At 42.8% G+C, this 93,224-nt stretch carries 114 protein-coding genes, 1 tRNA gene, 1 other RNA gene, 1 pseudogene and 1 riboswitch (1 of these 118 only partly in view); of the genes and pseudogenes, 53 read left to right on the forward strand and 64 right to left on the reverse strand.

The annotated features are described in order from the left end of the window. Positions 1-1,666, forward strand: the 3' end of a protein-coding gene (locus H6G05_RS07110) for a WD40 repeat domain-containing protein (RefSeq protein WP_190577506.1). It extends 2,075 nt beyond the left edge of the window; the window shows 1,666 of its 3,741 coding nt (coding positions 2,076-3,741); its start codon lies off the left edge, out of view; its stop codon occupies positions 1,664-1,666. Between the two features lie 26 nt (positions 1,667-1,692). Here H6G05_RS07110 and H6G05_RS07115 read toward each other — a convergent pair whose 3' ends face one another. After that, positions 1,693-2,829, reverse strand: coding sequence for a glycosyltransferase family 4 protein (locus tag H6G05_RS07115; RefSeq protein WP_190577507.1), 1,137 nt, complete (start codon positions 2,827-2,829; stop codon positions 1,693-1,695). A 465-nt stretch (positions 2,830-3,294) separates the two neighbouring features. On the opposite strand from H6G05_RS07115, the gene H6G05_RS07120 reads away from it, so the two are divergent. From H6G05_RS07120 to galE, 5 genes are all read left to right on the forward strand, one after another. Beyond that, on the forward strand, positions 3,295-3,513 hold the full coding sequence (locus H6G05_RS07120) for an indolepyruvate ferredoxin oxidoreductase subunit alpha (protein WP_094532749.1): 219 nt from the start codon (positions 3,295-3,297) through the stop codon (positions 3,511-3,513). Between the two features lie 416 nt (positions 3,514-3,929). Beyond that, entirely contained in the window at positions 3,930-4,391 is a 462-nt protein-coding gene (rimP, locus tag H6G05_RS07125; RefSeq protein ID WP_190577508.1) for a ribosome maturation factor RimP, read from the forward strand. A gap of 172 nt (positions 4,392-4,563) precedes the next feature. Continuing rightward, a complete protein-coding gene (gene nusA / locus H6G05_RS07130) occupies positions 4,564-5,805 on the forward strand; it encodes a transcription termination factor NusA (protein WP_190577509.1) in 1,242 nt (413 codons plus the stop codon). A gap of 220 nt (positions 5,806-6,025) precedes the next feature. Further along, positions 6,026-6,316 (forward strand): YlxR family protein, encoded by a 291-nt coding sequence (locus H6G05_RS07135; RefSeq protein WP_199310374.1) that lies wholly within the window; start codon positions 6,026-6,028, stop codon positions 6,314-6,316. 101 nt (positions 6,317-6,417) lie between these two features. After that, positions 6,418-7,407, forward strand: coding sequence for a UDP-glucose 4-epimerase GalE (gene galE / locus H6G05_RS07140; RefSeq protein WP_190577510.1), 990 nt, complete (start codon positions 6,418-6,420; stop codon positions 7,405-7,407). Positions 7,408-7,530: 123 nt separating this feature from the next. Here galE and H6G05_RS07145 read toward each other — a convergent pair whose 3' ends face one another. Continuing rightward, entirely contained in the window at positions 7,531-7,815 is a 285-nt protein-coding gene (locus tag H6G05_RS07145) for a 4a-hydroxytetrahydrobiopterin dehydratase (protein ID WP_190577511.1), read from the reverse strand. Positions 7,816-7,895: 80 nt separating this feature from the next. Then, complete coding sequence (locus H6G05_RS07150) at positions 7,896-8,705, reverse strand: SpoIID/LytB domain-containing protein (RefSeq protein WP_190577512.1); 810 nt, start codon at positions 8,703-8,705, stop codon at positions 7,896-7,898. A gap of 274 nt (positions 8,706-8,979) precedes the next feature. Here H6G05_RS07150 and rnpB point away from each other — a divergent pair. The 4 genes and pseudogenes from rnpB to H6G05_RS07170 form a co-directional block, all read left to right on the forward strand. After that, positions 8,980-9,448: RNase P RNA component class A (gene rnpB / locus H6G05_RS07155), an RNA gene on the forward strand. Positions 9,449-9,841: 393 nt separating this feature from the next. Then, on the forward strand, positions 9,842-12,247 hold the full coding sequence (locus H6G05_RS07160; protein WP_190577513.1) for an HD family phosphohydrolase: 2,406 nt from the start codon (positions 9,842-9,844) through the stop codon (positions 12,245-12,247). A 726-nt stretch (positions 12,248-12,973) separates the two neighbouring features. Beyond that, positions 12,974-13,255, forward strand: coding sequence for a hypothetical protein (locus H6G05_RS07165; RefSeq protein ID WP_190577514.1), 282 nt, complete (start codon positions 12,974-12,976; stop codon positions 13,253-13,255). Positions 13,256-13,422: 167 nt separating this feature from the next. Next, a pseudogene (locus H6G05_RS07170) lies at positions 13,423-14,454 on the forward strand (YifB family Mg chelatase-like AAA ATPase); the annotation flags it as partial. A 199-nt stretch (positions 14,455-14,653) separates the two neighbouring features. Here H6G05_RS07170 and H6G05_RS07175 read toward each other — a convergent pair. Then, positions 14,654-15,067, reverse strand: coding sequence for a hypothetical protein (locus H6G05_RS07175; protein ID WP_190577515.1), 414 nt, complete (start codon positions 15,065-15,067; stop codon positions 14,654-14,656). Between the two features lie 136 nt (positions 15,068-15,203). Here H6G05_RS07175 and H6G05_RS07180 point away from each other — a divergent pair, with 136 nt between their 5' ends. The 11 genes from H6G05_RS07180 (at position 15,204) to H6G05_RS07230 (ending at position 21,010) form a co-directional block, all read left to right on the forward strand. Further along, on the forward strand, positions 15,204-15,380 hold the full coding sequence (locus H6G05_RS07180; RefSeq protein ID WP_190577516.1) for a hypothetical protein: 177 nt from the start codon (positions 15,204-15,206) through the stop codon (positions 15,378-15,380). A 104-nt stretch (positions 15,381-15,484) separates the two neighbouring features. Next, positions 15,485-15,631 carry a hypothetical protein gene (locus tag H6G05_RS07185; RefSeq protein WP_190577517.1) on the forward strand — a complete coding sequence of 49 codons (147 nt, stop codon included), beginning with the start codon at positions 15,485-15,487 and terminating at the stop codon, positions 15,629-15,631. A gap of 357 nt (positions 15,632-15,988) precedes the next feature. Then, positions 15,989-16,930, forward strand: a complete 942-nt coding sequence (locus H6G05_RS07190) for a hypothetical protein (RefSeq protein WP_206756212.1) — start codon at positions 15,989-15,991, stop codon at positions 16,928-16,930. Then, on the forward strand, positions 16,884-17,543 hold the full coding sequence (locus H6G05_RS07195) for a hypothetical protein (RefSeq protein ID WP_190577519.1): 660 nt from the start codon (positions 16,884-16,886) through the stop codon (positions 17,541-17,543). The genes H6G05_RS07190 and H6G05_RS07195 overlap by 47 nt, the downstream gene beginning before the upstream one ends. After that, positions 17,525-17,842 carry a hypothetical protein gene (locus H6G05_RS07200; RefSeq protein WP_190577520.1) on the forward strand — a complete coding sequence of 106 codons (318 nt, stop codon included), beginning with the start codon at positions 17,525-17,527 and terminating at the stop codon, positions 17,840-17,842. The genes H6G05_RS07195 and H6G05_RS07200 overlap by 19 nt, the downstream gene beginning before the upstream one ends. Before the next feature lie 3 nt (positions 17,843-17,845). Next, the gene (locus tag H6G05_RS07205) at positions 17,846-17,992 is read left to right on the forward strand and encodes a hypothetical protein (RefSeq protein ID WP_190577521.1); all 147 of its coding nucleotides are present in this window, start codon (positions 17,846-17,848) and stop codon (positions 17,990-17,992) included. After that, a complete protein-coding gene (locus tag H6G05_RS07210) occupies positions 17,989-18,414 on the forward strand; it encodes a hypothetical protein (RefSeq protein ID WP_190577522.1) in 426 nt (141 codons plus the stop codon). Before H6G05_RS07205 ends, H6G05_RS07210 begins: the two co-directional genes overlap by 4 nt. Further along, complete coding sequence (locus tag H6G05_RS07215) at positions 18,411-18,581, forward strand: hypothetical protein (RefSeq protein WP_190577523.1); 171 nt, start codon at positions 18,411-18,413, stop codon at positions 18,579-18,581. The genes H6G05_RS07210 and H6G05_RS07215 overlap by 4 nt, the downstream gene beginning before the upstream one ends. Further along, a complete protein-coding gene (locus H6G05_RS07220) occupies positions 18,562-19,110 on the forward strand; it encodes a DNA N-6-adenine-methyltransferase (protein WP_190577524.1) in 549 nt (182 codons plus the stop codon). Before H6G05_RS07215 ends, H6G05_RS07220 begins: the two co-directional genes overlap by 20 nt. A gap of 118 nt (positions 19,111-19,228) precedes the next feature. Beyond that, positions 19,229-19,636, forward strand: coding sequence for a hypothetical protein (locus H6G05_RS07225; RefSeq protein ID WP_190577525.1), 408 nt, complete (start codon positions 19,229-19,231; stop codon positions 19,634-19,636). 333 nt (positions 19,637-19,969) lie between these two features. Next, on the forward strand, positions 19,970-21,010 hold the full coding sequence (locus H6G05_RS07230; protein WP_190577526.1) for a DNA cytosine methyltransferase: 1,041 nt from the start codon (positions 19,970-19,972) through the stop codon (positions 21,008-21,010). On the opposite strand, the gene H6G05_RS07235 is transcribed toward H6G05_RS07230, so the two are convergent. From H6G05_RS07235 to H6G05_RS07280, 10 genes are read right to left on the reverse strand one after another with little or no spacing between them, the layout of a single operon-like run. Continuing rightward, positions 21,004-21,711 carry an EAL domain-containing protein gene (locus tag H6G05_RS07235; RefSeq protein WP_190577527.1) on the reverse strand — a complete coding sequence of 236 codons (708 nt, stop codon included), beginning with the start codon at positions 21,709-21,711 and terminating at the stop codon, positions 21,004-21,006. The two genes, H6G05_RS07230 and H6G05_RS07235, sit on opposite strands and share 7 nt — an antisense overlap. Beyond that, a complete protein-coding gene (locus H6G05_RS07240) occupies positions 21,704-22,372 on the reverse strand; it encodes a hypothetical protein (protein ID WP_190577528.1) in 669 nt (222 codons plus the stop codon). The genes H6G05_RS07235 and H6G05_RS07240 overlap by 8 nt, the downstream gene beginning before the upstream one ends. 10 nt (positions 22,373-22,382) lie before the next feature. Continuing rightward, positions 22,383-23,108: a LamG-like jellyroll fold domain-containing protein gene (locus H6G05_RS07245; RefSeq protein ID WP_190577529.1), complete on the reverse strand. Its 726-nt coding sequence runs from the start codon at positions 23,106-23,108 to the stop codon at positions 22,383-22,385. Continuing rightward, a complete protein-coding gene (locus H6G05_RS07250; protein WP_190577530.1) occupies positions 23,108-23,602 on the reverse strand; it encodes a hypothetical protein in 495 nt (164 codons plus the stop codon). Before H6G05_RS07250 ends, H6G05_RS07245 begins: the two co-directional genes overlap by 1 nt. 4 nt (positions 23,603-23,606) lie before the next feature. Next, entirely contained in the window at positions 23,607-23,978 is a 372-nt protein-coding gene (locus tag H6G05_RS07255; protein ID WP_190577531.1) for a hypothetical protein, read from the reverse strand. A gap of 5 nt (positions 23,979-23,983) precedes the next feature. Further along, positions 23,984-25,336 carry a hypothetical protein gene (locus tag H6G05_RS07260; RefSeq protein WP_190577532.1) on the reverse strand — a complete coding sequence of 451 codons (1,353 nt, stop codon included), beginning with the start codon at positions 25,334-25,336 and terminating at the stop codon, positions 23,984-23,986. A gap of 5 nt (positions 25,337-25,341) precedes the next feature. Further along, entirely contained in the window at positions 25,342-26,181 is an 840-nt protein-coding gene (locus tag H6G05_RS07265) for a hypothetical protein (RefSeq protein ID WP_190577533.1), read from the reverse strand. Between the two features lie 4 nt (positions 26,182-26,185). After that, complete coding sequence (locus H6G05_RS07270; RefSeq protein ID WP_190577534.1) at positions 26,186-26,551, reverse strand: hypothetical protein; 366 nt, start codon at positions 26,549-26,551, stop codon at positions 26,186-26,188. Then, on the reverse strand, positions 26,548-26,865 hold the full coding sequence (locus H6G05_RS07275) for a hypothetical protein (RefSeq protein ID WP_190577535.1): 318 nt from the start codon (positions 26,863-26,865) through the stop codon (positions 26,548-26,550). The genes H6G05_RS07270 and H6G05_RS07275 overlap by 4 nt, the downstream gene beginning before the upstream one ends. Beyond that, complete coding sequence (locus tag H6G05_RS07280) at positions 26,862-28,139, reverse strand: phage portal protein family protein (protein WP_190577536.1); 1,278 nt, start codon at positions 28,137-28,139, stop codon at positions 26,862-26,864. Before H6G05_RS07280 ends, H6G05_RS07275 begins: the two co-directional genes overlap by 4 nt. 197 nt (positions 28,140-28,336) lie before the next feature. Here H6G05_RS07280 and H6G05_RS07285 point away from each other — a divergent pair, with 197 nt between their 5' ends. After that, a complete protein-coding gene (locus tag H6G05_RS07285) occupies positions 28,337-28,699 on the forward strand; it encodes a hypothetical protein (protein WP_190577537.1) in 363 nt (120 codons plus the stop codon). Positions 28,700-28,812: 113 nt separating this feature from the next. Further along, the gene (locus H6G05_RS07290; protein WP_190577538.1) at positions 28,813-29,379 is read left to right on the forward strand and encodes a hypothetical protein; all 567 of its coding nucleotides are present in this window, start codon (positions 28,813-28,815) and stop codon (positions 29,377-29,379) included. Here H6G05_RS07290 and H6G05_RS07295 read toward each other — a convergent pair. From H6G05_RS07295 to H6G05_RS07325, 7 genes are read right to left on the reverse strand one after another with little or no spacing between them, the layout of a single operon-like run. Beyond that, a complete protein-coding gene (locus tag H6G05_RS07295; RefSeq protein WP_190577539.1) occupies positions 29,376-32,825 on the reverse strand; it encodes a phage tail tape measure protein in 3,450 nt (1,149 codons plus the stop codon). The two genes, H6G05_RS07290 and H6G05_RS07295, sit on opposite strands and share 4 nt — an antisense overlap. A gap of 39 nt (positions 32,826-32,864) precedes the next feature. Continuing rightward, a complete protein-coding gene (locus H6G05_RS07300; RefSeq protein ID WP_190577540.1) occupies positions 32,865-33,245 on the reverse strand; it encodes a hypothetical protein in 381 nt (126 codons plus the stop codon). Next, complete coding sequence (locus H6G05_RS07305) at positions 33,232-33,390, reverse strand: hypothetical protein (protein ID WP_190577541.1); 159 nt, start codon at positions 33,388-33,390, stop codon at positions 33,232-33,234. The genes H6G05_RS07300 and H6G05_RS07305 overlap by 14 nt, the downstream gene beginning before the upstream one ends. Beyond that, positions 33,387-33,638, reverse strand: a complete 252-nt coding sequence (locus H6G05_RS07310) for a hypothetical protein (RefSeq protein ID WP_190577542.1) — start codon at positions 33,636-33,638, stop codon at positions 33,387-33,389. The genes H6G05_RS07305 and H6G05_RS07310 overlap by 4 nt, the downstream gene beginning before the upstream one ends. After that, positions 33,638-34,081, reverse strand: coding sequence for a dUTP diphosphatase (gene dut, locus H6G05_RS07315; protein WP_322096334.1), 444 nt, complete (start codon positions 34,079-34,081; stop codon positions 33,638-33,640). The genes H6G05_RS07310 and dut overlap by 1 nt, the downstream gene beginning before the upstream one ends. Further along, positions 34,074-34,583: a hypothetical protein gene (locus H6G05_RS07320; protein ID WP_190577543.1), complete on the reverse strand. Its 510-nt coding sequence runs from the start codon at positions 34,581-34,583 to the stop codon at positions 34,074-34,076. The genes dut and H6G05_RS07320 overlap by 8 nt, the downstream gene beginning before the upstream one ends. Further along, positions 34,583-34,960 carry a barstar family protein gene (locus H6G05_RS07325; protein ID WP_190577544.1) on the reverse strand — a complete coding sequence of 126 codons (378 nt, stop codon included), beginning with the start codon at positions 34,958-34,960 and terminating at the stop codon, positions 34,583-34,585. The genes H6G05_RS07320 and H6G05_RS07325 overlap by 1 nt, the downstream gene beginning before the upstream one ends. 361 nt (positions 34,961-35,321) lie before the next feature. Here H6G05_RS07325 and H6G05_RS07330 point away from each other — a divergent pair, with 361 nt between their 5' ends. Genes H6G05_RS07330 through crn3 form a run of 3 tightly spaced genes read left to right on the forward strand, consistent with a single transcriptional unit; the run spans position 35,322 to position 36,174 of the window. Beyond that, positions 35,322-35,525 (forward strand): hypothetical protein, encoded by a 204-nt coding sequence (locus H6G05_RS07330; protein WP_190577545.1) that lies wholly within the window; start codon positions 35,322-35,324, stop codon positions 35,523-35,525. Positions 35,526-35,534: 9 nt separating this feature from the next. Continuing rightward, a complete protein-coding gene (locus H6G05_RS07335) occupies positions 35,535-35,876 on the forward strand; it encodes a hypothetical protein (RefSeq protein ID WP_190577546.1) in 342 nt (113 codons plus the stop codon). 1 nt (position 35,877) lies between these two features. Continuing rightward, on the forward strand, positions 35,878-36,174 hold the full coding sequence (crn3, locus tag H6G05_RS07340; protein ID WP_190577547.1) for a CRISPR-associated ring nuclease Crn3/Csx3: 297 nt from the start codon (positions 35,878-35,880) through the stop codon (positions 36,172-36,174). Positions 36,175-36,371: 197 nt separating this feature from the next. On the opposite strand, the gene H6G05_RS07345 is transcribed toward crn3, so the two are convergent. The 5 genes from H6G05_RS07345 to H6G05_RS07370 all read right to left on the reverse strand — a co-directional run bounded on the left by H6G05_RS07345 (position 36,372) and on the right by H6G05_RS07370 (position 39,230). Next, the gene (locus H6G05_RS07345) at positions 36,372-36,968 is read right to left on the reverse strand and encodes a hypothetical protein (protein WP_190577548.1); all 597 of its coding nucleotides are present in this window, start codon (positions 36,966-36,968) and stop codon (positions 36,372-36,374) included. A 138-nt stretch (positions 36,969-37,106) separates the two neighbouring features. After that, on the reverse strand, positions 37,107-37,901 hold the full coding sequence (locus H6G05_RS07350) for a hypothetical protein (RefSeq protein WP_190577549.1): 795 nt from the start codon (positions 37,899-37,901) through the stop codon (positions 37,107-37,109). 30 nt (positions 37,902-37,931) lie between these two features. After that, positions 37,932-38,309: a hypothetical protein gene (locus tag H6G05_RS07355; protein ID WP_190577550.1), complete on the reverse strand. Its 378-nt coding sequence runs from the start codon at positions 38,307-38,309 to the stop codon at positions 37,932-37,934. Between the two features lie 125 nt (positions 38,310-38,434). After that, positions 38,435-38,779 (reverse strand): type II toxin-antitoxin system HicB family antitoxin, encoded by a 345-nt coding sequence (locus H6G05_RS25300; RefSeq protein ID WP_242025319.1) that lies wholly within the window; start codon positions 38,777-38,779, stop codon positions 38,435-38,437. 4 nt (positions 38,780-38,783) lie between these two features. After that, positions 38,784-39,230, reverse strand: a complete 447-nt coding sequence (locus tag H6G05_RS07370) for a hypothetical protein (protein WP_190577551.1) — start codon at positions 39,228-39,230, stop codon at positions 38,784-38,786. An 88-nt stretch (positions 39,231-39,318) separates the two neighbouring features. Here H6G05_RS07370 and H6G05_RS07375 point away from each other — a divergent pair. Next, positions 39,319-39,391: transfer RNA gene (locus H6G05_RS07375), tRNA-Ile, on the forward strand. Here H6G05_RS07375 and H6G05_RS07380 read toward each other — a convergent pair. Beyond that, positions 39,392-39,880 carry a phage virion morphogenesis protein gene (locus H6G05_RS07380; RefSeq protein ID WP_190577552.1) on the reverse strand — a complete coding sequence of 163 codons (489 nt, stop codon included), beginning with the start codon at positions 39,878-39,880 and terminating at the stop codon, positions 39,392-39,394. Position 39,881: 1 nt separating this feature from the next. On the opposite strand from H6G05_RS07380, the gene H6G05_RS07385 reads away from it, so the two are divergent. Continuing rightward, entirely contained in the window at positions 39,882-40,085 is a 204-nt protein-coding gene (locus tag H6G05_RS07385) for a hypothetical protein (RefSeq protein WP_190577553.1), read from the forward strand. Here H6G05_RS07385 and H6G05_RS07390 read toward each other — a convergent pair. From H6G05_RS07390 to H6G05_RS07435, 10 genes are all read right to left on the reverse strand, one after another. After that, positions 40,075-40,269 (reverse strand): hypothetical protein, encoded by a 195-nt coding sequence (locus H6G05_RS07390; protein WP_190577554.1) that lies wholly within the window; start codon positions 40,267-40,269, stop codon positions 40,075-40,077. The two genes, H6G05_RS07385 and H6G05_RS07390, sit on opposite strands and share 11 nt — an antisense overlap. Before the next feature lie 41 nt (positions 40,270-40,310). After that, on the reverse strand, positions 40,311-40,523 hold the full coding sequence (locus tag H6G05_RS07395; RefSeq protein WP_190577555.1) for a hypothetical protein: 213 nt from the start codon (positions 40,521-40,523) through the stop codon (positions 40,311-40,313). A 40-nt stretch (positions 40,524-40,563) separates the two neighbouring features. Then, on the reverse strand, positions 40,564-41,451 hold the full coding sequence (locus H6G05_RS07400; protein ID WP_190577556.1) for a hypothetical protein: 888 nt from the start codon (positions 41,449-41,451) through the stop codon (positions 40,564-40,566). 133 nt (positions 41,452-41,584) lie between these two features. After that, a complete protein-coding gene (locus H6G05_RS07405; protein ID WP_190577557.1) occupies positions 41,585-42,499 on the reverse strand; it encodes a minor capsid protein in 915 nt (304 codons plus the stop codon). A gap of 53 nt (positions 42,500-42,552) precedes the next feature. Further along, positions 42,553-43,008: a hypothetical protein gene (locus H6G05_RS07410; protein WP_190577558.1), complete on the reverse strand. Its 456-nt coding sequence runs from the start codon at positions 43,006-43,008 to the stop codon at positions 42,553-42,555. 115 nt (positions 43,009-43,123) lie between these two features. Beyond that, positions 43,124-44,236 (reverse strand): hypothetical protein, encoded by a 1,113-nt coding sequence (locus tag H6G05_RS07415; RefSeq protein WP_190577559.1) that lies wholly within the window; start codon positions 44,234-44,236, stop codon positions 43,124-43,126. Between the two features lie 3 nt (positions 44,237-44,239). After that, complete coding sequence (locus H6G05_RS07420; protein WP_190577560.1) at positions 44,240-45,142, reverse strand: hypothetical protein; 903 nt, start codon at positions 45,140-45,142, stop codon at positions 44,240-44,242. Positions 45,143-45,157: 15 nt separating this feature from the next. Further along, positions 45,158-46,639: a hypothetical protein gene (locus tag H6G05_RS07425; RefSeq protein ID WP_190577561.1), complete on the reverse strand. Its 1,482-nt coding sequence runs from the start codon at positions 46,637-46,639 to the stop codon at positions 45,158-45,160. 5 nt (positions 46,640-46,644) lie between these two features. Then, a complete protein-coding gene (locus tag H6G05_RS07430) occupies positions 46,645-46,803 on the reverse strand; it encodes a hypothetical protein (protein ID WP_190577562.1) in 159 nt (52 codons plus the stop codon). Next, on the reverse strand, positions 46,800-47,456 hold the full coding sequence (locus H6G05_RS07435) for a hypothetical protein (protein WP_190577563.1): 657 nt from the start codon (positions 47,454-47,456) through the stop codon (positions 46,800-46,802). The genes H6G05_RS07430 and H6G05_RS07435 overlap by 4 nt, the downstream gene beginning before the upstream one ends. A 150-nt stretch (positions 47,457-47,606) precedes the next feature. Between H6G05_RS07435 and H6G05_RS07440 the strand changes: the two genes are divergently transcribed. The 4 genes from H6G05_RS07440 (at position 47,607) to H6G05_RS07450 (ending at position 48,603) form a co-directional block, all read left to right on the forward strand. Next, entirely contained in the window at positions 47,607-47,879 is a 273-nt protein-coding gene (locus tag H6G05_RS07440; protein WP_190577564.1) for a hypothetical protein, read from the forward strand. 63 nt (positions 47,880-47,942) lie between these two features. Beyond that, entirely contained in the window at positions 47,943-48,128 is a 186-nt protein-coding gene (locus tag H6G05_RS07445) for a hypothetical protein (RefSeq protein ID WP_190577565.1), read from the forward strand. Between the two features lie 27 nt (positions 48,129-48,155). After that, complete coding sequence (locus H6G05_RS25585) at positions 48,156-48,287, forward strand: hypothetical protein (RefSeq protein ID WP_277874744.1); 132 nt, start codon at positions 48,156-48,158, stop codon at positions 48,285-48,287. Continuing rightward, a complete protein-coding gene (locus H6G05_RS07450; RefSeq protein ID WP_190577566.1) occupies positions 48,274-48,603 on the forward strand; it encodes a hypothetical protein in 330 nt (109 codons plus the stop codon). Before H6G05_RS25585 ends, H6G05_RS07450 begins: the two co-directional genes overlap by 14 nt. A gap of 152 nt (positions 48,604-48,755) precedes the next feature. Here H6G05_RS07450 and H6G05_RS07455 read toward each other — a convergent pair whose 3' ends face one another. The 4 genes from H6G05_RS07455 to H6G05_RS07470 form a co-directional block, all read right to left on the reverse strand. Next, on the reverse strand, positions 48,756-50,462 hold the full coding sequence (locus tag H6G05_RS07455; protein ID WP_190577567.1) for a terminase family protein: 1,707 nt from the start codon (positions 50,460-50,462) through the stop codon (positions 48,756-48,758). Continuing rightward, the gene (locus H6G05_RS07460; protein ID WP_190577568.1) at positions 50,380-50,886 is read right to left on the reverse strand and encodes a hypothetical protein; all 507 of its coding nucleotides are present in this window, start codon (positions 50,884-50,886) and stop codon (positions 50,380-50,382) included. The genes H6G05_RS07455 and H6G05_RS07460 overlap by 83 nt, the downstream gene beginning before the upstream one ends. A 3-nt stretch (positions 50,887-50,889) precedes the next feature. Further along, complete coding sequence (locus H6G05_RS07465) at positions 50,890-51,168, reverse strand: STAS-like domain-containing protein (protein ID WP_190577569.1); 279 nt, start codon at positions 51,166-51,168, stop codon at positions 50,890-50,892. A 259-nt stretch (positions 51,169-51,427) separates the two neighbouring features. After that, positions 51,428-51,736 carry a hypothetical protein gene (locus tag H6G05_RS07470; RefSeq protein WP_190577570.1) on the reverse strand — a complete coding sequence of 103 codons (309 nt, stop codon included), beginning with the start codon at positions 51,734-51,736 and terminating at the stop codon, positions 51,428-51,430. 42 nt (positions 51,737-51,778) lie between these two features. Here H6G05_RS07470 and H6G05_RS07475 point away from each other — a divergent pair, with 42 nt between their 5' ends. From H6G05_RS07475 to H6G05_RS07500, 6 genes are read left to right on the forward strand one after another with little or no spacing between them, the layout of a single operon-like run. Next, positions 51,779-52,528, forward strand: coding sequence for a hypothetical protein (locus H6G05_RS07475; protein ID WP_190577571.1), 750 nt, complete (start codon positions 51,779-51,781; stop codon positions 52,526-52,528). Then, positions 52,525-53,325: a DNA-methyltransferase gene (locus H6G05_RS07480; protein WP_190577572.1), complete on the forward strand. Its 801-nt coding sequence runs from the start codon at positions 52,525-52,527 to the stop codon at positions 53,323-53,325. The genes H6G05_RS07475 and H6G05_RS07480 overlap by 4 nt, the downstream gene beginning before the upstream one ends. Continuing rightward, a complete protein-coding gene (locus tag H6G05_RS07485; protein ID WP_190577573.1) occupies positions 53,322-55,355 on the forward strand; it encodes a hypothetical protein in 2,034 nt (677 codons plus the stop codon). Before H6G05_RS07480 ends, H6G05_RS07485 begins: the two co-directional genes overlap by 4 nt. Before the next feature lie 9 nt (positions 55,356-55,364). Next, complete coding sequence (locus H6G05_RS07490) at positions 55,365-55,751, forward strand: hypothetical protein (RefSeq protein ID WP_190577574.1); 387 nt, start codon at positions 55,365-55,367, stop codon at positions 55,749-55,751. Next, entirely contained in the window at positions 55,751-56,500 is a 750-nt protein-coding gene (locus H6G05_RS07495) for a hypothetical protein (RefSeq protein WP_190577575.1), read from the forward strand. The genes H6G05_RS07490 and H6G05_RS07495 overlap by 1 nt, the downstream gene beginning before the upstream one ends. Further along, entirely contained in the window at positions 56,500-56,763 is a 264-nt protein-coding gene (locus H6G05_RS07500; RefSeq protein ID WP_190577576.1) for a hypothetical protein, read from the forward strand. Before H6G05_RS07495 ends, H6G05_RS07500 begins: the two co-directional genes overlap by 1 nt. 73 nt (positions 56,764-56,836) lie before the next feature. On the opposite strand, the gene H6G05_RS07505 is transcribed toward H6G05_RS07500, so the two are convergent. The 11 genes from H6G05_RS07505 to H6G05_RS07555 are packed head-to-tail and all read right to left on the reverse strand — an operon-like array spanning position 56,837 to position 61,443. Beyond that, positions 56,837-57,256, reverse strand: a complete 420-nt coding sequence (locus H6G05_RS07505; protein ID WP_190577577.1) for a hypothetical protein — start codon at positions 57,254-57,256, stop codon at positions 56,837-56,839. Next, positions 57,249-57,440 (reverse strand): hypothetical protein, encoded by a 192-nt coding sequence (locus H6G05_RS07510; RefSeq protein ID WP_190577578.1) that lies wholly within the window; start codon positions 57,438-57,440, stop codon positions 57,249-57,251. The genes H6G05_RS07505 and H6G05_RS07510 overlap by 8 nt, the downstream gene beginning before the upstream one ends. Positions 57,441-57,444: 4 nt before the next feature. Continuing rightward, positions 57,445-57,627: a hypothetical protein gene (locus tag H6G05_RS07515; protein WP_190577579.1), complete on the reverse strand. Its 183-nt coding sequence runs from the start codon at positions 57,625-57,627 to the stop codon at positions 57,445-57,447. Continuing rightward, the gene (locus H6G05_RS07520) at positions 57,611-57,796 is read right to left on the reverse strand and encodes a hypothetical protein (RefSeq protein WP_190577580.1); all 186 of its coding nucleotides are present in this window, start codon (positions 57,794-57,796) and stop codon (positions 57,611-57,613) included. The genes H6G05_RS07515 and H6G05_RS07520 overlap by 17 nt, the downstream gene beginning before the upstream one ends. Before the next feature lie 16 nt (positions 57,797-57,812). Next, complete coding sequence (locus H6G05_RS07525) at positions 57,813-57,956, reverse strand: hypothetical protein (protein ID WP_190577581.1); 144 nt, start codon at positions 57,954-57,956, stop codon at positions 57,813-57,815. Between the two features lie 5 nt (positions 57,957-57,961). Beyond that, complete coding sequence (locus H6G05_RS07530) at positions 57,962-59,545, reverse strand: ATP-binding protein (protein ID WP_190577582.1); 1,584 nt, start codon at positions 59,543-59,545, stop codon at positions 57,962-57,964. Continuing rightward, complete coding sequence (locus H6G05_RS07535; protein ID WP_190577583.1) at positions 59,545-59,880, reverse strand: hypothetical protein; 336 nt, start codon at positions 59,878-59,880, stop codon at positions 59,545-59,547. The genes H6G05_RS07530 and H6G05_RS07535 overlap by 1 nt, the downstream gene beginning before the upstream one ends. Next, positions 59,880-60,476: a hypothetical protein gene (locus tag H6G05_RS07540; protein WP_190577584.1), complete on the reverse strand. Its 597-nt coding sequence runs from the start codon at positions 60,474-60,476 to the stop codon at positions 59,880-59,882. The genes H6G05_RS07535 and H6G05_RS07540 overlap by 1 nt, the downstream gene beginning before the upstream one ends. After that, entirely contained in the window at positions 60,473-60,754 is a 282-nt protein-coding gene (locus H6G05_RS07545) for a hypothetical protein (RefSeq protein WP_190577585.1), read from the reverse strand. Before H6G05_RS07545 ends, H6G05_RS07540 begins: the two co-directional genes overlap by 4 nt. After that, entirely contained in the window at positions 60,723-61,121 is a 399-nt protein-coding gene (locus H6G05_RS07550) for a hypothetical protein (RefSeq protein WP_190577586.1), read from the reverse strand. The genes H6G05_RS07545 and H6G05_RS07550 overlap by 32 nt, the downstream gene beginning before the upstream one ends. After that, positions 61,102-61,443, reverse strand: coding sequence for a hypothetical protein (locus H6G05_RS07555; RefSeq protein ID WP_190577587.1), 342 nt, complete (start codon positions 61,441-61,443; stop codon positions 61,102-61,104). Before H6G05_RS07555 ends, H6G05_RS07550 begins: the two co-directional genes overlap by 20 nt. Before the next feature lie 160 nt (positions 61,444-61,603). Here H6G05_RS07555 and H6G05_RS07560 point away from each other — a divergent pair, with 160 nt between their 5' ends. After that, positions 61,604-61,807, forward strand: coding sequence for a hypothetical protein (locus tag H6G05_RS07560; protein WP_190577588.1), 204 nt, complete (start codon positions 61,604-61,606; stop codon positions 61,805-61,807). A gap of 272 nt (positions 61,808-62,079) precedes the next feature. Here the strand turns inward: H6G05_RS07560 and H6G05_RS07565 are convergent, their stop codons facing one another. Further along, positions 62,080-62,916 (reverse strand): phage antirepressor KilAC domain-containing protein, encoded by an 837-nt coding sequence (locus H6G05_RS07565; RefSeq protein WP_190577589.1) that lies wholly within the window; start codon positions 62,914-62,916, stop codon positions 62,080-62,082. Positions 62,917-63,001: 85 nt separating this feature from the next. Further along, positions 63,002-63,172, reverse strand: coding sequence for a ribbon-helix-helix domain-containing protein (locus H6G05_RS07570; RefSeq protein WP_190577590.1), 171 nt, complete (start codon positions 63,170-63,172; stop codon positions 63,002-63,004). A gap of 160 nt (positions 63,173-63,332) precedes the next feature. On the opposite strand from H6G05_RS07570, the gene H6G05_RS07575 reads away from it, so the two are divergent. From H6G05_RS07575 to H6G05_RS07600, 6 genes are all read left to right on the forward strand, one after another. Continuing rightward, positions 63,333-63,596 carry a hypothetical protein gene (locus H6G05_RS07575; protein WP_190577591.1) on the forward strand — a complete coding sequence of 88 codons (264 nt, stop codon included), beginning with the start codon at positions 63,333-63,335 and terminating at the stop codon, positions 63,594-63,596. Positions 63,597-63,677: 81 nt separating this feature from the next. Further along, positions 63,678-64,100, forward strand: a complete 423-nt coding sequence (locus H6G05_RS07580) for a hypothetical protein (RefSeq protein WP_190577592.1) — start codon at positions 63,678-63,680, stop codon at positions 64,098-64,100. Continuing rightward, entirely contained in the window at positions 64,100-64,486 is a 387-nt protein-coding gene (locus tag H6G05_RS07585; RefSeq protein ID WP_190577593.1) for a hypothetical protein, read from the forward strand. Before H6G05_RS07580 ends, H6G05_RS07585 begins: the two co-directional genes overlap by 1 nt. Before the next feature lie 73 nt (positions 64,487-64,559). After that, entirely contained in the window at positions 64,560-65,426 is an 867-nt protein-coding gene (locus H6G05_RS07590) for a hypothetical protein (RefSeq protein WP_190577594.1), read from the forward strand. Positions 65,427-65,462: 36 nt separating this feature from the next. Then, positions 65,463-66,125, forward strand: a complete 663-nt coding sequence (locus H6G05_RS07595; RefSeq protein ID WP_190577595.1) for a hypothetical protein — start codon at positions 65,463-65,465, stop codon at positions 66,123-66,125. Positions 66,126-66,250: 125 nt separating this feature from the next. Next, positions 66,251-66,712 carry a hypothetical protein gene (locus H6G05_RS07600; RefSeq protein ID WP_190577596.1) on the forward strand — a complete coding sequence of 154 codons (462 nt, stop codon included), beginning with the start codon at positions 66,251-66,253 and terminating at the stop codon, positions 66,710-66,712. A gap of 321 nt (positions 66,713-67,033) precedes the next feature. Here the strand turns inward: H6G05_RS07600 and H6G05_RS07605 are convergent, their stop codons facing one another. Next, positions 67,034-68,434 (reverse strand): recombinase family protein, encoded by a 1,401-nt coding sequence (locus H6G05_RS07605; RefSeq protein WP_190577597.1) that lies wholly within the window; start codon positions 68,432-68,434, stop codon positions 67,034-67,036. On the opposite strand from H6G05_RS07605, the gene H6G05_RS07610 reads away from it, so the two are divergent. The 8 genes from H6G05_RS07610 (at position 68,418) to acs (ending at position 83,881) form a co-directional block, all read left to right on the forward strand. Beyond that, positions 68,418-68,972 carry a magnesium chelatase subunit ChlI family protein gene (locus H6G05_RS07610; protein WP_456356021.1) on the forward strand — a complete coding sequence of 185 codons (555 nt, stop codon included), beginning with the start codon at positions 68,418-68,420 and terminating at the stop codon, positions 68,970-68,972. The two genes, H6G05_RS07605 and H6G05_RS07610, sit on opposite strands and share 17 nt — an antisense overlap. Before the next feature lie 553 nt (positions 68,973-69,525). Beyond that, a complete protein-coding gene (locus tag H6G05_RS07615) occupies positions 69,526-69,894 on the forward strand; it encodes a response regulator transcription factor (RefSeq protein ID WP_190577598.1) in 369 nt (122 codons plus the stop codon). A 174-nt stretch (positions 69,895-70,068) separates the two neighbouring features. Beyond that, positions 70,069-70,596: a chemotaxis protein CheW gene (locus tag H6G05_RS07620; RefSeq protein ID WP_190577599.1), complete on the forward strand. Its 528-nt coding sequence runs from the start codon at positions 70,069-70,071 to the stop codon at positions 70,594-70,596. Between the two features lie 65 nt (positions 70,597-70,661). Beyond that, entirely contained in the window at positions 70,662-73,013 is a 2,352-nt protein-coding gene (locus H6G05_RS07625; protein ID WP_190577600.1) for a methyl-accepting chemotaxis protein, read from the forward strand. Positions 73,014-73,068: 55 nt separating this feature from the next. Continuing rightward, positions 73,069-79,521: a hybrid sensor histidine kinase/response regulator gene (locus tag H6G05_RS07630; protein WP_190577601.1), complete on the forward strand. Its 6,453-nt coding sequence runs from the start codon at positions 73,069-73,071 to the stop codon at positions 79,519-79,521. Positions 79,522-79,568: 47 nt separating this feature from the next. Beyond that, a complete protein-coding gene (recN, locus tag H6G05_RS07635; RefSeq protein WP_190577602.1) occupies positions 79,569-81,380 on the forward strand; it encodes a DNA repair protein RecN in 1,812 nt (603 codons plus the stop codon). Between the two features lie 166 nt (positions 81,381-81,546). Beyond that, positions 81,547-81,684 carry a hypothetical protein gene (locus tag H6G05_RS07640; protein WP_190577603.1) on the forward strand — a complete coding sequence of 46 codons (138 nt, stop codon included), beginning with the start codon at positions 81,547-81,549 and terminating at the stop codon, positions 81,682-81,684. Between the two features lie 226 nt (positions 81,685-81,910). Beyond that, on the forward strand, positions 81,911-83,881 hold the full coding sequence (gene acs / locus H6G05_RS07645) for an acetate--CoA ligase (RefSeq protein ID WP_190577604.1): 1,971 nt from the start codon (positions 81,911-81,913) through the stop codon (positions 83,879-83,881). Positions 83,882-83,918: 37 nt separating this feature from the next. On the opposite strand, the gene H6G05_RS07650 is transcribed toward acs, so the two are convergent. The 9 genes from H6G05_RS07650 to H6G05_RS07690 all read right to left on the reverse strand — a co-directional run bounded on the left by H6G05_RS07650 (position 83,919) and on the right by H6G05_RS07690 (position 93,202). Then, a complete protein-coding gene (locus H6G05_RS07650; RefSeq protein WP_190577605.1) occupies positions 83,919-85,016 on the reverse strand; it encodes a tetratricopeptide repeat protein in 1,098 nt (365 codons plus the stop codon). Positions 85,017-85,080: 64 nt separating this feature from the next. Beyond that, positions 85,081-85,800 carry a pentapeptide repeat-containing protein gene (locus H6G05_RS07655; RefSeq protein ID WP_190577606.1) on the reverse strand — a complete coding sequence of 240 codons (720 nt, stop codon included), beginning with the start codon at positions 85,798-85,800 and terminating at the stop codon, positions 85,081-85,083. Between the two features lie 17 nt (positions 85,801-85,817). Further along, the gene (gene hemB / locus H6G05_RS07660) at positions 85,818-86,810 is read right to left on the reverse strand and encodes a porphobilinogen synthase (protein WP_190577607.1); all 993 of its coding nucleotides are present in this window, start codon (positions 86,808-86,810) and stop codon (positions 85,818-85,820) included. A 197-nt stretch (positions 86,811-87,007) separates the two neighbouring features. Further along, complete coding sequence (gene purB, locus H6G05_RS07665; protein WP_126388594.1) at positions 87,008-88,303, reverse strand: adenylosuccinate lyase; 1,296 nt, start codon at positions 88,301-88,303, stop codon at positions 87,008-87,010. Between the two features lie 101 nt (positions 88,304-88,404). Then, entirely contained in the window at positions 88,405-88,689 is a 285-nt protein-coding gene (locus H6G05_RS07670; RefSeq protein WP_190577608.1) for a YggT family protein, read from the reverse strand. A gap of 195 nt (positions 88,690-88,884) precedes the next feature. Then, positions 88,885-89,706 (reverse strand): ABC transporter ATP-binding protein, encoded by an 822-nt coding sequence (locus H6G05_RS07675; RefSeq protein WP_190577609.1) that lies wholly within the window; start codon positions 89,704-89,706, stop codon positions 88,885-88,887. 27 nt (positions 89,707-89,733) lie between these two features. After that, positions 89,734-91,128 carry a CmpA/NrtA family ABC transporter substrate-binding protein gene (locus H6G05_RS07680; RefSeq protein WP_190577610.1) on the reverse strand — a complete coding sequence of 465 codons (1,395 nt, stop codon included), beginning with the start codon at positions 91,126-91,128 and terminating at the stop codon, positions 89,734-89,736. Positions 91,129-91,143: 15 nt separating this feature from the next. Then, positions 91,144-91,977, reverse strand: coding sequence for a nitrate ABC transporter permease (ntrB, locus tag H6G05_RS07685; protein ID WP_190577611.1), 834 nt, complete (start codon positions 91,975-91,977; stop codon positions 91,144-91,146). A gap of 118 nt (positions 91,978-92,095) precedes the next feature. Further along, positions 92,096-92,240: riboswitch (cyclic di-AMP (ydaO/yuaA leader) on the reverse strand. A 149-nt stretch (positions 92,241-92,389) separates the two neighbouring features. Beyond that, entirely contained in the window at positions 92,390-93,202 is an 813-nt protein-coding gene (locus tag H6G05_RS07690; RefSeq protein WP_322096335.1) for a M15 family metallopeptidase, read from the reverse strand. Between the last annotated feature and the right edge of the window lie 22 nt (positions 93,203-93,224).

The raw sequence follows: 93,224 nt of genomic DNA on the forward strand, positions 1-93,224 counted from the left end.
CACGGTGAGGCTCTGGAAATCGGGACAATGCCTCAAAATTTTGCATGGTCATGAAGATATTGTTGAAGCTGTAGCCTTTAGCTCAAAGGGTAACTTACTCGCAAGTAGCAGCGACGATTGCACTGTGAGGCTATGGGATATCGATACTGGTGAATGTTCGCAAATATTTGAAGGGCATGAAGATATCATTTGGTCGATCGCCTTTAGTCATAATGGCAATGTTTTAGCCAGTGGCAGTGAAGATAAAACCATCAGACTATGGAATACGGACAAAGGTACTTGCATCAAAACCTTGTTAGGGCATACCCATACTGTCTTTGCCGTTAGCTTTAGCCATGATGGTTCAACCCTTGCGACAGGAAGCGGCGATCGCACAATTCGTCTTTGGGATCTCAAGACAGCTCAATGCTCTAAAACCTTAACTGGGCATAACCATTGGGTACGCTCCATTGCTTTTCATCCTGATCGCTTAGTGCTAGCAAGCAGTAGTGGCGATGAAATGGTGAAACTTTGGGAAATCGATACAGGTTTCTGTATGCGAACTTTTCAAGGGCATACGGGGCGATCGTGGACAGCCAAAAATGATAATCAGAGTGATAGCCAAATATCAGGCAATATCTCCAATGAACATCTCCTTAATCTCTGGGAAGTCACATCAGGTCAACAGTTTCGGATTTTGCAAGGCTATACCAATGCCGTGCGATCAGTTGTTTTTAACCTAGAGCAGAGCCTCATAGCTAGCGGTGGTGATGACTCGATTATTCGTCTCTGGGATGTTCAATCAGGTGAATGTATTCGAGCTTTGCATGGTCACGCAGGGCATGTTTGGCAAGTCGCCTTTAGTCCGCTTGGAACCCTACTAGCTAGTTGTGCTGAGGACTGCACAATTAAACTATGGGATGTCAGCAGTGGCAATTGTTTAACTACCATCACCGAACACCCTGATTTAGCTCGAACTCTTGTGTTTAGCCATGATGGTAAATTGCTGGCGACTGGTGAAACTAGTCGAGTGATTAAGCTCAGAGATATTGTTACTGGTGAGTGTTTGCGGATTCTCCAAGGACATGCGTCAGCAATCTTAGCGATCGCCTTTAGTGCCGATGATCGGTATATCATTAGCAGCAGTCGAGATAAAACTGTAAAAATTTGGGACACCAAAACAGGAGATTGTCTACAAACGCTAGATACACTTACCTCGATTACTTCTAACATCAAATTTATGCCAATGCACCCCGATATAGCTTTTGGCTGCGGGGATCAATTGATCTATCGATGGAATATCAAAAGCGGTGAATTTATCTCGGAACACCAATGTAACGATGGCAATGTTCTGACAATTGCGGCTGATCCCAAAGGAATCTTAATGGCAAGTGCTGGTGAAAATGCTCAAATTAATATTTGGAATTGGCAAACTGGTGAAGTGATCAGATCTTTAGTTGGACATATTGGCACGATATATTCAGTGTCATTTTCTGCGGATGGCACTCTGATCGCTAGTAGTAGTCGTGATGAAACCGTCAAACTATGGGATGTACTGACAGGTGAATGCATCAAAACCTACCGCGAACCTCGTCCCTATGAAGGACTGAATATTCATGGAGCGACAGGTTTAACATCTGCTCAAAAAGCGAAGCTCATCGCCCTTGGCGCGATCGATGGCTCATAGATAGCCTCGCAAAGCAAGGCTATCTATTATTTGATAACTTGCTCATAAACAGATTTCATTTGATTAGCAATTACCTGCCAGTCGTAATTTTGCTTGACATAGGTTTGACAAGCTCTAGCACTGGGAATGTGTCTTTGCCCAGATAAAGCTTCGATCATGCCTTGTGCTAGTTGCTCGGTTGTATTACCTTGCAAGACAAGCTCAGGAGAAAAAGGTAGTAAAATTTCAGGAATACCGCCAATTGGTGTCCCCAATACAGGTGTACCTGCGGCTAAAGACTCAATCACAATCAATCCAAATCCTTCCAGTGAGACTGTCGGCACAATTGATAGCTCTGCTGCTCGATAGGCGATCGCCAAGTCTTGATCTGGCACAAACCCCAATAACTGCACATGATTTTCCAGTTGTAATTCTTGAATTTGCGATCGCAAGGCTCCCGCGATCGCTCCTTTACCAGCAATCAGTAGCAATACATCAGGATGTTGTTTCCTAACCAAGGCGATCGAGGCAATCAAATTCTCTAAACCCATACGCTGAACTAGTCGCCGCACACAGAGAATAATGCGCCGATCCTTTTGCCATCCTAGTTTTTCTCTTGCTTTGGCAACCGTTAAGTCCAAATCAAATTCTGTTGTATCAATGCCCCCACCGACGATAAAAATCTTTTCTAACGGCACATTATAGGTTTTATGCAAAGTTTGTCGAAAAGCCTCAGACAAAACAATAAAGCCATTAGCTCTGCGATAAACCAATTTCTCGACCACCCATTTCCCCCAAGTCGATAAGCGTCCTGCTCCCTCTGCTTGACTCTCCAACGCCCAAGGTCCATGAAAATGCATCACTAACGGGACTTTCCCCAAGCGATCAAGTATAGGCAATGTATACAAGGCAAAATGTGAGGCTACCAAATCAAATTCTGAGTTCGCGATCGCCTGATTGAATGCTTTTCTCATGCCTAGCGATCGCTGCCATGTCGAACTATTTGCTGGAGCAAATGTTGTTACTTGTCCGCCAGAACTTTGAAAAACGCGATCGGAGCCAGCCACTAAACCACTTACTTCAACACCAACTTTGGGTAAATAATTGACACAACCGTAATAAACACGAGCCAATCCACCTGCTTCTTCTAAAAACCAGCTCGTACCTAGCTGTAATGTTTTCATAAAACTTTATTAAATATTGACATCTCTACATAGAAGCCGAAGATAGCATAATGCTAGCCTTGACTTCATAGCTATAGCCACTTGTATTAAAAAAGCAGCGCGAAGCACTGCTTTTGTCCCTACACTTAAGTGCAATTCTCAAAGCTCAAAACTATTGAAATGGTCTGCTTAGAGATGTTTTGTAGTCTACTTCAGTGGACTTAAGCTTTTAGCCAAGAACTTGAGTTCTTGGTTTATTTGCGTACAGCAATGCTCATTATGAAACCGATTTTGTTGTTTCCAACGCCTTCGGCGTTGGAAACAACAAAATCGGTTTTTTGAAAGCCCGCCAACGGCGGGCTTTCAAAAAACTGATTTTTTCTAATGAGCATTGCTGATTTGCATAAGTTCTAATATATAAAAAACAATTTAGTTTCATAATTAAAAATTGTCATCATCATTGCTCCAATTTGGATATCACCCTACATGGCTTATACGATCGCCTCAAATATCTGTGAAGGCATAGCAGACTGTGTACCCGCTTGCCCTGTCGCCTGTATCGAACAGGGGGAGGGGGCAAATATTAAAGGGACGATTTGGTTTAAGATCGATGCTTCAATTTGTATTGACTGCGGTGTTTGCTTACAGGTATGCCCTGTGCAGGGGGCTATTTTGCCAGAAGAGAGACCAGAATTAGTAATTTAAAAACCAATTTTGATGATTGCAGTGGCTTCGCCACTGCAATCATCAAAATTGGTTTTTAGATGAAAGTCAGATTGATCTGTAATTGGCGTGATAGTATAAACTTCAGTACCAGCAGGCAAGTAGTCAAGAGTAAACACACTAAGATAGCTATGTTTTCCCTGTAGTACACAAGCTCCGAAGAAATGTATCTGACTATTACTTGTTGTATGTTTTGCAAGTAGCAGCTAGATCTACAGCAGCAAAAGGATCGCATCTGTGATGTTTTTTGCTGTGATCGGTTAAAGATAAAAGCACTCAAAGAGTGGGCGATCGTCCCACTTTTTTGTTTTTAAAGTAGCTTTTTATAGCTTGAATCAAAAACTCTTACGTCAAAAAACAAAGAAAAGCTCACACTGTAAGCTCAAATCGTAAATTCTATGAGTCATCCTCTAATTCCGCAAATTTTTCAAATTGCTGAAGAAGTTGCCTCGCCCCTTGGGTTAGAGGTTGTCGATGTGGTGTTGCATACCAATAAAAACCCTGTGGTATTGCGGGTTGATATTCGCAACCCTGATCAAAATACAGGTTTGGATGATTGTGAACGCATGAGTCGAGCGCTAGAGCCAACTCTGGATGCGATCGATTTGATTCCCCATGCCTATGTGTTAGAAATTTCTAGCCCAGGAGCTGAACGTCAGTTACAAGGCGATCGCGAGTTTGTGGCTTTTCGAGGCTTTATGGTCAATGTCAGTACAACCACACCTCATGATGGCAAACAAATTTGGAGTGGACACCTCATATCACGCAACGAGACGCAAGTGACAATTAGCATCAAGGGGCGAATTGTCAATATTCCCCGTGAACTGATTGAGCGCGTCGAGTTAACCAAAATGGAATAAACAGAACTTACGAATAGCTAACCCTAATAACAAAACATAAAATGGCGTAGCCATTTTATGTTTTTAAAACCTTTACTGGGTTTGGCTTTCAATTCACAAAAGTGTCGCCACACTTTTGTGAATTGGTTTAAAGAATTACAGTTATTGATTTTTATAGAAGCGAGAAAACCTTATGTCATTATTGAATTTACCTGGATTAGGACAAATGGTGGAGGTGATTAGCAAAGAGCGTAATCTCCCCAAACATGCTGTCCAGAACGCTTTACGTGAAGCTCTACTCAAGGGATATGAGCGCTTTCGCAAAACCTATCGCTCCGATGGCATTAACTTTGAAGAAGAACATTTTAATAATTTTGATGTAGAACTAGATCTCGAAGGCGAAGGATTTCGGGTTCTCGCGACAAAAACAATTGTTGATGAAGTGGGTGACGCTGATCATGAAATTGGCTTGTTTGAAGTGCGTGAAGTTGCTCCTGAAGCTCAAGCTGGCGGAACAGTAGTGGTTGATGTGACTCCAGAGCAGGGTGATTTTGGACGTATGGCTGCAATCCAGACCAAACAAGTACTAGCTCAAAAGCTAAGAGATCAACAGCGCAAAATCATTCAAGAAGAGTTCCAAGACATTGAAGGGACGGTTCTGCAAGGTCGAGTACTACGTTTTGAAACAACCTCAGTAATCGTGGCAGTTAGTAGTGGATTTGGACAACCTGAAGTTGAAGCCGAACTTCCCAAACGCGAACAACTAGCAGGTGAAAGACCCTATCGCCCTAATATGACCCTGAAGGTATACCTCAAGAAGGTCTTTGAAGGCTCACGCCGTGGTCCTCAGTTATTAGTTTCGCGAGCAGATGCAGGTTTAGTTGTGTATTTGTTTGCCAATGAAGTACCTGAAATTGAGGAAGAAATTGTCCGCATCGTGGCTGTGGCAAGAGAAGCAAATCCCCCTTCCCCTGCGGTTGGTCCTCGCACTAAGATTGCTGTAGACACCCTTGAGCGGGATGTTGATCCTGTAGGTGCTTGTATTGGTGCTAGAGGGGCACGGATTCAGGCGGTAGTTGCTGAGCTACGCGGCGAAAAGATTGATGTGATTCGTTGGTCGCCCGATCCTTCGACCTATATTGCCAACTCCTTAAGCCCAGCAAGAATTCATGAAGTGCGTTTGATTAATGCTAATGAAAGAATTGCCCATGTGATTGTCCCTGAAGATCAGCTCAGTCTAGCGATTGGTAAGGAAGGACAAAATGTGCGTTTGGCGGCGAGGTTGACTGGTTGGAAAATTGATATCAAAAATTTGTCAAAGTACGACTATGAAGAAGAAGAGCGAAAAGCTCAAGAAAGCATTGCAAGGTCAGCAGCAATACTTGAAGAATCTCATGAAGATGATGATAATGACTATGACAACAGTGAAGATTAAAAATCTCCAGTTTAATTAATTTAATTAAGGGCTTCGCCGTAAAATAAGGAACTAATTTTTGATAGTACGGTAAAACCGCACTATCAAAAATTAGTTCCTTATTGAATTGCTGCACCCTAAGTAGATGAACACAATTAATTACAAATCTAAAGTTGCAAAGTTGCGCTCCGTAGGGGTGCAACTTTGCAACTTTAGACTAGGTACTGAGGAGTAAAGTAGTTTGGCTCTGAAGCTACATCGTCGTTGTGTTAGTTGCCAATGTATCGCCATGCGCGATACTTTCTGGAGGGTGGTACGTGTGCCGATCACCGATCAGCATCCCAAAGAAGATAAGCCCAACCATAATCAAGTTCAACATCAAATTCAACTTGATCAAGGCATGGGGCGATCAGCCTATATTTGCCAGAAGCTAGATTGTATACAAATAGCTCAAAAGAAAAATCGTTTAGGGCGATCGCTCCGCACCCATATACCACCTGAAATTTTTGACATTCTCAAATCACGTCTTTAGAACCCATAAATCGCGAGATTGCAAAACGAACTCACGATTTATGGGTTCTAAAGTAGAGTACAAAAAGCGTTATAAATTAGTGCAAAAAATGATGAAACGTTATGAATAAACAAACAATTTTGGTTACGGGCGGCGCAGGCTATATTGGCTCTCATGCAGTCAAAGCATTGCAAAAGGTTGGTTATAAAGTGGTGCTTTTAGACAATCTCGTCTATGGTCATCAAGATATCGCAGAAACCCTAGGCGCAGAATTGATTATAGGTGACACAAATGATCGAGCCTTGCTCGATCGCCTATTTAGCGATCGGCAAATTAGTGCTGTCATGCATTTTGCCGCCTATGCCTATGTGGGCGAGTCGGTGACACATCCTGACAAATACTATCGCAACAATGTGGTTGGGACTTTGACATTGCTAGAGGCGATGGTTGCTGCAAACATTAAATCCTTTGTTTTTTCTTCCACCTGTGCCAGTTATGGCGTACCGCAGCAAATCCCGATCACCGAAGATCATCCGCAAGCGCCGATCAATCCCTATGGGGCGACTAAGCTAATGGTTGAACGGATTTTGCAAGATTTTGATGTCGCCTATGGACTGAAATCAGTAATTTTTCGATATTTTAATGCCGCAGGGGCTGATCCTGATGGGGAGATCGGCGAAGATCATGATCCTGAGACACATTTGATTCCGTTAGTTTTGCAGACGGCTATGGGTATCCGCGAAGCAATTACAGTTTATGGGTCTGATTATCCAACCGCAGACGGAACTTGTATCCGTGACTATATCCATGTAACCGATCTAGCTGAAGCGCATGTATTGGGGTTGGAATATTTACTCAAAGGCAACAAGAGTGAAATTTTTAATCTTGGTAATGGTAATGGGTTTTCGGTCAAAGAGGTAATTGATGCTGCCAAGCAAATTACGTGTAAACCGATTAATGTTGTGATGGGCGATCGCCGTGCAGGAGATCCACCAGCTTTAGTAGGTAGCAGTGAGAAAGCCAGAACTATCTTGAACTGGCAGCCTAAATATGCTGATTTAAACTTGATCTTGCAACATGCATGGCAATGGCATCAAAAACGACATGCTTAATAAAAAAGGGACGCTTCGCGTCCCTTTTTGTTAATTCCAAAGGCTAAATGCTATGAACTACAGGTTTGTTTCCCTGCCGAAGGCGGGGAAACAAACCTTTGTACTTCGCTTGCTTTAAAAGTGCTATAGCAGCTTGTCAATTTTTTGAGCTAGCTCAAAGTCAAGGGCGCTGATACCATCAGCATCATGGGTTGTGAGGTCGATCTTGACTTTGTTATAGACATTAAAAAGTTCAGGATGATGCCCCATTTTGTCAGCAACGATCGCCACTTTACTGATAAAACCAAAAGCTTCGACAAAATCCCGAAACTTAAAGTTTTTTTGCAACTTATGATCAACAACCGCCCAACCAGCTAACTGTGCGATCGCCGATGAAATTTCTACTTCAGATAATTTTTTAATAGCCATAACTTTCACAAAATATAGGATTAACCCTATATTCACACAAAACTAAAAAAAGAAGGCTGCACAGGTGCAACCTTCTTTTTTTAGTTTTTAATGGGTTGATCTCGATACCACCAAGATAGGATTTGTACCCAGTTCCAGCCATTTTGAGCCATTTGTTGGGTCATTTCTTGATCGAGGTGTTGACCATCAGAAACGGGCATATATCCGCCACCCCAGCTAATCCAGTTGCGAGGCAAACGGGCGCGATAATAACCTTTAAAACCAGGTCTGAGCATATAGCCTGCGGTTGAGGCAACCGCCTGATCGCTACGACTATGGATTAGGGCGATCGCTTGACCAGTTTTGGGGTCAAAGCGATAGAAGCCTTTATATACCTGATCGCGAGTATCACTCACTAGATCATAGGGAGCTTCACCCCATTTACGTTGACGTTGAGTATTGACCGCATAGCTACGAGCCGCTACTGCTTGCGCCATTAATGCATCCATATGCCAACTAGCAGGCATTTCGCTAGGTACAACGCTACGAAGATATTCTTCAAGGGATAACACGTTAACCGCGATCGCCTTGTTATTCCAAGCTCGCAATTCGATCTCGCCTGGATAAAGATTGCTGCCGACCTGCACCAATCCATTATTGCTAGGGGTAATTCGATATGCAGAAGTAAGGGGTAATGTGTACCACTTACCAGGATCGAGACGGCGACTTGCCTGTCCTGAAGCTTGGAGAGTTGATGGTTGAGTCACAGCTACAGACATTTTGGAGCCATTTTCTTCTCTTACCAAAACCCTCAATAGATTAGCAGCAGCAGCCTGAGAAACTCCCGCTACTATTACCAGCATTAAGGACAAAATTAGCGTGTACATCCCTTTGGAGAAGTGTTTCATCATTTAGTTAGTCACTCACACCTGTAAGCAAAGAATGTAATAAATTTTTTAGTAAGATTTGAGGCATTTTAGTTTTGCCTCAGATAACCAGATAGTTTAGCAAAACAATCTAATTTTGATAAACATTATTTCTGCATACTTATAGCAGCTTTTGCCTGAATTTTACCGAGGTAATTTAATAAAACCAAAAAACGTTTCGGCGAGCGAAACCTGCCGAAACGTTTTTTGGTTTTATATTTAATTGAGCCTAGCCACTTAGTACATAATGGTAATAAGGGAGAGTAAGCGTGCGGTTGCGAAATTTGTCTCAAAATTAACGAAAGGAGATCGCGAGAACAAGTTTTGAGGAAAGTCCGGGCTTCCATGAAGATCAGGCTGCTGGATAACTCCCAGTGCGAGCGATCGTGAGGATAGTGCCACAGAAAAATACCGCCTATAGAGAGATAGCGCTTCGCGCTATCTCTCTATAGGTAAGGGTGCAAAGGTGCGTTAAGAGCGCACCAGCAGAGTCGTGAGGCTCTGGCTCGGTAAACCCCAGTTGGAAGCAAGGCGAGAGGATACAAGTGTTGCGATCTTCAATTGATCTTGTGTCCGTTGCTTAATGGGGTTGCTTAGTGAAAGCTAGGCGATCGCAGCTAAGTGTGTGCCGCATGAGGTATTTGGTAACAAATATCCCAGATAGATAACCGCTAGGGTAGTTGCTACAACTCCTAAAACAGAACCCGGCTTATGTCTTACTCTTCCTATAGCAATCCTAAAAAGGTTGTGAGAGTGCGCCACTTTGGGGCGCACTCTCACAACCATCAAAATCTTACAAATCATTTAGGATCGCTATATTAAAAATTCGATAGTTGTGCAAAGTAACTTTTTTAGTAGTTGTATTACGCGCATAAAAAGCCCACAATACAACTAAATTGCAGGATTGACAGAGTGAAGTTGCATAATTCCTAGCTTTTAGACTGAGATTATTTTTCAGTTTTGTGTCACTGGTTTTCAAAAAACACAAGGCAGATTTTAAGTTTTTTGATTGATATTCACCTTAGATATCTGGTACATCTAGAATCTACATGAGATCTCTTGGATTGCAATCTTAAACTGCGTTTGTTTTTACGAAACATTTTAACTAGAGTAATTAAACTATGGGAATTGCTCCCAACCATTCATCTTTGCTCCCAGCAACAACCCACCACATATCTCGCAAGTGGTCTGGTAGAGCAGTCATAGGAATTACCTTTGTTTGCCTGATCTCAACCCTTAGCATTAGATTTTATTCTGAGCCACGCTTAGGAATCGGTACATTTGTTGATCAAGACTTGAGATCGCCTAGAACGATAGAGGCTACTGATATTGAGGCAACTAAACAGGCTAAAGAACTAGCTAAACAACAAGTAATACCCATCTATCGTAGTAATCCTGATGTTGATGCTAATGCGATCAAGCATTTAGAAGCACTCCTGCAAGTGGGTGATAACCTGCGGATATCGTCTGGGAACTTACCTTATGTCGATCGCCAAATTTTGAGTGATGACGTGCAGCGATATTTGAGGCGAATCTCAGATTTTGAGTGGACGCAGTTACAAGACAGGGCTAATCGAGTAGCCGCTAATGTCAATAGTCAGACAGCTATATCAGGTTTTATTAACAGAGATAAAGAGTCTCCATCTGTAGCATTGGCTGAGCTAACTCTATACAAAGTTAATGCTCTTCCCCAAGATTATCAAAAGCTGATCGATACTGTAACTGAGATTCGCAAAGCCTATGCCATGACTCAGGAGAAAGCAACAAAAGGTCCTGATATGTTTCGCGATCGCCTTTTGGAGATGACCAATGAAGAATGGGAAACCAGCAAAAAATTGACGCGGCAAGCATTGAACGATGTCCAGTCCACTGGGATTGTGGCTGGACTGCCCGATGATATGCTGCAAAAACGGTTAACAAGCCTGAGCAATTTGCCAACCAATGAAGAACATCGATCTATGGCGATCGCTTTGCTCGGAGCCACAGTCAAGCCAAATATGACCATTGACTATTTAGGTACAACCGAAAGAGCGATCAAAGCATCTGAATCGGTTCAGACTCAAATGCTGTCCTTGAAAGCAGGTGATTTAATCGTAAAAGGTGGGGAGAAAATTACTGAGCGGCAATTTGTTATTTTAGATGAACTTAAAATGACTCAAAGACAGGTCAATCTCAAGGGATTGGGCTTGATGGTTGTCACCACAGCGCTCTGCTTTGCCGTATTCGGCTATGCCAACCGACGATGGCAATATTTACTTAAAGTCAAATTACATATCAAAGATCTTTTAGTGCTTGGCATTATCTGCACAGGTAGTGCTTTAGCAACTGTGATGATGGCTCCGAAAATGCTTGTATTTTTGCCCCTAGCAAGTATGAGTTTAATCATTGGTAGTTTTTACAGTTCTCGCCTTGCAATTCTCGTCACCTGTCTCACCTCAATCTTACTGGCGATCGCAATTAGCTCTGACTTACTAGCACTTGCCCCAATCATCATTGGCTCAATTGTGGCTGCGGTGATTACTAACCGCCCCCTCACGCGATCGCATCTAGCGGCTACAGGATTATTAGTTGGTTTTCTGCAAGCGGCTGTATATATTGCGATCGCCATTATTGCTGGCTCCACACCGCCAGTAATAATCGCCATCACAGCCCTTCAGTATGCATCGGGAGGACTAATTTCCGCGATCGTAGCCCTTGGCGCGATTCCTTATCTAGAGCATATTTCCTATGCGTTAACCCCATTTCGTCTAGCGGAGCTAGCTAATCTTGATCGCCCTTTACTGCGCCGCCTAGTTACAGAAACCCCTGGAACTTTTCAGCACACTTTGTTTGTGGCAAATCTCGCCGAAGCCGCTGCTCGTGAACTAGGAGCCGATACAGCCTTAGTAAGAACAGGAACTCTCTATCACGATATTGGCAAAACGCTCCGCCCTGAATATTTCATCGAAAATCAAATGGGGCAGCCTAATCCTCACGATATTCTTAATGATCCTTGGGAAAGCGCTCAAATTGTCAAAGAACATGTTTCAGGCGGGCTTAAACTAGCTCAGAAATATCATCTGCCTGAAATGCTGCAAGCATTTATTCCAGAGCATCAAGGCACGATTACAATTACCTATTTTTATTGCCAAGCCCAAAAGCGATCGCAGCATATTGTTGAGTCAGATTTTCGCTATGTTGGACCAATTCCTCAATCTCGTGAAACAGGGATTGTGATGCTAGCAGATGCCTGTGAAGCCGCCCTGCGATCGCTTGGCACAGATACAACCCTTGAAGCTGCTAAGACCTTACTCATGAGAATTTTCCAAGCTCGATGGGATGATGGGCAATTAAAAGATTGCTCATTGACTTGGGAAGATTTAGATCGAATTGCCCCTGTATTTATCAAAATCTGGAAAGAGCGTAACCACGGCAGGATTAAATATCCAAATTTAGCCGACAAACTTGATCCATCAGGCTCTGCGCTCCCCGATCACCTTTGCAAACCCAAAGATGCAATAACACCTAAAAAGATTGCCTTAAAATAAGCAAATCAAACCCAAAAAGATGAGTGGCGGCGCTTCGCGCCGCCACTCATCTTTTTGGGTTTATGTCCTGAGCAAAACTTACATTGCTATATAGCAAAAAAAGAGTTAGCCAGTACAAACCAAAACCCCAGAATCGAGTGGCGGCGCTTCGCGCCGCCACTCGATTCTGGGGTTTTATGTCCTAAGCAAAACTTGCTTTGCTATAGCTATAAATGTAGACATTCATAATTAACCTCAGTTCGGGTTAATTGCAAACTGCCTCCTAGAGAGGGTTTGCGGCGCGAATCCTCTCTAGGAGACAAAACAGTAAAAGCCTCGCGAAGCGAGGCTTTTACTGTTTTGTCTTTTAAAATTTTGTAGCTTATCCCGAACTCACGTTAATTAGTAATGCGGCGCTTCGCGCCACACTACTAATTATTAGGTGGGAAGCAAGTAAGTAAGTTCGTTCTAAGTATAAACACTTATATTAAATACAAATAAAAAACATCTATATATTTTCTTAACTATTGCAACCGCCTATTTTTATCTTAGGAATACCCCAAAAGATTGTCATCAAAGCATTACAGGAATCAGTTAAGACATTGTTAAATTTATGCTTTGTTCGGGATCGCTGAATCTAACTCTAAGTAAAGGTTAGAGCCTGATTTATCTACAATTCTCACCCTACATAATTATATTAATTAATAAAATTTTTTAGTAAATTTGGCAAAGCCAAATTTAAGATATATGAACTCTTCAGGTAACTCAGTTACAGCTTGCCGATTGTGTCAGCACTACAATCCTGAAGGAAGAAGGGGTGGTTTTTGTGGAAAGTTAGATGTTCCTGTCAGTCCTGCATGGAACGCATGTAGTCTAGCAGCCCACCCTTTTGAGACATCTTGGCAACCTACAGATGATTTCAATTCCTTCTTATATGAATCCTTTCATGACTCAATCCCCTTAGTGCATGAGAACACCACAGAGCTACAAGAGGTTAATATGCGATCGCTTAGTTTCTCTGAATACTAATCTGAATAATAAATTGTTAATTGAATTTCAATATTTGGCTTTTAGTAAAGTCAGTGATTGACGAATCTAGGCTTAGAAATCATAACAATAGCCAAGCCATCGTAAATTTACATATGATAGTCTTGATTAATTGAGGTTTTGTTAAGTCTTACTGTGATAGGTAACAAGTGCTAGCAAGGGTTTGGAGTGCAGCAATTTTAGGCATCGATGCCATCCAAGTGGGGGTAGAAGTCGATGTGTCGGGAGGATTACCAGGAATTACCTTAGTGGGATTACCTGACACAGCAGTGCAAGAAAGTCGAGAACGGGTTAAAGCTGCGATCAAAAACGCGGGCTATGCTTTCCCCATGCGAAAGATCGTGATTAATCTTACTCCTGCCGATCTGCGTAAAGAAGGACCTATCTTTGATTTACCAATTAGCATAGGCATTTTGGCTGCCTCTGAACAGGTTGATCCACAATTATTAGGTGATCACTTATTCTTGGGTGAAGTTTCTCTTGATGGTTCGCTGCGCCCTGTTTCAGGCGTATTACCGATCGCAGCGGCGGCTCAACGGCTAGGCATGATCGGGATTATTGTCCCCAAGGAAAATGCTCAAGAAGCAGCTCTAGTCAAAGGCTTAGCGGTGTATGGCTTACAAAGTATTACCGAGGTAGGAGACTTCCTAGCGCACCCCGAAAAATATCCACCAGTAGTTGCCAATCCTGATCTGAAATGGCATGAAAGCGAATTTAAGCTAGATCTTAAAGATGTAAAGGGACAGCAACATGCTCGTCGCGCTCTGGAAATCGCCGCCGCAGGTGGACATAATTTGATTTTTGTTGGTCCTCCTGGTTCAGGAAAAACCCTATTAGCAAGGCGGCTACCCAGCATTTTGCCCAATATGAATTTTGACGAAGCCCTAGAAGTGACTAGGATTCATTCTGTGGCGGGCTTATTAAAGGGGAAAGGACTGGTAAGCGATCGCCCATTTCGTAGTCCCCATCATTCCGCTTCTGGTCCCTCACTAGTTGGTGGCGGCAGCTTTCCCCGCCCTGGAGAGATCACCTTGGCGACAAATGGGATCTTATTTCTAGACGAATTAACAGAGTTTAAGCGGGACGTATTAGAGTTTTTGCGCCAACCCTTAGAAGATGGCTTTGTAAGTATTTCACGCACTCGCCAATCGGTAACTTTCCCTGCCCAATTTACACTTGTGAACTGTCATGCGACATACTGAAGATTTTATGACGGTTGTTTTTAGGTAAAAAAATAGAGGCGATCGCCTCACAAGTTCTTAAAAATATTTTTCTGACTCAAGAAATATATATGTATTGAATGTTTGGGGTATCCCCTCCCCTTCTTTTTAACCAGCTTGGCAGCAACAGAGCTACATAGATTAATCGTCACTACTAAGATCACGCACACGAGGAAGTGAGATAACAATTTTTTTTTAGGCGATCGGCAATAAAGGAAACAGCATCAAGCATCTCTTCATCGCTTAAGTTCTCCACGAATGTTTCCACACTCATCTTATCAACTGGCTTAGATCGCCTAGTCAACTTAGCAGAGAACGTTTTGAATGAATCAGTAGAGTCTAAATAGTTTTGAAGTTCTTGGAGCGACCACTTAGGATCGTATGTCTTTTGCAAATACTTAACAATCAAATCATCAGTAGCTTTTGCGGGAGTTCTGGAATCATCTTTAGGGTTTAAGTAACCAGACAAAGCCGACTGATGAATCCCAATTACTTTAGAAAATGCACTTTGAGATTGATCGCCCATAAGCGATCGCAGTAGATCGGCTAACCTTCGCTTTTTTTCAATATTCATATACACCTTAATGGCATAGACAACAAACGGATAATTAATTACAACATAACATATAAATAATGCAATCAATTAATCTTTAGGATATTATTAATTCAAGTTATAATCTATTCCGTCATACATGAATATTATTTTAATCATGGCAAAAATACTTAGGCTTAAAGGCAACATCAAACGCAAATCCCTGAATGTAAATGCGAGTCTGCATAAGGAGTTAGCCAAGCTAGCTCTAGAATGCGATCGCAGTTTAGAAGACTTGGCTAACGAGGCGATCGCGCAATTCCTAATCTCTGAAGATGTAAGCCTTACTAAATAAGCACTTTAAATAAAAATCTATTATTAACGTAATAGATTTTTATTTTTGTATTGACATAATGCATATACTTTTATATACTTCTATATAGTCGAGTTTAAAAAACGATGAAAACAATTCCAACCTACGTTGAGCTACCCGAAGATTTAAGGGAAAGCCTAGACAACCTCCGTAAAAAAGAAGAAGGGCTAAAACTAAGGCAGGTAATTATCCGAGTACTTAGAAAAGGCTTGAAGGAAGAATTAGCCGCCTAATTTTTTTGCAGTAAATTATCTATTTTGTAATTTATTATTTTTGCCCCCATGAATATCAAAGAATCGATCAAAGCAAAGGCGATCGCCTTTGCAATCAACAAGCGAGAAGCACGGAGGTTACATGAGTTGGCTCCGGTTCCAAATGTCTCAAACACTAAAATCTCAGCAGCTTGAGATATGTAGTTCCATGGCTAAATACGTTTTAGACCAAATGGGGATATTAACCCCACTGACAAGGAACAAGGTCGCCCATCTTGAAGAAGTTGAGATAAAAAACAACTGTCTGCGATTCACTGAGAATTATCGAGATGTGCCAGTGGTATCGCTCCTTAAGATTATTGGGAGGCGATCATGAGCATGACTTGGTTCAAACTGCACCACGAGATTGTTGATGATATCAAAATCAGGCGATTCTCTTCACAAGAAAAATGGGCATGGATTGTACTGCTATGTCTTGCCAGCAAGTCTAGCGATCGCGGCACAGTCACCGCAGACAATGACGACCTTGCAGACTACTGCGAGTTTAACTCTACTCAAGATTGGCTTTACTACCGAGACAAGCTAATTACCAAAGGGATGCTTGAGATTAGCGTCACAGGCTGCCTGAAAATTGTCCACTGGGACGATCGCCAATCCAAAAAACCTAGCGACGATCCAGCCCGAATTAAAGAGCGAGTTGCGAAGTCAAGAGCAAAAAAGAAAAGCGAGTCTGCAAGCCGATCTCAGGATGATGTAACGCGATACATAGCGTTACAAAGCGAAAGTAACGCAGATGTATCGCCACAGATAAGACTAGATCAGATCAGATCAGAAGAGATCAGAAGAGATCAGATCAAACAAGATCCACACATAAATAATTCGTGTGTGCGTGTGGATTCGCAAATTTCAAATATTTCAAAATTTGAGCAGCGATGGAAACCTCAAGACATTGACTGCGGCAAATTGGCTCAAGACATTGATTTTAGAGAATTTGTGCTTAACCGTCTGCAAAAACTACCGTCTGCAAAAAAAGGCGAGTGGGAACCAGATATGGCAGATGCAGCAAAAAATATCTCTTCAGGGCAATGGGATTTGAAGCGCAGAGGCGAGATCAAGATCCTTTATGAGGAATACATCAAGTCGAAAAATTCAAAGGCTTCTAGCGCGAAAAACGAAGCGCAAAGCGATCGCCCCCGATTGCGAAAACCGAACCCGATGACATGGACTGCTGAGCAGCACAACTGGACTTATGAACAATGGGAGAAATTTCTAAATGAGCAAAATTCAGGCAACGCCGAGGCAATCTACGCGAGTTACTGACAAGCAAATTTCGCCGCCCGTTAAGTGTTTTTGTTGCCAAGATTCAGGATTAGTAAGCAATATTTACATCACTGAATTTGTTGAAATCCCCGATCGCGGTGACATTTTGCCTTACATCTGCCAGCGTGAAAACTGTGCAAATGGTCAGGCTTATCTCAAGGCTTACGAAATGAGCGATCAAGAGCGTGATGCTTATTACAACACTCAGCTTCGCAACGGTAAAGATACAGACGGCTTACCCCGACCTATGCGAGCAAGAGAATATCAAGCCAATTTCTCGACAAACCTTAACCAAGCTTGTTGCGATTGGCTACACGATCGCAGTTATGACGATTGGGTTGAGAGTTTACGAAAGCCCCCAGCCATTGCGATCGCTTCTCAGTACTCTCAAAAAGTTGAAGATCGCGATCGCCGAATCCTTGAAATTCAGCAAGCGATCGCGGAAGCAGAAAGCCAAGGCGCGAATCTCTCTACCAAGATTCAAAAAACTGTGCAGATGTGTAGCGATCGGGATCGAATTATCTATCAAGACTGGAAGTTCTTACCCAGTGGCGATCATCAAAGAATGCTTGACGGAATCAGAGGATTAAAGCTATGCCCACAATCCGCATGATGGTTATTACCGACCAAATCGCAGGGCATGAAAAGGCAATCAGCGCCTACACTCAAGCGATCGCGGATCTAACTTTGCAAGCTAAAGAAGATCCACTTATTGACACTCTCATTAATCAGTATGTGGCGATCGTTCGGTTACTCATTAAAGAATGGAAGGAAATGCGCCATGAAATTTGTAATATCTCTAATCGCAATTTTGATTTTAGTCCTACCTATGGCGGCGATCGCCTATTCCCAAGATCCGCGCACTTGCAACGATCCGCGATCGCCTCATCCAACACCAAATCCACCTTGTAATAAATGACTATTCAAATCGCGCACACTCCGCACGGCTGGCTAGTTTTCGGGCTTGGCGGAAACCTTGATATTGATTGCTGTTATGGCAGCGATCGCGCCGCAGCTTTCCAACACTTTATCTATTTACTCAATCATGGAGAATTAAAATGATTAGCACTTTAGCCAGACAAACCGCAGTAGTTTTAGTCGAGAAACTGCCTGATGATTTTGATAGATTCAATTTATTTCAACCAGTACAACGCATCAAAACAGCCGAAGTATGGCAATGCTTTCACGCCAACCAAGGTTTAAAAGTTGTTCAACAACCCGCATCTTCTATCTGTGTTTATCCCTACACAATCATTGATCGCGCAGGTTGGTGTATGCCTAGATCGGAGACTTACTCTTTGGAAAGGGCGATCGCCTATTGCGATCTATGTATTGCGAACATTCCAGAGTTTAGCGATCGCTGCTTTATCCCTAACGCCATCAGTCCAAAACGCATGGCAGAAATTACAAACACAATCTGCGAGATTTTGGAACTTTTAAACGAAGAGTTCCCAGAGCTAGAAGAATTGGAGAGAGTGCAATGACCACATCAAGAATCGATCGCGCACAATCCGCAATGATTAAAGCCTCGGATTGCTCAACCTGTAAATATCGAGGTAAGTGCGAGTATGAGGCGATTTTAGAATCATGGCGATATTCGGGAACAAATTGCAATTTATGGGAGAAGTGGAATGCAAGCGACGCAACCTAATCTTTTCTCAATGCATTTAGTCGTCACCGATGACGATAAAGATAATGACGAAAATTACACTCCTGACTATATCGTAAAGCCGTTTCGCGACTTAGTTGGCGGCTTTGACCTTGATATATTCTCTTGCCCTAGAGCTAATCAAATCATCCAAGCAAAGCATTATTTCACAAAAGCAGACGATGCTTTAAATCAGGATTTGACGGATTACTACAACAAATGGGGAAACCCACCATTTTCCGAAATGGATAAAGCTGTAGAGAAAATATTGAGCTATGCACACATAGGCAACAGCTTTTTATTGTGCAACTCAAACACTTCTAGCGATTGGTTCTTAGACGCTCAAAATTATTCTGTGTGTCATTTAACCTTTAACCATCGCATTGAGTTCACAAACCCTAAAAACGATGGGAAGAAGAAACAATCAGGTAACAGGCATTCCCAAACATTATTTTATTTAGGCAACGACTTTACACCGCAGCAAATTAAGGCTTGCTGCAAGCATCTTGGCAATGTATCTGTAACTATTTAGGAGCCACCATGACCATACACAATTGCTGGACATGCGCCTCACGATCTGGGCAACTATGCGCCATCCATCCGATAGAGATGTTGAAGAGGGAGCTTATGGCTCCTAACGATTGCGAAGATTGGACAGAGAAGAAAGTGAGCATATCGGAGGCGATCGCATGACTAGCATTAGAAGTTTTTACCCTAAACCATCAGAAAATAGAGTCCGCTACAGGTTTGGAATTGTGATAGATCCTTTGCCAGATACAGACATGATTCTATCAAACAGGATTTACGAAGCCCTTAAAGCCATTGGAGTTAGCAGCACTCAATTTGCTATCAGCGATCCTGATTCTGTCCCCCAATGGTGTAAAGCCGTCGGAATCAAAAACATCGACAGCACAAGCCTGTTAGGGGTTTGGACTGACAAAGATCCTGAAACTTGCATTCAATTAGCAGCACTCAATTTGCTATCAGCGATCCTGATTCTGTCCCCCAATGGTGTAAAGCCGTCGGAATCAAAAACATCGACAGCACAAGCCTGTTAGGGGTTTGGACTGACAAAGATCCTGAAACTTGCATTCAAGTTGTTAGAGAAGTTGTTAAAAAGCATTTAGAAGGAGCGATCGCATCATGAAGTCATGGGAACAAAAATCACTCGCAATCATTAACCCGACTATAAATATATTGCGTAGCGATTGCGAGAATGGGACTATCACAGAGAAAGATTTACGAAGGATTTTATCTAAAAAATACCCTTTCGGGCAAAGGACAAACCACCCTTACAAAATTTGGTGCAAGTGCGTGAATTTGGCGATTAAGGATGTGTTTGGGGCAAAGCAAGAGGCGATAGAACAGCTTCCATTATTTGAGGTTGCGTCATGAGACAACTAACTGAAGGATCGCTTTTTACAGGATTTGGCGGCGTTGATCTAGGCTACAAAAAAGCAGGATTAGAACATGCTTGGGGCTTGGAATACGATCCTAAAATCTGCGAAGTTGCCAATGCTAATTTTGGCGGTTCGGTGCGATGTATGAATATCTTGGATGCCGATCCGTTTAAGTTTGAGAAGGTTGATGTTTTACATGCATCACCTGTGTGTAAGTCATACAGCATAGCCAATCCCAACAAAAGAGAGCGTCAACTAGACCTTGATTGCGCCCGTAAAGTCGCTGAGTTTATTCAAGTACTACAGCCTCAATATTTTACCCTTGAGAATGTTGAGGCTTACCGCAAATCAAAAAGCTTTAATTTGATTATTGAAATGCTTTACTCTCAAGGCTATTGGGTGCAATGGCAAGTTCTTAATGCTGCTGATTTTGGAGTACCACAATCGCGCCGTCGATTAATTCTCATTGCCAATAAAAACGAGTTTATCCCACCGTTGCCAGCAAAAGAGAAGCATATCGGATGGTATGAAGCGATCGCTGATTTAGTGCATGATTTGCCTAATAGTCAACTAGCAGATTGGCAACTAAAAGCGTTGCCAAATGAGATTAGAGAACATTTATTTTATTCCTATGGCTCTCAAAATATTAATTTTGGCGGAACAATACAGCCAAAAAATAAACCCGCAAATACATTGTTATCTGATTGCTGTAGCGAGAATGGGATTAGAAGTTACAAAGCTATCCTAATCGAAAACACAGGAGCAAGAAGCGATCGCGAACTTCAAACGCGAGAAGCAATAGAGCCATGTTGGACATTAAGAGCAATGGGTCAAGATGGGCATTACCACCGTGCTAATGCATTACTAGAAAATACTCGCACCGTAGCGCTAGATATTGCCTGCTTAGCTCGTTTACAGTCATTCCCTGATGATTATCAATGGAGTGGCAAAAAGTCGCTAGATGGGAAAGGTATTGGTAACTCTGTACCGCCGCTAATGATGGAGAAAATTGCTAAGAGCGTGTTTTATTGAGCGATCGCTTTAGGTTTCCCATAAAACCACCCTTGCCCAAAATCACAGTCAGCACTAATTAAAAATTGGTGCTGGCGTTCTGTTTCTACGCCCTCGCAAACTACTTTTATACCCAACCTGTGGCAAGCGTAGATAATTGATCCAATCATTTCAGGACCCAGATACTCATCGAGGCTTTGGATTATCGGTATATCAAGCTTTACTTTGAGTAAATCGCTACGCTGATATGCTGAGATGATTCGGCGCATGTGATTTAAGCTAGCCGCCGTAAAATCATCGATCGCCAAAAGTATTCCCAAGCCGCCGATCGCAGTTATTCTCTCAAGCCTCTCAATATCAGCATTCTCCAGAGACACCCTCTCAGTGATTTCTAGTACAATATTGCGATTTTTAAGCCCATTGAGAAGCCCCAAAAAATCAGGGTGCATCAAAGATACTGAGCTTAAATTTACTGCTCTGAATCCTTGAACATTTACAGCGATCGCACTGGATAAAGCGAACTTAAAAACGCCAAAAATCGTATCTTGATCGCGTTCGGCTTGCTCAATAAAACTATCAGGATAGAGTAAACCTTTTGTCGGGTGATTCCATCGGATCAAGGCTTCATAGCCAGCTATGTCCATTGTTTTTAAATTGACAATGGGTTGATAGTGCATCACAAACTCGTTATTTTTTAACCCATTTCTGACACGGCTAGGCATTTTTTATAAATCCATCAATAACGCTATTTTGTTGAAGGAGAGATGCGATCGCGTCGCATTGCTCTTTGATTTGAGATTCTAGACTTTGAGCCGTGATGTAATTGACGTGAAACTCTTCACGATAATGCAAGGCGAGAATCCAAGTTTTATCTTTTGATTCAAGAACTTTTTGATATATTACAAAATATATTCCTGATTCTTGTAGGTAACCTCGGTACAAAGGGCTGTTGATTAAGGCAACTTCGCGACAGATAAAGGCGTGATCATCAAATCTCTTACAAATATTCTGCACACATTCCGATTCTTTCTGTTTATAAGAGCCATCTATTAGAGCGATCCCCCCGTCCATTAACTCTTGAGAAATTAGAACAATAGAGTTATTTTTGCGGTCAATTTCCATCAATAAAGCTCTATGTGAAGCGGTCATGTTGCGGATAGTTTGCACGCGATCGCTAATCTTATTAACTACCCTATAGGAGCGTGTGAGGTTAGAGATATTTGGTTTGATATACGTGTCAAACCAAGGTTCCCCAATCTTTTTCCAGAATATGATCGCCATCAAAATAATAGGCACGCTCAACCCACTATTTTGAGAGATAAATACTACAACCTGATCAAAGGTTATTTGGCTTGCTGGTTGCTGTGTAGTGTTATTAGGCATAGTTTTTCTCTTAAAAATTTGTCATTAGCATCCCCAAAGGCGACGCAAAATAAGGAGGCGGCGCTGCTACCCTGCGATGGATTAGCAGCGATGGGCGTGCTAATAGCAAACCATCTGCATTAGTTGGTGTATTTAGCTCTGTAAAATCCCTTGTATTGCCACTAAAATCTATATTTCTTGCTGATCCCGATTCCATCGGTAGCCAAGAATGTAAATTAGCTGTGCGCCGTGGGAAGGCAAAATACATTTGATCCAATATTTGCTCTAAGGACAGCGCCTCTTGATAAGCATAGTAATGAGAGATGGAATTGTTAGCACCCATACTCAATCGACTTCCTAATCGGTAAAGGCCTATACTTTGCTCGTTAGTTGGCTCCGATCTACCACTAAAATCAGCCGTAATTGTCTGTTTTAATTCCCCATTGATGATCAGGTCTAGGGCGTTAATGGCTCTACGTCTCATACAGACGTGCGCCAAATTGCCAATACTGTAATCAGATGTTGAACCGTTTGTAGTATCAGGATCAAAAGCATCAAGTCTAACAGTGTTGCTGGTAGCCCCAAAAAACAGCGCATCACCTCTAGTATTTGTCGTTCTTCTCAGAATAGAGAGAGAGCCATTATTAGCGGTTGTTGTGTCAGTCTTCATCCAGCACATGATTGTATATGCCGAATTGTAATTGATTAAATCGGTAGTTCGGCTTAAACCTGTTTCTGAGGGGAAAGCAACAGCCATTAGCTCTCATCCTCCAGAGATACAGCTAGCACATAGCAAATATCAGTGGCATTGCTACCGATGGATACGTCGCGATCTAGGGTGAATGTAAATAATTTGCCAGCCGTTACACTGTCATTATTTGTGAGGGTGATTACGATGTCTTTTGTATTATACGTAGAGGTAGGGACAGAGATAGAGCCGCTAGTATTGGCAGTATCAAAGCTTCTGGTTGTATTTACGTTTATCGCATCCGCAGGGGCGATCGCTTCACAAGCTACGCGAAAAGCCACATTATTTGTAGTAGCGGTAATCGCAAAAGTAAGCCTAATCGACAATGCTCCTGTGAATGAGGGCATATGGTACTGAGGCGATCGGCATTTCTGGGAAACAGATTGAGAGAATGCCAGTGCTGATCTAAAAGTACCCGCAGGCATTTGCGCTAAATACTGAGGGAAGTTTGTGGCTGCATCTGGTAGAAGTGACTCTAAAGAATAAGGAATTAATTGCCCCATAAAATTACTCCAAAGAACTAGCTAGGGTGAATATTGCATCGGTATCTAGATTTAGATTTGTTGATAAAGCCTCGACCAATGAGTAATTCTCTTTGATATCTATCGCGAATTCCCATTCGATTTGCGCTGCTTTGCCTAATGTCGCGATCGCAGCTTCAACAATATCCAATAAATCTAATTGCAGCAATGCAAGCCTTAGCCGCCTTGCATCTATCGAGCGAACAATAGGCATTAGGTCTGCGGGATCGGGTGTATTATCAGCAGCTAGCCAATCTTGATAAAGTTTCCAGTCACTGTTATTGCCCTCTTGAATTAAATATCCATCAGAGCGTAAAACCTGAGATTCGGATTGAGTGAGTTTGTAAGTAAGATCCATGTCATTTAAGGGATGTGTGCGGATGCTTGGTATCGACAATGAATATAGGTAGAAGTGCCTGACAGAAGAGAGATGGAATTATCAGATGATGCCCAAAGTGTTGCGCCTTGACCATTAAACCAACTTCCACTAGTAAACGCCGTAACAACTCCAATTGCGCCTGTTGCATCGCTAAAAACCATTGATGGCGCAGTAAACATAGGTACTAGCAACGGTATAGCTGCGATTACAGCAGAGCCGCCCGAACCGATAATATAAGCATTAGTACCGCTACTACCAGCGCTAAAAGTGGCTACAGGGCTTATACCTTGTGGCGCTTGCTTTTGGTAGTGCCTTTGGCATTTTCTAAGTTCCTCACCAAAATCATCACAATTAAAATTAGTGGCTAAACTTCCTTCTTCTAATTGCAATCGGGCAACTACCCATGTACCAGAAGTTTGCGCTCCTACCCTTAACCGAACTTCTAAACCTCTAGCCGCTAATGCGGGTAAGGTAATAGTGGCTGAATAGCGGGTAAGTGTACTAGTTACAGTCCAAGTGCCACTACCCAAAGAAGTCTGGGTTGGGCTAGCGATTGTGCCGTGAGTATCGTTTGTAGTTGTCGCCCGAAATATCTCCCAAGTCACCGACGTGAGTAACGAATTAGATATTTCAGCGCTGATAGTGATATTGGCTAGTTTGTTCGCAAGAGTAGTTACATCCCTGCTTTCTAATCGCTGAGCTAGATAGATCGCGGTAGTCGAAGCCGCGCCTGTGAAAGTCACGCTCTCATTTGCGGCACTAAATGTATAGGCAGGAGTACCACCACTAGCAGCTACTATCCATTCCGTTTCGCCTAAGTATCCTAGGGATGCTGTAGGCAATGCTAAAGAGTTAGCCAAAGTGCCTGATGCAGTGCCTTGGATTACTTTAAAGTTTGGATTTTTAAAGTAGTTTTTGTTGTAAAGCTTCACCCTGAAAGCGGTTGCAAGTTTTACTTCTTCAATACTTCCATCAGCAGCCGTCGGGATAGTCCCGATTGTCGTACCATCAAAAACCCATTTGCTTTGCGCCGTACTCCAACGAAAAACGATCGCATCAATCTTGTTACTTCCAGTGGTAGCAGATGGCAAAGTTAGAGAGCTAGCCGCTTCAAAATCGGAGCTAAAGGCGATCGCTAAAGAGCTAGCAGATTTGATTTTAAGTATCAGTATTTGCTGATCAAATGGCGTTCCACTAATTGAGAATGTTGTACTTTCAGTTAGTGTGATTACTCCGATATCGGTAATATCGGAGTTGATCGCGGTTGCGTTGCTACTACTGGATAGGGTAACAACCTTTGTGGACTGGCTACTAGCTCTAATCCTTGTTACTGGCATTTAGGTTATCTCCGATAAGAAACACGAATTTTATCTCCAGAGATAGGAGCTGTCAGCATTGTGATTGTATTAGTGGATATTGTGTAATCGTTGCCAGCCCCTGACTCTTGCAAAAGCCCATTTAGATATACATGCTCACTACCTGTTGTTGGAGTATTGGCAAGAGTGAAAGTTGTATTTGAGCCGTTGATCGATCCGCTTGGAGTTTCCTTATCAACAAAATTAGAGCTTGATAATCCCCCAGAAACATCTTGGGTATAAGCGATCGCAGTTGAGCCAAGCGTACCGCCATCGTCTGAGGTGCATTGCCATCTAGTATTGGCATTGACAGTTCCTTCATTGACAAACACCAAAGAACCAGGAAACTCATTCCAAGCATCCGAGTTACTAAGCCTAGTTAAAGCCGACCCACTGCCATTAAATAAATAAAGCCCATTTTCTGAAGCTGTGCTTTGATTCTTTAAAAGGATGGAACCAAGTAGAGGATCGCCACTGGTTAAGGTCACGCCGTCAAAAGTACTTGTCGCAGGGTTCGAGATAGTGACGTTACCAGTACTCGCTACTCGCACGGTGCGATATTTGTACGCTGAATTTAAGCCAGCGATCGCCGCCTCAACATCAGAAATCCGAGCCGCATCACTAGAAGCTGGGGTCGGAGCGCCTAAGCTTGTCAGCTTAAACCCGCCCATAGACTGATTAGCAGTAAAAGCAACGGTTCCATCTCTTTGAACAAAATCCGCGCCGTCTGCTAATTTGCTGGTTGCGATATTTGCACCCGCCGCCACTTTCGCGTCGGTAATAGCGCCATCTCTAATCTGTCTAGAAGCAATATCTGTTGCAGCCATATATTTACACCTTTATATAATCTATGAGAATTGAATCACCAACTACAGGCGATACAAGAAGGCTAATAGTTAGCCCCCCTGATACCGTGTAATCGTTGGTAAGCTTTTGGGTTATCCCGTTAACCTTTACGACTAAAGATTCAGGGATAAACTGATCGGTTGCCGTAAAAGTGGCGTTACTTCCATTGATTAACCCCGTAGGGACTTCCCCAAAAACAAATTTATCTATTACTGATTGAGGATCTGCTTCGCGATTAACAACAGATTTGTTAACCTCAATCAATGAGATCGGCGATCCGTTAAAAACTTCAGATCCAATCTCACCAAAAGAACCCTTAAAAAACTCAATAACTGCAATAGCTTCCGTCATGGTAGTACCCTCGCATCTTCAGTTACAACATGAGTATTACCAGATGGGAAAGTGATAATTAATCTCAATTTATAAGCCGCAAACTCAAGCGCCGCCACTTGATTATCGGTAAGCGAATATTCTAAAACTCCATTAGCTGCATCAGTAAAACTAGCAGTTAGAGGGATTCGCGCTCCTGATTTCAAGTCCTTGGTGATATAGCCCGAAATTGTGCAATCAGTGAAATCAAAATAACTCACAGGGCAAGTAGTTGCCTTTGCTCTACCTGTGTACAGAAAAGTCGCTTCTTTTTGAATCTCTATAGGCTGTGTCATGCTGCTAAGTCCTCCGTATATCTAGAGGCTTGCTGGATCAGAATTTGGTCAATCGGTGGAATACCCGCAAGATCGCGCGATCGGTTGATCACTTCGATGTCAGTACCGCCCAAAACGCCCGTATAAGCTGCGTTAGATATCGCACCCAATAGAGCAACCGAATCCGTTTTATCTTGTTCTGGTTCTTTAAATTCTCCATAGGTTTCCTGCTCTCCGAATTGATTAAAAATTAGAAATCTGCAAACATCTTCGATTAGTCGCTCTTTGATTTGTTGAGTAAAGCTGCTCACGACTAAATCAAGGATCGCGCCATGCCCTTGATTTAGATTGCTGTCACCTGATGCGCCTTGCGATCCTGTGGTAACGACGGTTTCTGGCATGAGAAACGCCATCAAAATTTGACTATTTAGGAACCGCAAAACATTAAGGAAAAATGCCCCATCGGTCTGTTGTGCGATCGCCACAATTTCATCAATAGCTTTGTCAATCACAATTACGGATTGATTTTCAACCTGCTCTAGTGCTGACTTCATGCGATCGCCAGCACGCCCCTTGATTGGCAAGCCGTTTTCATTCAGCAAAATATTGCCAAGATTATCGACTAACTCAAAGCTGCTCTCTAAGTCTGTTTTGCCAACTAGCAACGGGGTAGCCTGTCTTTGGGCGGCAATTACCATAGCCGCCAAAATTAATTTTTTCGCCTTCCAATATGGGTAAGCTTTCTTGCACTCAGCAAAGCCATAAGGATCGCGCCCTATATTCAGATGGCGACCATTGACGATGTGAATCCCCTTCTGGTAGGGGATATCGATTAGTCCCTCTGGTACGGTGCGATAACGGATAGTGTCGATTTTGCCAATTGATCCAGCGTAGCGAAAATAGCGCGGATCAACAGCCATGATTGAGGCAAGCATCCATTGACCATTTTTAGGCTCTACAGATATCTCAGACCAACTATGTCCAAATGGCTTAGCTTGCCACATTTCGGCAAAACTAAGCATCAGAGAGCCGTGCATATTTACAAAGTTTTGCCTAGTCCAGTCTTGGATCTCAGGCTCGGAGTGCGTAAATTCTCCCAATTTTTTCGCACCCATCAGCATTGGGGTTTCAATGCCAGCCCCAACAATAGGATCGGTTGTCGCCATCAACAAATACTCATCAATCCCTACGGTGTCGAGATTTGACAACTCATTGATAAGCGAATTAGTGAGGCGCTCAACTTCTTTTGAGAGCGTCCCTTTTTTGGGTTGCATTTGCTGCGATCTATCTGCCATAGCTTTGCAAAATAATGCAGAGCTTGAGTTTTGGCAAATCAAGAAAATAGTTTGTTTACCCTATTGACAATCTTTTTATAGTGGTAGTAATATTATATTTATAGACACACAAGCAATAGACGGATAAAGCGATGACTGCTACATACAAGATCTCTAGCGGACGCTACAACTGGGTTAAGAACGGCGCGTATTATGAAATGAATGCATTCTCAGAAGTAAGTGACGACCGTTCCTACATTATTAGCATCACCAAAGAAGATAATCGCTGGTATGTTTTCGCCGAAGATCACAACCCAGAAGATATTGACGGGCAACCAGAAAACGGGTTTAAGAGTTTGTATGAAGCCAAAGCATTTGCCCAACGGTTTGGTGAGTACTTTGAAGAGTGCCACAACGAAAATCATCAGTACAAGGTGGTTTCGGTTACTGGTCAAGCTGTAGCTAATGCGATCGGCTGTGTATGGCTAGACGACATCAGCAAGGCTGTAGCGATGCACTGGGATAAAGCTCAAGAGTTGTTATTTCATTTCGGTGAAGATTGGGAGATAGTATCTGCCTAATCTACTGCTTAATATCGAAAACACCGCAAAACGATAATAAGAAAATTCTTATTATCGTTTTTGATTACATCCCGACAGCTCAAATTTGATGGGCAGGAGGTCTTTAGCAACAGATGAGAGACACAGATAACAGTGAGTTTATCCAATCAAGCCAAGGCGAAGATAATCAACTTACCTTAGTTTTTGATGTGGCGGTGACACCTGAAAGAGTTCGCCATGCTAACCCAGATTTTGAGAAGTTTCTTTTAGGGTTAAGGCAAGAAGCAAAAGATATTATTGCGATCGCCAATGCTAGCGGCGGCAACTACTCAGAGATGAAGGGGATCCCGAATAATGAGCTTAGGATCGCAGTGGATGAATATCACAGGTGCAACAATATTGTGAGAATTGAAGTAATTCGTGCCCCATCCCATAACAGAATAGCCAAGCCTTATAACCCTTGGAGCTTAGAGCGTAAGCAACGAGAAAGGATTAGAAAAATGATGGAACGATTACGCAAAAAATACGCAATTCCTGAGATGTTTGTTGACGCGGTTTTAGATAATTGCTTTGGTAATGTTCAGTATTTTGGGCTTTGCATGTTGCCAGAAGTAGGCGATCGCTGTGATGTACGGTTTGACGCTCCCAGTGTGATTGCGGCAAGAGCGAAAGAATTAGAGATGAGGCAAAAAGGGGGCTAAAGCCCAACAGCAAGCGATCGCCCGATCTCTCTCTGAATCTTGATCAAAGTATCCGAGGGACTCTCAGCCGTGGTAACTGCAATATTTGGGCGATCAAGCTTGCCTACTAATTGAAGCAACAGCCCCTCAATCTTGGCGGTGGACATATTAGAAGCAGGGCCACTTGATTGCAAAATCTGTTTGGTATCCGAGGCATTATTTACAAAGCCGCCGTTATTGAATTTGACCAACTCAGCGCCCCGTTCACCTACTAATAGTTGCTCACCAGCATTAAACCGTCCACCCGTGGCAAGTGGTTTAACTCCGATTCCTGCGAGTGCTGGTACTTTGCTAGCGATCGCACTGGCAGGGGTAGCATTTTTAATCGCCGCCACTTGTTGAGCATTGGCTAGGTCTTTCGCTCGTTCATCAGCTTTAAACTTGGCTTCTAACGCCTTGAGATTGTCTTCAAATGCTTGCCTCTTAACCCTTTCAGACTCTTCAAAAGCTGCTTTTTTCTCGTTTTGGGACAACTCAAACGCATCTTTTTTGACCCGTTCAGCATCTTCAAACTCTTGTTTTTTGAGTGCTAACTGCTCTTCAAAGGCTAATTTAGTCTCATTTTGCCCTGCTTCGAGCGCGTCGCGCTTGGCTTTGAGAGTATCTTCAAATGCAAGTTTAGCCGCCTCTTTCTGCGTTTCGTATTCCTGATCCTTGAGTTTCAGAGCGTCATCAAAGGCGAGCTTCGCCGCCTGTTGATTTGCCTCGAAAGTTTGCGCCGCTAATTTTTGGCTCTCTTCAAAGGCGATTTTGGCTTGCTGTTGTTTGAGTGCAAACGCCTCTTCATCAGCTTTTAACTGAGCAAAAGCCGCCTTCTCCCTAGCCGCTTTCTCATCAGCAATTTTAAATTCGGCTTCTAATTTGGCGCGATCTTCTGGGGTTTTAGCCGCGTCAAGTTGTAGCTGTCGCTCAATCTCAAGGCGACGTTGCGAGAATTGGGACTCAGCAGCTAACTTTTCTTTATTTTGTTGAGCATCAAAAGCCCTTGATGCGTCTTGCTGTTGCTTATCAAAGGCGGCTTTTTGCGCTTGCTGTTCGGCATTGAAAGCGCGTTCAGCATCCTGCTTAGATTTTTGATACGTCGCATCCTTGGATTTTTCGTCATCATTAAAGGTGCGTTGCTCTGCCAGCAAGCCTTTTTCAAAGCGCTCTTTATCAGCTTTTTGGCTTGCTTCAAAATCGCGCTTCTCATTGTTGAGTGACTTTTCAAAAGCTTGTTTTTCAGTTTGGGATTGCCTCTCAAAATCGCGACTTTGATTTTTGGATTGGCTCTCAAAATCACGCGATCGCAACTTTGCTTGATTATCGTTAGCTCGTTTTTCAGCATCAATCCGAGATTTTACCGCCACTTCAACATCTTTCTCAGAACGCGCGATCGCTACATTGGCAGTGGCTTTAGTTTTGCCTGTGGCAATTAGATCCTCAAGTTCTTTCTTCTCTTTTTCAGCTAATGCGATCGTCTTTTTACGAGATGCAATTTCAACTTGACGCGATGCTTCTAACTCAGCATTAGGGGCTTTTTGGGCTTCGATTTGCGCTAGCTTTTCTTTCTCAGCATTAATTTGGTCTTCAGTAAGTTTGAGTGTCCCTTTTTCTTTCCGAATTTGTTCATCAGTAATCGCGCCGCCTTTCGCTCTGACAGCTTGCAATGATTGGATCTTAGAAATTAGTCCAGAGGTCTGATTTGATAGCTGTTGACCTGTCGCTACATTTTCTTCAACTGCTGCATTATATTCTTTTAGCTCAACTGTCTTATCACTAAGGAATTTCGCAGCCGCGATCGCCCCAATAACAGCAACTAATGCTCCAAGGGGAATTAAAGCAGCAGTGGCAGAAGCCGCAAACCCTCCCAAAGCTGCCGATGCTGTAGCTGTTGCTGTTGCATATGCTCCTTTAGCTACGGTTGCTACTTTAGTGAGAGTAACTTCTGTAGTGAGAACACCATTAGCAAGAGCAATAGCTCCACTCAAGCTAGTAAATGATCCTACTAATGCTGGGACTATAGCCGATGCAATCCCTACAGCCTGACCAATAGCTCCAAAAGCTAATGCTACGCTTGTACTTAAACCTACAAGCCCAATAAATACGCCTAGGGTTTGCTGTATAGGCGCTGGTAATTGAGTGAAAGCAGCGATCATCGATCGGGTTGCTAATACAACTTGATTCGCAATAGGAGCAACAGTTTTACCCAAATCTACTAGGCTGTCTTTTAATTGGTTCTCAGCAGATTTTTTAGGATCGATTTGAGTTTCAAATTGTTTATTTAGCCCTGCTTGAGCATCCTTAACTTGAGTGATGCCACTAGCAAGAGAAGGAGTGATCGCCGCCGCTTCCTTGGCATTAAATCCAAGTCTTTGGAGTCCTTCAGCCGTGCTTATACCTTGCGATTGCAATTGTTTAAATAGGGCATTCAAGCCGCCTGTTTTGATCGCCGCTTCATCAAAACTTATCCCGATCTCTTGACCCTTGCGAACGAGATCGCCTGTGGATAAATCGTTGATTACCTTGTTGAGAGCAGTTAATGAGGTTCTAGAATCTGCACCCTGCTTAGCTGCATTACCAAGAAATCCTAATAGGTCATTGATTCCGACACCAGCGCTCGAAGCAGTGACCGCGATCCGCCCAATTTGCGGCGCTAATTCTCCTACGCTTGTACCAGCTACCCTAGCTGTAGCGGCTAGTTGAGCCGTCACATTATCCGCTTCTTTTGATGGCAGATTGTAAGCCTTGAGAATATCGGTAGTCGCTTCTAAAGCCGTGTTGAAATCGGTATTTGTGGCGATCGCGAGTTTCTGGGTAGCGCGTAAAACATTGATATTATCTGCGGTATCTCGATAGCCCTTTTGAGCAACTCTCGCAGCATTATCAAGTAATTCCGTAGCTGATACTTGGTTCTTAAGTTCGCCGCCTAAAGTTTTGACCGCAGCGCTTAGCCCTGTGATATCTGTCGCCTGCGCCGCCGCGTTACGCTGAGCTTTTCTAAATTCCCCAAACGCTTCTAAACTAGCGCTCTTAAGCTCGTTTAGCTTGCCTACTAATTGCCCTAATGCCTGTGCTTGCAACTGCGATTTTAGGAGCGATTCGGGGTCAACCTGTGGTTTAACTACTACCTTATCGACTTCATTAAGCTTTGCTTTTAAATCCGCTAATTGCTTTAGAGCATTATTTTGCTTCAGTTGGACATCTGGAGTTAGCTTTTGTTTTGAGAGGTTTGCTAACTCGTTATTTACTGCTGCGATCGCCTTGGTAAGCTCTGCTTTAATCTGTACCGCAGTTTTATTTGATGCATTCTCCACACCCGCAAACGATTGATTAAGCCCTGCTACCGATGCAGTAGCAGTCTTGATCGCTGGTGAAATTTGGTCTTCACCCTTGAAAACAATCGTTGCTGTCTTATCTTTTGCCATGCTCTGCAAAATAATGCAGAGCATGGATTTTGACAAATGTTAGCTATGATCAGGAGTTAATTCAAGTAGAAGTTTGCATAAGGCGATCGCGGGATTATTCAAATCCTTTTGCCTATTAGTATTACCAGAATATGCAATGTATTGTTTTGCCCCATTTGGCATTATTGGCAATCGAGTTAATTCAAACTCAATATCTAGATACTCAAAAACTTTTACGATCGCATTCAAATCGCTCGTATAGTCAGGAACAAAGATCCCTAATTCTGGATGCTTTTCGTTAGTGCCTTGAAATACTTTTTTAGGCTTTTCAGTTTTTGGGTTTGGGTTCCATTCTTGAATGTTTTTCCATCCTGCGATCGCAGCTACAGCTAGATTTAGTTCAAGTAGAGGATCGGCGATCGCGTTATCAATCTTCGTCATCTTCACAGTCTCCATAAAATTTACGTTGGATCAAGTCGCTACCACCCATCTGCTTATACTTTCGCGCCGCCGATCTTTTGTTATAGCGATCGTCGTCTGATTGCGATGAGATTGGAATTACTACGGGTTTCTTGGGTCTGCTCATAATTTCGCGATCGCCTCTAATACTAAGTAACCAACTAAATCAAGTTTTGCATCTTCTAGATCGTCGCCTTGGGCGCTTTTGATGCGTGAAAGTTTATCATCCATCCTTACCGCAATTTGCTCTAATGGTGCAGCTTTGCTAAATACTCTCACAGGCTCTAGCGCTGAGTTGCCATACTTGCGATTTTTATCAAGTAACATTTCCCGAATTGTTGCTAGTACCATGTCTAGCTTTTGTTCAAAGTCCATTAGCTCACTCCTGTACTGCCAAAACCAGCCGAGCCGCGATCGCTTTCTTCAAGTTCATCGCTTTCTATCAAGTTAGCTGTGTAGAAAGGAGTGACGACAATTTGGGCAACGCGATCGCCTTTCTTGATTGTAAATGCCTCTTTACCGAGATTGATTAGAATCACCCCAAGCTCTCCACGGTAATTTGAGTCAACAGTACCAGGAGTATTCAGTACCGTAATCCCATGCTTAAGAGCTAATCCCGATCGCGGGCGCACCTCGATCTGACAATAATCAGGCAGTTCAAAAGATAGTCCTGTGGGGATAAGAGCGCGATCGCCTGCTTCAATCACACGATCTCCGATTGCGCTAATGTCCATGCCAGCATCATTTTTATGCAGATACTTAGGGAGGATCGCGTCATCGGTTAGGCGCTGTACTTTGATATTCACGGGTTTATTCACTTACTTCAAATCCTTTGCCAATAATCTCATATGCTAAATCTTCATCAGGATAGCTCTCTACTACCCTTTGCTCAATGGGGCGATCGCTATTCTCTTTCGATTTCTGCATCAAAATACTTTGGTGCAATGCATCAACTTTCTTCAAAATTCCAAGAGCTGAAAAGCGATGCATTTGGATTAAGTCGCAACCAACAAAGCTAGAGTCATCTAGCACATAGCCGCTAGTTTCCCAGTGCCTAGCGATGAAGATTTGTTCCAGTAGTTCGTAGTTACTAGCGATCGCCTTAAGGTCAATTCCTTTTTTTGATGGGTCGTCACTTCGATGCATCAGACATACAGCCTCTTGCATCTTCTCCCAGATTTCGGGCGTAGAAAATGTTTCACCACTGCCAAAGGAATTAGCAAACCAAGCCGCCTGTATTTCGATTATTAACGTTTGCAGTCTATTTAGTTTTTCATGCTCAATGCATGGGATGGGGATTAGATCTGTAAGTATATTCATTAGACGTATTGGATTAAGGACATCATAGCGGTAGTCAAATTATGGATCTTAAACTTGCCTGATTTGCAAGCATCAATAATTAGAGATGCAGCTAATTTAAAATCGTCAGGGTGATTGTTTCTGAAGTCAGTAGGATCAACCCATATCAGTATTTTGCGCTCCTCCTCAATCCAACTCAAATCATTAATACATTCTGCAAGAGCGTCCCAATTATGCCCAAAGTAATCAGGGAAATCCATCGCAAGGGCGATCGCCTTAAAGAACGATTCTTTATCAGCGATCTTGCTTCCATCAAGGAAGAAATATCTAGTTTTAGGTACAATATCTATGGTCATTCTGGCTAGTACAGTAGCTGAGTGATTAGGGGTCGCGTTCATCGCGGCTTCGACAATATTCTATCACTTCTGCTAGTATAGAAACTCCATGCTAGTGAAGTCTATTAAAGCGCCTCTCTGTGACAATTGAGAGCGCTTTTTTCATGCTATATTTTATTAGAGATTGAAAATAGACTATGTGGAAATGCGACTCAGTTTTTGATTGTGGATGTTTTTGAGAACTAGGGCGGCGCTATGCGCCGCTTTTTTATTGGAAGAATTATTGCTGTAAATTCTGATCACAAAAATAGTGCTTGACAAATAGTATTTAAGCGCTTAATATTGTTTACATCAGGTCAAACACACCCGCAAACGCCGCTAAACCTGATAGCGGTACTCAGTTAAAGAGGGGCTGAGAAAAAAAATGACTGCTCAAGAATTAGTTGATAAGCTGCAATTGAATGGCAGCTATGACGGAAATACTATTTTGGCGTTAAGTCAAAAGAAAATCGATCAACTTCTTGATCGATTCGATCCCGACGAAGACGCATTAATCCACATCTCTGCTGTTGGTTATTCAATCAATCATGGCAAGGGCGGCAGTCGTGGCATTAGCTACGAGTTTTGAGGTGAGTTTATGACCAGACAAAGCAGAGAAGAATTGTGGGATGATGATGATTTTCAACCAATGAGATTACTGGGTAAAGGGTCAGAAGCCTATAAAGCCCCTCTTCCGCCTTCTCAGGCAACAATTGAGTTGAATAATCGCCTTGGATCTGAAGCTCAAAAACTTGACAGTATTCGTAGATTGCACCGTCAAGTCTTGACCGATGAGTTCCCACACCTCAATCCATTAACTCACGTTTTGGACAAATACGACACTGTTGAAAAAATCCGAGAGTATTTAACAAAACACTCTGAGAAGATTGAGCAACTAAAAAAGCCTGTCCTAAAAAAGCCCACCCTAAAAAAACAATAATATGAATCCAATCATCATCACTGCAACAGAAAACGACAAATACACTCTGGTAGATATTGCCATCGAAGGAGGTACTTGCGAACCCGCAGACATCAAGTCTCTCGCTATCCCCACCGTCAAAGGCAACAAAGGCGTAGTCCTCAATGGTCGCGCCCCGATATGGGTGTTCGGAACTTTGATCCACCACTTCCACGCTACCCATTGGGTAGCGACTAACGACCCGCGTCAAGGCGGTGCGATCGTGGTTGAGTCCCATAAATCAGGTGTAAGCGTTGGTGATATCATCCCTTTGCCCTAGCCCTACAGGAACGCCGTCCTGTAGGTAGACCACGAAGCAGCGATCGCTACGCTCAATTAAATCTACGCCTACCAGTAGATTTAATTGAAAGATTAAAGGCGATCGCTCTGTCTGAAGGATTTGTTACTCAAATAGGAAAACATAAAGGAGAGCCAAATATTAGCGGATGGCTTATTAATAAATATCGATAGATCTGTTTATGAATTAAACACCTTGCTCATATAATCCTTATTCCAATCATCAGCAAGCCATTCTTTAAAGAAATACTCTTTATTTTGCTCGTTAATTAGCTGCTCAATAGGGCGGCTTCTCTCGACGTACCTATATAAGAAATGGCTGATCTGTGTCTGCGTGAGTTGATTCACTAAGCTAATCGCTTGATCGTAGCTACCTAGATCAACAGCTAAATCTGCAAGATTATCCATAAACGGATCGCCACTTGTCTTAAACTTCAGTCGTTTATATGCAGGATCAATATCAAGGTGAGGTCTATCCTTTTGCGCTTCTTCGCATGGCTCAAATTTATTAAGCTCTATCAGGTCACGGGTAAACAGATTTTGCAGCAATTCATAGTCTGAAGCGATCGCCCTCAAGCTAAGCGTAGAGCTATGCAGAGCTAATATTTCTTGTAATAGGCGATCGCCTTCGTGTGCAATATATTCCCCAATTTCATATTGGTGTTGCTCTAATCGTTCGAGCAGATGTAGAAACAATACTTTAAACTTTTGCGATCGCGCATAGCTTACAGGCTCGATTGTGGTGATGTAGCGATCGTGTGAGTAGATTTGAAGCATAAGCACAAAAAAGCAGTATCCATAGGATAGGATACTGCTTTTTTGTTTAGCCTAGAGAGAACTCAACGGCATTCGTAATAGCAGGAATAGAAAAGGTAGAAGAGTTCTATTTCTGTGTGACATTTTGTTATCTATATACTAGCATCGAGCTAAGCGATTTGGATAGATCAACTGGAATCCACCAGTGACCCTAAAGTTAAGACTGATTTCACCGCCACCAAATTCAAACTCTGCATTCTCGGTAAGGTTCGCAGACACGCTATCAAAGATAAAGTGACCAACATCCTTATTGATATTCACAAAGAAGATATCAGCAGTGTAATCCACTTGCGGCGTAGTGCTTAGGTAGTCAGAGTTTGTAGAGTCGTAGGGGACGTAAAAAGTGACGTAACGACGCGCCGCCACAACATCAGTAGAAAACAATAACGCGCCGTCCGCACCTTGCGCCCAACTATTAGGGGTAGCAGCGTTAAACGAGCCGAAAGTCTGCCTAGTCAACTCAAACTCTCTACCCTCATTAGTCAGGTAATAGGCGTAAGAATTGGTATTGTTAGCCGTCGCTCCAAATCCACTGTAGCCGCTGGTAGAAGCAGCATAAGAGCCTGTAGTAACTTCGATGGATTTAGCAAAAGCAGTAGTTTTAGTACCGTTTGCTAATTCCAAACCAAAGAACGCCGCCAAAACTTCCTTAGTTTTACCTCCATAGGTAAAGGAAAGAGTCGGTTTGCGTTCGTTTACATAGCTATCGCTGACAATCTGTTCACCTAAGCAGTTTACTGATGTGATTTCAGTCTCAGTTATGCCACTGTTATATGTGCCATTGGAAGGGGCTGCGATCATCAATGGACGGTTAAGCGAGGGATTTGCAATGTTTTTGGTTTTCAGAATTACTTGGGTAATCCCCTGAACGCCATTATTAATAAGTTTTGCCATTGTTTAAGGCTCCGATAAATTGAGTAAAAATTAGGATGCAAGAGTATCGCCAGCCGCCGTGTAGATTGTTGGCAACATGACTTGATTGTTGGTGTAAGTTGTTTGTCCGATCTGAGTGCCAAGAGCGATCGTGAAAGGTGCAGTAGTTGCACTGGCTAGATTCGTAGGGTCATACGTGTCGTCGTAATTTGCGGGGTATTCATACTCTCTAACCGCAATTTTCCATACGCCACCTGTAAACTCTGGTGTATGGGTAATTCGTTTAAGCAATCGGACTGCACTATTGATCGTTGCGTAGTAATCAATAATGTTTCGCGTTGTATCTTCAAAAAGCCTTGCTGTAGGAGTCAGCGTTCTACTAATCGTGATCGCAGGGGTCACGCTATTAGCAATTCCTGTAAGTGCCATAAAATCAAACCTTAGCTAAGGGTATTTCCTGCAAAATAAAGCAGAGGTTTAGATTTGGCAAATTAAAAGAGGTTGTAGCAAATTTGCTACAACCTCGAAATATAACTTTTATATAACTTTTTCCTTTAAGCTAAATTTAGATCAATGCTCACGACCTCTATCAAGTCTGAGTCTTCAAACATAAGCGGTGCTGCATCTTTAAGATTGATAATCGCTTGCTGACGAGTATCTCCAAATGAAGAGAGATAATTTAACTCGTTGCAAGTAGCAGAGAAAGCTTCAGCTTCATGATCCCACTCAATTAAAATTTGACCTTTCGGTCCTGATTGAATATGCAACGCGATCGCCTCTTTGATATTCGCGATCGCAGCATCCTTAGTCTCACCCCGACTCACGCACCCGATAAGGCTAGGCACTGAGGCGCAGAAAATACCGTCTTCATTTTGAGAAATTAATACTAAAAAGTCCATTTTTTTAAGCCGAAAGAGTAAATTTAAGTCGTCCACCCGCACTATTCCCGATCGCCGTGCGGTATAGATAATTCCAATCAAGGGAATTTACGTCAAGCTTTAGCCCACTGCACTGAGTTTGGGAGAAATAGTTAACGAGCAGATTGATGATATTTGAATCATTATGCTCCTCAAATACCCAAGCTAATACCCTTGGCACATCGTACACATCGCCATAATTTGAGAGCAAATATACAATCTCCCAAAATTCACGGCGATCGCCTCCATAGCCTTTCCCACCTGTGCGATATATCAATAGCAGGGGAAACTTATCGGTAGAGTTAAAATCGCCTAAGTAGCTGACATCTTCTACCACAGTAATCGCAGCATCTAACGCCTCCCCTGCTTCGTTGAGGCGATCTTTGAGGTATTCCCCTAGGTTCTCTAAGTGATGGTCAATTGGTGCTGTCATTTTTATTTTTATGATATATTGATTTTCTGCGATCGCTTATCTAGGGTATAACCACGCCCGAACCTAGTTGATAGGCGATCGCATCCATAGCGGTGTGGAGGAGTGGCTACCTCGTGGGTCTCATAATCCCAAGATCACTGGTTCGATCCCAGTCACCGCCATTAAGTCTCACCCGTCAAAATATAATTCTCAATCGCCTTCTCAACCAACGTACTAAGCGAATCAGTGTGAGCTAAAAAGGGGCGCGTATTGTTGTTAAATCCTTGGGGTAAGTTTGTGCCAAATTCAATAAAATCGCTACCAGCTTGAAAAAAATTTGCGGCGCTTCGCGGCGAAAATGTTGTAGCTGAACTAGATTGCAGTGAGTTTAGTAATGCGCCTGTATCTCGCAATATCTGACCATTGCGCCGCCTTCCACCTCTTGCATTGAGAGTAGAATCTTTTAGCCTATCCCATGCAAAACCATTGGATGCAGTGCCGCCTGATTCCGTGCGAGGTGCATTTGCAAAAACGTCATCGGTGTAGCTGCTAATTACGAGCGCGACAAGGCTAGCTACAGGTTTTAGATCTGATGCGCGATCGCTTATGCCTTGCAATTCCGTTAAAATAATATCTATTGCTGAATAATCAATACTGATAAATCGCGACATTATGAAGCTCTCCGATGTCTCCCTACATACTAAGGTAAAAGCAAATTACGTGACACGCGATCGCGCAACGATGATCGGCGAAATTGTCAGCGAAGAAATTAAAAAGCCAGCAAGCGGGGGACAGTTTCAAGTATTGGTGCAATATGAGAGAGAGTCATCGCCTCGATGGGTAGCAGGGGGAAACCTCGTTAAGATTACTTGGTAATACAAGTATCAGTCCATCGCTTCTCAGCAAAATCGCGCTCATCTTGAGTTTTTGCTTCTAGCATTTTAGTAAGCAAGATATCGCAGCTTGATACGGGTTTGGGGCGTGTGCTTATGTAGATTCCAGCGATCGCGCCTGTGGCTGCTAATGCGATCGCGGTAATGAGGATGACTTTTTTGCTCATGATATTTTTGTGGTGTCGTAATTAATTACGGTAGCAGAAAATTACAAAAAGAATTTTTTATAAAGCTCATTAACCCGTCTATTTTGTTGTTGAGCTTCTAGTAACTGCATTTGCGATCGCCATAATAACCGCAACCCTTCAATTTCTATTCTTGCATGTTCAGATGATTCTGCTATAACCTTGTCAATTCGCAACCCATCTAGTCGTTTTTGCTCAGCAATTAACTCGCTTTCTGTTGGTAGTTCAAGAGACATAGTTTAGAGGCTTGGCGGGTTTTGTTGGTTTTATTTTAGCTTAGGCGGCTTTATCTTTCCACCATGCATCAAAATCCTTAACTGGGAAAATATTGCTTGTTGTTTCTTTGATGAGTTTTAAAGGCTTTCTCAAAATGAAATTTTTTAAAACCGTAGTTGCTTTACGGTAATCATGCATCCGTTTAGTTGATCCGTTATTTAAACGCATGGCGACAAGGTTTCGCTCTTTAAAATACAAGTTACGGAGAGATATTGCGGCTGAATCCTCTTCAGCATTGGCAGACACAGGGAACCCAGTATGCAAAACCTTCAAAAACTGTTCCAGCCTCAAATGATTTTCAGAGTAATAAGCTTTTGCAACAGGAGCCAAAAAAGGAGCGTAAGTAATTCGACCATTAGCGTTAAACCTTTTGCAGGCAAACTCAATAGCATCAAAATGCTTTTTCAAGGCTTCAACTTGATCAAATTTAGAAAGAGAGGGAGGCAGCCCATCAGAATCAAATCCAAAAAAGCAGCAATTCAAAATAGAAAGATGTATAGACGTTACGGATAAACCCTCAAGACTTGCCAAATTGACTGAGGATCTAGGCATTCCCATGTCAATCCCATAGATCGCATTACTAGGCAATCCTCGGATAACTATAAAATCAATATTGCACCCCGACTTAGCAACAGCTAGAAGCCTGTGCTGTCCGTCAATCAGAAACCCTTCTGAGCAAAATGATATTGCAGATCCAAGGCTCCACTGTCCTGACTTCATCGCCTTAGCATATCTATTCACCACCTTTTCAGACGGTCTCCTTTGGTTCCCAATCATCAAATCAAGCCAAGTTTTAGCGACTGAAGGCGTGACTGTGACTACTTCTGAGCTGATAATTTTAGAAGCAGTTGATTGCAAGCTATCAGGATTTTGAGATAATTGACTCATTGGTATATACCTTGAATGTTTTGTGAGCTAGTCGTTGACGCGACTAGCTTTATTTTTGCACAAAATAAAGATAGTCGTTGACGCGACTAGCTTTATTTTTGCACAAAATAAAGATAATTTGATCAATAGATATTTACCGCCATCCTTTTTGTAGCGGCGCTAATACGCGATTGTTAGGATCAAGATTTGGGTCATCAATCATCTTCTGATGTGCGGGATTAATCCTAGGGAGTAGAACTGATATCGTTGAGCGGCAATTAAAATGTAAACTAGGACGAAATTTATCTGAATCTGCGATAGGGAACACAATCCCGTTGCGAGTTTTGCAAATATCCGTCACGCGATCATCTGCGATCGCTAAAAACCTACAGTGAGTTGCGAGCGATGATTGCTTAAAAGTCTCAACCCTCGACTGAGAGTAAGCATTAGTAGTTTCAGTTCGAGATATCGTAGCCGCCCTTGCCTGACTCACGTTCAGGGTATCTTGAATCAATGCATTTACCTGTTTGGGCGGCATTGGATAACCCGTATCAGGTTGCGTGATCATGCTCTGTGAGAGATTATTCTTAACCCGTTCCAATATCTCTTTGGAGTAATCACCCGCGATCTTCAAGTTGCGAGAAAGGATCGCTTTGACCGATGCTTTGGGGCGATCAAATACTGAAAATGGTTTAAGGTCAAATATCTGTTTGATTAAATCTGATACTTTCGCATACTGTGCAGAATTATATTTCTGTGGGATAGCCGCCCTAAGTTCTTTGATCGCGTCCTTACTCCCAGACTTATAGCCTTTATCCCAAGTCACATTAAGCGTTTTGGCGATATCAGGAGCTAGATCCCAATTGAGTTTCGCAATCTCGCTTAACGATTTTCCTTGTGCTTCCTTCTTCAACTTCTTGACAGCCGATCGCGTCGCGTCGTTCATGGCTTTCAGCGTTGCGAGTTCGATGCTATCCATGCTGCCAATAATTTCATCAATTGGCATGAGATCGGGTGCATCGCTATATCGGAATGTGCCGAAAACTGAATCAAATAGAGCGCTGGTCATGGGGCGATCGCTGGTAGATATGCCCTATATTGTACGCGATCGATTTTGTCAAATTAAAAATCAATCTTAGTCCCCCCAGTTCGCATCCCCACTACAGGGGCGCGATTAGTAGCACCGATACTCACACCGATCGCCACTTCGCCATCGATATAGCTAGCCATCAATGCATCAAGTTCTTTTTGCCCTTGCGTACAGAATTGCGAAAGGATTCTCCCGCTTTCGTCTGACGGCTCCATACCTGTGTAATAAATGCCAAGAACCTCACACACAGTAAGGTTGATCGTAATACTAGCAAGCAATTTCTTGGCGTTCTCATCAGTAAGATTTAGAGGGACTTTATACCTCTCTTTGAGGCGCATATTAATACCGCCCTCAACTCGACAGGCGATCGCTTCTACATCAGGGGAGGGAATCACGCCGCGCCCATAAGCTGTTTGCGTCCCGCCCATTTGCAAACGTGGTTTCAAAACCACATTTATTTCTTCAAGTGTTGTAAATTGCAATGACATTTTCTATCTCCTAAATAATCAAAAAGACCATATTGTTACCAGTAACAATATGGTCTTTTTAGCAAGGGTTTGCCTCAACGCTAAAGATAGTGGTTAACCTTGCTATGTCTATATTCTAAACGACTTTTCGGGCAGCAATATAGCGAGGATCGCGAACTACTGGTACAAAGTTGGCGACGGCTGTAGTCCAGTAACGGTGTGGAACATCGTCTGTTTTTTGACCATTGACCACGTAAATACCAGATGCTAAACGGTTCTCAATGGTAGGGACAAACCCGCGCTCGATATAGCCATCCCATCCAAAGAAGTAGTAACCAGTATTAGCCCCTACTGCGAGATAGAATTTATCACTGATAGTAGCGTTAGCTTGTTCTTCAGAGTATTTCGCATCATTGATGATGACTTCAGCCCCTGTATTAGGGTTAACACGTTCGGCGATCAACTCTTTGACCATGTTATCGCTTAGAAATACACCTGTAAGATCTTGCGATGTAGTGCCACTCCCACCAGTGCGAGTAAGCCAAGCGATCTTTGCTTCATTACTCGCAGCAACTTGCCGCAATTGGGCGCGATGCATTGAGATGTTATCAGGGAATTTACCAAGGGTATTGTAGACAGTCTCAGCGTGAGATTCTAGGTTAGCCAATGGTGTGCAAGTAGTTGGAGCGCTCCATAAAGCGCCGCCCGATAGAGCAGATGGGATATGTCCACTGGTTACGGGATAGCTGACGGAAAAACTGCCCTTAGAGATAGGATCGGTAAATGTGCAACTACCAGTAAGAGCGATGTCCATAGCCAATCGCATCGACTTATCGTAAATCGAAGGGACTAGATCGGCGATCGTGCCGAAAAAGTAATCTTCGATCGCTTGCTTTAGTTCAGTCGATAAGCCGCCTTGCTGCAATTCAATTAATTGCTTTTGATCGCGTTCATTCCACTGGTATTTTTTCCCGATCTTGCAGTTCCCCAATAGCTCCTCATTGAGAACCATTTGGGGACGGCTTGGAGGTACTTCTGCATCTTCGGCGATAATCGTCGCTAAGGTCGGACGGTGTACGACCATGCGATTGATTAGGATGGTGCGACTAGGATAAGAGGTAGCAGGAATAAGGCGATCTAATCGAGAGCGATCGACAGGATTACGCAAGCGCCAATCGGTTTGATCTACAGCCGTGCGCCATACATCCTTATTCTCGCGACGTTCTAGAAATTCATAAATTGAAGACATGGTTTAACCTCGCTGAACTGGGGTGATTTGGGGTAAGGCTGTATTTAGCGCTGCATCCCAGTAAGGAATTAGCGAAGTGTAAATATCAGCTTCGCGATAGATCGCCACATCATTAGTTAGCGAATCTAAAAGCGTTTGAGTGCTAGCGACTAGCAGCTTTTGAACAGTTAAGCCCAAAATATCGCTAGGCTTAACCGCTACACCGATCGGCGCTCCGATTGGTTGGTTTACTGCACTGCTAGCAGCTAGGGTAATTACATTGGTAGTGGTATTGATAGCGGTTGAGGCATGGATAGAAGCGATCGCAACATTCTCTTGCATGACCGCAGCGCTAGCTGTAGAAGTAACACCACCTCCTGTAACACTGGTTGCAAAGGTGTAAGGCAAGCCAGTTTTGCTATAGAAGTAGACAACTGCACCTGATGCGATCGCAAGTACCTTGTCGCTAGCTGCACCTGCATTAATGAACGCTGCAAAGCTTGTAGCGGTGAGGGTTGCTGTGGTATCACCGCCAACCAAGGTATAAGTGAGGGCTTGACCTTGCAGAGTGAGGGTGATTGTATTCCCAGTGGCAACAGTACCCGCAAAAGTGAGAGTGGCGTATGGTCGAGCGATTACGAGAGCTTCACTGTTTTTAAAGATCTTCGCATCGGCTACAGTGACAGTACTATCACTAGTAGTAAGCGCCGCCGCTACGGTTGTGAGTGGCAATACACGCACAAAATCAGAAGCAGGGATATTTGCAATTACAGCACCCGCTTTGACAAATTTCGCACCATCGGAATCAGATTGCAGAAAAGATAGATCAAGAGTCCGAGAGATCGGCGCTTCATAATCATTGGTTGCAAGGATATTAATATCCTCATCAAACCCAGTAAAAGTATCAGTTCTTAAAGTTGTAGGCATTTATTCAAGTTCTCCTTAGTAAGAAACTTTGGTTACAGGAATTGCAGAGGCGCGATCCTTTACGGCTTTTTGCTCAGCTTCTGGGCGCTCTGGTACTTCCTGATTGAGTAAAGGTGTCGCGCCATAGACTGAAGGAGCTAAGCGCGGGTCGGGCGTGACGTGTGCATCGAGATAATTGAGGAAGCTTTCAAGAGGATCGCCAGCGATCGCCGCCTGATAATTAGCAAAAGCTTGATCGCCCTCAAATTTGGTTTTGTATTCTGCGGGGGACAGCTTGCCATTGCGAACTAACTCACTCGCTTTATCTTTTAGTGCTGAAAACTTGAGAGTATCTTGATTGTCTTTTTGAAGCTTTGCTAATTGAGATTGCAACGCCTCAAAGTCAGCAGCACTATAGGTTTTAGTTTTTTCTGTCATTGGTTTTTCCATCATTACGATAGGGATTTCTTCTGGATCTGGCTTGGGTAAATGTATTGAGTACAAATATCCGTTTAGATCGTCAAGAGCTTTTTTGGTCATCTTGGATCGAGGTTTAGGTAGCTCAGAATCAGTAGCATTTTGCAATTCGTACAACACGTTACTGAATGAGTAGAACCCTTTCCAAGTCTTATCCATAGCCATCATTTGTTCTTCTGATGGCATGGAGCCTTTACGCATTTCTGCTTCAAAGCTAAACGCATATTTGTGAATGTCATCATCAATAGGCATAGGTTCCCCAGAATAAATATGAGCTTCTTTTACCGCCCCCCAAGGTACAGCAGACACCTCATAGATCGTGCCTGTGTTTCCTGACAAAATAATTCCTATAGATAGCTCTTTAAGCAATCCTGATTGATATTTCTCAATCGCTTTCTCATCGCGAATTTCAATGCCATCATTAAAAACTGCATATTTGCCGATAGAACTGCGATCGCTATTTTCTGGGAGGTCAAAGTCAGTAATTTCTCTGGCTGTAAATTTACCTGTTACTGATCCAATGCGAGATTTTTGGCTGTACTCATGATCATTGAACAACTTAATTTCTTCTGTTTGAGCATAAGCATTTGAAGTCTCAACGATCGCATCTATCAACTCCCTTGTATAAGTAGTTGTCACGCCTTCGCTATCAGTGATCTTGCCCTCAGTCAATAGCAAAGCAGGACGCACCAAAACGCCGCACTCATCGAGCGCTGTGTTTGATTCGCGATAGTACCTATGGATCTGCTTTTTCATATTCTCTGGAAAATAATGCAGGCTGCTATTTTTTGCAACTTCTGAATCTGGATAGCCATAATCGATCAGCCATCCATCCTTTTGTTTTGTCATTTCAAATTCAAAAAGTTCTTCTTTGAATTGCCTAACTCCAACAAAAACACCAGTGATTTTATTGTCATTGATCTCATAACTGCGAATTTCATTAGCACGCTCAGATCTAGCGCCGTTATTAGTAAAAACAAAGTTAATGCTTTCTAAAAGTTGTGCTTTTACAGCTTCTACACTTAGCTTTTTTTTAGCCATTTTATTTAGGTTGAACTTACATAGCCTTGCATAAACTTATTAAACCAATCATAAATATCTTGCGAGTTTTCTTGAGAATCAACCCAATCAATAATTTGGGTTTCTGTTTTGCCGCTATCGATCATTTGATTAATTTGTGTTATTTGATCGTCTTTAATTTTCATTTTGTAAAATGCCCTGCTTCTTTCAGTGCTTTAATCTCATCCAAGGTAATAGGGATGTTTTTCCCCCCTGAAACAATTGAATACATTTCGCCTTTGCTTGAACGAGGCGAAAACCCCGCCTTTTCGTAGAGTTTCGCTCTTTGATCCCCAAACCCATCATCTTTATGTGGAGTATTGGATAATATTGTTCCTTCAGGTGCTTGCTTTACATATTCGCGAACGTGTTCACGACTTGCTAAAGCAAGTTTTAGCCCTTCTTTCCCCTCTATTGAGCTGCTTTTATCTAAATTATCGTTGACCACAATAATTACATCTTGAAAAGTCGGGGGTGGTTCTACTCCAGATCCCATTTTTTGTTCTAATTTCCCGTTAGGCGACACATAAGTTAAAATTTCGTTATCTCCTATTTTTGTCGTTTTGTCCCAAAGTTCTCCCTCGGACGAGTTAAGCGATGGAAACTTATCAGTCAAAGACGGCTCAGCCTTTTCCGCCCCTGCTTCTAAATTCTCAGGATCGGCGATCGCGTCAAGGCTAGCTGACACATTAGAGGGTAATTTAGTCCTACATTTCTTACTTGCAGAAATACAGCCAATCCCGCACGGTATGCCCTTAGTACAGTTTTTTGCTTTGTATTGATGCGTGTCTGTTGCCATTTCGCTTCATTTCTTCACTTACTCGCGAAAATAAAGCAGAGCGATGATTTTGGCAAATCAAAAATATTTTTGATAGGCTATTGACAATCTTTTTATAGTGGCGTAATATTTTATTTATAGACACACAAGCATTAAGGACAGATAAAAAACATGGCTAACTTAAACGTAGATTATCCCGCCTATCCATCAATTGAGTTTTCCGAAAAAGATTTTTCTAATAGCCTTGGTAGTTATTATGCTTACAAAAAGATTGCTCAACCAATCAAAGGAGTCTGGGAAGCTGACGTTTTTTATAATCAAGGCGAATTAGTTGACAATGCAGGATGGGCATTCTTTTTAGTTAATGGGGTTTTTCAAAAGCTTTCTATAGCAAGTTGCAGAAAACTTGCTGACGGTAATTACAATCTATGCGTTTGCATTTAACCACCCCGCGCACATCAGGGGCTTTACCGCCCCTCTCTACACATTTACTAAGAGCAAAAGACTATGACAACCAATACAGACATCAAAACTCGCATGAGCTATCAACACATCGCTGAAGTCCTAGCTAACAACATTACGGACAGTTCAGATATTGACGGTGATGTGCTGGCTGAACTGCTTGATCTCCCAGAGCTAGTTTTGTTGCAAAAGCAGATCGCTAAGGCGATCGAGCGTAAGGTGATTGGATAGTACAGATTATTTTTAGGAGATAGAGAGATGACTTACAAGCAAAAGCTACAAGCAAAACTCAATGAATTGATGACAGAAAGAGAAACAACCAGCGATCGCTATTGGATTGATCTTGAGATTGAATCCCTAGAAGAGAAAATCAAAAATGCCAGCACCTAACATCAACAATCCCCTTTGCGAGTATTGCCAGAAACCAATGAGTTTCAACCATACGCAGAAATCAGGGGCGCGAGTTTACCGATGCCGCCGAGGGTGCAAAAACGAGAATGGTAAAACGCCTACAGTAACGCTCAGCGATCACAAACGTGGTAGACCGACCAAAGGCGCGATCGCCATGACTCAGGCAGAATTTGACAAGCAATATCGCGAGAATAATCCTGAGAAATATCGCGAGATTCATAAAAAGAAACGAGCTAAGAAAAATAAGGAGAAAGATGAGAAAAAGCAAACGATGGAAACGCCGAAACCGAGCTAAAAACGTTGATTTATACAATGCCTTTAAGGAGCTAGAAACAACAGCTAGCGCTTTTAGTTACAAGATTGTAAAGAATCAGACTTTCGGCTTGGTGCTTCAAAAGATTAACGATTCTTGGTACACACTTATTTATGATTACAAGCGTCCAAGAGCTAACCCCACTCGCTAACCTTACCTAGCGCCATAGCCTGCGATCGCTGATTTGGCGCATAAATACTAATTGATTGCAGCAATGCGTATTTAACAGCATCCGCACGATCAGGCGATCGCCCCAATCGCTTCTTGATTTCCTTCTTCGATTCAATCGTCACCACGCCACCATCAATCGAAGCCCTGCGGATGCTGCATAACTCTGCTTTGAGCTTAGGATCGGGCGGTAACATCAGCGTGGGATTGTACTGAGGGTCTAAAGACTCCATAAGCTTCCATGCTAACATCGCATTCATATCTTTAAATCGCAGTAAGCCAGTGCGATCAGTAATTGGTCTACCGTTGCGATCAACAGCAGCGCCGCCGCCATTGATGGGCATTACAGACCATCCCATCTTTTTGCATGAATCGTAAGGGGATGATCCAACCCCAACTACATCGATATTTATTTGCGGATTGCCTATTCTCAGATTTTGGATAATGTCTCGCACTGCATCCCCATCTTCGACATATTTACCCTTGGTTAGATGCAAAGGCGCGATCCAGTCGTTAAATCGAATAGCGATCGCGGTTTCGTCATCACCGCCCCTCGATGGGTCTACTCCCATCGCTGACATATTCGGGCTTTGATTCTTGGTACGGTAGATGGTGAGAGCGTTGCCATAATCGAGCGATTTTGTACCCATGTAGGCGATCCAGCGATCCATTGCAGCAACGATCCAAGCGGTGGGAATTACTTGCAGATCGGTAGATTCGGTTACTCGCTGGAATAGCCCCTCTCTAAATCGCTTTCTTAGAAATTCTGGTAATGCGTCAAGCTGTTGATCGTAACCACGCTGCATCATCACGGGATTATCTTCGACCGAGCCGCTAACAAATGCACGCGATCGCGCCTTAATAATCTTTACCGTGCCATCGGGTTTAACCCATTTATACTCTGGTCGTGGCGGCATTTCCTTGCGATCTATGTACCCTTGAACTTCGGCGCGGCTTAACCGATATTCTCTAAGCTCAATGTCCTTATCTTCATCATTTTCAGTAATTGTTGCATACCAACAAATTCCCCCATCTTCGGCGGGATCTTCATGCTCTGGGTCAACAAAAGCGCCCCAAAAATCCATCACCCATTCCCCATCAACATTAGTAGGAGGGTTCCCCGTGGCGATTACACGCGATCGCACATTTGGATCGGCATGACGCGCCCAAATAGTAATAAACCTAAATTGCGACTCACTAAACTCCGTAATTTCATCAAAGAGCTTTGCCGCGTGATCTCTACCTTGATAATTTTCTTTATCCTTTTCGTATTGACATCCCCCGATCTCGATCGTGTTGCCATTAGCTAATCGCCATAAATGGGTCTGCTCGTTATAGCTATCCTTTTCATGACGCTTTACCCCTCTAGCAAATATGGCACGCGATCGCTCAATGATCGCCCTAGCCCGTGGGAACTCGCGCCGCAAAATTAATGAATTTGGATTATGCCCTGCTACTCCTAAGAGTAAATCCGTTTTGCCAGCCCCCGCCTTGCCGCCATAGAAAAGAATGTCAGCAGGGTGATGAAATGCGAACTCCTGTGGACTATTCGGGAATGGCTTCCAAGTGAAAGGAATAATTTTAGTCTTATCAGTTCTCGCTTCCCTGACTTGTTGCTGGGCTTTCTGCACTTTCGCTTGATGGCGCAAATTCGGCAATTGGAACTGCAACATATCCTCTATCTAATAACCATTTTTGTATATGTTCATCGCTGTACTCAAGCTTAGTTTTTAGCATCCTATCCAATGCCGCAATGTTTTCGCCTGTAGTTTTAAAATTATCAGGACGCTCAATAATTGCATCATAGGTAAGCTTAATAACATTGTTGATCATGTCCAAATCCGAGAGCGCTTTTTCTACCCTTTGGGCGATCACATTGTCCCTAACTTTGGCGGACACTTCGGCGGACACTTCGGCGGACACCTTGCGGACACCAGATCGCCAAAATTCTCTACTTGAACGCCTTTCGACTGTTTTCTTGCTAACCCCTAATTTGTCCGCTAGTTGCTGTAAGGTTACGCCCCCCGCTTCATATTCGGCACGGACAGCTACCCAATTTATAGGCTTTGGTTTTGGCGGTTTCGTTGGTTTTGGCACATTTTAAACCCATGACTCTCTACAGCGATCGCAAACGTCTCTAATATTCTCGTTCATTCCAACAATTCGCAGCTTACGATCCAAAACCATCGCAGGAAATTCATTGTAAAGCCGCCCGATCGCAACATGCAGAAATAGGCAAAGCGCAAAGTCAACGCCGCTAAAATCAACAATCGTCGCCTGGTAATTAGTCGTAATTTCTAAATACAAAATGGCAAAAAGGCGATCGGCTAAATCTTGCCTAATTGCTGTCTCTCCTGTGATTTCAAATACGTTGATCATAATTCCCTCTGTTTGCGGAAGTAGCGGCAATTTCGCTGATCATTCAGAATTTCCGAATTTCCTATTTAGCGGCAATTCCCCACGATCATTGGGGAATTCTATAATTTTGAAATTCCCCAATGATCGTGGGGAATTTCCTATTTAGCGGCAATTCCCCACGATCATTGGGGAATTCTATAATTTTGAAATTCCCCAATGATCGTGGGGAATTTCCTATTTAGCGCCATCAATGGACAGCATGTTGGACATAGGTGGGGCTCTATGGATAAATAGCCATTCCGCCATTTTCTAAAGTTGCCGCTTTAATTTCGGGTTTAACTTTATGGGTAGGGTTTGCCACTGGTTGAAACACCTTGATGATTCTACTTAACATCAAATGATGCTTAAGCCCTTTATGTGAAATCATGCTAAAAATTGGATCGCCCAAAATCGAAGCGTCCTTGGTCTTGTCAAACAGTTCCAACTTTTCTACACGCTCTTTGTTTTCTTCTGAATCAATCTTCCCAAAACGTTCCTCATAGTAGATTTCTAAAAAAGCAAGAAACGCATCTTTTTCTATTGGGGTCATACTATTTGCCTAAAATCCTTGCTTGCTTTATTTTAAGCCGCTATGGCTTGCTATGAAATTAAGATAACCTATGCCGATCTTTCTGTCACTTTTCGCAATTGGAAAGGGGCAGATAAACCGCGATCGCGCCGCACTTTTGTGACAGAGAGTGGTTACTCGACTAATGGCAACCTGATTAAGTCTGGACCATCATTCGAGTTGCCTTACCTGTGGAATATTGTCGCTGATATTTACCAAGAAGATTTTGACAAGCTCTCAATGATTTGGGAGATCTTGGATTATCTAAGACGCAATCCTAGACCAGCGATCGCGATCGATGTCAATGTAACCAGCAACGTATTTTCAGCCACAGGGCATCCCTATCAAAATGGTGATGTGGTCACGCTCTCTACAACTGGAAGTTTACCCGCGCCCCTAGTGTCTACCCGTGACTATTGGATAGTTGAGCGAGCTACTAATAGTTTTAAATTATCGTTAACGGCTGGCGGCGCTGCGATCGATATCACCACGACAGGCAGTAACTCGATATTGCAGCCTCAACTATTTGTAAGGCTCGATGACGAATCAGAAGAAGTTGCAGAGAGAGGCGCGACAGCATTAACCAAAACGCGATCGGAGGTAGCAGGAACCACGCCCCGCGAAGCTAATGGCGGTGTTTATTATTTTGCGAGATTCTTAGCTGATTGGGTTGCACCTCCTGATTTTGGCAAGGAGTATACATCTGCGAAATATGCGCCGAACAAGGTTAGGGCGGTGTCTATGGTGTTGCAAGATACGAGGGTCAAAATATGATCGCACTTAACAGCATTATTAATGGTGATTGCCTTGAGGTAATGAAGGATATAGCCGATCGCTCTATCGATTGCATAATCTGCGATCTACCCTATGGGGTTACCGCCTGTAAATGGGATGTGGTTATCCCATTTGAACCGCTATGGGAACAGTACAAGCGAATTATTAAACCTAATGGCGCGATCGCCTTGTTTGGGAGCCAACCCTTCACTAGTGCGCTTGTGATGAGTAATCCTAAATGGTTTAAGTATGAGTGGATTTGGGAGAAAAGCGTATCTTCAGGCTTCTTGGATGCGAATAGAAAACCTTTAAAAATTCATGAGAATATACTAATTTTCTATAAACAGACTCCTAACTATAATCCTCAAATGAGGAAGGGAGAACCTTATATAAAACATCAATCACCTAATCGGGCTGCGGCATATAACAAAATTAAAGCTTGTACTCTAATTAATGAAGGGCAAAGATTCCCGAATACAGTCATTAAAATCAGGAATGGTAATAACAAATCAAGTCACCCCACACAAAAACCAGTCCCCCTAATCGAATATCTAATCAAAACCTACACCCAAGAAGGCGAACTAATCCTAGACAACACCGCAGGCAGTGGCACATTAGCGATCGCCGCCATCAACACAAACAGACAATATATCTGCATTGAGAAAGACCCGCACTATTTTGAAGTGATGCGCGATCGCATAGCCAATCATGATCCGTTTGCACCTGTAAAAACCAAGAAGCCCAAACCAGCGCCAAAAGGACAGCTAACTTTATTTGATGGAGGGTTAGCCGTATGACGCTTAACCTAAGCTCTCGCAATTTCTCTTTGACTATAAACGGGGTCGATCGCACATCAGAATTTAGCTCAATCGATTTGGCTCAACCCTCAACATTAGAGCGGCGCGACGCGCCTGTAACAGGCACAATAACTTTAGTTTTTAGCCCTCTCAGATACAACGAATTTATAACTATTGGCAGTCCAGCGATCGCGGCAAATTGGGCGGTAGGTGCGCTAATCGTTTTTCAGTGTGCCAATGATTCTGGAACACTCGTAAATAATCTACTCAGTGGCGGCGCTTTATATATTCTCAAAGAGCCATCACCGCCAAATATTGGTTTTGATGTAGGGACGCTATCTCTAGAGGTAGGAGACATCCTTGCATATCAATCACAAAGCACGCCCGATCGCGATGTTTCGGGTGTGACCATTGGCACGTCAACCGATCGCGATGAAATTGTGGTCAAAATCTTAGAAGACGCTGGCATTATTTCTCACTCAATCCCGTCGCTTGGCTACCCATTTAATACACCAGTCCAAAAAACGGGCGGATCGCCTATCAAATTAGCAGGGGATTTAGTAGGAGCCGATCGCCATGTACTTTACTGCAATGCGTCAGGTACGGTAATAGCTGCGCCCATAGATTTAGATGCATCACCGATCGCCACACTTACAATTAGTCAAGATGAGAGTGCCTTCGATCCTGTCGATGGCTCCTCTATTCCGACAGTCACAGAGCTTACGATATCTGGAGTGTGCCAAGTACCAGATCAAGGCGATTATCCAATTCTGTCGATTACTGAAAAGTATATAAATTATGAAGGCGCTCTTTATTCAAAACAATTTAGAGTATTAGTGAATCGGGAAACTCAAGAAATTGTGAGTGAAAACTATGGAGCATCTTTTAAAGAAATCCATTATTTCCAAATTATCGTTAATCCTGTAAGTGGTCTTTTTGAATTACAAGAGGGTTCTTGGTTCACTATTGGGGTTCAAGAAGATTTTACTTATTTTGATTCAAGTAATCGACTTAGCAGAAAAATCCACAAAGAATATTTGCGACTCAATTCTTTAATACCTGAAACATTAGAGCCATTGGCTATAACGCCATTTCTTGAATCAAAAAGAACGGTTGAGGATTACGAATATAATCCCGTAACAGGTGCGATTTCTGAAATAAGAATTGCAAATTATTTAGGGCAAATTGAAATAGGCAGCACTTCAGCTTTACTATTCCCATCGACTAGGACTAGCACTATTTATCAGCAATCGGGAACTTTCTGGAATAAAGCTACAGCTTTAGAAGCTAACTTTACAGGGCAATCTTTTGCAGGGAATATTAGGAGAGATTTAAATATTAATGGGACTTTAATCCAAGTTATTGGATGTGCCGATGAAATTAATCCTTTATTCACAGAAAACACAACTGAATCCCAGTTTAAAAACGACGATAGCACGCGCCCACCATCAACCACTTACAGTGAGGCAATCAAAACCAAAAACATTGAGATCACATCGATTGTTAATGCTATCCCTCTTGCAGGCGTGCCAAGTAAGGAGAAATTGCAGCCTTTAACTGTGGATTGGCTTGTAAGTGGTGAGCAAGCTTACGAGTATGGGCAGCTAGAAATAGTGCTGATGAACGGGCGCAAACAGTGCAGATTTATGGTCACGGCTTTGACTGATGAGCTTTTAGCATTGCGCCCACGGGCAAGAATTGACATTATTTTTAATTCGATTTTGTACCGTTGTTTGGTTGATGCGATCACGTTCAGCCAAGATTTAACCCGTCGCACGATTGGCTTTATGTGCGATGTGATCTCAACTAGCCCTGTGGCTACCCCATCTACGGTTTATCAGGTGATACAGCCTGTTAATTCGTTAAGAGGTGAGGTTAGGATTGATGCCGTGGTTGAGGCTTCTTTTGTCCAAATTCTTGATTTTTATTCAATTACAATTGATGCTGTGGTTGAATCACAAATGGCAGAGGATGGACAATTGGAAGCTGATATCACAATTGATGCCGTAGTTATTGCAATATTAGATTAGGAGAATAAAATGGGACAACATGGCAATGCTTTTGGCGATTCTCAAGCACAAAACATTCAGATCGCAGCCGATCAAGGAAGTGGACCAGGTAAATTACAAGAATGGACGATAGACTTTGGCACGCTTCTAACTGAATATGAGTTGCCAGATCCGTGCGCTCCTACAGTTGTGCCTGATTCAAAAATACTTGTTTTTAATCCAATTACTCCAGTTGCTGCGGTTGCATCAGGTACATCAGCTTCCTACAGATTATTAGATAGTGATAATAATGTGATCTACCAAGGAAATAACGATATTGGAATCCTAGGGAGCAACAAGCCAGTGATAAAAACCTCGTTAATTGTAGTCTCAGGTGCAATACAAACAGTTGTTAGCTTTCGGATTGGCTACTCCTAATGCAAAATGACAATCTCACACCTAATCAAAGAGTGCGGCTCCAGCTTGAGAAGCAAATGGCTCAAGATGCGATCGCTCGTCTTGAAAAATACGAGCGCGAAAACAACTCTATCTTGCCTACATTCATGGGTGAGAATGGCAAAATTAAGCGATTAGGGCACGGTGAGAGTCGGACGGCGATCGCTACAAATCTTTTTTACGGTATAGGCGAAGAGATGCGCCCTATACCAGTTAGAGGCGGCTTGCCTATGGTTGATAATAAGCCACGATTAGCGCCTATTGCAGCTATCCCAGAGCCAATCGAAGTTATTTTTGCTTATCTTTTCAGGATAGACGCAAGTATTCAAATTGGTGATATTGGATATGGAACCGAAACCTTAGAAGCATATGGCAGCAGTGATGCGCCTGCCTTTGCAGAAACTTCAGGAGGACTTTTAGACGAATTTGAAATCGTTGGACAAATAGATGGATTAACAGGATATTTCACAGGAACAACTTTAGACACAGCAACAGAAATCTGGTCTTTTGGTAGCGGGGCTGTTCAGATAAACTTTACACTTACAGATCCGACCATACTATTTATTACAGTAAGGATTGAAGCTGGATCTCAATTCTTAGAGCAAGAGATAGATCTTGAAGGCTCAGGCTCTGCGATTGTTGGGTTTAATCCACCTCCTGAGCCATCACCATTGCTATTCCCCGCCACTTTGAATTATTCCGTAACTTTCAGTAACCCAAGGAGAGAGTAATGCAGACAGAAACTTCAGTGCGCGATCGCCTATCTCGTACCTTTACCCAATCAGCGATCGCCCTTAAGAAAAGAATCACACAAGATGAAAATCAGCAAACCTTTGCCGCCACTTTATTGGATGGGAACAAAGTACAGCTACCAGATGGAAGCATCCGCACAGCCTATAATCAAGGCACAAGACAGGTGCTAATAGGTGATAGCGTGACGGTTGTTTTTCCCCTGCATTCTCAGATTGGGTTTTATACCAGCAAAATCAGTTAATAAAAAGATCGCCTATCTGTGGGGAGGTGATAGGCGATCGCATGGTTACAATGGGTTTCTGCCTTCGATTATATCATTGGCATACTAAAGGAGGGTAAGGTTTAGAAACTGCTCTCAAAAAGCAAGCGAGAATCAATTTTAAAACCTCTTCATCTTCTGGAGAAACATACGCTTCAGCCTCTTTCCCAAATTCTCTGTATGGCTCAATTGAAGACGACATGAGAAGCCGTTTTTTCTCTAATTTAATATTGCCATCTTCAGACTTTTCTTTAGTAAAAGTCCATAAGGATATATAAGTAATTTTGCCTTTTTGAGTAGATAAAACCCTAAGCAGAATTTTCTTGGCTTCTTCAACTTGTAATTGTTCAAAAGTTTTTGGAACGGCGATCGGGAACTCAGCAATTATTTCCTCAGTGTTTTCATCTTCGTATTTAAACTCAGCTAAATACTGAATAGTAGTAGGTTTGGGCTTTCGCTTTGGTTTTTTACTCACGATATTTATCTTCCATTTCAGATTGAAAATAAATCCTATTCAGCATATCGCGGCACTCTAATAGATATTGCTGATGTGTGCGCTCAATAGCCTGATCATATTCTGGTCGCACCAATCGCGCAAAGTCTCGGAACCATTTGAGCATAATGGCGATCGCGATTACTGCGATTGGCAGAAAAAACACAGTGTTAGTTACCCAGTTTTCCATTGGTTAAGTAATGTCTTTCTTTTGTTTGGACAGTTCCATCTTCTCTAAAATAATAGCGATATTTTGGATCTGATACGTTTGGTACGATCGCTACTGATTCAGGATTAGGAATCTGCATGAGTAGCTGTAAAAGTTCTTGTCTGAGTTCAAATGGTATATTCATTTTGCTCAACTTCTATTAATAATTCTTGACAGTCTTTATGGTCAATCAGAAAGATTTGAGTAACCACGGCATGGACGCGATCGCAGACTAGCTGACTAGGCAGATAGGCTTTACCACATCTTAGGCAAAGCATAGAGCGATCAGTTATTGCGATCCAGTTGAGTGACATTTTCTTTGCGGGTTCCCTATAATTGATTCTTCTCGACAGTAACGTAATCATCTAATACCGCTTGCAGAAGATGTTTTGCATTGTCGGGGTTAGAGTTTTGGATCTCTCTAATGACATACTCTCTGCCTTTGTATTGAACAAGATCGCCTACTTTAAGCATTGCTTTTATCTTTTATGCATTGGTGTAAATTGAAACTCGATCGCGTCAGCAGATCCGCGCTTTAGATAGCCGTGACCTTTTCCGCGCAAGCCTTTAGTAATCGCATCAACTGTAAGCCCAAACTCATTAGCAGGGAATCTTGCACTTTCGGCTGATTGCAACTTAAGAAGGATCTTAGTCGCAACTTGAGAGATAGTATCAGGGCTGAAATGGTCAAGATTTTGAGAGCCAAGGCACATCATTAACCCGTATTTACGAAGCTCACAGGCGTATACATCAATAATCCCTTTGCGATTTGTTGACTTACTTGTGAATTTGTGAGCTTCGTCCATGAATACTGCAAAGCGATATCTTTCGCGATCGCTACATCTGACGGGTATATGTCCTTTAGCACTAAGCGCACAGCCAATCTTACGAAGCAAGGTATCAACTACTAAGAATTGAATATCTTCACTGCCTAGCAATGGCGATAAGTCTATCCGATGCGATCGCGACAACAGTGAATCAATATCAAGGCGAGTAGGCTTAGAAAATACAGGATGCTTAAAGACACTGCGAACTACAGATAAAGCGCTGCTAATGTCATTTCTCATGGGCATAGGTATTTCGGGATCTGCGATATCAATCTCCATCGCTTCGATTACATCCGAGAAAGTTGGCGGCGTTTTGCCCCATGTTGAAGGATCGCGATCGCTTATCCCTTTATCCCTATAAGCTTCTGCCAAATACTTTTCAATATTGAGCTTTTGCTTATGCCCTATGCTCGTATTAAAAGCACAAATCGATTCAATCAACTTCTGTAATTGTGGGAATACACCACCATTAACAGGATCTAGCGAGTCTAGTTCTAGTGGATTGATGCCATATTCACAGGCTGACGTATGACTAAGAGTGATGGTTTTGCAGCAATCTAACGCGATATCCCCATGAAAATCAATGATCAATACAGGGATACCATAGTTATGAGTTTCATTAGCGATCGCTTTTAGGGATTCAGTTTTACCAGACCCCGAAGCACCAATTACTAAAGTGAATCCGTTCGTTTCTTGGTTCGGAGTCCAGTAGAGAGGCTTTTTTTGAGTATCTACACCTAGCAATATATTTAAAGAGTTTTTGTCAAAAATTGGCTCTACTCTTGGCAATGGTAAGACAGGATCAGCGATCGCGCCATGAGGTACAACATCTTGAATAGATGCCCACTGCAATAAGTTCACAGGAACAGCATCAGGGTTTCTTTTGTGCCAAAACTTAATCAACCTCTTGACTACTTTCTCTTGTTCAGCAGAAGTCATGCACTGCAAAGAATAGTGCAGAGATACATGATCTGTCTTAGTAGTCTGCTTGGCAAATAGATCCTCAATTTCGCGAGGAATTGGAACTAAGAAGAAGAGGGGAAACTCTTCGGGAGTAGCTTCAGTAGCAGACTTTAAAACTTCATAGAGTTGATTTAGGCGATCGCCATCTTCATTAGCGATCGCCTTATCAATCTCATCTTGCCACTCCTTAGAAAACGCCCAGAAACAATCAGCTTTTAGGCGATCGATGTTTTTGCGAGCGCGTTCAAATTTAGATAAAAGGAAAGTCAGCATTACTTACTCACAATGTCATGAATTAATCCAAAGTAAATCGCATGAACGGTTAGAGCCAATTGCGCCCAGTCTTTCATCTCAAACTTCCATCTAATAGCAGAGCATCGATTACGCCGCGAAGTCTGGAACAAGAAGAAGAGAGATATACCGCAAAGAACGAACGACCCGACCGTTTTGACCATCGGCACTTTAAATGCGAAAGAGGCGCTTAGCGCCGATGTGATTAAGGTTAAAAGCAAGAAAGGGTGTAGCAATCCCCAGATATGATCAATGAGATCAGGAGAGTTGCTATTTTGTAGCGGCGCACCGCCAGTAGGAGGAGGTTGAATAGCCATTACAGTTTGTCGTAAAGATCTTTAGGGACAGGAAGCGGATGCCCATTACTAGGCACATTTTTATATTCAATAACTTGGGAGGAGCGAGAGTTGATCCCAAGAGCAACTAGGCAACTGAGCAGAATAACGCCAAAAGCTAGACCAAAAAACAATACCACTGGGTTAGTCTCGCCGCCTCCTTTTGATACGTTGGTCAATCCATTGGTTAGATTGGTATTTGTATTGTTGATCGAAGTCATTAACTGTCCATTGGTGAATTGTTGCTGTTGAGCGCGTTCATTGCTTAAAGCGGTGGTAACAGCAAGATCGGTTTCAAGCTTGGCAATTTTGCTATGAACTTGCTCAAATTGGCGATCTGTTTTTTGAATGTAGCTATCAAGCCTTATGCCTTGATTTTGGATTTTAAGCTCGCAAGCATCAATTTTATGAACAACAATCCCAAACTGAGTTTTGCAATACTCAAGCATTTCTGATGCAGTGTTACCCGATGCTAGCTGAGATTCAACCCAGTTAGCCATTTCGTTTGTTTGATGCTCTCTCGGCAAAATATCAACAATTTCGGCGGTTACGATCGCCAGTTCAGAACTACCATTCATTTCTTTGGCTTCTCACAATCAAATACAAAGTCGTTAAGTTGCTTGTCGGTCATGATTGAAATATCGAGAGGAGTATTACAAGCTTTTGCTCTCTCTTCTAGTTGCGATCGCGGAGTCTTTATAGTTTGAGCATTACTGATTTGCGAAAACAATCCAGTAATTAGCTCAGGACGGGTATGAAACACTCTGGATAAGAGTAAAGTCAAGGCGATCGCGAGTGGCATTGCCACAATTTTGACGAAGTTCTCATTCATCATCATCACCAAGCCAATCTTCACAAGCGAAGATCTTCACAGGCTCTGGCTCAGAACTAGCAAGTTGTAGCTGCTGACCGCCAGCCAAAACGTGAGCAGTCTTTAGTTTTGCCTTGCCTTGCAACTGTGTAAAACTAAGAGCCTCAATGCCCTCACGTTTTACACCTAAACGGTTAAGGAATGCTTCAGAGTAAAGCTCATCCGCAAAGACATCAGCATCGGCGATCGCCTTACTGGTAATTGCTGACGTAATATCCGCAATCTGCGATTTTTTGGCATTCTTGCTAACCGTGTCCGCAGCATCATGAGAAGTTGATTTTTTGGTGTTGCGTGGAGCTTTGGGGGCTGCTGCATTTACGCGATCTTTAATGCTAGGAATAGGGTCTGTCATCGTTTATTACCTTAAAGTCCATGTATTCAAGAATTTCTTTTACAGCTTGCCGACTGTAATAATCAGTTCCAGATTTTCGAGTTGGCTCAAAATCTGAGTTAGAAGTATCAGTCAAATTATCAGAATCAAAGTCGTAAGCTCTAAGATGAGCGATCGCGTATTGGACTAATCGACGCTGACCTTCAAAGCTTAACGATGGATACTGCGCGACTATTAGTTTTGCGATATCAAATGTTGAGAACCAAGGGAATCTAGTAAGGACTATATTTTTTGGCTCAGCTATGTTGAACTTTGGGACAGGTAAATTGGCAGTTTTTAGCACTCCTTTTCTTCCTTTAGTTGGCGAACTATTCGCGAACGTTCGCTACTTATTCGGCGAATGAAGCGCGAATAGTTCGCGAATGACTAACAGTTAAACATCGTTTAACACCGTTTGTCAATAGGTGAGAGTATATTTGTTTTACGACGTTTAACGGTGCAATATGCAGATAGGGTTTAGAGTTCCTGCGGATTTAACAACAGCGCTAGAAAAATATTTGAAGCAAACAGGGCTAGAGAAAACCGAATATATTGTTGGGCTAATCCGCAAAGATTTAGGCATAGCACAAACAGAGACTCTTATTGAAAAGGTTGAGTCTCACGAAATACGCATAGCCAAGATTGAGGCGCGATTAGATGTTGATTAAAATATTGCTGTGCTTAGCGATCGCCTTATTACTCTGGGAAAGTAACCTTAATTGGTTTGGAGTAGTGGCGATCGCGTTGTTTTATGTAGCGATTAGTGCTTAAACGCAAATCATCGCAGATACTCTTTATTCATCAAAGGATATTTGTCGGCTGGAATCATCGCCATTACGAACGCTTCCCAGCTTGGATATCGTGAAGCATAGCGATCGCTCTTAGTGACTGCGATCTCCTCTTCTATTTTGGCGCTTTCTTCTTGGGTTTAGCCATTGGGTTAAGCCCTCTTCATCGCAACAATTTTGTCGGAATCAAAATTAAATCTGAATTGCTTATCTTTTGGAATCACCTGATGCTTTCGCAAAATATCCAAAATGCGATCCAAGCCCTTCCAAGAGAACACAGGTGAGAATCGCATCCGACCATCAAAGCATTGACCATCACGCAGCTTTGCAAGCCCTTCATTTACCCAAGGCGCGTAAGGGCAATTAGTGCCATCAGGACGCTTAAACAGCACTTTCTCTGTACGCAAAATGTCGTATAACTTGCGATTAGTGAACTTAGGTACAGCCAATTGCTTACAGATTTCTTCACCCGTCATCCATCCATCAGAATCCATTACAAGATCGTAACGCTCTGCTTTTGGCTCTAGGATTTGAACTTCCATTTGAAGCGCTTGGTTCTGTTCCACAAGCTTTAATCTTTGATCTTCTAAATCAGCAGCAAGGCGCAAAGCTTCTACAAAGTTTGTGGGTAAAGCAGGATGAGAAGGAACTACTTCGTATTTACCAGTTTTGCGGATAGTTGGAAGAATTTCAGCATGAAGCAATCGATTAAAGGCTTTACCTGTTGCAGTGCGTGATCGCGAAACAAGAAAGGTAACAGCAGCTTCATGAATGATTGTGGTGTCTTGGAGTCTCCCAAGGTTGTCAGGTATGGGAGTGTTATTAACATACTCATCGCCCAAACCTTCTGACACAACCGTTTTTAAGGCTCCAACTGTAGTAGTTGACTTAATAGCACTCAAAACATCTGTAGCCACAAACCAAGGATCGCCATTAATAGAAATGATGCGAACCGATTGCGAATTAAAAGCGAATTGCTGCAAATTCATATACTTCACCAAAAAAACAATAATTCTCTCAATAGATATCAGCAGACAAACGAGAATGATCGGCGATGTTGAGGCGATCGCGCGGTTAGTTTTTAAGTTCTCCTTCCTTTTCCGCCTTATCAACAGCTTCTTGGCAGAGAACCTCAATCAAGTTACTAACCGAGCGCTTACGCACTTTAGCTAGTAGCTCTAGTTTGGGCTTGAGTCCATCCTCTATATAGGTTGAAACTCTAACTTTATCGGTTGCCACGGTCATATTGGTAGAACTCCTTATTTACTATACTCCTACCACATTACACAAATCTAGCTCTACTGTCAACCAAAAAAAGGATTAAAAAAGTGTTGACTTTGTACAAGAGTAGTACTACTATTTAGAAAGGTTAAACAAACGCCTCAAGCAAACGGAGATAAAGCCAATGATGACCAAAGAGCAAATCAAAGAAGCAGCTAAAGCTGTGATTGAAGCAGAAAAGGCTGTTAAAGCTGCTAAAGCAGTATTAGCCGATGCTCAAAAAGTATTTACCGACGCATACAGAGAAGGCTATGACGATCAAGACTGCCTTTTGCAAGAGATCAACCTTATTAATGTTGATGGCGATTTCTGGGAGTTGAAGATCGACATTGACGAATCTGCGTTTGAGCATTTGCACCACGTTACTTGTACATCAGTAATCATCTAAAACACCAAAAGCCCGTCACCAAGGCACTGGCAACGGGCTTAAGTTAAACAACCATCTCACACACGAAGACTTAGGGGATATATGGGATTTACTCTAACACGTCACGGCTCCAGCGCAGTATCAGCGCTTCGCACACCAGAAGAAGAGGCGGCAGCCAAGCTCAACCACATGACACTTGAGAATATGCCTAGCCCCGTAATTCACGGAACCCGTCCCCAAATTGAGTGGGCAAATAAAATTGTAAGAACCTTCTTGTTTTATTCCCACGCTTGGGGATTTAAAGCCGAAGAGATCGCAGCATTCTTTAAAACCTATCGCGCCCAATCCGCAAAATTCTGGATTGACAATCGCAACAGCAAGCCAATGTCATCAGAAACGCGGATCGCAGTCGAAAAAGAACTTGCAGAAATGGCAGCAGATCGCGCCGCACTTACCAAAAGTCAGGCAGCGATCGCGCAACTCACATCAAAACAACTTAGTAAAGCGATCGGGAGAGGTGTTTAATGTCTGACTTTCAATGGGTTGGAGCATATGACAATCGCCGCTCTGTTTCTAACTACTCAGCCGCCACTGCTCACGAAATGGTAAAAGAGGCTAACAAGCGTTTGGGGATTGCCAAGCCCAAAGACATTAGCCGCCAAGCCGCCGAGAAGTTAGCCGCCGATCACGGCATGATTTTGCTAGGCAGTAAGCCTTGGATGAAGCTTCAAAAGATTGGGGCAAAGCGCGGGGAGTTTGTTAATACCGCACCATACAAACTTAATCGTTTTAAAGATGTTGAACTTTTCTTTGCTCAATTGCCACTGCAAGAGCAGCAAGCGGCTTTAGCAGCCAAGAGCGATGAAGAGATCCGCATCGAAGCGGCTCAAGCAAAAGCCCTTATTTTTTAACTATTACTATCTATTGGGGGAATTACTAATATTCCCTCAATAGATTCCTAACCATTTACCCAGTAAAAACAAAATGACAAATTTAGCCAAGGCTGAAACTCAATCACTCGTACATCAAGATCTAAGCGATGAACTTCTAGCCAAGATTGTCCAAAGTGGAGATCTGTCGATGCTTTCATCTAGCGATCGCCTGATCTACTACTTTACCTACTGTCGCCAGCTTGGGTTAAATGCCCTATCAAAACCTTTCGACTATATCGAAGAGAAAGATAAGGACGGGAAAATTAAAAAGATTTCACTCTATCCAAACGCGATCGCCGCTTCTCAGTTGCGAGATTCCAGAAACGTCTCAACCCGAATTGTTGAGGAAAAAATCATGCTAGATGGTGAGATTTATTCCGTCACTGTAGAGGCAAGAATGGGAACCCGCACCGAGCAAGCGACTGGTAAAGTCGGAATCAAGACAGACAATTGGGGCAAACCTTTAAATGGCGACAGCAAAGCCAAGGCGATGAAACGAGCAGAAACCCAAGCCCGTAGACGAGCGACGCTTGCAATTGTTGGGCTAGATGCGATCGGAGATGAAGATCGCAAAGCGTCAATTTCTGACATACCTATGGATTGCTGGACACCTGAGTTAAGCGATAAGTTAATGACGATCGCGACGGCTCCACTTTGGGACGATAAGTTGTGGAGTATTTTTACTACGAGCGCGGAAAAATGTAGTTCGCCAGACGAGCTTGACGGACTCATTAAATGGGTAGGCAGGAAGCCTCAACCAAGTGCAGAGCAATCAGAAAAGATTAATCAGATTTTAAAGTCTTTAAGCGATCGCTTTAAGAATGCTCACCCCGTAAAATCCGCACAAGCTGACAACGCAGCTACGGAATACAAAGCAGAAATTAACACTGCGATCGCTAATGGCGAAATCGATTTTTAAAAAACCTATAGGCGGCGCATAGCGCCGCCTCACATTATGACTACACAACGACCAAACGAAGGGACGCTATGGAGAAACGAATCCAAAGATAGCCCAGATGCTCCAGCCAAAAAAGGGCAATTGCTGATCACGCGATCGCTACTCTTAGAACTTTGTGAACAGCAAGGCAAAGGCGGTGATTTCTTAGTAGATGTTTTTGCATGGGAGAGAGGGACAGTAACTGGAGAAACAATATTAAGCATCATGGTTAAAAAGCCCTGCGAATTTGGAGAACAACCAACTGCACCTGCACCTGCACCCAAAGCGCCGCCAGATCCCGCAAAGTATCTAGCCGCCCTCAAAGCCAAGATCGCCTTGGTTCAAAATTCTGTACAGTTTCAGGAATTGTACGCAAAAATCAAAAGCGATGAAGTTTGGGCGGTTTTTAAATCTGTACCAGCGATCGCGCAGGAAGCGGCAAATCTTCTCGCAGAATATCAAAAGAAGTTTGCGCCCAATATTCCCAAAGATCCGAGCGATTTAAGCGACTTAATTTCTAAAATTGACGTTGAATTTGAAAGATTAAAGCTGCACCCAAAAGCACACTGCTTAGAGCGATGGGGCAAATCAAGGCAAAAGCTTAGCGCCGTCGAGTTGCAAATTTATTTAGATGAATTGCAATTAGCTCAGCCAATCCCGCCCAGCGATGATTTCTTTTAAATTAAAGCAAATCCTTTGATAAAAGTTATTGACTTTTATCAAAGGATTTGCTTTAATAGTATTCATGAGGCAAGGGCGGTCACCCAAACCTCGGTTAAACCAAGTAACACAAAGGATTTTACACCATGCCTACACTACAAGTTCTTGCTTCTAACATTCAATACGATTCTTCTTGGGGGATCTGGGCTGAGTTGATTGATGGCAAATTTGCCGCCCAGTCACAAGCGCGTTATGGTCAACGTCAATTTGAGAATGGTGGATTACTAGATGAGTTTGCATTCTTTGCCAATGGCAAAAAAATTGGCGATCACTACCAATATTGGTGCGGTGAGTTTGAATTGCATGATTATTCTCAATGGGCTGAGATTGTTCGCAAGTTTGAAGCCTTTGAAGATGGCTGTGAATGGGGCGGCAACCGTGAAGAGGTTGAAAACTGGGCGAAAGATTCTGAAGATCCTGAAGTTATTGCCTTAGTTGAAGCAGCTAAAGCAGAGTTTGATTCCCAGTGCTTTGAAAACTCTGATGAATGGCTTTTAGAGCTAATCGCAGAAATGAATGATGATTTAGAAGCCAGAATCGAATACTAATAGCGCAAAGGCAGGGTCGCACCCTGCCCCAACCACCATGCCAAAAGGCGGAAATCGCAAAGGTTCAGGGCGTAAATCATTGCCCAAAGAGCTAAAAAAGGAAAAGCTCAGCCCCATCTCATTCAACCCACAGAAAGAAGTATTAGACCTTTTAAATTCCTCAAATTGCGGATTCAAAAGCCGATCTGCTCTAATCAACTTTGCTATAAAAACTTTCTATCAAGTTTACGAAAATCCAAACGATGATTGATCCACAAACTTTAAATCTTTTAGAACTGCCATATGTAGATCTAAGATCAAAAAGAATAAAGCCGCTGCTATTTAAATCTTTAACTCTATCGATACCACCTTGCGATCGCGTACAACAATCTTTTTAATCAAAGACTTGTACAGCGATCGCTTTTCTTCATTGTCTAGAGTTGCAAAGAAATCTGGATCGCTAAACGCCTCAATAAGTAGCGATCGCAATTCTAAGTTAATGCCTTGGTCTACATCATGCGATCGCTCTAAGTTTGCAATTTCATCCTGCAACTTTGCGATCGCATCTGCGAGCATAGGATTGTTCATTGATTCAAGTATAGTTATCTGTCCACGCAATTCTTTAATTTTGGGATTTTCAACTTTTTGGTCATCAGCTTCATAGATAGTAGCGATCGCCCCTGCCTTTTCAGTCAATGCTTGAATAGCGATCGCCTCAACAATTTCAATTTTGTAAGTCCCCCGTTGACTGCATGACTTGCCAGCGGGTTTTTTAGACCGCGTTCGGCAGTAAAAAGATCTAATTCTGCGAAATTCAGTTTTTATACCACCCGATGGTTTACTCATCAGATCGCAACTCACCCCGCACTCACCACAAAATACCAAGCCTGATAATGGGTTTTGAAATGCTTTCCTGTTTTTGCCCCAAATTCTAGTATTTTCTGTCAGTATTTCAGCGATCGCTCTTTGCTCAGCTTCAGTCATTAAAGCTTGGTCCACATGCGTACCGTAAATAATTTGATTACCTTGCGGCAAATGTGCGGGCTTAGGATTGCGTTTATCGTAGGGAGTATTACCAATTAGCACGGGATTTAATAGCCACTGTCGCAAGCCCGACACACTAAACCTCTTGCCATATTTCTCGTAGATTAATCGCGTCACAGGCGGCAAAGTTTTTAATTCTAGGTATAAGGCGATCGCCTCCCTTGCGATCGCCGCCTCATCAGGATTTAAAACATATTCTTGGTTTACTCGCTTATATCCGTAGGGAGTCCGAGGGTTAGCTTTGTGCAAGTCCCTCAAATTCTGGTAGCCTGCACGCACACGCATTGAGGTTTTTCTGGATTCATATTCTGCCTGCAACCCTTTTTGGCGCGATTCATACCACTCATTAGGATCGATAAAGTTGATGTAGCGATCGCTGTCCAACTCATAGATCAGCACGCCAGTTTCTTCCAGAGTCTGCAAAAACTTAGCGGATGTTGTTGACTCACGGCTCAATCGGTCAAGAGCCGTGACAGTGATTTGCTTAACTTTACGATTCTTAACTAAGTCACAGATGCGTGAAAAATCTTCTCGCTTGGCATCACCCCACGATCGCCCCGATGCGACATCCTGATATATCTCAGTGCAGCCAGCTTTTTTCAATCGGTTAAGTTGAGTCTCTAGCCCATGCTTTGAATTTGCTTGCTCGGAAGTCGAAACCCGTGCATAGCCCAGATTTTGGATGATATCGTCATTCATGGCGATCGCTTTTTGGTGGACTGTCGGATTATACTTCACACTTGTCGCGAGTACAAACCCTTGCCAGTGTGGATATTACGGTGACTCGGTGCAGCCTTGTACCTGTACACCACGTCAGCGTGAACAATATTGGGCAAAGCTATCAGGTCCCTTAATGGATCGCATTGACTTACAGGTGACAGTAGCGAGGTTAAAGGCTGAAGAGATGACGAGATCGCCAGAGGGGGAAAACTCCAGTGCCGTCAAAGAGCGAGTACAAGCCTCTCGCAAAATTCAACAAAGTCGATTTCAGAAAGAAGCCAAGGTAAATTGTAATGCTCAGATGCAATCCAGACATTTGCGGCAATGGTGCGAACTTGATCATCCCTCCCGTGAATTACTGGAAGCAGCCATTAAACGCTTAGGTTTATCGGCTCGTGCAACCGATCGCATACTCAAAGTATCCCGCACGATCGCTGATCTCGCCAATGCTGAAAATATTCAAGTAGTCCATGTAGCTGAGGCAGTTCAATATCGCACCCTTGATCGTGTTACTTAAATCAAAAGACCAAGAAAGTGAGAAAGCACCGCTTTCTCACTTTCTTGGTTTGTACCTAAAGCACTGGAATAGGTTATATCAATGTAAGTTTTGCTTAGGACAGCAAACCCAAAAGATGAGTGGCGGCGCTTTGCGCCGCCACTCATCTTTTGGGTTTTGATTTTTGTCCGAGCTATCTTTTACATTGCTATACCAATTCACGAAAGTGTGACAACACTTTCGTGAATTAAAAACCAAACCCTATAAGGATTTTAAAAGCAAAAAATGGCTACACTATTTCGTGCTTTGGTATTCCAGAGCCGATTATCGAATAATTAAAAAAATTATTTTAGCTTTAATGCAAGAGCAAAGCCATATACATGCTATTTTGTGTCTTGTCTTTCGGCTGTACTCTTAATCTCTATATCGGAGAAGACTAAAATATGAACAGTTTAATAAATAGTTAAGCGCTAACTTAAAATTAAAGTGAGCAAAGCACAATGCCAATCATACTAACCCTAATATATTTGTTTGGTGAGTTGCTAGTGGAAGAATCCTATCGGGGCATTCATGTATGAGTACAGTTCTGGTGGTTGAAGACAGCGTGACACAAAGAGAAATGATTGAGGACTTACTCAAGGGTAGTGGCTTAACGGTTAAGACAGCAGGTGATGGTGTGGAAGCACTAGAGAAAATGCAAGGCAATTGCCCAGACATTGTAGTTATGGACATTGTCATGCCCCGCATGAATGGTTACGAGCTATGTCGTCGTATTAAAACTGATCCCAAAACTGAGCGCGTTCCCGTCGTAATGTGTTCATCCAAAGGTGAAGAATTTGATCGCTACTGGGGAATGAAGCAAGGTGCTGATGCTTATATAGCTAAGCCATTTCAGCCTCAAGAACTAGTAGGCACTGTAAAGCAGTTACTTAGGAAAGCTTAAGAATTTCATGAAAAATGCTAAAAGTGTAGACAATTCTTGATTATTTAATGACTGTTAGTTAACATCAATACTTTAATATTTTCTCAATGTTCTCGTTATTTATTTTTCAGTTTATTTTTTAAAACTTGAAGACACTTAAAATTTGCTATTTTGCAAGGTAGAGATCCTCAAATTATGGTAGGAAACCAAGAATTCTTCCCTGGCATCGGACAAGATCAGGCTACAGACTTTGATCAAGGCATCGAAGCTCCAGAAGGTGAGCTGCACTTAAGATTTTTTGTGGCTTCTGGAATTGAGTTTGCTTTACCTGCAATTGGAGTCAGTCAAGTTTTGGAATATGCTCCAGATAAGATCAACCCTATGCCCAATGTCTCCCCACTACTGCTAGGTACTGTGAATATTCGGGGTAGAGTAGTGTGGGTAGGTGATCTCGGTCAGTTTTTGGGAGAGGCTCCCCCAGTTAATACTGATCGCGCAGAAATTTCGATTATTGCGATCGAAGATCAGGGCATGATGTTAGGTTTAGCGGTAGAACAAATTGGCGTAATGGCTTGGCTTGATTCTTCACAACTCAATGTCTCTAGAAATAGCTCTGATAGTATGGCTCCGTTTATCAAAGGTGAGTGGATGATGGAAGACAGCGATCCCCTAAAGTTGCTAGATCAAGTCAATATCTTACGATCAGCACGGTGGGCTTCCTAGATACAGTAATTTCAAGATGATTTCGTGCAAATGACAGAGAGTTTAGGGATTTTAGGAGAAAGCAAATGGCCTCAAGTACACAATATCAAAAAGAATATGAAAAGGCTTCCTTAGCCTATATGCAGGGAGACTACAGTCAAGCCGGTAAATTGACACAGGAACTGGTTAAAGTCTGCCCTAGCGATCCCATGTATCGTCTACTTCATGCCCATATCAATCTTGCCCTAGAGCGTTATCAAGATTCAATTGGTGAATATGAAACTGTTTTAAATTTGACTGATGACAACTCAATCCTAGAATATGCCCATAGCGGTATTGCAGCAGCTAAAGAAAGACTAGATCTAAATGATGATAGCTACGGTCTAGGAGATATAGGCGGCACACCTAGCGAATTTAGTAATCAGCAATACGCTTACGAAGATAATACCTATAATCAATCGGCTTATATGCAGGGATCTTGGTCTGCCGATGATAGTAGTGGTGGTCAAAGCAGTGGCTCCAATCGTGCTAACGATTTTGATTTTGAAGATTTTAGTTCTGACACTTCGATGAATGGTTCTAGTCAGTACAGTTATGGCTCGGAAACTCAGCTTGCAGGAGAGTCAAATTATAATTCTGGATACAAATCTAGTAATTCTTCAGGGAACCTGACTGCGGATACCGATGTGGTGTTTATGGATGAATTTGATGATTTTGATGACATTAGTGAATCATCTTTTTCAAGTTCATTTAGTGATTCTGAAGCAACGCAGATGGTCTCTGATCGATCTATGAGTGATTTTGGAAATCAAGACTTTACAACTTCGGGACGCTCAAATACAACATCACTAGCTAATCAAGATATCTCCGCCGCAAGATTTAACCAAACAGAGAATGAGGCTGAGCTATTTGGACTAGGAGCAATTAATACCCCAGTAGGATCAAAGAGAGCAGGTGCTGATATTGTCACCGAGTCCTCTGAGCAGGGTGGCTTATTTTCTCCCTTTGATAACATGCCACTCAAAACCAAGAATGTGATTACAGCGATCGCCGCAGGGGTGGTTGCTATGGTTGCCGCAGGGGTAGTTACCAACTTTGCCACAGGTTCAATCGCCGATAAAGGCTCACGCGAGCAAGTACGGAATACAGGTTGGATGATGGGTGGTGCAGCGGCATTGGCAAGTGGTGCGATCGCGTGGGGACTAGGCAAACGCTCTTCGAGACTGATTGATCAATCAACCGCAAACTTACAATCTCAGTTTGAAGCGGTTATTCGTGGCGATATGAGTCCTCGTGCAACCGTTTATAGCGAAGATGAGTTTGGTAGACTTGCGGCAAGCTTTAACCAAATGATTCAGTCAATTGTCTCTAATACCACTGAAGCCCAACGCAAAGCCGCCGAGCAAGAACAAGCTAAAGAAGATTTACAACGTCAGGTAATCCGCTTACTTGATGACGTAGAAGGCGCGGCGCGAGGTGACTTAACCGTACAGGCGGAGGTGACTGCCGACGTACTCGGCGCGGTTGCTGACTCCTTTAACCTCACGATTCAAAATCTGCGCGAAATTGTTAACCAAGTAAAAATTGCGGCGCGTCAGGTAAATGAAAGCTCTCGCGAAAATGAAGCATTTGCTCGTAGTTTGTCATCGGATGCGTTACGTCAAGCTGAAGAGTTAAGCGTTACCTTAAACTCAGTGCAAATGATGACTGAATCGATTCAACGTGTAGCCGAAAGTGCGCGTGAAGCTGATCAAGTTGCTAAACTTGCATCCGAAACCGCGATCAAGGGTGGCGACGCTGTAGAACGTACCGTAGCAGGTATTTTAGACATTCGCGAAACGGTTGCTGAAACTACCCGCAAGGTTAAACGCCTTGGTGAGTCTTCGCAAGAAATTTCTAAGATCGTTGGCTTGATTTCGCAAATTGCTTCGCGGACGAACTTACTCGCGCTTAACGCTAGTATTGAAGCAGCAAGGGCGGGTGATGCAGGACGTGGTTTTGCGATCGTTGCAGACGAAGTTCGACAGCTTGCCGATCGCGCTGCGAAAGCATCTAAAGAAATCGAACAAATTGTATTGCAAATTCAGAGTGAAACCAGTAACGTGCAACAAGCGATGGAAGTCGGTACACAACAGGTTATCGATGGGACAAAACGTGCTGAACAGGCACGTCAATCACTCACAGACATTATCCAAGTTTCCCATCGCATTGAAACTTTGGTACTATCCATTACTGAAGATACAGTTAAACAAACCGAGACTTCAAGGACAGTATCGCAAGTTATGCAATCAGTTGAGTTGACCGCTCAAGAAACTTCGCAAGAGTCTCAAAGGGTGTCAGCTTCACTACAAAATCTCGTAGGTGTTGCCCGCAGCCTACAAGATTCTGTGGAACGATTCCGCGTTGATTCGGGTGATAAAACAACGGGAGTTCGTTAGGATTATTACCTTCTAGCTATGCTACTCACACCCTAATCATTGAGAGGATTCTGTCATGAACTCGGAACAACAACAGCAGCGAATCATGGGCTACTTCATCGAAGAAGCTCGCGAACATCTTCAGACCATTGAGCAAGGCGTATTAAACTTGCAAGATGTTTTAAATGATTCCGAATCAATTAATGAGCTTTTTCGTGCTGCTCACTCGATTAAGGGCGGCGCTGCCATGTTGGGAGTCGGGAGTATTCAGCATGTTGCTCACCGATTAGAAGACTTTTTCAAAATCCTCAAAGAAAATTCGCAAATAGCTGTTGATGAGCGCTTAAAAAGTTTGTTGTTAGCAGGATTTGATCCCTTGTCAGAACTTCTAGATGAGTTGCAAGGTGGTTACAAAATATCTGACGAGTTAACAATTGAAACCAATAATCGCGTTAAGCCTGTATTTGCTGAGTTAGAGTCCTATCTAAATCAGTTAGTCTCAGATACTGATGGGGAAATCTCCGTTGAAACATATAGTCACGAACCAGAAATTATTCCTCAGCCACAGCCAGTAGTTGTTTCTCAGCAGTCGGTATTTCAGAAAGAAATCACGACTAAAATGCGGGATATGCTGCAATTGTTTCGAGCGACAGATGATGCAGAAAGCCGATCGCAGTTACAAGCAGTTTGCAATTACTTCCAAGAGATTGGCAACCAATTTGATTTGCGAAACTGGACTAATTTAGTAACGCAAATTAAAAATGCGATCGCTCAGCCTAGTAACTCTTACCGTACCCTCGCGCCTATTTTAATTCGGGAGTTGAAAGAAGCCCAAGATTTAGTGCTCTCAGATCGGGAATCGGAAATTTCTGTGTCCTTACAACTCCAAAATCTATTACCCTATCGATTTTCTGAGACAGAGGATGATGAAGTTAGTACGATCTTCACGACAGCCTCTGGGGATATTGGCGAAGATTCAATAGTAGATGATTTTGATAGTGCTGATATATCCATTACAGGAGATATCGATATAAATCCAGATGTGGATATCGATCTATTTGCCGATCAAGTCAATGAAGAATCATTTGATTTGACAGACATCCATGAGAACCAAATGGATTGGATGGATGGTGAATATGAAATCACTGAAAATCAACATATTGATGGACCTAAGGTTGGTGCTTCAGAATTAAAATCTTTAGCGATTTTGTTTGAAAATGATGACATTGATTTTGATGCCGCTTGGGAAGATATCGAATCCAATGAAACGAATATAGCAAACCTTGGAGCTACGACTTCAGAGAGTCAGGATGAATTTGCTGATTTACTTGATCATAATTCTGAAAATAATGATTCAATAGTTCCCAACTCAAATAGTGAAAAATCTAGCATTGATAAACTGTTTGGAGATTTTTCCACCCAAGATTCTGTGGCTGAAGAGAGTAGTAATTCTCTATTCCCAGACGATCTTGATGATTCATGGCAACAAACGAGTGATATTGTTTCAGAAATCAGTTCTGGGATTAATCTAGACAGTGAGCAGTCAAGCCTAGATGATGCTTTATTCTCAGACGAATTTGCTCCTGAAGAGTCCCTAGAAAATCAATTTGATATGGATTTAGGTGATGCTGATTCATATGTAGATATTGCTGAACAAGTCACCGATTCTCAAATTGATGAAGCAATTGCGATCGATGATCAGTTTGACGATATTGATGTTAGTGAATTCAATATTGATGATATTAATTTCCCTGAATTACCAGACCAGACAACATCCACTGAACAATCCATAGATAGTAGACTGGTTGATAGAGAGGAGTCTCAACCTCTGTCTAGTGAAGAATATTTTGCTGCGCTTGCACTGAACGAAAATGCGATCGATAGTGATGAAAACGATGACCCTAGCGAACCATTCGCTTTGACTTTCTCGGAAGAGGGCATGAATTTGCTTGAAGATCCCTTTGCGATCGATGAGAATCTTGATGAAATCCTTTTGGATGCATCTCCGAACATAGGTAATGAGGAAGACGTTAGTTCTGATATTAATAATTTCTTTGAAGATTCTGAAACAATTGAATCTAGTGATTATGCGGAATCAATATCAGAAAGTAACAACTTTGAGAGATTTGAGAGCATTGATACTACAGGATTAAATTTATTTGATGAACTGGGCTTTGACAATGATGAGTTTGATGAAGTTGTAAACCCTCAAGAGCAAGAAGAATCAACAAGCTCACCAGATATTACACTTGATGAAAATCCTGATGACTTTCTAATGGTTGCAACGGACACTTCCGAAGTTAGCGATAATCTGGACTTTTTTAATGAAAGTAGTGAGTTGATAGAAGAACCAATCTCTGCTGTCAGTAATGCTGAATTAGATGATAGCTTCGATGCTTTAGCAGAAAATAGCTCTCCCAATGATCTCACTGATTTCTTTGCAGATTCTGAAAATGAAGAAGACATTCCTGAAGCGATCGCTACTGATGAATTTAGCGAAGAGTCTACTAACACTGACGGTTTGGATGATTTCTTCGCAACAGTTGAAGAACCTGTAATTGCTACAGATATCGATGATGTTGACAATGATATTGATGGATTTACTAACGAATTTACTAACAACGATGATTTAGGGGCTTTAGGGGATTTCTTTGCCTCTGGCGAATCTGAAGAAACCGAACTAATTGATAACATAGCTCGCGAAGCAGTCAGCTTTTCTGAGGAAGACAATCAACTAGATGATTTCTTTACCGATGGAACTGCTGAAGAGTCCGAAACTATCACTAACAATATCAGTGATAGTTTTGATCAAGAATTAACTAACACTGATGATCTAGATGATTTCTTCGTACCTACGGAAGAGCTTGAAGTTTCTAATGCTGCGAATAATGAATTAGATGTTTTCGCTGAACAGGTTGAACACTCTGATGAAGTAAATGATTTCTTTGCCGCATCTGATGAGCCTGCAATTATTTCTAACGATATCAGCAGCATTGATGATTTTGATCAAGAACTAACTAATACTGATGATCTAGGTGATTTCTTCGCAGATTCTGAAGAACCTGAAATTGTCTCTATCGATACTCCCAATAGCGGTGAAATTTCTGATGAACTAACTAGCACTGATGATTTAGGTGATTTCTTCACAGAGCCTGTAGGTGAATTAACTAGCACTGATGATCTAGGTGATTTCTTTGCAGATTCTGAAGAACCTGAAATTGTCTCTATCGATACTCCCAATAGCGGTGAAGTTTCTGATGAACTAACTAGCACTGATGATCTAGGTGATTTCTTCGCAGAATCTGAAGAATCGGAAATTATCTCTAGTGATATTGATAGTGAACTAGATGGATATTCGGGTGTTAATGATGCTGAAGATTTAACTAACTTCTTTAGTGAATCAGGTATTGATAATGCACTAGATGAATCTGAGGATTTAACTAACTTCTTTGGTGAAACAGAAAATGAGCATCAGAGTTTAGGAGAAGACATTTCAAACAATGAATTTAGTATTGCGCTCACTGATAGTAACGAGCTTGATGCTATTAATGTAGTTGATACATTAGATGGATACGAAGAGCAAACAGAAGACTTCATGGATTTTGACTCTCCTCAAGATGCTAATCCTGAATTCTTGTCAACATTAGATATAAATGAAAGTATTTTTGAAGCAGATTCTGAAGATTCATCAAGGGAACTATTCGAGCAAATAGACTCTTCTGATGACTCTGATTTGGCAAATTTCTTTGCTGACGCTGGTGAAGAAGATTTAACTATACTAGAAAATGATCTTGACTTTGATCAGGACAAGTCATTAACTCAGAATGAGGAAATCAATGATTTTGGAAGTACAGCAGATCAAGACTTTGAAAATCAATCTTTACAGACCGTAGGAACGGAATTGACAGACCCTCAAGAAGATTTCATTCTTGAAGAGAATGACATTACAGCAAACACAACTATTGACAATTTGGTTGATTTTTTCCAAGGTGATGATGATGATTCAGAGTCAAGTTCGCTACAGATGCCAGAAGAGTTTGTAAGTGAGAACTTAGCAACTGATGAACCGCTCAGTTTTGGCGAATTCAATGAATTTGAAACCTTTAACGAAGAGCGTTCGGAAACTTTGGATTATGCTCTTACTCAAGAGCCTGCAATGAACACTCTGCCACCTGATTATCAATTGCAACCTGAAGAACTAAATGGGATTGATGACAACTTCGACTTCGATGATTTAGAAGCGATGATTGGTAGTTCTAGTAATATGCCAAATGATATTAATGATCAAAGTAATCTAACATTTGACAACCAAATCTCAGAAACTGTCATGAATGCTCAGGGTTCCGAGTCTCCTGATGATATGGATTTTGATGAATTGGAAGCTCTTTTAGGTGATACTGGCAGCTTTGATAGCTCTAACACCACGAAGACTACATCTACCAATGGCTCAGGGAATACTACTCCCAGCAACCCAGCAAGTTCGGCTGATGACTTTGATGAGTTAGAGAACATGCTCCAGAGCGCTTTTGCGAAAGATGTTGGACCTATCAAAACTAAGTCTCCCGCACGTCAACCCGCCGCTGCTCGGAAGCCAAGGTTAACTGACTCGACTATGCGTGTTGATGTCAAGTACCTTGATAGCCTTAATAACCTTGTTGGGGAACTAGTTGTCAACCGCAACCTTTTAGAGCAGGATCAGGAAAGATTACAGCAATTTATCACGAACCTACTACATCAAGTGCAACTGTTGAGTGATGTATCGCAAAGGATGCGTGATCAATACGATCGCTCTTTGCTCGAAGCATCTTTAACCGCAGGACGTGGGCGTTCATTCAGTAGTTTTGAAACATCATCATATTCGGGTGATGGATCTAGCTCGAATAGTTCGGTTAGCAATGACTTTGAAGGTATTGAGTTCGATCGCTACAATACTTTCCACGTTTTATCACAAGAAATTATTGAGTTGATTGTCCGAGTCCGAGAGTCTGCTTCTGACATTGAGTTCGTGGTTGGTGAGACAGATCAGGTAACTCGCCAGTTAGGCACGATTACCACCCAAGTTCAAGACGATTTGAAACAATCACGCATGGTTCCCTTCGCACAAATTGCCGATCGCTTACCTAGAGGTATTCGCGATCGCGCACTTAAGACTGGCAAACAAGCCGATCTAGAAGTATTTGGAAGGGAGACTCTAATCGATAAGGCGATTTTGGAATCTCTTACTGATCCATTGACGCACCTTGTCAACAATGCGATCGATCATGGTTTGGAAGATCCTGCCACTCGTCAAGCGGCGGGTAAGCCTGCCACTGGCAAACTTACCGTACGAGCCTATCACCAAGGTAACCAAACCGTAATTTCCATTAGTGATGATGGTGCGGGCATCAGTACCGATAAAGTAAAGAAAAGCGCTGTTTCTAAGGGAGTGCGATCGCAAGCTGAAGTTGAGCGCCTCAATGATACTGAGGTTTATGCTCTGCTATTTGAGCCTGGATTTAGTACTGCGGCTCAAGCCGATGAATTTAAAGGACGTGGGGTTGGACTAGATGTGGTCAAAACTTGTCTTGATGACATTCGTGGCGTAATTATTGTGGAATCAGTGGTTGGCAAGGGTACGACCTTTACAATTCGCTTACCGCTTACCCTGAGTATTTCTAAGGCGATGTTCTGTATTAGCGATCGCGCTCGGATTGCGTTCCCCGTTGATGGCTTCGAGGATATGGTGGAAGTTCCCCAGAGTCAGATTGTTCTTAACGAGAAAGGTCAGCCCTGCTTACCTTGGCGCGATACAGTCTTGCCATTCCAGCATTTATCTAACTTGCTATCCTATAGCCGCCACCTCAGCCGCAGCAGTATTTATGGGAAGCAGGAAAACGATGAACTTTGCATTATTATTCTCCGCAATGACACTAGTTATCTGGCGCTACAGGTCGATCAGTTCCTTGGTGAATATGAAATCGTAATCAAGCAACTTGAGGGACCAATTCCCCAACCTGCGGGAATTGCAGGGGCAACCGTGTTAGGGGATGGTCGAGTCATGGCGATCGCTAACGTGTTGGAATTATTTGACATTGCTAGTGGCAGATTGCGTCCTTCGACATCAGGGATGACTATTCAGCCAACCGTTGAAGAAGATGTTGCTGTTGATCCAACGGTACTAATTGTTGATGACTCGATTACAGTACGTGAGTTACTATCACTGACCTTTGCGAAAGTAGGCTATCGTGTGGAACAAGCTAAGGATGGACAGGATGCTTGGGAAAAACTTCGCGCTGGTCTGCCTTGCGACATGATCTTCTGCGATATTGAGATGCCTCGCATGGATGGATTAGATCTACTATCGAGATTACAAAAGGATTCTCGACTGAAAGAGATTCCTGTGGCAATGTTAACTTCACGCGGAGCCGATCGCCATCGTCAGTCAGCAATTCAGCTTGGGGCAAAGGGTTACTTCACTAAGCCCTACCTCGAAGAAGAATTATTGAGTGCCTCGAAGCGTCTACTAGCTGGAGAAACTCTGCCTATCTAAAATATTCAAGAATGTGCAAAGCACATTCTTGAATCAAGAGAAAACCTATGCTGCTGAGTCTTAAAATTGAAAATTTTGCCCTGATCGATCGCTTAGAGCTTGAGCTATATACAGGTCTAAATATTCTCACAGGTGAAACAGGAGCAGGCAAATCAATTGTCCTCGACGCTCTCGATGCTGCGCTTGGGGGCAAAGTATCAGCGAGAATGTTAAGAACTGGATCAGATCGCGCCAATATCGAAGCTACTTTTTCGACTAATCAGGCGATCGCCCAATGGCTAGAGCTTCAAGAAATAGATGCAATTGATGCCGAAACACTGATTTGTAGCCGCGAAATCACGGCAAAGAGCAGTCGCACCCGCATTAATGGCGTAGTTGTAAATAAGCAACAGATCCAAGAATTGCGCGATCGCCTTGTCGAGATTACTGCCCAAGGTCAGACGATCTTGCTAAGCCAAGCTGCTCAACAGCGAGAATGGCTAGATAGCTTTGGTGATCAAGTTTTTAATCAGGTGCTGTTATTGCAAAGGCAAAAAGTAGCAAAACTATTTGAAACAAAGGAGCGATCGCGCAAAGCTTTATTTGATCGCCAACAGAATGAACGCAATCGATTACAGCATTTAGACATGTTGCGCTATCAGCTCAAGGAACTGGAAGCGGCAAATTTAAATGATCCCGATGAATTAGATACTCTCGAAAGCGATCGCAATCGGCTAGCCCATAGTGTGGAATTACAAAAGCAGGGCTATGCCGTGTATGAAGCGCTCTATCAGAATGACAGTGGTAATGCTTGCGCGGATTTGTTAGGACAAGCAGAATCGATTCTTACGGAAATGGTCACGCTTGATCGCGAAGCTGAGGGCATTCTTGAACTAGTTTCTAGCGCACTTGCTCAAGTCGAAGAAGCAGGGCGGCAGATCAACAATTATGCCAATCGTTTGGAATCTGACCCCGAACAATTGGAAGCGATCGAACAACGAATTAATCAAATCAAGCAAATCTGTCGTAAATATGGCACACTTCCCGAAGCGATCGCCTATACCGAAAAGTTGCAACTTGAACTTGCTGAACTCACCGATCAAAGTATTTCTATTGAAGATTTGGAACGTAAAGCTGCGGCTGATTTACAGGCTTTGCTGAAGGCTTGTAAAAAGTTGACTGAATTACGTCGGCAAACGGCGATCGCTCTCGAACAAGTACAAATCGATGCTTTGAAAATGCTGGCGATGGAAAAAGTTCGCTTTCAGGTCGGAATTTATCCGAGTGAACCCAATGCATTAGGTGGCGATCGCATAGTCTTTGAGTTCAGCCCTAATCTTGGCGAGCCTTTGCAACCTCTTGCGGAAACTGCTTCAGGTGGTGAGATGAGTCGATTTTTATTAGCGCTGAAAACTTGTTTTGTGAAGCAGAAAACCCAAGAATCTCAACCAGCATCAATGGAGTTTAATCATGCTAATGTCGGCACAATGGTATTTGATGAAATTGATGCTGGTGTATCAGGTCGCGTTGCCCAAGCGATCGCGACGCAACTTTGGCAACTGAGCCGTAGTTCTCAAGTTCTTTGCGTGACTCACCAACCATTAATCGCTGCGATTGCTGATCGACATTTCCATGTTAGTAAGCAGGTAATCGGCGATCGGACTCAAGTACAAATTCGTCTCTTAGAATTGGAAGAACGGAAACAGGAGCTAGCTCAGATTGCTTCAGGAATGAATGTTGAGGAGGGGAAAGAAGGAAAAAGGAAAAAGGAAAAAGGAAAAAATATTGATAAGGAGGGTGTTAGTAGTACGGTGTCTCAGGCGATCGCTTTTGCTGAGTCTTTGCTAGAGCAGGCTGCTACGATCAAAGCTAGTAGCTAAAATATTAAGTAGCCCTGCACTCAAGTGCGGTCTAAAAGCTCAAGTCTTCTTAAGCAGACTAAAGGTTAATTCTAAGCAACTCGTTTCAATGGGTTGAAGCTTTTAGCCCGCACTTGAATGCAAGGCTGCTGCGGATAAAAAATGATCATTCTTACTACTTAAAGCTATGACAACTCAACCTCAAACTGATAAACAACCTTGTACTGAGACTAAACAAGAACCCATTCTCTGCAATCACTGTTTGCGTACGGCTACTAATGGCATTAAATGTCAGGGTATCTGTGTTGCTGATAGTGGCTATTAATTGTTGATGACATTTCTATCTATCAGCAAATCTTGAAGCGTGATTATATCTAGGAACAACCCTGTAATAGTCACTGACATTGCTAATCATTGCGGAATTTTACTATTTCTAAATTATAGATTCTCGATAATTTACACTAGGGGCATAACTATCAACAGTATTCTTAAACGAGTAATGATGTGTGGCTCTTTGCGCCGTGCATTATCACTACCCATAACATTAATTTATGTCACAACCAACGATTGAATCAGTTTTACAAGAAAAACGCTTGTTTGAACCATCAGCACAGTTCTCTCAGGCAGCCCATATCAAAAGTCTTGCGGAATATCACCAAATTTACGATCGCGCTAAAGCCGATCCTGCTGCCTTCTGGGCTGAGCTAGCCGATCAAGAACTACATTGGTTTGAGAAATGGCACACCGTTCTCGACTGGCAACCGCCATCGGTGAAATGGTTTGACGGAGGCAAAATTAATATTTCCTATAACTGTCTCGATCGCCACTTGACTACTTGGCGCAAAAACAAAGCGGCTCTAATTTGGGAAGGGGAAAATGGCGACTCGCGTACGCTGACCTATAGCCAATTGCATCGCGAAGTTTGTCAGTTTGCCAATGCCCTCAAACAATTAGGAGTCCAAAAAGGCGATCGCGTTGGTATTTATATGCCAATGATCCCTGAAGCCGCGATCGCCATGCTAGCCTGTGCCAGAATCGGCGCAGTACATGGTGTCGTATTTGGTGGTTTTAGCGCCGAAGCTTTACGCGATCGCCTTGTCGATGCCGAAGCAAAACTTGTCATCACTGCCGATGGTGGTTGGCGCAAAGATGTGATCGTGCCATTAAAAGAGCAAGTAGATAAGGCGATCGCCAATGGAGCCGCACCTTCCGTTACCGATGTTTTGGTTGTGAAACGGACAGGTCAAAATACGCATATGACCGCAGGGCGAGATCATTGGTGGCATGACTTACAGCAGGGCGTTTCCGCTAAATGTGATGCAGAGCCAATGGATAGCGAAGATATGCTATTCGTTCTTTACACCTCTGGCAGTACGGGGAAACCGAAGGGAGTCGTGCATACTACGGCTGGCTACAACCTTTATAGCCACATGACCACCAAATGGATTTTTGATCTCAAAGATACTGATGTGTATTGGTGTACTGCTGATGTGGGATGGATTACAGGACATAGCTATATTGTGTATGGTCCATTATCCAATGGTGCAACCACCCTGATGTATGAAGGAGCGCCCCGCCCTTCCAATCTTGGCTGTTTTTGGGATGTAATTGAGAAGTATCAGGTGAGTGTTTTCTATACTGCACCTACTGCAATTCGCGCCTTTATCAAAATGGGTGAGCATCATCCTAATACTCGTGATTTGACATCACTGCGTTTGTTGGGAACCGTCGGTGAGCCGATTAATCCTGAAGCTTGGATGTGGTATCACCGCGTGATTGGCGGTAGTCGATGTCCAATTGTGGATACATGGTGGCAAACGGAAACAGGTGGAGTCATGATTACAGCGCTTCCTGGAGCGGTTCCCACAAAACCAGGTTCGGCAACACTTCCATTTCCAGGGATTATTCCTGATATTGTCGATCTTGAAGGTAATCCTGCCCATGAGAACGAAGGCGGTTATCTAATCGTGCGTCATCCTTGGCCAGGGATGATGCGAACGGTTTACGGTGATCCAGAGCGCTTCCGTAAGAGCTATTGGGAGCATATTCCCCCCAAAGATGGTAAGTATGTCTATTTTGCGGGTGATGGCGCTCGTAAGGATGAAGATGGTTACTATTGGGTGATGGGTCGCGTCGATGATGTAATTAACGTTGCTGGTCACCGTTTAGGAACCATGGAAATCGAATCGGCGCTAGTTTCTCACCCTGCGGTTGCTGAAGCGGCTGTAGTTGGTAAGCCTGATGAATTGAAAGGTGAAGATATCTTTGCCTTTGTGATTCTGGAAGGCGATCGCCAACCTAGTGAAGAACTTGCTAAGGAACTCAAAAAACACGTTGTCGGTGAAATTGGGGCGATCGCCCGTCCTAATGAGATTCGCTTTGCGGAAGCCTTGCCTAAAACGCGATCGGGTAAAATTATGCGACGTTTACTGCGATCGCTAGCCTCTGGGCAAGAAATCACCAGCGACACTTCCACCCTAGAAGATCGTTCGATTTTAGATAAATTGCGCGAAGGTGCTTAACAAAAAAGAGGCTGTGCATCACACAGCCTCTTTTTTGTTATTTAAGATCTGCTAAAGCTTTACGGGCTTCCTTTAAACCATCAATATTGCCTTGTTGATTAAAGAATCGCTCAGCACTTTCTAACATCTTGCGAGCTTCGATCGTGCGTTGTTGAGTTGCTAATAACTTACCTAAAGCTAGATAAGTTGGTGCATCCTCTGGCTCAGCTTCAAGAATTTGGCGATAAGCGACGATCGCCCCCGATAGCGAACCTTGCTGAATATAGATATCAGCGATCGCCCGTTGTAACTCGATCAAATTATTAACAGGGATATTTCTTGCTCCTGCGGCGCGACGGAGAGAGGTGATCGCTTCAGCATAATTGCCTTCACTTTGAAAGACCTTAGACATCGCAAGATTGGCTTGGGGGTGTCGAGGATCGACTTCTAAAGCTCGTTTGAACTTAGCGATCGCCTCTTCATATTGATTTTGCTCAGCAAATAAACCACCAAGCGCCACCAATACATCAGCGTCAAAAGGCGCAATCTTATCGGCTTGATTATAGGCAGCAAAAGCTCCTTTCCGATCTCCTGAGAGTTTTAAAACGTAGCCCAAATTCAGATAAATCTTGGCATTTCTAGGAGCAACCGCGATCGCTTGACGATAAATCTTAGCGGCTTCGGCATATTGTTTTTGTTCAGTCAATAAAAAGCCCACACTGTTATAAGCATCTATATTTTGGCGCTCCAAGGCGATTACACGGCGATAGGCGGTTAACGCGCTAGGATAGTCTTTAATGCGGACATAGACAAAACCTAATGCATTAAAGGCTTTAGCATTATTGGCATCTAATTTAGTAGCTTTATCTAGAGCCTCGATCGCCCCAGAATAATTATTCTGTTGGGTTAGTAAAAAGCCAAGACTAGTTAAAATGCGCGAGTTTTTCGGCTCTAGATTAGCAGCCTGTTGATAAGCAGCGATCGCCCCTGCAATGTTATTGTTTTGCCACAGTTGCCGCCCTTGCCTGATCCATTCTGTCGCATCTTTTTTAGTTTGGGCATAGACACTTTCAGAAATTGGCATAGCGATCGCCCCTGCGATCGCTGTTACTAGAGCAAGATTTGTCAGTTTGGTGAGTGAACGAAACAAAGGCATAAGCTTTCTAATTTACGTTAATTAATTTCTATAGTTAGGCAGACAACGCTTGACTATAAAAATTTTATTCTTCTGAGTTTACCTCTTCCATATTAACAAGCATATTAACAAGCTCAACTGAGTTAGGTGCATTACGTGCGTCTGTAAAATCTGTGCCTTCAATACTCTTAAGGGTCGATAGATAGGTTCCTGTCAAATCTGCACCAATTAACTTGGCATTAGCTAAATTTGCCCAATTTAGCTTGGCATTAGTCAAATTAGCGCGGCTAAGATCGGCTCCAGCGAGATTTGCACCTGTTAAATTTGCCCTTGTGAGATCAGCTTCGGTGAGATTTGCTCCCCGCAAATCTGCCCCATTCAGATAAGCTCCTGTCAAAAAGGCGTTTGATAGATTTGCCCGACATAGGCGCGATCGCGTGAGGTTGGCACTAGTCAAAAACGCATTACTAAAATTAGTTTCTACTAAGACCGCATCACTGAGGTCGGCTTCAATTAAAAATGCTTCGGAGAGATTTGCGCCAATTAACGAAGCTTGTTCGAGAATAGTGCCATTGAGATTTGCTTGAATCAGAATGGAACCACTCAAATTTGCTCTTACTAAATTTGCCAGATTTAGTTCCACATCTTCTAAATTGGCAATATCCAGAGTTATTTCCTCTAGATCTGATTCAATAAAATTGGCTCCAGTCAAATTGGCTCCAGTCAAAATCAATCCGATGAGCGATCGCTTACTAAAGTCGCGATCGCCCAAAGCGTAACTTTCGAGAAGTTCTTTTGCATTCATGATTGATTGACAGACGATTAGGGACGATAACCCGAAGCAAGCAACTGCGCGACCGACTTGGCATGGTAGGACAAGATAATATCTGCACCAGCACGCTTCATGCTTAACAGAGTTTCAAACATTACCTTCTTCTCATCAATCCAGCCGAGTTGCGCCGCCGCCTTAACCATTGCATACTCACCACTGACGTTATAGGCAGCTACAGGTACATTGGTTGCATCTTTTACTTTGGCGATGATATCCAAATAGGCGAGAGCAGGTTTGACCATCACAATATCTGCGCCTTCAGCAATGTCGAGATAGACTTCCTTAATGGCTTCACGAGAATTGGCTGGGTCCATTTGATAGGTCTTTTTATCACCAGACTTAGGTGCAGAACCTAGAGCATCACGGAAAGGTCCATAGTAAGCAGAGGCATATTTCGCAGAATAGGCGAGAATGCCCACGTTCTCAAATCCAGCTTCATCTAGCCCTTGTCGAATTGCTCCAATCCGACCATCCATCATGTCAGATGGTGACACAAAATCAGTTCCAGCAGCGGCTTGGGAAACAGACATTTTGACAAGAACTTCGACTGTCTCATCATTCAGAATTACGCCGTTATCATCAATGATGCCATCATGTCCATGTGTAGTGAAAGGATCGAGGGCAACATCGGTAAAAATAATAATATCGGGAACTGCTGCCTTAATAGCGCGAACTGCACGCTGTGCTAGTCCTTCAGGATTAAAACTTTCACTACCTGTGAGATCTTTTCTCTCTTCAGGTACAGCAGGGAAAAGGGCGATCGCCTTAATTCCTAATGCATAAATCTCTTCTACTTCTTTAACCAATAGATCGAGAGTAAAGCGATAGGCTTCAGGCATTGAAGGGATTTCAACACGATTATTCTCTCCTTCCATCACAAACATGGGATAGATAAAGTCATCTGTAGTTAGATGGTTTTCTCTAACTAGGCTACGGACAGAAGGGTTACGACGGAGGCGGCGAGGACGATGTGTGAGTTGCATTGATGTTTCTTGACTTTTCTTAATGAATTTGCGTTAAAAACATTTAGTAAAACATTTATTTTTTAGATATGTATTATACCAGAATCACTAACACTAATTCCAAAAAGAAAAGTGGCGCATCGCGCCACTTTTCTTTATAAACACTCAAACGTTTACTAAAAAGAAAAAGAAAGGCAGCGCGAAGCGCTGCCTTTCTTTTAAATACCCAAACGTTGATAGATTTGGTCAAGATTTTTAAGATGCTTATTAGGATCAAAACAAGCGGCTAACTCTTCTTCAGAGAAAGTTTTCTTGACGGTTTCATCTTCGCTGATCAACTTACGGAAATCACCGTCAGTTTTATTCCATGCAAGGTGCGCTGCTTTTTGGACGATCGCATAGCTATCTTCACGGCTCAAGCCCTTAGTGACTAGTCCGAGCAACACCTGCTGACTGAAGACCACACCACCATAACAATAGAGATTGCGCTCCATGTTGTGGGTATGCACCAACAGATTTTTGGTTAAATCAGTGATTTCTCGGAGCATGAAGTGCGTGAGAATGCAGCTATCAGGTAGCAGTACCCGTTCCGCCGCACTGTGGGAAATATCGCGTTCATGCCATAGCGCCACATTTTCCAGAGCCGTCGTCGCATAGCCACGCAACAAACGCGCCATGCCGGTTAAACGCTCTGAACGGATGGGATTGCGCTTGTGAGGCATTGCGGAGGAGCCTTTTTGTCCCTTGGTGAAATGCTCTTCCACTTCGAGGACATCGGTACGCTGAAGGTTACGGATTTCGACGGCAAAGCGTTCGATTGATGCGCCGATCAGGGCTAATACTTGCGAGAACTCAGCATGGCGATCGCGAGAAATTACCTGCGTCGATGCACAATCGGGCTGAAGTCCCAATTTTTGACAGGCGATCGCTTCAATACGTGGATCTACATTGGCATAGGTTCCCACTGCGCCCGAAATTTTACCGACAGCGATAGTCTTATTTAAGTTCAATAGGCGATCTCGATGGCGCAACATTTCCGCTAACCAGCCAGCCAGCTTAAATCCAAAGGTAATTGGCTCTGCATGGATACCGTGCGTCCGACCCGACATAATCGTGTAGCGATGTTGTTGGGCTTGGTAGCGAATCGCTTGGATGGCTTCTTCTAACTGGGCTTGGATGATTTCTAAGCTATCAACTAATTGCACTGCCAGAGCAGTATCTAGCACATCGGAACTAGTCAAACCGAGGTGGATGTAGCGCCCTGCATCACCTACATATTCATTTACGTTGGTCAAAAACGCGATCATGTCGTGCTTGACCGTTAACTCAATTTCATTGACGCGATCGGCATCAAAGTTTGCTTTCGCCTTAATTTCTTCGACAGCATCGGCAGGTATATAGCCTAATTCAGCCTGTGCTTCGCAAACGGCGATTTCAACTTGCAACCAAGTTTGGTACTTATGGCGATCCGTCCATAACCGACCCATTTCGGGCAATGTATAGCGTTCTATCAAAACTTACGCTCTTGAAATAATCACAATTTTTAATTATAGCAAGTTTTTTTAGCTATAGCTAAAACCCAAAAAATAGAAAGGCGGCGCGAAGCGCCGCCTTTCTATTGCATCATCGTCAAAATACCTTGCTGTCCTAGCAACATTTCGCGCAAAAGACTAAAAATCCCCACTCCAATCACTGGTGATATATCAATACCGCCGATGGGTGGGATTAACTTTCTTAGTAAAAACAGTAAAGGCTCAGTTGGAAAAGTAATTAGGCTATAGGGGAATTGCTTGAGGGGAATCTGGGGATACCATGTCATGATGATCCGAAATATATACATCAGGATAAATAATCCCAACACAATATTGAGAGTAAGAGAGCTAATGGCGATCTCGTCCACAACAGTAACCAGTTTCTAAATTCAAAGTACTTATGCGATCGATCCTAACAGTTTTACTTGCCATTTTTACTCGCGTTTGAACTAGATCATGCCTCCATATAGAGCTATAGACACCTGTATCAAGACAAATCAAGACCCAAATAGTGTGAGGCGGCGCTTCGCGCCGCCTCACACTATTTGGGCTTTAAGAATGATCTACTGATATCGTTCTAGAAAATCTAACGCTTGATTGCGTAACTCATAGTATTCTCTAGACTCTCGCAATTCGTGGCGATCGCGAGGACGTGGTAACGGAATATCTAGCACCTGTCCAATCGTTGCTTTTGGCCCATTGGTCATCATTACCACGCGATCGGACATAAAAATAGCTTCATCAACATCATGGGTAATCATCATCACTGCTTGGCGATGGTTTTCCCAAATATCTAAAACTTGCTGTTGTAACTTCGGTCTAGTTAGAGCATCGAGCGCTCCAAATGGTTCATCTAGCAATAGCATTTTCGGACGAGTTGCTAAAGCGCGAGCAACCCCAACTCTTTGCTTCATACCACCTGAAAGTTCTTGGGGATATTTATCGGCGGCAGCGGTGAGATTGACCATTTCAATATGTTCGTTAACTATAGATATTTTTTCATCACGACTTGCGGTTTTAAATACTTCATCTACCGCCATGCGAATGTTTTCTCTGACTGTCAACCAAGGAAGTAACGAATAGCCTTGAAATACCATCATCCTCTCTGCCCCTGGCTTGCGAATGACTTTACCTTCTAGAGTGACTAAGCCTGATGTCGGTTTCTCTAAACCTGCCACAATTCTGACTAGGGTTGATTTTCCACAGCCAGAGTGACCAATTACAGAGACATATTCCTGCTCAGCGATCGCAAGGTTAATGCCATCTAGTACCACAAATTGACTTCCATCAGGTTTGCGAAATGACTTGACAATATTTTCGACCACTAAAAAGGTTTTGTCAGGTGGATGGTTGTTAGATGTGAGACTGGTTGGGGAAGTAGTCATACAGTTTTTTTGTTTCTAGGATAATTTTTAGGCAAAGAAAAAGGACTTGGGAGCATTTGCTCGAATTGCAAAGTTGCTGAGATAGCCGATGGGATTACTAGGATCAAAGGATTGGCGATCAACTAAGGCTGAGGCAGGTTCTACTTTATAGTCATCAGCAGGACAAACAATGCCCATTTCGGCAGCAATTTCTCGATACAAATCAGTGCGCCATCCTTGACGAGCGATCGCCTCAGCATTCTTGGGAAACTCAGGAATTTGTCCCCAACGGGCGGCTTGGGTCATTAGCCAGAGGCTCTGTGATTGCCAGAGGAACGTAGAATGATCGTTGGCAATATCAGAAACAGAAGTGGGCATTTCAAAGAAAATGGTTGTTTCTAGGCTGTTAGTGATGCGTTGTTGATTATCAAATCCTCCGTAGTTGTAGTTCCCTACAATTGCGGGTCGCGTATATTTAACATTTGCTCCTGTAAAGGAACGTTGGGAGATGATTTTAGCAACTTCTTCACGATTCGCAGGTTCACTGCAATATCGACAGGCTTCAATCATCGCTTTTACTAGCGATCGGTAGGTTTTGGGATAGTCTTGAATGAAGGATTCACGCACGGCTAAAAGGCGATCGGGATGTCCATTCCAAATTTCTCGCCCTTGAGCAAAGGTAAATCCAACTCCCTCATTACCCTTAATCGCTCGCGTATTCCAAGGTTCAGCAACCATATAGGCTTGAATTGCATCCATCCGCATATTGCTCACCATCTGAGGTGGTGGTGTAATAATAGAACGCAATTCAGTAACTGGATTAATACCAGCCGCTGAAAGCAGATAGCGAATAAAATATTCATAAATGGAAGAACTCAGAACCGTTGCCCATACTCGATCATCTATGGATGCAGTTTGCCAATATTGTTGCAAATCTCTTCCAAAGGCATCTAAATCGCCGCTATATGTAGATAGGGGACTGATACCCGCTTCCCATAATTTACGATTGAAGGTAATGGCATTACCATGACGGTGAATGGTCATGGCAGCACAAAGGGGAAATTGACGTGCGCCTTCTGCGCCAATACGGGCATTGGTGACAGCACCAGATACAACGGGAGAAGCATCTAAGCGTCCAAAAATGATCCCGTCACGGGAATTAGCCCAACTCGCTTCTCGACTGAGCGTAACGTTTAATCCATACTTGCGAAAAAAACCTTTTTCCCAAGCGATCGCAAAGGGAGCGCAATCGTTAACAGGTACAAAGCCAACCGTTAAATTTGGCTTTTCCAAACTGGCGGGATTAATTATAGGCTCCACCGCTAACGCTGTTTCCGATAGTCCAGTGGGATTTCGTCCTTGTTCTTGGGAACATGCAGAAAAGGCGATCGTTGAGGCAGTAGCGGTCATTCCCTGAAGGAATGCTCTCCTTGTGGTAGACATGGGAATCTCCGAAGTTTAGGATTGTGCGGGGCGACGAGTCATGATTGCTTGTAATTTAGCAAGGGCATAGTCCAAAATCAGTCCTGTCACACCAATCACAAAGACTGCCAAAAATACAGAACTTACATTTAAACGATTCCATTCATCCCAAACAAAAAAGCCAATACCAATGCCACCCGTGAGCATTTCTACTGCTACAATTACTAACCATGCAATCCCTAGACTAATGCGTAAACCTGTAAAAATATAGGGCAAACTCGCTGGCAGAACTACTTTAATTAACTGCTTCCAACGAGGCATTTCTAACACTTGAGCAACTTCCAAATAGTCTTTGGGAACGTTACTTACTCCTTCAGCAGTGTTAATAATCGTAGACCAGAGGGAAGTAATGAAAATCACGAAAATTGCTGAAGGTTCGGCAGCATTAAAAATAGCAAGGGCGATCGGTAACCAAACGAGTGGAGAAACTGGCTTAAAAACCTGAATAATCGGGTTAATTGCCAACCAAGCATTGCGTGATAACCCAATCCAAACCCCGACGGGAATGGCAACTATAGCTCCTAAGAGAAAGCCAATACAGACTCGACGTAAACTTGCTAACAGTAGCCATCCAATCCCAATATCACCAAGTCCACGACGATAAAACGGATTTAAAATAAAATCTAAATTCTTGACAAATGCTTCTGGCGGTGTGGGCATCATTTCACTGCGAAATAAAGCGATCGCCCACCATAGGGCTATCACTCCTGCAAATCCTGCGATCAGCAGCAATATATTAGCTCGAAACAAATTGCGAAAACACCCATTTATAAAAGTGCGGGTATTAGTCGCCAAACTCATCAAAGCCATGATTTGTAGTACCTTGTTTCAGAATGGACTGATGTGCTCTGAGAGTCCAAACAAGAATCCTGTTGAAACTGATACTACTCGTCAAAAAATTTTAACTTGCAGCGATCGCCATTTTCCACAGTCTTCTCTCACTGCCTACGAGGTTAGCTGACGGGCTAGGACTGAGAGATGTCCTTTTTCAGATTCATTCTGAAAATACGCCCCTATGCTCTTAGAGAACTTGGTTCCCCCGTTCTTTGTTTTACTTTAGGTAATAACTTAGAGATAAAACAAAAATTAGGCTGACTTACTCAGTTGCACAAAGATATATCACCATTTTTTTTAACATGTCAACACCTAAAATCTAGATGTAATCTAACTTGTTATTAGACGGAAAGTTTCTTTCTAATAAAATATTCAGGCTTAGCAGTAACTATCTAACTCCTCCATAAATCGCAGCTTTTTCATTGCTAATCCATGCCCAAAGTTGATCCCCATAGGAGAAATGCCACCACTCGTTAGGATGCCTTACAAATCCACTATGGTTCATCACTTCATTTAATAATTTGCGATCGCAATGAAATTCCATTTCTAAACTATCGATAGAATTTGCAAAATAATTAGGTAAAGAGCGATCGCTTATCTCATCAATAGGAGAACCCATATTTATTTCTTGTATAGAGTCCCCGCCTTTGGCGGGGACTCTATATAGGGTGACATCGATCGCTGCACCTGTACTGTGAGGCGGTGGCATTTTCGGATCGTGGCTAGGAATTGCCCAAAACTTCATCACTTCTGCCATGAGTGAGTTTTTTTGTTCTTCAGAAAGAGAATTAACTTCCAAGCCTCTACTTTCAGCGAACTCAGCGAAGCTATAGTCCACCATAAACTGCTGTACAGGAATTGGGCGATAGGCATCAAAAATTGCAATTTGATAATTGGGTCGAATAGTTTGTAAATAGGCTTGAGATTTTTGCAATCTCTCTAAAATGCTTTGACGCACCCAAAAAGGAGAGCGATCGCCATAAGGTGCGCCCAATGACATATAGGGATGAGGATCGATGGTTATGATGTTTGAGGCGATCGCTACTAGAGGCTCACCACATTCAGCGATCGCAATATTTTGATAGGGCTTCATGGGCAAAGAAAAAGGAAAAAATAAAGCTAAGGAATGAAAAATAAATAACTTATGCATTTCAGTTATTTTGAGGAATAGCTCTATAATTCCATTTAGGAAGATATTCATCAAAAATGATAGGTAGATTTTC

Origin of the sequence: Phormidium tenue FACHB-1050, assembly GCF_014696925.1 — a bacterium.
In the GTDB taxonomy this organism is placed as follows: Bacteria; Cyanobacteriota; Cyanobacteriia; order Pseudanabaenales; family Pseudanabaenaceae; genus Pseudanabaena.

What these genes read in the sequence shown, in the direction of transcription:
- H6G05_RS07235 (WP_190577527.1), bottom strand. Translation starts at nt 21,711, where the DNA reads ATGCCTAGCCGTGTCAGAAATGGGTTAAAAAATAACGAGTTTGTGATG.
- H6G05_RS07310 (WP_190577542.1), bottom strand. Translation starts at nt 33,638, where the DNA reads ATGGACTTTGAACAAAAGCTAGACATGGTACTAGCAACAATTCGGGAA.
- H6G05_RS07590 (WP_190577594.1), top strand. Translation starts at nt 64,560, where the DNA reads ATGACAAATTTAGCCAAGGCTGAAACTCAATCACTCGTACATCAAGAT.
- H6G05_RS07650 (WP_190577605.1), bottom strand. Translation starts at nt 85,016, where the DNA reads ATGCCTTTGTTTCGTTCACTCACCAAACTGACAAATCTTGCTCTAGTA.
- H6G05_RS07495 (WP_190577575.1), top strand. Translation starts at nt 55,751, where the DNA reads ATGCAAAATGACAATCTCACACCTAATCAAAGAGTGCGGCTCCAGCTT.
- H6G05_RS07175 (WP_190577515.1), bottom strand. Translation starts at nt 15,067, where the DNA reads ATGAATATTGAAAAAAAGCGAAGGTTAGCCGATCTACTGCGATCGCTT.
- H6G05_RS07455 (WP_190577567.1), bottom strand. Translation starts at nt 50,462, where the DNA reads ATGTTGCAGTTCCAATTGCCGAATTTGCGCCATCAAGCGAAAGTGCAG.
- H6G05_RS07440 (WP_190577564.1), top strand. Translation starts at nt 47,607, where the DNA reads ATGGCTAACTTAAACGTAGATTATCCCGCCTATCCATCAATTGAGTTT.
- H6G05_RS07400 (WP_190577556.1), bottom strand. Translation starts at nt 41,451, where the DNA reads ATGAGTCAATTATCTCAAAATCCTGATAGCTTGCAATCAACTGCTTCT.
- H6G05_RS07540 (WP_190577584.1), bottom strand. Translation starts at nt 60,476, where the DNA reads ATGAATGGTAGTTCTGAACTGGCGATCGTAACCGCCGAAATTGTTGAT.
- H6G05_RS07410 (WP_190577558.1), bottom strand. Translation starts at nt 43,008, where the DNA reads ATGTCATTGCAATTTACAACACTTGAAGAAATAAATGTGGTTTTGAAA.
- galE (WP_190577510.1), top strand. Translation starts at nt 6,418, where the DNA reads ATGAATAAACAAACAATTTTGGTTACGGGCGGCGCAGGCTATATTGGC.
- H6G05_RS07595 (WP_190577595.1), top strand. Translation starts at nt 65,463, where the DNA reads ATGACTACACAACGACCAAACGAAGGGACGCTATGGAGAAACGAATCC.
- H6G05_RS07200 (WP_190577520.1), top strand. Translation starts at nt 17,525, where the DNA reads ATGCCCACAATCCGCATGATGGTTATTACCGACCAAATCGCAGGGCAT.
- H6G05_RS07115 (WP_190577507.1), bottom strand. Translation starts at nt 2,829, where the DNA reads ATGAAAACATTACAGCTAGGTACGAGCTGGTTTTTAGAAGAAGCAGGT.
- H6G05_RS07230 (WP_190577526.1), top strand. Translation starts at nt 19,970, where the DNA reads ATGAGACAACTAACTGAAGGATCGCTTTTTACAGGATTTGGCGGCGTT.
- rimP (WP_190577508.1), top strand. Translation starts at nt 3,930, where the DNA reads ATGAGTCATCCTCTAATTCCGCAAATTTTTCAAATTGCTGAAGAAGTT.
- H6G05_RS07145 (WP_190577511.1), bottom strand. Translation starts at nt 7,815, where the DNA reads ATGGCTATTAAAAAATTATCTGAAGTAGAAATTTCATCGGCGATCGCA.
- H6G05_RS07535 (WP_190577583.1), bottom strand. Translation starts at nt 59,880, where the DNA reads ATGGCTATTCAACCTCCTCCTACTGGCGGTGCGCCGCTACAAAATAGC.
- H6G05_RS07240 (WP_190577528.1), bottom strand. Translation starts at nt 22,372, where the DNA reads ATGCCTAATAACACTACACAGCAACCAGCAAGCCAAATAACCTTTGAT.
- H6G05_RS07570 (WP_190577590.1), bottom strand. Translation starts at nt 63,172, where the DNA reads ATGACCGTGGCAACCGATAAAGTTAGAGTTTCAACCTATATAGAGGAT.
- H6G05_RS07435 (WP_190577563.1), bottom strand. Translation starts at nt 47,456, where the DNA reads ATGGCAACAGACACGCATCAATACAAAGCAAAAAACTGTACTAAGGGC.
- H6G05_RS07305 (WP_190577541.1), bottom strand. Translation starts at nt 33,390, where the DNA reads ATGAGCAGACCCAAGAAACCCGTAGTAATTCCAATCTCATCGCAATCA.
- acs (WP_190577604.1), top strand. Translation starts at nt 81,911, where the DNA reads ATGTCACAACCAACGATTGAATCAGTTTTACAAGAAAAACGCTTGTTT.
- H6G05_RS07600 (WP_190577596.1), top strand. Translation starts at nt 66,251, where the DNA reads ATGCCTACACTACAAGTTCTTGCTTCTAACATTCAATACGATTCTTCT.
- H6G05_RS07280 (WP_190577536.1), bottom strand. Translation starts at nt 28,139, where the DNA reads ATGGCAGATAGATCGCAGCAAATGCAACCCAAAAAAGGGACGCTCTCA.
- hemB (WP_190577607.1), bottom strand. Translation starts at nt 86,810, where the DNA reads ATGCAACTCACACATCGTCCTCGCCGCCTCCGTCGTAACCCTTCTGTC.
- H6G05_RS07385 (WP_190577553.1), top strand. Translation starts at nt 39,882, where the DNA reads ATGAAGCTCTCCGATGTCTCCCTACATACTAAGGTAAAAGCAAATTAC.
- H6G05_RS07615 (WP_190577598.1), top strand. Translation starts at nt 69,526, where the DNA reads ATGAGTACAGTTCTGGTGGTTGAAGACAGCGTGACACAAAGAGAAATG.
- H6G05_RS07295 (WP_190577539.1), bottom strand. Translation starts at nt 32,825, where the DNA reads ATGGCAAAAGATAAGACAGCAACGATTGTTTTCAAGGGTGAAGACCAA.
- H6G05_RS07575 (WP_190577591.1), top strand. Translation starts at nt 63,333, where the DNA reads ATGATGACCAAAGAGCAAATCAAAGAAGCAGCTAAAGCTGTGATTGAA.
- H6G05_RS07350 (WP_190577549.1), bottom strand. Translation starts at nt 37,901, where the DNA reads ATGGCAAAACTTATTAATAATGGCGTTCAGGGGATTACCCAAGTAATT.
- H6G05_RS07690 (WP_322096335.1), bottom strand. Translation starts at nt 93,202, where the DNA reads ATGAATATCTTCCTAAATGGAATTATAGAGCTATTCCTCAAAATAACT.
- H6G05_RS07675 (WP_190577609.1), bottom strand. Translation starts at nt 89,706, where the DNA reads ATGACTACTTCCCCAACCAGTCTCACATCTAACAACCATCCACCTGAC.
- H6G05_RS07260 (WP_190577532.1), bottom strand. Translation starts at nt 25,336, where the DNA reads ATGCCAGTAACAAGGATTAGAGCTAGTAGCCAGTCCACAAAGGTTGTT.
- H6G05_RS07420 (WP_190577560.1), bottom strand. Translation starts at nt 45,142, where the DNA reads ATGCCTACAACTTTAAGAACTGATACTTTTACTGGGTTTGATGAGGAT.
- H6G05_RS07265 (WP_190577533.1), bottom strand. Translation starts at nt 26,181, where the DNA reads ATGGCTGCAACAGATATTGCTTCTAGACAGATTAGAGATGGCGCTATT.
- H6G05_RS07210 (WP_190577522.1), top strand. Translation starts at nt 17,989, where the DNA reads ATGATTAGCACTTTAGCCAGACAAACCGCAGTAGTTTTAGTCGAGAAA.
- H6G05_RS07470 (WP_190577570.1), bottom strand. Translation starts at nt 51,736, where the DNA reads ATGACCCCAATAGAAAAAGATGCGTTTCTTGCTTTTTTAGAAATCTAC.
- H6G05_RS07270 (WP_190577534.1), bottom strand. Translation starts at nt 26,551, where the DNA reads ATGACGGAAGCTATTGCAGTTATTGAGTTTTTTAAGGGTTCTTTTGGT.
- H6G05_RS07220 (WP_190577524.1), top strand. Translation starts at nt 18,562, where the DNA reads ATGCAAGCGACGCAACCTAATCTTTTCTCAATGCATTTAGTCGTCACC.
- H6G05_RS07160 (WP_190577513.1), top strand. Translation starts at nt 9,842, where the DNA reads ATGGGAATTGCTCCCAACCATTCATCTTTGCTCCCAGCAACAACCCAC.
- H6G05_RS25585 (WP_277874744.1), top strand. Translation starts at nt 48,156, where the DNA reads ATGACTTACAAGCAAAAGCTACAAGCAAAACTCAATGAATTGATGACA.
- H6G05_RS07275 (WP_190577535.1), bottom strand. Translation starts at nt 26,865, where the DNA reads ATGACACAGCCTATAGAGATTCAAAAAGAAGCGACTTTTCTGTACACA.
- H6G05_RS07150 (WP_190577512.1), bottom strand. Translation starts at nt 8,705, where the DNA reads ATGATGAAACACTTCTCCAAAGGGATGTACACGCTAATTTTGTCCTTA.
- H6G05_RS07255 (WP_190577531.1), bottom strand. Translation starts at nt 23,978, where the DNA reads ATGGATCTTACTTACAAACTCACTCAATCCGAATCTCAGGTTTTACGC.
- H6G05_RS07355 (WP_190577550.1), bottom strand. Translation starts at nt 38,309, where the DNA reads ATGGCACTTACAGGAATTGCTAATAGCGTGACCCCTGCGATCACGATT.
- H6G05_RS07580 (WP_190577592.1), top strand. Translation starts at nt 63,678, where the DNA reads ATGGGATTTACTCTAACACGTCACGGCTCCAGCGCAGTATCAGCGCTT.
- H6G05_RS07655 (WP_190577606.1), bottom strand. Translation starts at nt 85,800, where the DNA reads ATGAATGCAAAAGAACTTCTCGAAAGTTACGCTTTGGGCGATCGCGAC.
- H6G05_RS07500 (WP_190577576.1), top strand. Translation starts at nt 56,500, where the DNA reads ATGCAGACAGAAACTTCAGTGCGCGATCGCCTATCTCGTACCTTTACC.
- H6G05_RS07320 (WP_190577543.1), bottom strand. Translation starts at nt 34,583, where the DNA reads ATGAATATACTTACAGATCTAATCCCCATCCCATGCATTGAGCATGAA.
- H6G05_RS07475 (WP_190577571.1), top strand. Translation starts at nt 51,779, where the DNA reads ATGGCTTGCTATGAAATTAAGATAACCTATGCCGATCTTTCTGTCACT.
- H6G05_RS07190 (WP_206756212.1), top strand. Translation starts at nt 15,989, where the DNA reads ATGACTTGGTTCAAACTGCACCACGAGATTGTTGATGATATCAAAATC.
- ntrB (WP_190577611.1), bottom strand. Translation starts at nt 91,977, where the DNA reads ATGGCTTTGATGAGTTTGGCGACTAATACCCGCACTTTTATAAATGGG.
- H6G05_RS07300 (WP_190577540.1), bottom strand. Translation starts at nt 33,245, where the DNA reads ATGACGAAGATTGATAACGCGATCGCCGATCCTCTACTTGAACTAAAT.
- H6G05_RS07450 (WP_190577566.1), top strand. Translation starts at nt 48,274, where the DNA reads ATGCCAGCACCTAACATCAACAATCCCCTTTGCGAGTATTGCCAGAAA.
- H6G05_RS07395 (WP_190577555.1), bottom strand. Translation starts at nt 40,523, where the DNA reads ATGTCTCTTGAACTACCAACAGAAAGCGAGTTAATTGCTGAGCAAAAA.
- H6G05_RS07285 (WP_190577537.1), top strand. Translation starts at nt 28,337, where the DNA reads ATGAATGCATTCTCAGAAGTAAGTGACGACCGTTCCTACATTATTAGC.
- H6G05_RS07605 (WP_190577597.1), bottom strand. Translation starts at nt 68,434, where the DNA reads ATGAATGACGATATCATCCAAAATCTGGGCTATGCACGGGTTTCGACT.
- H6G05_RS07620 (WP_190577599.1), top strand. Translation starts at nt 70,069, where the DNA reads ATGGTAGGAAACCAAGAATTCTTCCCTGGCATCGGACAAGATCAGGCT.
- H6G05_RS07585 (WP_190577593.1), top strand. Translation starts at nt 64,100, where the DNA reads ATGTCTGACTTTCAATGGGTTGGAGCATATGACAATCGCCGCTCTGTT.
- H6G05_RS07560 (WP_190577588.1), top strand. Translation starts at nt 61,604, where the DNA reads ATGCAGATAGGGTTTAGAGTTCCTGCGGATTTAACAACAGCGCTAGAA.
- H6G05_RS07515 (WP_190577579.1), bottom strand. Translation starts at nt 57,627, where the DNA reads ATGAATATACCATTTGAACTCAGACAAGAACTTTTACAGCTACTCATG.
- H6G05_RS07625 (WP_190577600.1), top strand. Translation starts at nt 70,662, where the DNA reads ATGGCCTCAAGTACACAATATCAAAAAGAATATGAAAAGGCTTCCTTA.
- H6G05_RS07390 (WP_190577554.1), bottom strand. Translation starts at nt 40,269, where the DNA reads ATGAGCAAAAAAGTCATCCTCATTACCGCGATCGCATTAGCAGCCACA.
- H6G05_RS07565 (WP_190577589.1), bottom strand. Translation starts at nt 62,916, where the DNA reads ATGAATTTGCAGCAATTCGCTTTTAATTCGCAATCGGTTCGCATCATT.
- H6G05_RS07120 (WP_094532749.1), top strand. Translation starts at nt 3,295, where the DNA reads ATGGCTTATACGATCGCCTCAAATATCTGTGAAGGCATAGCAGACTGT.
- H6G05_RS07630 (WP_190577601.1), top strand. Translation starts at nt 73,069, where the DNA reads ATGAACTCGGAACAACAACAGCAGCGAATCATGGGCTACTTCATCGAA.
- H6G05_RS07345 (WP_190577548.1), bottom strand. Translation starts at nt 36,968, where the DNA reads ATGCTTCAAATCTACTCACACGATCGCTACATCACCACAATCGAGCCT.
- H6G05_RS07205 (WP_190577521.1), top strand. Translation starts at nt 17,846, where the DNA reads ATGACTATTCAAATCGCGCACACTCCGCACGGCTGGCTAGTTTTCGGG.
- H6G05_RS07550 (WP_190577586.1), bottom strand. Translation starts at nt 61,121, where the DNA reads ATGACAGACCCTATTCCTAGCATTAAAGATCGCGTAAATGCAGCAGCC.
- H6G05_RS07415 (WP_190577559.1), bottom strand. Translation starts at nt 44,236, where the DNA reads ATGTCTTCAATTTATGAATTTCTAGAACGTCGCGAGAATAAGGATGTA.
- H6G05_RS07405 (WP_190577557.1), bottom strand. Translation starts at nt 42,499, where the DNA reads ATGACCAGCGCTCTATTTGATTCAGTTTTCGGCACATTCCGATATAGC.
- H6G05_RS07330 (WP_190577545.1), top strand. Translation starts at nt 35,322, where the DNA reads ATGACTGCTCAAGAATTAGTTGATAAGCTGCAATTGAATGGCAGCTAT.
- H6G05_RS07165 (WP_190577514.1), top strand. Translation starts at nt 12,974, where the DNA reads ATGAACTCTTCAGGTAACTCAGTTACAGCTTGCCGATTGTGTCAGCAC.
- H6G05_RS07465 (WP_190577569.1), bottom strand. Translation starts at nt 51,168, where the DNA reads ATGATCAACGTATTTGAAATCACAGGAGAGACAGCAATTAGGCAAGAT.
- H6G05_RS07325 (WP_190577544.1), bottom strand. Translation starts at nt 34,960, where the DNA reads ATGAACGCGACCCCTAATCACTCAGCTACTGTACTAGCCAGAATGACC.
- H6G05_RS07485 (WP_190577573.1), top strand. Translation starts at nt 53,322, where the DNA reads ATGACGCTTAACCTAAGCTCTCGCAATTTCTCTTTGACTATAAACGGG.
- nusA (WP_190577509.1), top strand. Translation starts at nt 4,564, where the DNA reads ATGTCATTATTGAATTTACCTGGATTAGGACAAATGGTGGAGGTGATT.
- H6G05_RS07195 (WP_190577519.1), top strand. Translation starts at nt 16,884, where the DNA reads ATGAGCAAAATTCAGGCAACGCCGAGGCAATCTACGCGAGTTACTGAC.
- H6G05_RS07180 (WP_190577516.1), top strand. Translation starts at nt 15,204, where the DNA reads ATGGCAAAAATACTTAGGCTTAAAGGCAACATCAAACGCAAATCCCTG.
- H6G05_RS25300 (WP_242025319.1), bottom strand. Translation starts at nt 38,779, where the DNA reads ATGGACTTTTTAGTATTAATTTCTCAAAATGAAGACGGTATTTTCTGC.
- H6G05_RS07250 (WP_190577530.1), bottom strand. Translation starts at nt 23,602, where the DNA reads ATGGGGCAATTAATTCCTTATTCTTTAGAGTCACTTCTACCAGATGCA.
- H6G05_RS07490 (WP_190577574.1), top strand. Translation starts at nt 55,365, where the DNA reads ATGGGACAACATGGCAATGCTTTTGGCGATTCTCAAGCACAAAACATT.
- H6G05_RS07610 (WP_456356021.1), top strand. Translation starts at nt 68,418, where the DNA reads ATGATATCGTCATTCATGGCGATCGCTTTTTGGTGGACTGTCGGATTA.
- crn3 (WP_190577547.1), top strand. Translation starts at nt 35,878, where the DNA reads ATGAATCCAATCATCATCACTGCAACAGAAAACGACAAATACACTCTG.
- H6G05_RS07430 (WP_190577562.1), bottom strand. Translation starts at nt 46,803, where the DNA reads ATGAAAATTAAAGACGATCAAATAACACAAATTAATCAAATGATCGAT.
- H6G05_RS07520 (WP_190577580.1), bottom strand. Translation starts at nt 57,796, where the DNA reads ATGTCACTCAACTGGATCGCAATAACTGATCGCTCTATGCTTTGCCTA.
- H6G05_RS07185 (WP_190577517.1), top strand. Translation starts at nt 15,485, where the DNA reads ATGAAAACAATTCCAACCTACGTTGAGCTACCCGAAGATTTAAGGGAA.
- H6G05_RS07445 (WP_190577565.1), top strand. Translation starts at nt 47,943, where the DNA reads ATGACAACCAATACAGACATCAAAACTCGCATGAGCTATCAACACATC.
- H6G05_RS07480 (WP_190577572.1), top strand. Translation starts at nt 52,525, where the DNA reads ATGATCGCACTTAACAGCATTATTAATGGTGATTGCCTTGAGGTAATG.
- H6G05_RS07525 (WP_190577581.1), bottom strand. Translation starts at nt 57,956, where the DNA reads ATGCTTAAAGTAGGCGATCTTGTTCAATACAAAGGCAGAGAGTATGTC.
- H6G05_RS07245 (WP_190577529.1), bottom strand. Translation starts at nt 23,108, where the DNA reads ATGGCTGTTGCTTTCCCCTCAGAAACAGGTTTAAGCCGAACTACCGAT.
- H6G05_RS07380 (WP_190577552.1), bottom strand. Translation starts at nt 39,880, where the DNA reads ATGTCGCGATTTATCAGTATTGATTATTCAGCAATAGATATTATTTTA.
- H6G05_RS07335 (WP_190577546.1), top strand. Translation starts at nt 35,535, where the DNA reads ATGACCAGACAAAGCAGAGAAGAATTGTGGGATGATGATGATTTTCAA.
- H6G05_RS07370 (WP_190577551.1), bottom strand. Translation starts at nt 39,230, where the DNA reads ATGACAGCACCAATTGACCATCACTTAGAGAACCTAGGGGAATACCTC.
- recN (WP_190577602.1), top strand. Translation starts at nt 79,569, where the DNA reads ATGCTGCTGAGTCTTAAAATTGAAAATTTTGCCCTGATCGATCGCTTA.
- H6G05_RS07640 (WP_190577603.1), top strand. Translation starts at nt 81,547, where the DNA reads ATGACAACTCAACCTCAAACTGATAAACAACCTTGTACTGAGACTAAA.
- H6G05_RS07215 (WP_190577523.1), top strand. Translation starts at nt 18,411, where the DNA reads ATGACCACATCAAGAATCGATCGCGCACAATCCGCAATGATTAAAGCC.
- H6G05_RS07530 (WP_190577582.1), bottom strand. Translation starts at nt 59,545, where the DNA reads ATGCTGACTTTCCTTTTATCTAAATTTGAACGCGCTCGCAAAAACATC.
- H6G05_RS07680 (WP_190577610.1), bottom strand. Translation starts at nt 91,128, where the DNA reads ATGTCTACCACAAGGAGAGCATTCCTTCAGGGAATGACCGCTACTGCC.
- H6G05_RS07425 (WP_190577561.1), bottom strand. Translation starts at nt 46,639, where the DNA reads ATGGCTAAAAAAAAGCTAAGTGTAGAAGCTGTAAAAGCACAACTTTTA.
- H6G05_RS07290 (WP_190577538.1), top strand. Translation starts at nt 28,813, where the DNA reads ATGAGAGACACAGATAACAGTGAGTTTATCCAATCAAGCCAAGGCGAA.